At 65.3% G+C, this 115,343-nt stretch carries 97 protein-coding genes and 1 riboswitch (2 of these 98 cut by a window edge); of the genes, 31 read left to right on the forward strand and 66 right to left on the reverse strand.

The genetic code is table 11. The features are described from left to right. Both QA642_RS32090 and QA642_RS32095 read right to left on the reverse strand, forming a co-directional pair. Positions 1–843: the 5' portion of a phosphate acetyltransferase gene (locus tag QA642_RS32090; protein WP_283080449.1), read on the reverse strand. It extends 120 nt beyond the left edge of the window; the window shows 843 of its 963 coding nt (coding positions 1–843); the start codon lies at positions 841–843; its stop codon lies off the left edge, out of view. 29 nt (positions 844–872) lie between these two features. Beyond that, positions 873–3,101 carry a DUF3141 domain-containing protein gene (locus QA642_RS32095; protein ID WP_283080450.1) on the reverse strand — a complete coding sequence of 743 codons (2,229 nt, stop codon included), beginning with the start codon at positions 3,099–3,101 and terminating at the stop codon, positions 873–875. Positions 3,102–3,354: 253 nt separating this feature from the next. Between QA642_RS32095 and QA642_RS32100 the strand changes: the two genes are divergently transcribed. Continuing rightward, positions 3,355–3,789 carry a GNAT family N-acetyltransferase gene (locus QA642_RS32100; RefSeq protein ID WP_342731687.1) on the forward strand — a complete coding sequence of 145 codons (435 nt, stop codon included), beginning with the start codon at positions 3,355–3,357 and terminating at the stop codon, positions 3,787–3,789. A 3-nt stretch (positions 3,790–3,792) separates the two neighbouring features. Here the strand turns inward: QA642_RS32100 and QA642_RS32105 are convergent, their stop codons facing one another. The 8 genes from QA642_RS32105 to QA642_RS32140 form a co-directional block, all read right to left on the reverse strand. Continuing rightward, positions 3,793–4,248 carry a hypothetical protein gene (locus QA642_RS32105; RefSeq protein ID WP_283080452.1) on the reverse strand — a complete coding sequence of 152 codons (456 nt, stop codon included), beginning with the start codon at positions 4,246–4,248 and terminating at the stop codon, positions 3,793–3,795. Then, positions 4,232–5,149, reverse strand: a complete 918-nt coding sequence (locus tag QA642_RS32110; protein ID WP_283080453.1) for a DUF2950 domain-containing protein — start codon at positions 5,147–5,149, stop codon at positions 4,232–4,234. The genes QA642_RS32105 and QA642_RS32110 overlap by 17 nt, the downstream gene beginning before the upstream one ends. Then, positions 5,146–6,885, reverse strand: a complete 1,740-nt coding sequence (locus tag QA642_RS32115; RefSeq protein ID WP_283080454.1) for a DUF3300 domain-containing protein — start codon at positions 6,883–6,885, stop codon at positions 5,146–5,148. Before QA642_RS32115 ends, QA642_RS32110 begins: the two co-directional genes overlap by 4 nt. 102 nt (positions 6,886–6,987) lie before the next feature. Further along, positions 6,988–7,968, reverse strand: coding sequence for an ABC transporter substrate-binding protein (locus tag QA642_RS32120; RefSeq protein ID WP_283080455.1), 981 nt, complete (start codon positions 7,966–7,968; stop codon positions 6,988–6,990). Between the two features lie 110 nt (positions 7,969–8,078). Beyond that, on the reverse strand, positions 8,079–9,974 hold the full coding sequence (locus QA642_RS32125; protein WP_283080456.1) for a HAMP domain-containing sensor histidine kinase: 1,896 nt from the start codon (positions 9,972–9,974) through the stop codon (positions 8,079–8,081). 90 nt (positions 9,975–10,064) lie between these two features. Beyond that, complete coding sequence (locus tag QA642_RS32130; RefSeq protein ID WP_283080457.1) at positions 10,065–10,478, reverse strand: hypothetical protein; 414 nt, start codon at positions 10,476–10,478, stop codon at positions 10,065–10,067. Between the two features lie 22 nt (positions 10,479–10,500). Continuing rightward, on the reverse strand, positions 10,501–11,736 hold the full coding sequence (locus QA642_RS32135; RefSeq protein ID WP_283080458.1) for a biotin/lipoyl-binding protein: 1,236 nt from the start codon (positions 11,734–11,736) through the stop codon (positions 10,501–10,503). Continuing rightward, positions 11,729–12,145, reverse strand: coding sequence for a hypothetical protein (locus QA642_RS32140; RefSeq protein ID WP_283087017.1), 417 nt, complete (start codon positions 12,143–12,145; stop codon positions 11,729–11,731). The genes QA642_RS32135 and QA642_RS32140 overlap by 8 nt, the downstream gene beginning before the upstream one ends. 165 nt (positions 12,146–12,310) lie before the next feature. Between QA642_RS32140 and QA642_RS32145 the strand changes: the two genes are divergently transcribed. After that, complete coding sequence (locus QA642_RS32145; protein WP_283080459.1) at positions 12,311–12,766, forward strand: hypothetical protein; 456 nt, start codon at positions 12,311–12,313, stop codon at positions 12,764–12,766. A 26-nt stretch (positions 12,767–12,792) separates the two neighbouring features. Then, complete coding sequence (gene ppk2, locus QA642_RS32150; protein WP_283080460.1) at positions 12,793–13,593, forward strand: polyphosphate kinase 2; 801 nt, start codon at positions 12,793–12,795, stop codon at positions 13,591–13,593. A 69-nt stretch (positions 13,594–13,662) separates the two neighbouring features. Here the strand turns inward: ppk2 and QA642_RS32155 are convergent, their stop codons facing one another. The 5 genes from QA642_RS32155 to QA642_RS32175 form a co-directional block, all read right to left on the reverse strand. Beyond that, positions 13,663–14,097, reverse strand: a complete 435-nt coding sequence (locus QA642_RS32155) for a hypothetical protein (RefSeq protein ID WP_283080461.1) — start codon at positions 14,095–14,097, stop codon at positions 13,663–13,665. Between the two features lie 14 nt (positions 14,098–14,111). After that, a complete protein-coding gene (locus tag QA642_RS32160; RefSeq protein WP_283080462.1) occupies positions 14,112–15,812 on the reverse strand; it encodes a transporter in 1,701 nt (566 codons plus the stop codon). Between the two features lie 18 nt (positions 15,813–15,830). After that, the gene (locus QA642_RS32165) at positions 15,831–18,584 is read right to left on the reverse strand and encodes a decarboxylase (protein WP_283080463.1); all 2,754 of its coding nucleotides are present in this window, start codon (positions 18,582–18,584) and stop codon (positions 15,831–15,833) included. Positions 18,585–18,721: 137 nt separating this feature from the next. Continuing rightward, positions 18,722–20,419: a SulP family inorganic anion transporter gene (locus tag QA642_RS32170; RefSeq protein WP_283080464.1), complete on the reverse strand. Its 1,698-nt coding sequence runs from the start codon at positions 20,417–20,419 to the stop codon at positions 18,722–18,724. Continuing rightward, a complete protein-coding gene (locus QA642_RS32175) occupies positions 20,416–21,099 on the reverse strand; it encodes a YoaK family protein (RefSeq protein ID WP_283080465.1) in 684 nt (227 codons plus the stop codon). The genes QA642_RS32170 and QA642_RS32175 overlap by 4 nt, the downstream gene beginning before the upstream one ends. A 136-nt stretch (positions 21,100–21,235) precedes the next feature. Between QA642_RS32175 and QA642_RS32180 the strand changes: the two genes are divergently transcribed. Genes QA642_RS32180 through QA642_RS32190 form a run of 3 tightly spaced genes read left to right on the forward strand, consistent with a single transcriptional unit; the run spans position 21,236 to position 24,429 of the window. Next, positions 21,236–22,924, forward strand: a complete 1,689-nt coding sequence (locus QA642_RS32180; RefSeq protein ID WP_283080466.1) for a transporter — start codon at positions 21,236–21,238, stop codon at positions 22,922–22,924. An 11-nt stretch (positions 22,925–22,935) separates the two neighbouring features. After that, positions 22,936–23,820, forward strand: a complete 885-nt coding sequence (locus QA642_RS32185; RefSeq protein ID WP_283080467.1) for a dienelactone hydrolase family protein — start codon at positions 22,936–22,938, stop codon at positions 23,818–23,820. A gap of 24 nt (positions 23,821–23,844) precedes the next feature. Continuing rightward, complete coding sequence (locus QA642_RS32190) at positions 23,845–24,429, forward strand: invasion associated locus B family protein (protein WP_283080468.1); 585 nt, start codon at positions 23,845–23,847, stop codon at positions 24,427–24,429. Positions 24,430–24,441: 12 nt separating this feature from the next. Here the strand turns inward: QA642_RS32190 and QA642_RS32195 are convergent, their stop codons facing one another. Both QA642_RS32195 and QA642_RS32200 read right to left on the reverse strand, forming a co-directional pair. Next, positions 24,442–24,810: a response regulator gene (locus QA642_RS32195; RefSeq protein ID WP_283080469.1), complete on the reverse strand. Its 369-nt coding sequence runs from the start codon at positions 24,808–24,810 to the stop codon at positions 24,442–24,444. A gap of 189 nt (positions 24,811–24,999) precedes the next feature. Beyond that, positions 25,000–25,623, reverse strand: a complete 624-nt coding sequence (locus QA642_RS32200; RefSeq protein WP_283080470.1) for a response regulator — start codon at positions 25,621–25,623, stop codon at positions 25,000–25,002. A gap of 293 nt (positions 25,624–25,916) precedes the next feature. Here QA642_RS32200 and QA642_RS32205 point away from each other — a divergent pair, with 293 nt between their 5' ends. After that, positions 25,917–26,600 (forward strand): helix-turn-helix domain-containing protein, encoded by a 684-nt coding sequence (locus QA642_RS32205; RefSeq protein WP_283080471.1) that lies wholly within the window; start codon positions 25,917–25,919, stop codon positions 26,598–26,600. A 23-nt stretch (positions 26,601–26,623) separates the two neighbouring features. On the opposite strand, the gene QA642_RS32210 is transcribed toward QA642_RS32205, so the two are convergent. The 4 genes from QA642_RS32210 to QA642_RS32225 form a co-directional block, all read right to left on the reverse strand. Then, a complete protein-coding gene (locus tag QA642_RS32210; protein ID WP_283080472.1) occupies positions 26,624–27,076 on the reverse strand; it encodes a potassium channel family protein in 453 nt (150 codons plus the stop codon). Next, on the reverse strand, positions 27,073–28,218 hold the full coding sequence (locus tag QA642_RS32215; protein ID WP_283080473.1) for an AI-2E family transporter: 1,146 nt from the start codon (positions 28,216–28,218) through the stop codon (positions 27,073–27,075). The genes QA642_RS32210 and QA642_RS32215 overlap by 4 nt, the downstream gene beginning before the upstream one ends. A 134-nt stretch (positions 28,219–28,352) precedes the next feature. After that, entirely contained in the window at positions 28,353–29,363 is a 1,011-nt protein-coding gene (locus QA642_RS32220) for a glycoside hydrolase family 5 protein (RefSeq protein ID WP_283087018.1), read from the reverse strand. Positions 29,364–29,383: 20 nt separating this feature from the next. After that, the gene (locus QA642_RS32225) at positions 29,384–30,670 is read right to left on the reverse strand and encodes an O-antigen ligase family protein (protein ID WP_283080474.1); all 1,287 of its coding nucleotides are present in this window, start codon (positions 30,668–30,670) and stop codon (positions 29,384–29,386) included. 205 nt (positions 30,671–30,875) lie between these two features. On the opposite strand from QA642_RS32225, the gene QA642_RS32230 reads away from it, so the two are divergent. Beyond that, a complete protein-coding gene (locus QA642_RS32230) occupies positions 30,876–32,012 on the forward strand; it encodes a GNAT family N-acetyltransferase (protein WP_283080475.1) in 1,137 nt (378 codons plus the stop codon). 29 nt (positions 32,013–32,041) lie between these two features. Here the strand turns inward: QA642_RS32230 and QA642_RS32235 are convergent, their stop codons facing one another. Continuing rightward, positions 32,042–33,262: an NAD(P)/FAD-dependent oxidoreductase gene (locus QA642_RS32235; protein ID WP_283080476.1), complete on the reverse strand. Its 1,221-nt coding sequence runs from the start codon at positions 33,260–33,262 to the stop codon at positions 32,042–32,044. 478 nt (positions 33,263–33,740) lie between these two features. Here QA642_RS32235 and QA642_RS32240 point away from each other — a divergent pair, with 478 nt between their 5' ends. Continuing rightward, positions 33,741–35,087 carry a polysaccharide biosynthesis C-terminal domain-containing protein gene (locus QA642_RS32240; RefSeq protein WP_283080477.1) on the forward strand — a complete coding sequence of 449 codons (1,347 nt, stop codon included), beginning with the start codon at positions 33,741–33,743 and terminating at the stop codon, positions 35,085–35,087. 8 nt (positions 35,088–35,095) lie between these two features. Here QA642_RS32240 and QA642_RS32245 read toward each other — a convergent pair whose 3' ends face one another. Further along, the gene (locus QA642_RS32245) at positions 35,096–37,186 is read right to left on the reverse strand and encodes a GumC family protein (RefSeq protein ID WP_283080478.1); all 2,091 of its coding nucleotides are present in this window, start codon (positions 37,184–37,186) and stop codon (positions 35,096–35,098) included. Positions 37,187–37,466: 280 nt separating this feature from the next. Here QA642_RS32245 and QA642_RS32250 point away from each other — a divergent pair, with 280 nt between their 5' ends. Continuing rightward, on the forward strand, positions 37,467–38,657 hold the full coding sequence (locus QA642_RS32250; RefSeq protein WP_283080479.1) for a glycosyltransferase family 4 protein: 1,191 nt from the start codon (positions 37,467–37,469) through the stop codon (positions 38,655–38,657). Between the two features lie 27 nt (positions 38,658–38,684). Further along, positions 38,685–40,220 carry a hypothetical protein gene (locus tag QA642_RS32255; protein ID WP_283080480.1) on the forward strand — a complete coding sequence of 512 codons (1,536 nt, stop codon included), beginning with the start codon at positions 38,685–38,687 and terminating at the stop codon, positions 40,218–40,220. Between the two features lie 43 nt (positions 40,221–40,263). Here QA642_RS32255 and QA642_RS32260 read toward each other — a convergent pair whose 3' ends face one another. From QA642_RS32260 to QA642_RS32285, 6 genes are all read right to left on the reverse strand, one after another. Next, positions 40,264–40,542, reverse strand: a complete 279-nt coding sequence (locus QA642_RS32260) for a hypothetical protein (RefSeq protein ID WP_283080481.1) — start codon at positions 40,540–40,542, stop codon at positions 40,264–40,266. Positions 40,543–40,661: 119 nt separating this feature from the next. After that, entirely contained in the window at positions 40,662–43,166 is a 2,505-nt protein-coding gene (locus QA642_RS32265) for a two-component system VirA-like sensor kinase (protein ID WP_283080482.1), read from the reverse strand. Beyond that, on the reverse strand, positions 43,163–44,083 hold the full coding sequence (locus tag QA642_RS32270) for a cytochrome c peroxidase (protein ID WP_283080483.1): 921 nt from the start codon (positions 44,081–44,083) through the stop codon (positions 43,163–43,165). Before QA642_RS32270 ends, QA642_RS32265 begins: the two co-directional genes overlap by 4 nt. 123 nt (positions 44,084–44,206) lie before the next feature. Next, positions 44,207–44,389, reverse strand: coding sequence for a hypothetical protein (locus QA642_RS32275; protein ID WP_283080484.1), 183 nt, complete (start codon positions 44,387–44,389; stop codon positions 44,207–44,209). Further along, a complete protein-coding gene (locus QA642_RS32280; protein ID WP_283080485.1) occupies positions 44,379–44,996 on the reverse strand; it encodes a DUF1127 domain-containing protein in 618 nt (205 codons plus the stop codon). Before QA642_RS32280 ends, QA642_RS32275 begins: the two co-directional genes overlap by 11 nt. A 120-nt stretch (positions 44,997–45,116) precedes the next feature. Continuing rightward, a complete protein-coding gene (locus tag QA642_RS32285) occupies positions 45,117–45,842 on the reverse strand; it encodes a response regulator (protein ID WP_283080486.1) in 726 nt (241 codons plus the stop codon). Positions 45,843–46,411: 569 nt separating this feature from the next. Here QA642_RS32285 and QA642_RS32290 point away from each other — a divergent pair. Next, positions 46,412–47,764, forward strand: coding sequence for a glycosyltransferase (locus QA642_RS32290; RefSeq protein ID WP_283080487.1), 1,353 nt, complete (start codon positions 46,412–46,414; stop codon positions 47,762–47,764). 97 nt (positions 47,765–47,861) lie between these two features. Then, a complete protein-coding gene (locus tag QA642_RS32295) occupies positions 47,862–49,076 on the forward strand; it encodes an MFS transporter (protein ID WP_283080488.1) in 1,215 nt (404 codons plus the stop codon). 79 nt (positions 49,077–49,155) lie between these two features. Here the strand turns inward: QA642_RS32295 and QA642_RS32300 are convergent, their stop codons facing one another. The 5 genes from QA642_RS32300 to QA642_RS32320 all read right to left on the reverse strand — a co-directional run bounded on the left by QA642_RS32300 (position 49,156) and on the right by QA642_RS32320 (position 55,240). Then, positions 49,156–50,103, reverse strand: a complete 948-nt coding sequence (locus tag QA642_RS32300; RefSeq protein ID WP_283080489.1) for an ABC transporter substrate-binding protein — start codon at positions 50,101–50,103, stop codon at positions 49,156–49,158. A 66-nt stretch (positions 50,104–50,169) separates the two neighbouring features. Next, positions 50,170–51,210, reverse strand: a complete 1,041-nt coding sequence (locus QA642_RS32305) for a ribose ABC transporter permease (RefSeq protein WP_283080490.1) — start codon at positions 51,208–51,210, stop codon at positions 50,170–50,172. Beyond that, entirely contained in the window at positions 51,203–52,726 is a 1,524-nt protein-coding gene (locus tag QA642_RS32310) for a sugar ABC transporter ATP-binding protein (RefSeq protein WP_283080491.1), read from the reverse strand. The genes QA642_RS32305 and QA642_RS32310 overlap by 8 nt, the downstream gene beginning before the upstream one ends. Before the next feature lie 131 nt (positions 52,727–52,857). Continuing rightward, the gene (gene xylB, locus QA642_RS32315; RefSeq protein WP_283080492.1) at positions 52,858–54,303 is read right to left on the reverse strand and encodes a xylulokinase; all 1,446 of its coding nucleotides are present in this window, start codon (positions 54,301–54,303) and stop codon (positions 52,858–52,860) included. Positions 54,304–54,316: 13 nt separating this feature from the next. After that, entirely contained in the window at positions 54,317–55,240 is a 924-nt protein-coding gene (locus QA642_RS32320) for a LysR family transcriptional regulator (RefSeq protein WP_235547646.1), read from the reverse strand. Between the two features lie 107 nt (positions 55,241–55,347). On the opposite strand from QA642_RS32320, the gene QA642_RS32325 reads away from it, so the two are divergent. From QA642_RS32325 to QA642_RS32375, 11 genes are all read left to right on the forward strand, one after another. Then, positions 55,348–55,671: a Dabb family protein gene (locus QA642_RS32325; protein WP_283080493.1), complete on the forward strand. Its 324-nt coding sequence runs from the start codon at positions 55,348–55,350 to the stop codon at positions 55,669–55,671. Beyond that, positions 55,668–56,747 (forward strand): maleylacetate reductase, encoded by a 1,080-nt coding sequence (locus QA642_RS32330; protein WP_283080494.1) that lies wholly within the window; start codon positions 55,668–55,670, stop codon positions 56,745–56,747. The genes QA642_RS32325 and QA642_RS32330 overlap by 4 nt, the downstream gene beginning before the upstream one ends. A gap of 4 nt (positions 56,748–56,751) precedes the next feature. Continuing rightward, positions 56,752–58,116, forward strand: a complete 1,365-nt coding sequence (locus QA642_RS32335) for an amidohydrolase family protein (protein ID WP_283080495.1) — start codon at positions 56,752–56,754, stop codon at positions 58,114–58,116. A 21-nt stretch (positions 58,117–58,137) separates the two neighbouring features. After that, positions 58,138–59,040, forward strand: coding sequence for an NAD(P)-dependent oxidoreductase (locus QA642_RS32340; RefSeq protein WP_283080496.1), 903 nt, complete (start codon positions 58,138–58,140; stop codon positions 59,038–59,040). 14 nt (positions 59,041–59,054) lie between these two features. Continuing rightward, positions 59,055–59,939: an intradiol ring-cleavage dioxygenase gene (locus tag QA642_RS32345; protein WP_283080497.1), complete on the forward strand. Its 885-nt coding sequence runs from the start codon at positions 59,055–59,057 to the stop codon at positions 59,937–59,939. A 63-nt stretch (positions 59,940–60,002) separates the two neighbouring features. Further along, positions 60,003–61,397 carry an FAD-linked oxidase C-terminal domain-containing protein gene (locus QA642_RS32350; RefSeq protein ID WP_283080498.1) on the forward strand — a complete coding sequence of 465 codons (1,395 nt, stop codon included), beginning with the start codon at positions 60,003–60,005 and terminating at the stop codon, positions 61,395–61,397. Next, positions 61,394–62,917 carry a sugar ABC transporter ATP-binding protein gene (locus tag QA642_RS32355; RefSeq protein ID WP_283080499.1) on the forward strand — a complete coding sequence of 508 codons (1,524 nt, stop codon included), beginning with the start codon at positions 61,394–61,396 and terminating at the stop codon, positions 62,915–62,917. Before QA642_RS32350 ends, QA642_RS32355 begins: the two co-directional genes overlap by 4 nt. Further along, the gene (locus QA642_RS32360; RefSeq protein ID WP_283080500.1) at positions 62,910–63,860 is read left to right on the forward strand and encodes an ABC transporter permease; all 951 of its coding nucleotides are present in this window, start codon (positions 62,910–62,912) and stop codon (positions 63,858–63,860) included. The genes QA642_RS32355 and QA642_RS32360 overlap by 8 nt, the downstream gene beginning before the upstream one ends. Then, complete coding sequence (locus QA642_RS32365; protein ID WP_283080501.1) at positions 63,857–64,834, forward strand: ABC transporter permease; 978 nt, start codon at positions 63,857–63,859, stop codon at positions 64,832–64,834. Before QA642_RS32360 ends, QA642_RS32365 begins: the two co-directional genes overlap by 4 nt. A gap of 41 nt (positions 64,835–64,875) precedes the next feature. After that, positions 64,876–65,862 carry a sugar ABC transporter substrate-binding protein gene (locus tag QA642_RS32370; RefSeq protein ID WP_283080502.1) on the forward strand — a complete coding sequence of 329 codons (987 nt, stop codon included), beginning with the start codon at positions 64,876–64,878 and terminating at the stop codon, positions 65,860–65,862. A gap of 62 nt (positions 65,863–65,924) precedes the next feature. Continuing rightward, positions 65,925–66,212: a YciI family protein gene (locus tag QA642_RS32375; protein ID WP_283080503.1), complete on the forward strand. Its 288-nt coding sequence runs from the start codon at positions 65,925–65,927 to the stop codon at positions 66,210–66,212. Here QA642_RS32375 and QA642_RS32380 read toward each other — a convergent pair. The 13 genes from QA642_RS32380 to hydA all read right to left on the reverse strand — a co-directional run bounded on the left by QA642_RS32380 (position 66,209) and on the right by hydA (position 81,765). Continuing rightward, positions 66,209–67,195 carry an oligopeptide/dipeptide ABC transporter ATP-binding protein gene (locus tag QA642_RS32380; protein ID WP_283080504.1) on the reverse strand — a complete coding sequence of 329 codons (987 nt, stop codon included), beginning with the start codon at positions 67,193–67,195 and terminating at the stop codon, positions 66,209–66,211. The genes QA642_RS32375 and QA642_RS32380 overlap by 4 nt on opposite strands. Next, on the reverse strand, positions 67,192–68,181 hold the full coding sequence (locus tag QA642_RS32385) for an ABC transporter ATP-binding protein (protein ID WP_283080505.1): 990 nt from the start codon (positions 68,179–68,181) through the stop codon (positions 67,192–67,194). The genes QA642_RS32380 and QA642_RS32385 overlap by 4 nt, the downstream gene beginning before the upstream one ends. A gap of 14 nt (positions 68,182–68,195) precedes the next feature. Further along, the gene (locus QA642_RS32390) at positions 68,196–69,119 is read right to left on the reverse strand and encodes an ABC transporter permease (protein ID WP_283080506.1); all 924 of its coding nucleotides are present in this window, start codon (positions 69,117–69,119) and stop codon (positions 68,196–68,198) included. Beyond that, the gene (locus QA642_RS32395) at positions 69,116–70,057 is read right to left on the reverse strand and encodes an ABC transporter permease (RefSeq protein WP_027558991.1); all 942 of its coding nucleotides are present in this window, start codon (positions 70,055–70,057) and stop codon (positions 69,116–69,118) included. Before QA642_RS32395 ends, QA642_RS32390 begins: the two co-directional genes overlap by 4 nt. 17 nt (positions 70,058–70,074) lie before the next feature. Then, entirely contained in the window at positions 70,075–71,676 is a 1,602-nt protein-coding gene (locus tag QA642_RS32400) for an ABC transporter substrate-binding protein (RefSeq protein WP_283080507.1), read from the reverse strand. Between the two features lie 141 nt (positions 71,677–71,817). Next, entirely contained in the window at positions 71,818–73,488 is a 1,671-nt protein-coding gene (locus QA642_RS32405; protein ID WP_283080508.1) for an ABC transporter ATP-binding protein, read from the reverse strand. After that, positions 73,485–74,333, reverse strand: a complete 849-nt coding sequence (locus QA642_RS32410) for an ABC transporter permease (RefSeq protein ID WP_283080509.1) — start codon at positions 74,331–74,333, stop codon at positions 73,485–73,487. Before QA642_RS32410 ends, QA642_RS32405 begins: the two co-directional genes overlap by 4 nt. Further along, positions 74,330–75,364: an ABC transporter permease gene (locus tag QA642_RS32415; protein ID WP_283080510.1), complete on the reverse strand. Its 1,035-nt coding sequence runs from the start codon at positions 75,362–75,364 to the stop codon at positions 74,330–74,332. Before QA642_RS32415 ends, QA642_RS32410 begins: the two co-directional genes overlap by 4 nt. Before the next feature lie 28 nt (positions 75,365–75,392). Continuing rightward, positions 75,393–77,012 (reverse strand): ABC transporter substrate-binding protein, encoded by a 1,620-nt coding sequence (locus QA642_RS32420; RefSeq protein ID WP_283080511.1) that lies wholly within the window; start codon positions 77,010–77,012, stop codon positions 75,393–75,395. Between the two features lie 111 nt (positions 77,013–77,123). Next, complete coding sequence (locus tag QA642_RS32425; RefSeq protein ID WP_283080512.1) at positions 77,124–78,557, reverse strand: NAD(P)/FAD-dependent oxidoreductase; 1,434 nt, start codon at positions 78,555–78,557, stop codon at positions 77,124–77,126. Then, positions 78,554–79,303: an SDR family oxidoreductase gene (locus QA642_RS32430; protein WP_283080513.1), complete on the reverse strand. Its 750-nt coding sequence runs from the start codon at positions 79,301–79,303 to the stop codon at positions 78,554–78,556. Before QA642_RS32430 ends, QA642_RS32425 begins: the two co-directional genes overlap by 4 nt. Before the next feature lies 1 nt (position 79,304). Beyond that, a complete protein-coding gene (locus tag QA642_RS32435; protein WP_283080514.1) occupies positions 79,305–80,279 on the reverse strand; it encodes an NAD(P)-dependent oxidoreductase in 975 nt (324 codons plus the stop codon). Between the two features lie 16 nt (positions 80,280–80,295). Then, positions 80,296–81,765, reverse strand: coding sequence for a dihydropyrimidinase (hydA, locus tag QA642_RS32440; RefSeq protein WP_283080515.1), 1,470 nt, complete (start codon positions 81,763–81,765; stop codon positions 80,296–80,298). A 56-nt stretch (positions 81,766–81,821) separates the two neighbouring features. On the opposite strand from hydA, the gene QA642_RS32445 reads away from it, so the two are divergent. Beyond that, positions 81,822–82,484 carry an aspartate/glutamate racemase family protein gene (locus tag QA642_RS32445; RefSeq protein WP_283080516.1) on the forward strand — a complete coding sequence of 221 codons (663 nt, stop codon included), beginning with the start codon at positions 81,822–81,824 and terminating at the stop codon, positions 82,482–82,484. Here QA642_RS32445 and QA642_RS32450 read toward each other — a convergent pair. From QA642_RS32450 to QA642_RS32530, 17 genes are all read right to left on the reverse strand, one after another. Further along, positions 82,481–83,134, reverse strand: coding sequence for a flavin reductase family protein (locus QA642_RS32450; protein ID WP_283080517.1), 654 nt, complete (start codon positions 83,132–83,134; stop codon positions 82,481–82,483). The genes QA642_RS32445 and QA642_RS32450 overlap by 4 nt on opposite strands. Positions 83,135–83,139: 5 nt before the next feature. Next, a complete protein-coding gene (locus QA642_RS32455) occupies positions 83,140–84,072 on the reverse strand; it encodes an N-carbamoyl-D-amino-acid hydrolase (protein ID WP_283080518.1) in 933 nt (310 codons plus the stop codon). Positions 84,073–84,209: 137 nt separating this feature from the next. Continuing rightward, positions 84,210–85,505 (reverse strand): aspartate aminotransferase family protein, encoded by a 1,296-nt coding sequence (locus tag QA642_RS32460; RefSeq protein ID WP_283080519.1) that lies wholly within the window; start codon positions 85,503–85,505, stop codon positions 84,210–84,212. Continuing rightward, positions 85,502–87,097, reverse strand: a complete 1,596-nt coding sequence (locus tag QA642_RS32465) for a hydantoinase B/oxoprolinase family protein (protein ID WP_283080520.1) — start codon at positions 87,095–87,097, stop codon at positions 85,502–85,504. Before QA642_RS32465 ends, QA642_RS32460 begins: the two co-directional genes overlap by 4 nt. Beyond that, positions 87,094–89,103, reverse strand: a complete 2,010-nt coding sequence (locus QA642_RS32470; RefSeq protein WP_283080521.1) for a hydantoinase/oxoprolinase family protein — start codon at positions 89,101–89,103, stop codon at positions 87,094–87,096. The genes QA642_RS32465 and QA642_RS32470 overlap by 4 nt, the downstream gene beginning before the upstream one ends. 418 nt (positions 89,104–89,521) lie before the next feature. Then, positions 89,522–91,069 carry a PLP-dependent aminotransferase family protein gene (locus tag QA642_RS32475; RefSeq protein WP_283080522.1) on the reverse strand — a complete coding sequence of 516 codons (1,548 nt, stop codon included), beginning with the start codon at positions 91,067–91,069 and terminating at the stop codon, positions 89,522–89,524. Positions 91,070–91,254: 185 nt separating this feature from the next. After that, the gene (locus QA642_RS32480; RefSeq protein WP_283080523.1) at positions 91,255–92,688 is read right to left on the reverse strand and encodes an NAD-dependent succinate-semialdehyde dehydrogenase; all 1,434 of its coding nucleotides are present in this window, start codon (positions 92,686–92,688) and stop codon (positions 91,255–91,257) included. Between the two features lie 97 nt (positions 92,689–92,785). Next, a complete protein-coding gene (locus QA642_RS32485; protein ID WP_283080524.1) occupies positions 92,786–94,483 on the reverse strand; it encodes a GMC oxidoreductase in 1,698 nt (565 codons plus the stop codon). Positions 94,484–94,547: 64 nt separating this feature from the next. Continuing rightward, a complete protein-coding gene (locus QA642_RS32490; RefSeq protein ID WP_283080525.1) occupies positions 94,548–95,879 on the reverse strand; it encodes an MFS transporter in 1,332 nt (443 codons plus the stop codon). 76 nt (positions 95,880–95,955) lie between these two features. Then, complete coding sequence (locus QA642_RS32495; RefSeq protein WP_027558985.1) at positions 95,956–96,762, reverse strand: enoyl-CoA hydratase-related protein; 807 nt, start codon at positions 96,760–96,762, stop codon at positions 95,956–95,958. Positions 96,763–96,790: 28 nt separating this feature from the next. Continuing rightward, entirely contained in the window at positions 96,791–98,335 is a 1,545-nt protein-coding gene (locus QA642_RS32500; RefSeq protein ID WP_283080526.1) for an AMP-binding protein, read from the reverse strand. Beyond that, positions 98,328–98,846 (reverse strand): (2Fe-2S)-binding protein, encoded by a 519-nt coding sequence (locus QA642_RS32505; RefSeq protein WP_283080527.1) that lies wholly within the window; start codon positions 98,844–98,846, stop codon positions 98,328–98,330. Before QA642_RS32505 ends, QA642_RS32500 begins: the two co-directional genes overlap by 8 nt. Next, positions 98,843–99,658, reverse strand: coding sequence for an FAD binding domain-containing protein (locus QA642_RS32510; protein WP_283080528.1), 816 nt, complete (start codon positions 99,656–99,658; stop codon positions 98,843–98,845). Before QA642_RS32510 ends, QA642_RS32505 begins: the two co-directional genes overlap by 4 nt. Beyond that, positions 99,655–102,657, reverse strand: coding sequence for a molybdopterin cofactor-binding domain-containing protein (locus QA642_RS32515; RefSeq protein WP_283080529.1), 3,003 nt, complete (start codon positions 102,655–102,657; stop codon positions 99,655–99,657). The genes QA642_RS32510 and QA642_RS32515 overlap by 4 nt, the downstream gene beginning before the upstream one ends. A 143-nt stretch (positions 102,658–102,800) precedes the next feature. After that, entirely contained in the window at positions 102,801–103,640 is an 840-nt protein-coding gene (locus QA642_RS32520; protein WP_283080530.1) for an AraC family transcriptional regulator, read from the reverse strand. 106 nt (positions 103,641–103,746) lie between these two features. After that, the gene (locus QA642_RS32525) at positions 103,747–105,162 is read right to left on the reverse strand and encodes a UbiD family decarboxylase (RefSeq protein ID WP_283087019.1); all 1,416 of its coding nucleotides are present in this window, start codon (positions 105,160–105,162) and stop codon (positions 103,747–103,749) included. A gap of 34 nt (positions 105,163–105,196) precedes the next feature. After that, a complete protein-coding gene (locus QA642_RS32530; protein ID WP_283080531.1) occupies positions 105,197–105,817 on the reverse strand; it encodes a UbiX family flavin prenyltransferase in 621 nt (206 codons plus the stop codon). Between the two features lie 159 nt (positions 105,818–105,976). Here QA642_RS32530 and QA642_RS32535 point away from each other — a divergent pair, with 159 nt between their 5' ends. From QA642_RS32535 to QA642_RS32555, 5 genes are all read left to right on the forward strand, one after another. After that, positions 105,977–106,945 (forward strand): LysR family transcriptional regulator, encoded by a 969-nt coding sequence (locus QA642_RS32535; protein ID WP_283087020.1) that lies wholly within the window; start codon positions 105,977–105,979, stop codon positions 106,943–106,945. 97 nt (positions 106,946–107,042) lie between these two features. Then, on the forward strand, positions 107,043–107,867 hold the full coding sequence (locus tag QA642_RS32540) for a helix-turn-helix transcriptional regulator (protein ID WP_283080532.1): 825 nt from the start codon (positions 107,043–107,045) through the stop codon (positions 107,865–107,867). A 105-nt stretch (positions 107,868–107,972) separates the two neighbouring features. Further along, complete coding sequence (locus QA642_RS32545; RefSeq protein ID WP_283080533.1) at positions 107,973–108,665, forward strand: class I SAM-dependent methyltransferase; 693 nt, start codon at positions 107,973–107,975, stop codon at positions 108,663–108,665. 96 nt (positions 108,666–108,761) lie between these two features. Continuing rightward, positions 108,762–109,430, forward strand: coding sequence for a siderophore-interacting protein (locus tag QA642_RS32550; protein ID WP_283080534.1), 669 nt, complete (start codon positions 108,762–108,764; stop codon positions 109,428–109,430). Between the two features lie 363 nt (positions 109,431–109,793). Then, positions 109,794–110,834, forward strand: a complete 1,041-nt coding sequence (locus QA642_RS32555) for a tripartite tricarboxylate transporter substrate binding protein (protein ID WP_283080535.1) — start codon at positions 109,794–109,796, stop codon at positions 110,832–110,834. 78 nt (positions 110,835–110,912) lie between these two features. On the opposite strand, the gene QA642_RS32560 is transcribed toward QA642_RS32555, so the two are convergent. Together QA642_RS32560 and QA642_RS32565 are read right to left on the reverse strand one after the other, a co-directional pair. Continuing rightward, entirely contained in the window at positions 110,913–112,337 is a 1,425-nt protein-coding gene (locus QA642_RS32560) for a PepSY-associated TM helix domain-containing protein (RefSeq protein ID WP_283080536.1), read from the reverse strand. Between the two features lie 12 nt (positions 112,338–112,349). Next, entirely contained in the window at positions 112,350–114,707 is a 2,358-nt protein-coding gene (locus QA642_RS32565; protein ID WP_283080537.1) for a TonB-dependent receptor, read from the reverse strand. Between the two features lie 115 nt (positions 114,708–114,822). Further along, a riboswitch (cobalamin riboswitch) is annotated at positions 114,823–115,025 on the reverse strand. Between the two features lie 72 nt (positions 115,026–115,097). Between QA642_RS32565 and QA642_RS32570 the strand changes: the two genes are divergently transcribed. Beyond that, on the forward strand, positions 115,098–115,343 hold the 5' portion of the coding sequence (locus QA642_RS32570) for a histidine phosphatase family protein (protein WP_283080538.1). Its footprint extends 333 nt past the window's final position; 246 of the gene's 579 nt are visible here — the first part of the coding sequence; the start codon lies at positions 115,098–115,100; the stop codon falls past the right edge of the window.

A 115,343-nucleotide genomic window follows, 5' to 3' on the forward strand; every position in this document is an offset into this window, starting at 1 on the left:
CGCGCCGAGCACGATGCCGGCGCCATCGGCCTTGGCGAAATAAGCAAGATTCTTGGCAAGCATGTTGCCGGCTTCGAGGTCGGGCACGACCAGGATCTGCGCGCGGCCGGCGACCTCGGATTTGATGCCCTTGATGCGTGCGGATTCGACGTCGATCGCGTTGTCGAAGGCCAGCGGCCCATCGAGCAGGCCGCCGGTGATCTGCCCGCGATCCGCCATCTTGCAGAGCGCGGCCGCCTCGATCGTGGAGGGGATTTTCGACGTGACCGTTTCCACCGCGGACAGGATGGCGACGCGCGGCGATTTGCCGAAGTTCGCCTGGGCGTACAGATCGATCGCGTTCTGGATGATGTCGCGCTTGGCGTCGAGATCGGGGAAGATGTTGATGGCGGCGTCGGTGACGAAGATGGTCTCGGCATAGGCCGGCACGTCCATGACGAAGACATGGCTGATGCGCCGATCGGTCCGCAGGCCCCCGACCTTCGCCGTCACGGCCCGCATCAGCTCGTCGGTGTGCAGGCTGCCCTTCATCAGCAGCTCGCCCCGCGCGGCGTGGATCAGTTCGACGCCCTTGGCTGCGGCATCGTCGCTGTGCGCGGCATCGACGACCTCATAGCCGGAAATGTCCAATCCGAATTTCGCGGCCGTATCCCTGATCTTCCGCTCCGGCCCGACCAGCAGGGGCCGGATGATGCCGGCCACAGCGCTGTCCACGGCGCCCCGCAACGACGTCTCGTCGCAGGGATGCACGACGACGGTCGGCGTCGGCGGGATCGCCTTGGCAGCGGCGATCAGACGATCGTACTTGCTGGGAGACTGCGTGGCCGTCGCATCTGGTGACATGATGTTGCTCCCGGTCCCTGCAATTCTGGCTACGACGCCTTCGCCCTTGGATCGAACGGGGCAACATTCGACGCCGTCTCGGAAGGCTCGCTGATGTCGAGGCCGAACAGGCCGGCGACCTGCCGCAGCCGTTTGGCCCGCTCGCCGGTGACGTCCTCGCTCGCGGACAGCACCTTCTCGATCGCCTCGAAAGCGCCGCGGCGAAGATTGACGTCGTCAGGCAGCATCCTCGGGATGGCGGCCAGCGCCGCGGCGCGATCGAGCAGCAGCATGAAGAACTGCTCCCGCACCAGCATCTTGAACTCTGGCAGGGTCATGCGCGCGCCGGCATGGTCGCGGCGGACCTGGCGCAACGCCTCGATGCTGCGTTCATCGACCATCCCGCGCGCCGAGCCGACATAGAGCAAAGCGCGCAGCGCAGCTTCCCGCAGACCGCCCTCGCCGATCCGCGATTTCAGTTCAGCGATGCGCCTCTCGAGCATGACGCGGTGCTCGGCGGTCATCTCACGCCGCTGGGATGGCGCAGAGGCGGGATCGATCCCGACCGCCGCTTGCAGCGCCGGCGAACCATAGACGCTGAGGAAGATCGCTTCGCTCAGCGCCTCCTGCGAGTCGCGCCAGCTGTCCAGGGCGTGAACGATCTGCTTCGAGATCTGCTCCTGGAACGCCAGGAACGGATTGTCCGCCGCGACCGGCTTGCGCTCCTCCTCGGCCTTCTCGGCCAACGATTTCACCGTCGCCATATAGGGATTCCGGCTGCTGAACAGCTCGTATTGCAGCCGCAGCGGATGCATGTTGTGGGCCCACTCGGCCATCTTGGGCGTCACCATGCCCTTGATCCAGGGCTGGAGGAATTTCTGATAGGCCTTGAGATTGATCTCAGACACGCGCTTGGCGGTGGCAAAGCGCCGCTCGTCCTCGGGGGAATTGCCGCCCATGGCGCGGATGTCGTCGAGCGTCCGCGCCTCGCAGCGCATCACCCATTGCCCGACCACCAGATCCGAACTCGCGGTCTCCTTGCCCTTTGCCTCGAAGGTGGCCTCATAGAGCCCGGGCGGCAAAACGTCGATCAAATCGATATTGCCGGAGAACTCCGCATGCTCCTTCTTGGCGATGCCGCCGGAGACGAAGATGCCGAGATGACCGATGCTCTCGTGCACGGTGTAGACGATGGTCTGGCCATAGGCCCTGATCTCGTCGACATCGGCGTAGCAGTCCAGGATCCAGTCCAGCGCCTGCTGCGGAGGCGTGATGTTGTCGCCCTTGGAGCAGAACACCACGATCGGCGACCTGATGCTGCGCAGGTCGACCCTTTGGCCGTCCGACATCTCGATCTTGCCGGCCGCGAGATTGTTGCCGACGAACAGCTCGTCGACGATGAACTGGATCTCCTCGGCGTTGAGGTTGACGTGGCCCCCCCACCAGCGCTCGAATTCGAGATAGCGGTCCGCCTCGGTGTCGACCTTGGAATAGACGTTGTATTGCTTGGTCCACAGCGTGTTCGACGGGTTCTGGTTTTCGAAGTTCTGCACCAGCCAGGCGCCATCGAACTTGCCGGCGCCGAGATCGCTGGTGAGCGCGGTGAGCCAGCTCCCGCCGAGCAGGCCGCCGGAATAGCGCATCGGATATTTTCCGTGCACGCCGGCCCAATAGGCAAGCGGTGCGCCGGCGATGATCAGCGGACCGAACAGCTCGGGACGCAGCGAGGCCAGGATCATGAGGGCCCATCCGGCCTGGCAATTGCCGATCACGCAGGGCTTGCCGTCGGCGTCGGGATGGCGCTCGATGACCTCTTCGATGAAGATGGCTTCGGCACGCGCGATGCGCTCGATGGTCTGCCCGGGCATCGGATCCGGCAGGAACCCGATGAAATAGCAGGGATGGCCTGCCTTCATGGCGACGCCGATTTCGCTGTCGGCCTTGAAGCCGCCGATGCCGGGGCCGTGGCCCGCACGCGGATCGATCACGACGAACGGCCGCCGGTTCATGTCGATCTCGACATTGGCGGGCGGAATGATGCGCACCAGCGCGTAGTTGACGGGATCGTCGAGCTTGCGCCCGTCCATGATCAATTCGGCGGAATATTGCAGGACATGCGGCGCGGTCTGCGCGACGTGTTCCCGGTACTGATCACCGCGGCGGCGCATGATGTCCAGGAACAGGACGCTGCGCTGTCCCGCATCGATCATGTATTCGACCGCCGAGGCGACGAGGCCCGACATCGGACCGCCCGGAATTTGCGCTTTTTCGATAGACATGTTTCGACCTCTCCGTCGCGTTCGCCAATTGACGGCGGTAGGCCAGGAGGAACGTTGATCTAGGTCAAGATGACCTGCACGCTTGAAAGGCTCTTGTCCTGTAACAGGCTTACGAGGCGCGGTTTGCTTGACGCGCCAATAGCTGCCGGGCGACATGGGCATGTCACAAATTGCTGATTACAGCGCGCAAGCCGCGCTGAAGGACGGCATTCCAGTCGAGATTCGTGCGCTTCGGCCGAGCGACGAGGCGGACATGCTCGCCGCGATCGAGCGCACCGGCCCGAGCTCGCTGCAGAGCCGGTTCTTCGTCATGAAGCGGCACTTCTCGGAGAAGGAGCGCGCCTATTTCATGGACGTCGATTTCAGCAATCACGTCGCACTGGCCGCTTGGGTCGAGGAACACGGTCGTCGGATCATCGTCGGCGGCGGCCGATATGTGGTCACACATCCCGGCGAGGCTGAGATGGCCTTCGTCGTGGTGGATGCCTGGCAAGGCCGCGGGATCGGTTCCCTGCTGCTGAAGCATCTCATCGACATCGCGCGGGAACAGGGGATGCGCGAGCTCACGGCCGAGGTTCTGGCCGACAACGCGTCGATGCGGCGGGTGTTCGCGAAGTCAGACTTCAGGCCTGGGCGAAGCGATGATCCGAGGACAGTGCGTCTGACCCTCGCCCTAGGGCCCGCTTGAGCCTCATTTCAAGGCGATCGTGATCTGACTGATATTGGCGGCGAGCTCGAGTCCCGCCTTCGGGCCTTGCAGCACGATGGTCACGCCCTTCTCGTTGCGGAGGTGAACGCCGTTGACGCCGCCGACCAGCGCGAAGCCCCCGCCGACGGAGCTGTAAGTGCCGGCGAAGTCACCGACATCGCGGATGCCCGAGGCCCAGCCGTCAAAACGGCCGATCGTCGCGCCGGCCGTGATGCCGAAGCTGAGACCGCTGATCCTGAACGGATAGGTCTTGCCGCGATAGGTCAGCACGCCGCTGCCGGCGCCGCCGCCGACCAGGAGGCCGGCCTTGACGATCTTGGCGCGGACGTGCCCGGCCGCCTGCGCAAAGGACGGCGTCGGCGCGGCGAGCCCGAGCGCCAGCAGCAGGACCGCGATCAGGCGGGAACGATGCGTCCGCCGTTCAGGGTTTTGCTGCATCGACCTTCTTCCAGGTTTGGTCGGGATCGAACAGCGTGGTGCGCTCGGCAAGGAACTCGGTGCGCGGGCCGAGATCCTTCTGGTAGACGACACCGTCGTGATTGACGAGGAAGGTCATGACGCCGGAATTGCCGTATTCCGCCGGCCAGGCGATCAGACCGAAGCCGCCGATCATCTTGCCCTTGACGACATAATTGAGCGCGCCGCCGCGCGCATTCGGGCCCTGCCCCTTGAGGATGTGGAAGTAGTAGCCGTGATAGGGCGCGGGGCCGACATCGCCGGCGCGATAGCCTTCCTTCGACGCCTCCGCCGCCAGCGCGCCGAGTGGGCTCGGATCGCTGTCGTCGCGCCAGAACAGGCCGTCCTTCTTGCCGGGCGAGGAGACGATACGCTGCGCATAGACGCCGGCGCCCTCACCGCGATCCTTGTCGGCATATTCGTTCTGCGCATCGACATAGGCGAGCATGGTCTGAATCGCGTCGAGCTCGTTGCGGCCGATGCGGCGGCGGAGCACCTCGATCCGGCCCTCGTTGGTGTCGAACGCCCAACCGGTCTTGGTGTTGACCAGCGGAATCGGGAACGGGAAGTCGTCCGGCCCGAGCATCAGCGTCGCGGTCTTGTTGCCCTCCGCCTTGATGCCGTGCTTGGCGTCATACATCGAGGTGAAGCGCGCCCGGATGTCGTTGTCCGCGACCTCGTCACCGGAGGAGACGATGTCCTCGGCGTCCCTGCCGAGCACTTTCAAAATGTCTTTCGGGCCGCTCTTGACCGCGGCGGCAAGCGCGGCCGCGGCATCTTCCGGTGTCTTGTAGGATTCCTGCGCGAGTGATGCCGATCCGAACAGCGCGAGCGCGACGATGCCCGGCAGCACCGCACGATGGAACGATTTCAGACCGGTCATTGCGCCACCTCCGCAGGAATCTTCGCGCCGCCGGCGAGCCAGTCGCGGTAGGTGCGGAATGTCAGTCCGAGTTTCTCGTAATAGACGCGCAGATAGCCGTCGCTGCCGCGGGTGACGGCATCAGGCATCACCTGCGCGACCTCCTGCGCCATCACCCCGACATAGGCCTTGTCGCTGCCGACATAGCTGAAGCGATAATAGCCGAGGCCGTTCGAGAGATGGCCGAGCAGAACGATGTCGTGCTTGAGCGCGATGTCGGAGCGCCGGCCTCCGCCGCCACCGCCGCGGCCGCCTCCTCCAAAGCCGCCTCCGCCGCCGCCACGCATCGCCATGCCGCCACCGCCGCCGCCACGACCGGCGAAGCTCGCTCCGCCGCCGCCACCGCGCGGCATGCTCGCCATGCTGGCGCGTCCGCGCGCGGATGCAGCGGCGGCCGAGCGGCCGGAGGAAACATTCATCGCGCCGCCGCGATTGCCGCCACCACGATTGGCCGCCGCACCGCCGCCGGCGCGGTTCGCGGCCTTGGCGCGATCGCCGCCGCCCTTGCCGGCGTTCTTGGCACGGTCACCGGCGCCGGCCCGATCGCCGCCGCCGGGCCGATCGCGCGTGCCTGCACTCGGGCGATCTCCGCCCGGACGATCGCCGCGATTGCCGGCGCGATCACCGGCTCCGCCACGATCACCAACGCGGTCTCCTGCGCGGTCTCCTGCGCGATCGCCGGCGCGGTCACCCGCACGGTCTCCTGCACGATCGCCTGCACCTTGGTTCGGACGCAGCACCTGGTTGCCGTCACGGCCGCGGAAATCCATCCGGTCCGAGGCGCCGGCCTTGATGTTGGTGTTGCCGAAGCGCTGCTGCACGTTGACGTTGTTGTAGCGCACGCCGCCGCGATGCGCCGGATTGTGCTGCCAGCCGTTGGCGATGTTGGTGGTGCGATGATTGACGTAGACGTTGCGGTTGCCCCAGTTGCAGCCGCCGCCCCAGTAATTGCCCCAGCGTCCGATCGCCCAGGCGGTGCCGAAGGCAAGGCCAGCCGCGACCACGCCCGCGCCGATATAGGACGGATAGCCCCAATAATACGGCGGATATTCCGCATAAGGCCAGGTGCCGTAGACCGTCGCCGGATCGTAATACGGCACGTACATCTCCGCGGGATTGGCCTGCTGGATCACGACGACCTGCTTGCCTTCCTGCGACTGGACGCTGACCTTCTGCTGCTTGGTGGTGGTGAGCTTCTTGTTGTCATAGGCCTTGTTGCGCAGGCGCTGGATCGCATCCATCACATCGGGCTGCTGCGCGAGGAAGGCATCGCCGAGCTTCTTGGTCCAGTCGAGCTGGTCGCTCATCATGGCCAGGACGTCGGGTGTGCTGGCGAGCGCCTTGACGCTGTCGTCCCAGCCCTGCTTCTCCACCTCGGTCCTCAGCGCATCGCCCTTCAGGCTCTTGCGCTCCTTCAACCAGCGATCGGCCTGCACCACTTCGAGCGGATAGGTCGAGGCGGCCAGCACGTTGGCGAGCAGCTCGTCGGGATAGAGCGCGATCGGTGCGACCAGAGCCTCTAACTGCTCGGGCTTCAGCAGCTCGGCCGACGGCGCCGGCGGCGTTGCAGGCTGTGCCTGCGTGCTGGGTGCTGCCGGCGCGTTCGGCGCCGCCGGTGTGGTGGCCTGCGCCATCGCAGCGGCGGGCATCGCCACCACCAGCGCAAGGACCATCAGGATCTTGCCGCAACGAACCATTGCAATCCTCCCAAGACTTCCGACCGCGACCATCGGGCCGAGCGATGGACATTTATTGATCGAGATCAACGAAACGGCGCCCTACGCCGTTGCGGCGCCGCGTCATTCGATCAGCTCGGCATCCAGCAGCAGCCGGTTCGGAACGGTCAGCGCGAGGGCATGGGCCGTCTTCATGTTGATGACGAGCTCGAACCTGGTGGCGAATTGCACCGGCAAGGTCCGTATCTCCGCGCCACGCAGGACGCGGTCGACATAGCCTGCGCCGTCGCGAAACTGCTGAGTGAGATCGGCGCCGTAGGACATCAGCCCGCCGTTCACTGCGTAGAAGCGAACGGCGAAGATCGCGGGCACGCGGCGCTGCGCCAGCAGCGCAATCGCCATCTGGCTCTGGGTGCCGAAGAAGCCGCCATCGGGCAGCACGACGAGGCCACCACCGCCGCGCGCCGCGGCCTCGATCACCGCTGCGATCTCAGGTCCGCTGCGAACGCTGGCGCCGGTGACCTGAAGGCCGAGACGGCCTTCCATCTGATGCGCGGCCTGAAGATAGAACGGCGCATAAGGAGAGGAGTCCGGATTGAACAGGAGCGCGGCGCTGGTCATGCTTGGCGCCATGTCTTTCAGCAGGCTCAGCCACTTCCCGCTCATCGAATGCTCATAGAGCGAGAAGCCGGTGAGGTTGCCCGTCGGCCGCGCCAGATTGACGACGAGGCCTGTTCCGACGGGGTCGGAGAGCCCCACGAAGATGATGGGAATGTTCTGCGTGGCATCGCGCAGCGCGCGCGTCGTGCCGGTGCTGGTCGAGAGCAGCACGTCCGGCGCGCTGGCGATCAGTTCGCGCGCCTCTACCTGCTGCCGTGCCGGGCTCGGGCCCGGCCAGCGCACCTCGAGCCGGTAGTTCTGGTTGGCGATCCAGCCGCGATCGGCGAGCCCTTGCTGAAAGGCATCGACACGCATCTGCGCGCCCGGATCGCCCGGGACATTGCCGGTCAGGACACCGACGGACGGCATCCTGCCTTGCGCCCTCGCGAGCACCGGAAACGCGGCCGCTGCGCCGATCAGCGACATGAACTCACGGCGTCTCATGGCCACCCACCACCCCGATCCCTGCCCGCCCCCGCCCGGTCATGACGCAGCGGCGAAAGGAAACGGCCTCGCCGGCCCCCAAGGCTTGATCGAGATCAAGGTAGCGGCTGTCAGTCGAGGAGCGGCAGGCGGATCGTGAACAGCGCGCCGCCCCATGGCTGGTTCTCGACGCTGATCGTGCCGTAATGGGCCTCGACGATGGTCTTGACGATCGCAAGCCCCATCCCCATGCCTTCCGGCTTGGTCGTGAAGAACGGGTTGAACACGCTGCCGAGATCGGCGGACGCGATCCCCGGACCGGTATCGGCAACCCTGATCTCGGCGTAGCTGCCGGCGCGCACCGTCCCCACGCTGACCTCGCGCTTCTTCATGCCGGCATCGGACACCGCATCCATCGCATTGATGATCAGGTTGAGGACGATCTGCTGGAGCTGCACAGCGTCGCCCCTGACGTGCAGATGGACCAGAGCAGGCGTATAGGTCAGCACGATCCGGCGTCCATCGGCGACGGCCGCGACCAGGCCGATCGCCTCGCGCACCGTGTCATTGAGCTCGATGTCGCCGACCTCGAACGGCGTCTTCCTCAGAACCCTGCGCAGCCTGCGGATCACCTCGCTCGCCCGCTGATCGTCGCGCCTGATGTCGGCGAGGATCTGCCGGATCTCGTCCATGTCGGGCGACGGGTTCTTGAGCATGAGCTCCGCCGTCTCGGCATTGGTCAGGATCGAGCCGAGCGGCTGGTTCAATTCGTGGGCGATCGACGTCGTCAGCTCTCCGACAGCCGAATAGCGATTGGCGTGCGCGAGCTCGGCAAGGCGCTGGCGCGATTCCACTTCGGCGAGCCGGCGGCGGCGGCGCTCGTGCAGAAGGCCGCTGATGAGACCCGCCTGGACCAGGAAGACGGACGTGATCAACAACATCTGCCAGCGATAGCGCTCCCAGATGTTGGGCTCGCGAAACAGGATCTCGCTGCCGGCAGGCAAGCGGCTCTCGCTGATGCCCCAGCGCCGCAATTCCCGCCAATCATATCGCGGCGGCGCAAAGCCGATCGGCTCGTATTGGACGTTCTTGGGTTTCTCGCCGCCGAGAACCCGGATCGCCGCGTTCACAGTCCGGGAGCTGGTTTCCGCGACCAGATGCATCGGGCCCCCGACGGTGCTGCCGCCGAAGAACGGCTCCTGGTAGGAGAAGATCGGCGCATTCGCGACCGCATGCAGGCTGCGCAGGGCGATGTCACTCTCGTGGACGATCCCGGCCGCGTCGACCGACATCAGGCCCCAGAACAGCGCGGTGTGCGGCGGCAAGTTCGATGCGCGCTTCAGGATCTCCTCGAACGGCAAGTCCGAATACCAGACGAGGTCGACCCGCTCGCCCAGAGGTTTCAGCTCCTGCTTGACCTCCTGGACCCAGAACTGCTCGAGCGGCGAGGCGCCGATCACGATCGCGACCGTCCTGGTGTCCGGCAGGAGCTGCAGGATGTTCTCGAACGCGGCCATGAAATCGTTGCGGATCGCGATGACGATGTCGTTGTCGGTGAGATCGGCGCGATTGATCAGCCGGTACTCGACCGCGGAGAGAATCAACGGCGCGTCGGGGAACAGCCGCGCACGATATCGCTGCGCGAAGCGGGCGGCCGGCGCGCCGATGCTAAGTACGATGTCGGGCATGGCACCCTGGTAGAGCGAGTGCAGATACTCGACGAAGGGCGCCTCGGGACCGGGATTGTTGAAGCGCGCCGTGAGCAGCGCGTGCTCCTGGATGTCGAGTGGCCAGGGCGATTTCTGCTCGAGCTCCGCCTTGATGCTGCGTGCGAACTCGCTCCACGGCCGGAACTCGCGGCCGAAGGAATGCAGCACCAGCACGCGCTTGAGTTCGCCGCGCAGGCTCCGCTCGGCCGCACCGGCTGGCCCGGACGACATGCACGCGGCGACAAGCAGGACGAGACAGAGCAGCGAAGCCGCTGCGTGCCGCGGCCTGACCTCGTCAGTGCACATGCGCCAGCTCATGCTCCAATCCCCGCAGCGTCCGAACGGCTGCTTGCCGGGGAATTCTAGCGGGAATTGCGGGACACGGACAGGGTCGCACGCACCTTGTCTCTATTTCGCCGTGCAGCGGTGATAGCGGATTTCGATGTCATCCATGCCCGGGAACAGCCGAATGAGGCTGTTGGCATCCAACTCCTTGAGACTGAACTGGACGTTCGACAGCATGATATCCGTCGCGCACGTCGCGACCATGTTGACGTATGGCCCGTTGTCCTTCCTGGCCTTGATCCGGCAGCGCGCAAATTTGCCGACGATCTGGTCGCCGTTGATGATAAATCCGCCGCCATAGACATCCGACTTGTCGGTGAATCCGACCTGGGCGCCGTTGAGTGCGAACACTTTTGTGCAATTGTCGGGATCGCTGACCCATGCGCCGTTCAGGTCGAGTGCATTGGCGCTGCCTAATGTCTCAAGCAGCGAAGCGAGCAGGATTGCGCCAAACGCAATCATTTTGTGCAAGTTCATTTCGAGATCCCCTTCCGCGAGCTCAATGCCCGCTCAGCACCAGCGTCTGGATCGGCAGCAGCAAGGCCTGGATGCGCAGCAGCAGCGCGTGAACGAGGCCGGTGGCGTCGACGACGTGGAGCGCGAACTTCCGGCCGCTCGGGGTGTCCTTGGCGGAGATTTCTTCGTGATTGCTGGTATAGGCATTGACGACGCAGCTCGAGCCCGGCGTGACGCCGTCGAGCCCGCCCTTGTAGAGCGGCTCCAGGAACACGAGGATCGTGCCGGGCTTCACCGCGTTCTGGGCCTCGAGCAGTTGCTGTCCGCCTTGGAACTGACCGGCGGCGATATAATCCTGCACCGTTGTGATCACCATCGGGATGATAACCCACGGCTTGGAGATGCAGGTCGCCTCCGCGACCATACCCGGCTTCATCACCTGGGCCTCAATCTGACCGAAGCCGGCCTGCAGGACGTTTCTACCGGCACCATCCGGAATGAGCACCCCTGCCGGCCGCAACAATTGATTGACGACATCACCGGTGCGTAGCAGGAATTGCTCGACCCGCCCGTCAACGCCGGCGCGGACAATCGTCTGATCCAGATTCACCTGCGCCTCAGCCAGCGCTGCCTCGGCACTCGCCCTCTCGGCGGGCAAGAGCGTCGAGACGCGCAAGACCGCCGATTCCTTAACTGCATTTGCGGCGTCCACGCCAGATTGGCGCTGGTCTACGAGCACCTGCAGCTTTTCGATGTCCCGCTGCGGCACGATGCCGGGATTGCGACGCTGCAACTCGCTCTTGACGTCCAGCTCGTCCTTGGCCTGCTGAAGGTTGGCTTTGGCTTCGCCGATCTGCGCGTCGGCCTTCACGACGTCGGCTTTCGCTGACATCATCGAGGCGTCGACCTCGGCTATCTTTCGCTTGGCAGTCTCAACAGCCGCCTCCTGCTTGGCACCGTCCAGCCTGAACAGCACGTCCCCCTTCTTCACCGCTGCGCTGACGCCGACATTCACCTCGGCCACGCGGCCGGCGACGCCGACCGGCATGACCGGCACGGTGCGGAAATAAAGCGTCGCGCTCGATGTCGACGGATGGAAATAGAAGATCATGGTGATCAGCGACACCGTCAGCATCAGGCATCCCGTGATGCCCCAGCGCAGCTCGTACCAGACCGAGAAGAAGGTGATCTCCTTGCCGAAACGCTTGCCCTGGACGTAGCGGCGATAGAGGTAATCGGGCAGGATCGTCACCAGGGAGCAAATCATGAGCTCAAGCATGGCTGTGCTCCTTCCTGGCGACGTCCGGCTTGTCCGCCGGAGCAGGCGCGGCACCGGCCTCCATCGGCGCTTCGTCCTGGCCCGGCGCCGCGTCGGCAATCTTCTCGACGGAATCGGCGATGCTGCGCAGCGGCGTTCCGAAATCGGGGAGATCGATCAGCGCGAGCAACAAACCTGCAACCCAGAAGATGTGCATATGCGTGAACAGCGAGATCAGGCCGAGCACCGCCACGAATTCGAACTGCAGTTTCTGCGATTTGTGCGCCATTCGTTCGGGGAGGCTGTGCAGCTTCCAATAGAGCGTGCCGACCCAGAAGATGACGCCGATCAGGAAAATCCCCATCACCACCGTCAGGGTGTCGGTCCCGCTCCCCGGCGCGAGATAGAACGGCAGATGGTGCGGGGCCATCGGATGAAGCTGGTCGCTCAAACGTCTCTCCCGGTCAGCGGACGTGCACTTGCGGTACTGTGTTCAGGCGCCGTCGCAATTTGCTTGATTTGAATCAAGGGAATGCCGGCCGCCGGACCTAGCGTCCGCGAAACGCCGATTGCACACTGAAAGGGAGCCGCAGCCATGCCCGGCCTCGACGATCTCATTCCAAGCGCCACGCAAATCCGAAAAGAGACCGCTCTCAAGGAAGCCCAGAAGGCGGAGGAATATGTCCGCCTTGCCGCCGCGGCGGAGGCCGAGAAGCTTGCCCTGATCGAGCGCCTGAGCAAGCCGTCCGGCAAGACCGAGGAGGAGAAGATCAAGCTCGCCTCGACCATCATCCAGCGTGCGGTGCGAAGCGGTCTCACCGAAGTCATGGTGTACCGCTTCCCCAATACGCTCTGCACCGACAAAGGGCGCGCCATCAACCAGATGGAAAAGGGCTGGGAGAATACGCTGACCGGCATCCCCAAGGAGATCTTCCAGCTCTGGACCGACTATCTGAAGCCGCGCGGCTATCGCATCGCCTACCAGATCATCGATTTTCCGGGCGGAATGCCCGGTGACATCGGCGTGACCATTTCATGGGGCGAGGAGTAGCGCCCGCAAACAGCGAAAGGACGGGCATGGCCAAGGATGAAACTGCGGAGAAGATGAAGCGGAAGGACTACGAGAAGGAGCTCGAAAAGCTCCAGGTCGAGCTGTGCCACCTCCAGGAATGGGTCAGGGCCGAGAAACTGAAGGTGATCATCATCTTCGAGGGGCGCGATGCCGCCGGCAAGGGCGGAACCATCAAAGCCTTGACCGAAAAGGTCAGCCCGCGCGTGTTCCGTGTGTGCGCCCTGCCCGCGCCCTCCGACCGGCAGAAATCCCAGCTGTTCCTGCAACGCTACATCGAGCAATTCCCGGCCGGCGGCGAGATCGTGATCTTCGACCGCAGCTGGTACAACCGCGCCGGCGTCGAATATGTCATGGGCTTTTGTTCGTCGGCCGAGCACAAGCGCTTCCTCGAATTGTGTCCGCTGGTCGAGAAATTCGCCGTGGACGCCGGCATCATCCTGATCAAGCTCTGGCTCGAGGTCGGGATGGAGGAGCAAGAACGCCGCTTCATGGCGCGCATCGAGGATCCGCTGCGGCAGTGGAAGCTGAGCCCGATGGACACCGAGTCGTTCGGACGCTGGTACGATTATTCGCGTGCACGCGACATGATGTTCGAGGCGACCGATACCAAGCATGCGCCGTGGCGACTGATCCGCTCCGACGACAAGCGGCGCGCACGGCTCAACGTCATCTCGCACATCCTGAGTACGATCCCCTACAAGAAGGTCAAGCGCGAGAAGGTCAAACTGCCGCCGCGGTCGGACAAGGGACGCTACAACGACCAGGCGAGCCTGCGCGGACTGAAGTTCGTCGAGGAACGATACTGAAACATGCAGATTGAAATGCGAAACGGGCTGCGGTGACGCAGCCCGTCTGCTTGAGGATCCGCTCCGGACCTATTTCAGCTGGATCGTGACGCCGCCGACCGCGGCCGACACCTCCGCGCCGACCCGGGGACCGCTGAGCTGCAGGATCACGCCATTGGCGTTCTGCAACTGTACGGCACCGGCGCCCGCTGCGACGGCACCGCCGGCGCCGCCCACCGCATAAGAGCCTTGGATCGACGCCGGCCCGTTCAGGTTGAGCGCACGGCCGACGAACTTCGTGGTCGACGCCCCGACCGTGAAGCCGACGCTCATGCCGGAGACGGTGAAGGGATATTTCTTGCCTCTCAGGAGCAGAACGCCCTCGCCGCCGCCGACGCCGACGATGAATCCACCCTTGGTGAAGACGACGGCGACCTGGCCGGTCTCCGCACGCGCAGTGGAACTGAAACCGGCAACACTCGCCAGCGCGGCAACCAGGACGGCACCGAAGGTCAATTTTCTCATGACGTTTCTTTCTCCTATTGAGCCAGGATCATCGCGAAGTAACCGAACACCGTGAGCAGGATGCCCGAGACGGCATAGCCGACCGGGAAGCCGATCCACGGCACGGAGCTCTGGATCTCGACCGCGGCCTCGCGGCATGGGCCGGAATGCGAGCGCGCGCCCGCAACGCCGCCCATCAGCACGGCCGGGTTGATCTTGAAGACGTGATAGCCGATCGCCCAGACGATGAAGGGCGGGATGGTGCAGGCAATGAAGCCGACGAGGAAGATCTTCAGCGCCACCGCACCGGTGAGCTGCGCCAGCAGGCCTGCGCCGGCGTTGATGCCGACGATGGCGACGAAGACGATGAGGCCAAGATCCTCCAGCACGTTGCGGGCCGCGTTCGGCGTGTTGCCGAAGAAGCGAAGCCGCGACACCACCGAGGACACGATCACGCCCGACAGCAACAGGCCGCCGGCATTGCCGAGGCCGATCTTGGCCCCGAACGCCGGGAACTCGATCATGCCGATCAGGAAGCCGATGATCATGCCAACGGCAAGCGTGAGCAGATCGGTCGAGGTGTTGGCGCGCGCGATGCGGCCCCACATCTCGCCGAGCTCGTTAACGGCGGACTTCAGGCCGACCACCGAGACGATGTCCATGCGCTCCAGCTTGGTCTTGAGACCGGCCGGAATCTGCACGCCGCCGCGCTCGACCTTGGTGACCTGCAACTGGCCGGCGATCGCGGTGTCGCGGAAGGACTCGAAGGTGCGTCCCACCATCTCCTTGTTGGTGACGAGAATCTCCGCCTGGTCCATGGGGATGCCCAGCGTCTTGGCATCGGCGACCTCCGGACCGATCAGGCCCATCTTCTCGGTGAGGTGCTCGGTCGAACCGCCAAGAGCGACAACGTCGCCCTTTTGCAGCACGAATTCGGGATCGGCTCCTTGCGGCACGCCGTTGCGGCCCACATTGACGATCCGGTATTCCGGATTGATCGCGCGGAACTTGGCGATGCTCACGCCGACCGTCGCCGGATTTTCCAGCCGGTAGGCCCGCAGACCGAACTGGCGATAGCCGGTCAAGCCGCCGCCTTCGAGATCCTTGACGCCGAATTCCGTCTCATACTGCTTCGCGGCGGCCCTGGCATCGACGCCCCACCAGCGCGGCAGATATTTGCAGATCAGGATGATGCCGACGGTACCCCAGATGTAGGTGATGCCGTAGGACAGCGCGATCATGCCGGAGGCTTCCTCGGGCTTCATGCCCTCCGGCAATTTGACGACACCGGACGTAATCGCCTGCTCCGCGGAGCCGATCGCGGCCGACATGGTCTGCGATCCCGCAAGCATGCCGCCGGCCGCACCGGTCGGCAGTGCGAACAGTTTCGCGCCGATGACGACAAGGGCGAGGCCGATCACACTCGACACCAAGGCCAGCAGACAGAATTTGAGGCCGTCGCCTCTCAGGCTGTTGATGAATGACGGTCCGACACGCAGGCCTACACCATACATGAAGAGATAGTAGAACAGGCTCTTGGCGAAATTGTTCAGCTCGAGCTTCACGCCGTAAGTAGAGGCCCACACCGACAGGCCGGCGCCGACCACGATGGCGCCGGCGACCATGCCGAGGCCGTAACCCTTGATGCTGGCCCGGCCGATATAGACGGCGAGACCGACGACGAAGAACAGCAGCAGATACGGGTTCTGCTGGAGGAACGTGAAAAACGCGTGCATGGTCGTCCCCTCCAAGTCCTATGACGCGGCCTTGAGCTTGGGCTGCGCACCAGGCTTCGGCCGGCCGAGCTTCGCCAAGGCTTCCGTGCGCACGAGCTTCAGGCCTTCCTTGGCGTCGTAGCCGTGGATCTCCTTCACATCGAGCTTGCGCATGAAGTCGATGGTCTCCTGGGTGATCACCTGTCCGGGCACCATGATCGGGAAGCCCGGCGGATACGGGATCACGAAGTTCGCCGAGACGAGTTCGGGGCCGGCCTTCAGACGCCGATCGATCTCGGGATCGTTGAGGCGGATGTGCTCACAGCCGGCGACGTCATAGGCGGCATAGAAGCCGGTGCGGATATCGCCCTCGTTGGTCTTGCTGCCGGCATCGCCGCGGAAGCTCGGATGGAAATGCGAGAAGTTCGGCAGGTCGGGCACGTCGGTCATCAGGCTCTTGACCCGCGCCTCGAAGGTCTTCTTCGCGTTGGCGCCGCCCTGCGCGAGCCCGCGATCGACCTCGCCCGCGATCTCGGCGAGGACGCGCACGAGATGCGCGACGTCGCTGCGGGTGTTGTTGATGTTGGACTGGAGCAGAACCGAGTTGCGCGAGGTCTTGTTGACCTGGATGTTGTACTCGTTGGCCAGGATGCCCTTGAACTGGGTGCCGTCATAGCCGGCCATGCCGCACACCAGCGTCATGCGGGTCGGATCGAGGCAGAACTCGTCCTCGTCGAGGCTCTTCAGCGTATTGACCCAGTTCACGCCGGCCGCGAGATAGTCCGTGAAGCCGCTCTGGCGATACTGCGCCGGCACCATGGCGTCGGCACTGAGCACGCGGAAATATTTCGAGATCAGCGGATTATTGTTGACCGCCTGGCGGATGGCGAAAGCGATCTCCATCGCGTTGGCGACGAGGCCGTAACCCTCAAGCTCCATCTGCCGCCGCGAAATATCGAGGCTTGCGATCAGCTGCTGGTTCGGGCTGGTGGAGGCGTGCGTGAACACGGCTTCCTTGAACTGCTGCTCGACGGTGTGGAATTCGACGTCCTTGACCGAGAGCATGGAGCCCTGCCGGATCGCCGACATCGACTTGTGGGTCGAGTTGGTCTGGTAGACGCGCAGCCGAATCTGCCTGGGATCGGGAATGAGCCGGGTCTTGAGCAGTACCTCGTCCGACGGGTTCTTGCCGAGCTCGGCCTGCTGCTTCTCATAGGCCGCGACCGATTTGGGATCGCGCATCCAGGCTTCGATCTCGTTGGCCGCACCCATCGCGGTGCGCCGGCGCAGGAACGGCGAGAAGCGCGCGAAGCCGAACCAGGCCTCGTCCCACAGGAAGATCAGGTCCGGCTTGATGGCGAGACATTCCTCCATCACCCGGCGGGTGTTGTAGATGTGGCCATCGAAGGTGCAATTGGTGAGATCGACCATCTTGACGCGGTCGAGCCGGCCGTCGGCCTTGGCGCCGAGCAGCGCCTGCTTGATCGTCTTCAGCGGCACCGCGCCGTACATCGAATATTCCGTCATCGGGAAGGCTTCGACGTAGAGCGGCTGCGCGCCGGCCAGTACCATGCCGTAATGGTGCGACTTGTGGCAGTTGCGATCGACGATCGCGATGTCGCCGGGCGCGAGCAACGCCTGCACCGCCATCTTGTTCGAGGTCGAGGTGCCGTTGGTGACGAAGAAGACGCGATCGGCGCCGAGCGCCCTCGCCGCCTTCTCCTGCGCCTTTTTGATGTTGCCGGTCGGCTCCAGCATGCTGTCGAGACCGCCGGTGGTGGCGCTGCTCTCGGCCAGGAACAGGTTCGGGCCGTAGAACTCGCCCATGTCGCGGATCCAGTCCGACTTGAAGATGGACTTGCCGCGGGCGATCGGCAGCGCGTGGAAGGTCCCGATCGGGCGCTGCGCATATTTCTTGAGATTGTCGAAGAACGGCGTGTCGTAACGATCCTGGATGCCTTCGAGGATCGACAGATGCAGCTCAAGCAATTCCTCAACCGAATAGAAGATGCGGCGGACGACGTTGGCTTCCGGATTGCCCGCAAGTTCTTCAACGTCGCGGTTCGAGATCATGTAAAGGTCGAGCTCGGGCCTGACGCGCTTGATGATCTGGGCGAGCCGCAGCGCGGACGCGTCGGTTTCCTCGTTGAGACCGGCGGCAGCCATGATCGAGCGCAGCACCGGCGCATCGTGCCGCGAGCGCAGGCCAAAGCCCTCGTTGATGATGACCGCGGCGATGTTGGGGTTGAGCATGGTCGCGCAGAAGGCATCTTCCAGGCTGCCGACGATGACGGGCTCATAGACGAACGCATCGACCGGCCGCCGCAGCTTGCGCCATTCGGCCGCCAGCGCCGGCCAATGGCTGGATGATACGCCCGTCACGATCAGGGTTTCGAAATAGGGCCGGCGTGTGGTGTGCGCGCCGAAGCTCGGCGGCACCAGTTCGGCGACGTCGCCATTGCCGTCGTCCTTCGCGCTCCAGTCGCCGGCATGCTGGCGGAAGGATCGCGTCGACAGCGCTTGGGCGATCCTTGTCGCGAGGGTGAACGAGGTTGCTCCATCGCCCGCGGCCGCGGCCTCCCGCAGCGCCGCCATCAACTGCATACCGGGATAACCGTGAAACTCCTCGGTGACCGAGAGATCGGCCAGCGCCGCGTCGAAGGCCGCGCGATTGCCCACCCGGGCCCAGGTCTTGGCGGCCTCGACCAGATCACGCCAATCGTCTGCCCGCGCGCCGGGTCCGGAAAAGAACTGGTCAATGCGCTTGTGCGCGGCCTTGGGCTCTTTGGACATGACTCTCTCCCGCTTCCTTTGGGGCAAAGGTGATGCGGGATCGTGAGTGCGGCTCCGCTCGCTCCATTGATCCAAGTCAACGGTCGCATGCATTCTGACGCGCAATGCCACGCCGTTCGCATCGCAACAGGACGGCGTCAGGCCGTGCGTTGCGCAGTTGCCGCCTGATCGTCGCCGAGCAAGCTGTCGAGCGACCGCAGCCATTGGCCGCTATCGGTCTTCTCCGCGAGCCCTTCGGAACGCAGGAGGTCGCGGAGCTGCGCATGCGCGCCGACGATGCAGAGGGTCACTTTGCGCGACGCAAGTTCGTCATGCAGCTCGTGCAGCATCCGCGCACCCGCCAGATCGATATAGGGCGAGGCCGAGAGATCGCAGGCCACCAGCCGGACGCCAGACGATTTTTCCAGCGCGACCCGGACGGTTTCCAGGATCGTCTCAGCATTGATGTAGAGCAGCGACGCCTCGGGGCGGAAAGCGATGATGCCGACCAGCGGCTCGACGTCTTCATGCCTTGCGCTGTCCGAATAACGGCCGCTGCCAGGCAAGCGGCCGAGGACGTTCGGCCGCGAGGCCCGCGCCAGCAGCAGGAAGATCGAGGCGATCGAGGCCAGCAGGACGCCCTGGAGGATGCCGAGCAGGAGCACGGAGCCCAGGGCAATCGCCGCCGCGTAGAAATCGATCCGGCTGACCTGCCACATGCGCAGCAGCGCACGAACATCGACCAGCCTGTAGACGGCAGCAAAAACGATCGCCGCCAGCACCGCCTTGGGCAGATTGGTCAATAGTCCCGTGAAGAACAGCAGGCACAGCCCGAGTGCCACCGAGCAGATCACCAGCGCCAGCGGCGTGCGCGCGCCGGCATTGTCGTTGACCGCCGATTGCGACAAACCGCCGGCGACGGGATAGCCGTGACCAAAGGCCGCAGCGAGGTTCGCCGCGCCCAATCCCAAAAACTCCTGGCGAACGTCGAGCGGATAACCATGCTTGGCGGCGAAGCTGCGGGCCGCCGACACGCCTTCGATATAGGCCAGCAGCACGCAACCCGCCGCGAGCGGAAAGAGATCGTCGAACTCCAGCAGGCCGAATGTCGGGATGCCGAGCGCTGGCAACCCCTCCGGTATCTTCCCAGTAACGGGCACACCGAGGGCGGGAAGGCCGAGGACTGTTGCCACAATGATCGCGAGCGCAACGATGGTGATGCCGACCGGCTTGCCCGGCAAACGCCGCTCGCCGACGAGAAGCAGCAGGAGCGCGACGACGCCGATGCCGAGCACGAGCGGATGGATGGCGCCGACCTGCCCGGCCAGCTTGATGGCGCGATCGAAGAAATTGTGGCCGCCGCCGGGAACGCCCAGCAGGCTCGGCAGCTGGCTCATGATGATGGTGAGCCCGGCCCCGGCCTTGAAGCCGACCAGGATGCTGTCGCTGACGAGGCGGACCAGCACGCTCAGCTTGAACAGCCAGGCGATGAAGCACAGCACCGCCACGGCAAAGGCCGCAAGGCTTGCGATCTGCGCATAGCGCACCGCATCGCCTCCGGCGAGCGCGCCGACGGTTGCGGCGATCATCAGCGAGATTGCCGAGGTCGGGCCGATCGCGAGCTGGCGCGAGGCCCCGAGCAGGGCATAGCCGATACCGCCGAGCATGTAGCCGTAGACGCCGACCTGCGGCGGCAGCCCGGCGAGCGCGGCATAAGCGAGCGAGACCGGAATGGCGTAGGCGGCGAGCGTGATGCCGGCGATGGCATCGGACGGCAGCCATTCGCGCCGATAGGTTGCAAGCCATTCGGCCGGTGGAAAGAACCGCGTCCAGGCCGGATTGGACGGAGTGTTCATCGCCCCTCCCCCGCACGTGGCATCGCTTCGCAGCGCAAGAGGACAATCAGCAGCGCGACCACGGGAATGCCGAGCGCGAGGTTGGGAAGGGCCTTGGTGGCGAAGGCACCCGCGGCCGCGCCGCAGCCGAACACCGCACACAGCGCGAAGAAGATGGCCGACTTGCGCAGCGTCCCGAACGGCGCTCCGCCATGGACGACCGCAAAGAGGTTCTCGACGAACTGACGCATGTTGCCGGTGATCATCACCGTGCTGCAAACGGTTCCCTCGACCTTGACGAACATCGCCGCCTGTATCGCCGCGACCATGGAAATGCCGAGCGTTCCGGCGAGGTCCGGCAGGCGGTTGTGCAGGATGCCGATCGTGATCAAGAACAGGATCTCGACCAGGGTGCCGAGTGCGCTGGCCCGATTCCCGGCAGCACGGCGAAGCCAGGCGGCGACCACGATACCGACGGTGAAGGCCAGGATCGGCGGCACGAAGTGCAAGGCCTCCGCCCAATTGCCGGCCATCGCATAGACCCAGAGGAAGATCACGTTCGCGGTCTGCGCATTCGCCATCACGCCGTGGATGATCCAGGTATAGGCGTCGATATAGCCGCCGGTGAAGGCGAGCAGCATGACGATCTCGACCGTTTCATCGCGGCGCACCGCGCCGGCAGCGACGTCCAGAGTACTCATGTCGGCAATGAGGGCTGTCGCAAACACTTCATCATGTCATAGGCCTTGCCTCGCCCGAGCCGGGGCTTGATCTGGATCAAGCAATCCCGCCGGGCGGCCAATCAAATCGCGGCAAAGCGCCGGGGGAAATGCGACCATGGATACCGTCAGGTGGATCATCGCCACCGCACCGGAGATCTTCCTGCTGCTGGCCATTGCGATCGGCACCATTCTCGGCCGCATCAGGATTCGCGGCTTCTCGATCGGCACCACCGCCTGCGTCCTGATCGTCGCCGTCCTGATCGGACAGCTCGGCAGCTTCTCCTTCCCGCCGGTCCTGCGCGCGATCCTGTTCAGCCTCTTCGTCTTCACCATCGGCTACCGGTCAGGACCGGAATTCTTCGCCTCGCTGAGCGTGCGGACCCTGGCGCAGGTCGTGCTGGCGCTGGTGATCGGCGCGACGGGTCTCGTGCTCGTGCTGATCTTCGCCCATGCGTTCAAGCTCGATACCGGAACGGCCGCAGGTCTCACCGCCGGCGCGCTGACGCAATCCTCGGTGATCGGCACCGCCTCGGGCGCACTGGCGCAGCTCGGCCTGCCTGCCGACGTGCTCAAGCAGCAGGAAGCCAATATCGCGGCCGGCTATGCCGTGACCTATGTGCTCGGCTACATCCTGACGCTGCTGTTCGTTCCGTTCGTCGCGCCGCGGCTGATGCGGATCGATCTCAAGGCGGAGGCGAAGAAGCTCGAGGCGGAGCTTGCCGGCGGCGTGCCGGCGAAAACGGACAACCTCTCCTATCGCAAGTTCCAGGCCCGGGCCTATCGCGTCTCGGCCGCAGCGGGTCGCACAGTCGAGGCCATCGAGACGGAGATCGGCCGCCGTACCATCGTCGAGCGGATCGTCCGCCGCGGCGCCGACATCGCGCCGCACCGCGACACCTTGCTCGAGGCGAACGACGACATCGTCCTGACCGGCCCGACTGCGGCCATCGTCGCGGCGGAGCCCACAATCGGCGAGGAGATCGACGCCGACGCGCTGTTGCAGAGCCTGCCCGGCAACGTCATCGAGGTGCTCGTGGAGAACCGCAAGCTGCATGGCCGCTCGATCCGCGAGGTCGCCGAGATCGTCGGCGACAGCGCGCGCGGCGTGTTCCTGCGTGCTCTCACGCGGATGGGCCGCGAGGTGCCGCTCGGGCCCGACACGCGCGTCTATATCGGCGATGTCATGACGCTGGTCGGCAGCACCAACAACATCGCGCGGGCCACAGTGCAGGTCGGCCACGCATTGAACGCAAGCGATCGCACCGACATCGCCTTCCTTGCCACCGGCATCGCCGTCGGCCTTCTGGCCGGCCTTGCCAGCGTCAAGGTCGGCGGGGTCGCCTTGACGCTCGGTGGTGGCGGCGGCGCGCTGATCGCGGGCCTCGTCTGCGGCTGGCTGCGCTCGCGCAAGCCGACCATGGGCGCGATGCCGCCGGCGGCGCAGCAGACGTTGAGCGACATCGGCCTTGGCGGCTTCATCGCGGCGATCGGGCTTGGCAACGGCCTTGCCGCCTGGTCGGCGATCCAGGCCCATGGCCTGCTGCTGGTGGGCATGGGCATCGTCGTCACGCTGATCCCGATGACGGTCGGAACGCTGGTCGCCTATTACCTGCTGCGCATGAACCCGGTCGTGACCTGCGGGGCGCTGGCCGGCGCCATGACGGTCGATGCTGCCGTCACCGGCGCCTGCGATGTCGCCGAGAGCCAGACGCCGGTGCTCGGCGTCGCCGTGCCCTACGCGGTCGGCAATGTCGTGCTGACGGTGCTCGGCCCGATCGTCGTGGCCGCTACGTTTTCGGGATGAAGGAGGGCGCGATGCTTCGCTTGCCTGCAATTCTGTGCTCGTTCGCGACGGCCCTCCTCGTCCTTCTCATCGCCGCATTGCCCGCGCGCGCCGAGGACGAGGTCCGCATCCAGGAAGAGATCTGGGCGCTGCCGCTGCCGCTGCCGATGTTCGCCTACCTGGTGCGCCCGGTCGGCGATGGCCCGTTCCCGCTCGTGATCATGAATCACGGCGTGTCGCTCATTCCGAGGGATCGCAGCTTCTTTCCGCTGGTGGAATTCCGCGATGCCGCCAAATGGTTCGCAAAGCGCGGCTATCTCGTGGTGGCGCCGGTCGGCAGCGGCTATGGCGCGCAGGCGATCGACGTTCCCGATCGCGCGCTGTTCGGCCCGTTCTTCTCCAAGGTCGGCAAATGCACCAATCCCAATTTCCATGATGCGGGCCTTGCCGTTGCCCAGGTCGATCTCTGGATCATCGACTTCCTGGCGGCCGAGAAGCGGATCATCCCGAAGGACGTGATCGTGGTCGGCCAGTCCGCCGGCGGCTGGGCCGCTATGGCGCTGTCGAGCGTGAACCCGCCGCAGGTGAAGGCGGTCATCACCTTCGCCGCCGGCCGCGGCGGCCGGGTCGGCGGCAAGCCCAACAACAACTGCGCGCCCGACAGGCTGGTCGACGTGACCGCGGATTTCGGCCGCACCTCGCGCGTGCCGATGCTGTGGATCTACATCGAGAACGACACGTTCTTCGGGCCCGAGCTGTCCAAGCGCATGCATGCCGCCTTCACCGCCGCCGGCGGGCGCGCCGAATATCACCTGATGCCGCCATTCGGCCATGAGGGGCATTTCTTCATCGGCTCGCCGGATGCGATCCCGCTCTGGTCGCCGCTTGTGACAAAATTCCTCGATGCGCAAAAGTGAACCCTGAACTTCGGAGACGCGACCATGCCTCGCCCTCTTGATTGTCTTTCCGGCCTGTTGGCGATTGCGCTCATCTGCACCGCGACAAGCTCAGGCAGCGCCGCACCGAAGACGGCGCAAGCCGAAAAGCCCGCCGAGTTTGCAACGCGTGGTCAGCGCGAAGCGAAGGACATCACCTATGGCGACTGGCAAAAACTCTGCTTCAAGGCCGGCGGCGCGCCGACGCTGTGCCGGACCTCGATCACGGGCAAATTCCCGACCGGTCAGATCGCGGTGCGCGTCGACCTAATCGAGCGCGAGGACGCTCCCGCCGCCCGGCTGCAATTGTTCGTGCCTGTCGGCATGTACCTGCAACAGGCGCCCAAATTGACCATCGACCAGGGCACGCCGTTCCGCGTGCCCTATACCTGGTGCGCCACCAATCTCTGCATCGCGGCCGACGTGGCGGCGCCGAACACGGTCAAGGAGATGGCATCAGGCAAGGCGCTGACGCTCGAGCTCGTCGATGCGAACCTCCTCGCTCTCACCACCGCGGTGCCTCTGGGACAGTTCGCGTCTGCCCGCAGCGGCGCGCCGGCGAAGACGCTGGAGCAGTATGTCGACGAGTGAGCGCTCGCGGCCCTAAGCCGCAGCCGCGCGCGTCACCGACTCGATCAGGGACTCGGCGGAAAACGGCTTGGTCAGGTAGGCGACGCAGCCCGATGCGATCGCCGCGGTGCGGTTCGCCGGACTGTCGTTCCCGGTGATGTAGATGACCGGCGCGGTCACACCCTTCTCCGTCAAACGCAGGCGAAGTTCGATGCCGGATTTTCCGTCGAGATTGATGTCGAGCACGATGCACATCGCCCTTTCGAATCCGCCGTAATCGAGCAAGGCGCCCGCCGACTCGAACAGGGTGGCGACGAAACCGTGAGCGCGGAGCAGCCTGGACATGCTCGTCCGGACGGACGGATCGTCATCGACAATGAAGACGGACTGGCGCGTCGGCACGGCGACCTCTCAGGCGGCATCAACGGTGATGGCCCTGCGGGGAAGGCGATACGACCGGGCGTTCCCCCGCGCATCGGGCAACAAGCTGCAACTACCGCGCCTGCATCGCAGCACCGCGCCAACGCCTTTTCAATTGTCCCTTCGGGAAGTCACACCGGGAGAACTGTGCAGGGCGCGGCGACAACTCCGTTAATCGTCGTTCGCATCGAGCATTCCGAGCCGTTCAGCGATCGAAACGAGCTCCGCAAGCGAATGAACCTGCATCTTCTCCATCACCTGGTGGCGGTGCGCCTTCACGGTACGCTCGGTGGTCCCGAGCTCGTACGCGATCTGCTTGTTGATCCGGCCGCGCACGATGAGATCGAACACCTGCCGCTCGCGCTGCGTCAGCGTTGCGAGGTGCATACGGAATGTCTCCAGTCGGCCGCGATGCGCGCGCGCGACGCTCTGGCGCGCCAGCGCGCGCTCGATCGCGTCGATCAACTGCTCCGAGGAGATCGGCTTGGTCAGGAAGTCTTCCGCGCCCGCCTTGATCGCCCGCACGGTGGTCGGCGTGTCGGCGAATCCGGTCAGGAAGATGATCGGCAGGGTCGAGCCCGATGCGACCAATTGAGTCTGCAAGTCGGGGCCGCTCAATCCCGGTATCCGCACGTCGAGCAGGATGCAGCTCGCCTGCTCGTCGTCCGGCCCGGCATCCAGCAGCTCCTTCGCCGACGCATAGGTCGCGACCTCATAGCCCGCCAGCTTCAGCCGACGCTCGATCGCCGTCCGAAAGGATTCATCGTCGTCGACCACGTGAACGAGGCCTGGCACCTACCACCTCTTGCATTGAGGACCGCTGATGGTCTTCTCACTCTACAAAGCCGTCTTCATCCGTTTGAGGATTGAAATGTCTGCTTCGCGATGAGTCAAATTCGAAGGACGCAATGCTTCTCATCCTGTGCACCGGGCAATCATGTTGTCCCTTGGTACAATGGACCTAGGGACAATGGATTGAAATACCGCCTTGGTCGAAAATCAACTTCAGCGGGAGTGGGATAGCGCGGCGCATTCCAGCTACAAAAATAGTTAGCCTCACAGACCAATTCGGCGATGAGGAGTTGGCCATGCTTGTTCGCATCACCACGGATTCCGTACCGCGCCCCAACTCCCTCCGCGACCTCGGCATGACCAGCGATTCAAATGCGCTGGTCAATTTAAGCGAATTTTCGTACCGAAAAGGCACCGAAATCTACGGCGAGAAGGAACCGGCCGAATACGTCTACCAGGTCAAGTCCGGTGCGGTGCGAAGTTACAAGCTGTTGTCGGACGGCCGCAGGCAGATCGGCGCGTTCCACCTCGTCGGCGACATCTTCGGGCTGGAGAACGGCCGTGAGCACCGCTTCACCACCGAAGCGATCGTCGACACCACGGTCCGGCTGGTCCGGCGCCAAAGCCTCGAAATGGTGGCCGAGAGCGACGCCATGGTCGCCAGGAACCTGCTCAGCATGACGACGACCAACCTCCAGCACGCCGAGGATCACATGCTGTTGCTCGGCCGCAAGACGTCGCTGGAGCGGGTGGCCGCGTTCCTGCTTGAGATGGACAAGCGCCTCTCCGCATGCGACGTCATGGCGCTGCCGATGTCGCGGCGCGATATCGCCGATTATCTGGGCCTGACGCTGGAAACCGTGTCCCGCGCCTTGTCGCGGCTGCACGAGATCGGCGTTCTCGGCTTTATCGGCAACACGCAGCGCCAGATCGTGCTGCTGGACCGGCACCTGCTCGCGCGCCTCGACCTGCAGTCCTGAACGGGTCCGCAGCGCCGGACGCATCAGTTCCGCGGTGAACCTGCGCCGGACGCTTCGGTCAGGCCGAGCTGCTCCAGCGTCTTGAGCAAGACCTCGAACAGGATGGCGGCCGACCAGCCGAACAGCAGCACGCCATTCATGGCCGTCAACGGCCCGATGAGCCGCCATTGCTGCACCGGCGTGATGTCGCCATAGCCGAGCGTGGTGTAGTTGACGAAAGCAAAATAGAGCAGATCGCTACCGGCCGCGGCGGCCTGGACGATGCCGTAGGTCGCGGCCCACACCAGGATCTCCAGCGTGTGCGCGATCTTCAGCACCACGGCGGTCGCGATCATCACGCCCATCAGGTGCAATCTCGGCCGTTCAGTATGCCGCCGACCCGCGCTGCGGGCGATCGCGACGGCGGCGACCGTGACCAGCGCATGAAGTCCGATATTGATTACGCTCACCAGGGTGCCGACGAAGATCTGCATCATCGCGGGCGACCAGCCCTCAACTCGCGGCCCGACTGCGAAGCCATCTCCGCCGCGTCGCCCGTAGCCCTGTCGATCTCAACCGGCGCGGTGCGCTCGACGCGGATCCAGGCCGCCGCGAGTTCCCAGGCGACCGACAGGATGATCGGGCCGATGAAGAGGCCGAGGATCCCGTGGCTCAGTGTTCCCCCGATCACGCCGATCAGGATGACGAGCGTCGGCGTGGTCAGCCCCCGCCCCATCACCAGCGGTTTCAGGATATTGTCGAGCAGACCGACGACGGCGAGATAGAGCGTCAGAAGCAAGGCCGTGGTCACGTCCTTGTCCGTCCAGATCCAGATGACGACGGGGAGGAGCACGAGGAAGGGGCCGATCTGCACGATCGACAGCAGGAGCACGATCACCGCGAGCAGGCCTGCGATCGAGAGACCTGCGAGCTTGAAGCCGATCCCGGCGAAGAACGCCTGCACGATCGCCACGCCGATCACGCCCTGCGCTACCGCACGGATGGTCGCCCCTGCGAGCTCCAGAAAATGCTCGCTCTGCTCCGGCACGACGCGGACCAGGAAGCCCCTGATGGCCGCGACGAGCTGCGGCCCGAACGGAAGCAGCAGCCCGGCGACGAAGACCGAGAGCAGGAACTGGAGCATGCCAATGCCGGTATCGCCGGCAAAGGACAGCATCATTCCCGCAATCGGCTTCAGATAGGGCGCCACCTCACGCAGCACCGCGCGGATATTGGTATAGGCCAGATTCCAGAACTCATAGAGCTGCGGACCGACCAGCGGCCAGCCTTTGATCTGCTCGGGCGCGGCGTGAAGCCTGAGCTCACCGCTGCCAATCTGCCCCGCGATGTCCTTGATCGCTTCGACGGCACCGAGGCCGAGCCAAGCCGCCGGACCGATGACGATGCCGAGCGCCACAAACGTCAGCAAGGCGGCAGCCGTGCGGGGCCGGCCGCCGAGGCATCTGGCGAGCCAGCTGAACGCCGGATAGAACGCCGCCGCGAGCACCGCGCTCCAGGTCAGGATCGGCACGAACGGCTTGATGATGATGAAGGTCCACAGAACCAGCAAGGCGAGCAATCCGAGCCGGATCACAAGCTGGATCACGTCCGGAAATACAAGCTGGCGCGGTTTCTTCAAGGTCGAAGCCTGTCTGTCGGGGCGGGCACACCCATGCGAAGAGTAGTGCCCTGCCCGCCGCGGCAAGCTTGATCCAGATCAAGGTGAATGTTGCGCCGCTTGTCCAGGCGCCGCCCGCGGCGGCCCTGCTCCCGTCAACGCGGCGGCGGAGATAAGGCGCGCAGGATGTCCGGCTTCCAGGCCTGACGAACGCTGTCGAAGGCCGCGAAGTCGTGGTCGAATTGCCAATAGGCCCAGGCCCAGCCGAGCTTCTCGGCACTCCTCGCCATGAACGACAGGTATCTCACGCGGCTGTCGGATGGCGCCCGCTCGTACACGCCGAACTCGCCGAGATAGACCGGGCGCTTCTCCTTCTCAGCCCAGAGCTTCATCGTGTTGAAATCGGCGGCAGCCTTGGCTTCGTCGTCCGGGCTACCCCAATCGAGCGGCCCGATCCGCGAAAACGTCTGGGACCACGGCGCGCCCTGATGGGTGAATCGTAGCGGCGCGTAGTAGTGAAACGTGACGATGAGGTTCCTGTCGTCGGCCGGCAGTGCCAGCTCGTCGACGCGGATGTCCACGGTGTTGAGAATGGCGGCAACCACCTGCCGCTCGGGATTGGTGCGGCGGATGATGGCGAGACATTCATTGAGGAGCGTGTTCCAGCTCGCCGACGTCATCTGCCCACCGGGCTCGTTCAAGACCTCTAACACGAGTCCTGGATATTTTCCGGCATAGCGCTCGGCGATCTGCCGCCAGAACGCCCTGAGCTTCTCGGCGCATCCGGAAACGTCGCTCTGGCAGACGTGAGTATCGTGTTCGTCGAGGACGGGGATGAGGCCCCTTGCGAAAACCTCCTCGATCACGGCATCGAGCCGCCGCAGGACGATCTCGTCCAGCACGTTCCCGGGTCCCATGAACTTGAAACCGAAGAAATTGATCCTGACGTGCGAGAAGCCCGCCTTCTTGATCGCCGTCAGATTCTCCAGGCGGAACGGTGCGTTCTGACCGCCTTCCCAGATTCCATCGTAGCCGAGAATGTTGATGCCACGGCCCAATCGCGGCATGTCACCGGCAGCGGCAGGCCCGACCAGCAGCGAGGCAAGGCAAAACGCGGTTGCTGCAACAGACGAAATTCTCGGCCAACGGGCCCGGATGGCGATCATCATGCTTGCCTTGGTGAGGGCTAAAAGTCGGTCTGCGGCACCGGTCTGCACGTTGCGAAGAAGAGCGCCAGGAGGAGCACCGACGTAAACATCGTCGAACGAAGGAACATCGTCTCGGTGAAATTGGACTGAAAGCTGAGGACGACAAATCCGATGATCAGGGCGCAGTGAGACCGGTCGATCGATCGCGTGGAGATCAGATGGAGAATCTTGGTCGAGAACAGGAAGACGCTCGTGGCAAAGAGCGCATATCCCAGAAATCCCGTTTCGATCAGGATCGCGATGTAGCCGCTGTGGTAATTGTCCAGGACCCAGCCGTGGTTCTGCTCGAAATAATCGTAGAGCGACGGGACCGTCCAGAACCCGTTGATGCCGAATCCAAGCAGCGGTGCGTTGTCGAGATGGCTGATGGCATACTGCCAGATGAAGGTTCGCTCGGTAAAATCGATGTTCGCATCGCCGATATGGATGGCGTCATAGCCGGTCACATAGAAGTAGAGGATCAGGAAGCCGGCCAGGACGCACATGACGAACGGCAGCACCGCATAGATCTTCATGCAGCGGACCGACCACATCGAGGTCAGGAGCAGCGCGCAGGCGGCGAGCGCGACGGCACCAGCGCCTCGCGATTCCGACGCGAGGACGCAAATTGACGCCAGCAGGAACACGACGAGGAAGGAGATCCAGCCCTGCCCCGTCATCTTGCGATAGCAGGAAAAGAACATCAGGTAGGCGCCGACGAAGCCGAGCGTCTGCTTGGATTCATAGATGCCCTGCCACTGTCCCTCGTGCATCCAGGTGTGATCGATCCCGATATCGGGCACCGCGATCGCGAAGAAGGCCGATGCGGCGACCGATATGAAGAGCCCGAGGACCGTGGCCCCCACAATCTCGTCGATTTCGATACGCGTGATCAGACAGAACGCGCCGAATGTCGTCATCGCCAGCGCCGCACTCTTCATGAATGCCGCGGCGTTCAGGCTGGACCACGACACGGAGACGACGGCGAGGCCATAGAATGCGACCAGAACGATCAGATCGGGATTGAGCTGCAGCCGCAGGCGCGGACGCACGAATGCACTTGCGTAGATGAGGACGGCCCACATCAGGATCGCAATGGCCTGTTGCAGATTGCCCAGCTGCTCCGGCAGCAGCGCGGTGTTGAAATTGCCCATCGACGCGACCACGTTGACGGTGATCGAACCGAGGATGGCGGTCCTGGCAAGCTTCTCGACGCTGGCGCTGCGCGTCTTCCAGAACGCGCTCTCGAGTGCCTCGGAATCCACCTCGGTCTGCAGGCTGGCCATGAGACGACTTTCCTAAAGCGCGGTTAACAATCCGCTAGCGCGTCGCGATTCCCCCGGCGACTTAAGAGTTTGGTAACGATATGAATCCTGCCGGCCGCATTAATGCAAATTACACGCCTCCGGTGTCTCGCCCGTAACGACCTTGCTATAAAGCGCGGGTCCGGCTCGATCGACCGTCCCGATTTACCTGGTTTCCCGGTTGCGCATGAACAGGCCCAGCACCAATTTCAATATCGCCATCGAGCCGGCGTTCGACTTCCTGTCGCCGAAATACGCAGAGCTGTTCGACGGCTCCGCCGCCACCGCGTTCCAGCATCCGGTCTGGCTGCATAGCCTCTACACCGGGCTTGCGCCGCATGCGGGGGCAACCCGTCTGATCGTCGTGGCGCGCCATCGCGCAACGGGCGCGCTTGCGATGGTGCTGCCGATGCTGCGGGTCCGGCGTGGACCGATCCGGACCGTCGAATTCGCCGACCTGCGCGTCTCCGACTATCTGGCGCCGGTTTGCAGCCCCGAGGTATTTTCGCAGCTGCTCGCGGACGAGAGTGCATGCGCGGAGATCAGGTATCTCGTCCGTCCGTTCGATCTGCTCCGGATGACCAAGCTTCCGGACGGACGGCTTCCGATCGAAACGCTTCTGGCTGCGCCGCGCCGCGTGTCGATGGAGACCAACGCCTACGCGACCGTTCTCGTCGCGCCGTTCGAGCAATGGCGGGCCAGCGCGCTCGATCGCTCCTATCAAAAGGAGCTCGCAAAGAAATATCGCCAGCTCCAAAAGAAGGGCACGCTGAGCTTTTCATGCTGCAACGACAGCGCCTCCGTCCTCGAGGCGCTTGACGTGATGCGGAAGTTTCGCGGCCCGCGGTTTCAGTCGCAGGGCGACGGAGACCTGCTCCAGCGCCCCGAATATTACGCCTTCTATTCCGACGTGGCGCTTCGCGGTCTCGGCTCCTTTGTGCGGCTCTATGCCATGAAGATGGACGGCGAGGTGATCGCCGCCGTGCTCGGACTGCACCATCAGGGCAGCTTCCTCGTCATCATGAGCGCCTTCGACATCGACGGATACAAGAGCCAGTCGCTGGGCGCGCTCATGTTCGAGCAGGTGGCGCGGGATTGCATCGAGCGCGGCGATCAGATGCTCGACTTCACCATCGGTGACGAGCCGTACAAGAAACTGTTTGGCGGGCAGCCTTCGCCGATGTGGGCGGTCACGCAGGCCGGCAGCACCGCGGGCGCCCTATCCCTGTTCGCACTGAAGCAGGCCCCCTGGCTCAAGCTGGCCGCCAAGCGAATGTCGGAGTTCAGGCTCTTGCCGACCCGCACCTCGACGCCCACGCGCTGAACGAGGCGGGACGTCGAACGACGCAGAGCTCAGGCGCGCAGCGCGCTTCGGACCAGCGCGAGCCAGCCCGGCCGCATTTGATCGACGCGATGGGTGAAATTGCGCCGCAGGAAGTGCAGCCGCCGCCGCACATCCCAGCCGATGTCGTCGCGGGACGTCAGCGCCTGGCGGAAGCGCGCCATCTTCAGCGATTGCTGGTCCGCCGCGACCTTGTCGCGATCGGAATAGAACTCCGATATCTTCTCCTTGCTCATGCCTGCGGTCATGAGCCACCGCGGCGCATATTCGGTGCAAAGGCGCTCGACGTCGACCAGCAGGCGGGCAACGCCGGTGCCGGCCGCAGGACAGTTGGTCTGGAACGCATCGCCGATCAGCACGACGCCATCCTGGAGGTGTCCCTCGACGACGGACAGATCCATCACCCAATTCCGGACCCGGTCCGTCACGTGGAAATCGCCGAGATAGGGCCGCAGTCCCGGCAGCAAGCGCAGAAGCGTCGCTTCGGTATCGCGACGCAGATCGCGCATGACCGGATCGGCCGGGTCGCGGAACATGAAGAGATTGGCCCGCATGCCGGCCCGCACCGGAAACAGGCTGAGATAATCGACGCCGTCGGCGGTGCGCTCGCCGTAGCAGGTCAGCGCGTTGAAATCGAACGGCGTGCCGTCACGCCGGGCAATCGTGAAGCCGAACGAGACCGAGTGGCCCGCCGCCAGCACGCGCCGCTTGATTCCGAGCTTGTGGCCGAGAGCTCCCGCCATCCCCGTCGCCAAAACGACGAGACGCGCCTTCAGGCGCCGTCCGGAGGCGAGCTCGAGCTGCTGCACGTCGTCGCTGCAGCTGATTGCCGCGACTTCGTCGACGATCAGGCTGGACGGCTGGGGGATCTGGCCGCGCGCCATGGCAACGAGATCGGCATAGGGAAGCCCGTAAGCCTGGCCGACGCTGACATCAACCAGCTTGCCTTCCCTGATGTTGAGCACGCGGTCGTAGGGACACGCGACACTCTCGAGGCCACCGATGAAGCCCAGCTTCCGGAACATCTCGAGCTGGTGGCCGCCGATCTTCTCGACGCGGAATTCGTCCGGATAGACCGCGCGCTTGTCGATGAGGGCGACGCGATGCCCTGCCCGCGCGAGCACCGCCGCGGCGAGCGATCCCGCAAGGCCGCCGCCGACGATCGCAACGTCGAGCATCGTCGCAGCCCCGGTTGCTGCGGCCGGCTCGGTCACGCTTTGATCCGCCGTCATGGTTCAGGCTCCCACGGTTAACGGTGGCCCCATCTGCAATTCTCTCGTGCAATTCTCTCGCCTGATGTCGCATCGCGGGATCAAACGCGATCATTTCTGCCGATCGAGGTTAATGAACTGGCGCACTGATCCAGCTCCATGATGTCGCGGCACGCGCTTTGCTCGGGATGTCAGGCAAATTCCGGACTCGGCCTGAACGGCGGCCCTTTCCGCAACCATTTCCGCATCCAAACGGCCGATCTCGTCGTCATGGCCGTCGATGCGGCGCTGTGGCGGCATTTCGGTCGGGTCAGGGCTTTGCGCGAACGGGACAATCGGGACGGCTGTGTTTCACGGTGACGCAGCCGCGTCGTCACGGCATCGTCATGGCCGGCAACATCCTGAAGGTCTCTCATTAACACTCGCGGTTTTTCGGCATGCTAGGCTATCTCCGCTATCGGACCACGTCTCTTCAGGGGAAAGCCGCCCCTCGACTTCCATGATCGAATCCATCGTCCAGTTCATGCGGCGCGACGTGACGCGCGGTGTTGCCGGGACCATCCTGCTCAAGGTTGGTAGCGGCGCGCTGGCGTTTGCGTTGTTCTCGCTGGCGGCGCGGACGATGTCGCCCGACGGGTTCGGCATCTTCGCGACCTGGCTTTCGGTGGCGCAGATGGCATCGGTGGTGGGACTGGTCGGTCAGGAATCGCTGCTGGTGCGATTCCTCAACGAGTACCGGGTGGCAGATCAGCCCGATCTCACCAAGGGCGTGCTGCTATCGAGCCTGAAGATCTCCTCCGCGGCGATGCTGATCGCGATCGGCGCAATCGCGATCGTCGCGAGCCTGCGCGGCGACGGGTGGCTGCTGATCCTCGCGGTGGCGGCCTACACCGCCGTGAATGCGGGGCTGATGCTCGGCAGCCAGATCGCACGCTCGCTGGTCAGCATCCTCATGGGCGAAGGAAACAGGGAGTTCTTCTGGCGGGTCAGCGTCGTGCTGTTTCTGATCGCCGTCCTGACCGGTCATCGCCAGCTCGATCCCGCCGAACTGATCGTCGTGATGACGATCGCGATGTCGATCGGCCTCGGCGCGCAGATCATCGCGATCAGGCGCGCGCTGCCGGATTTCCGCAGCACGGCAGCGCGTTCCGAGACGTCGCGCTGGAGGTCGAGCGCGCTTCATTTCTGGGTCGCGTCCATCCTCGAAGCCGCCAACCAGTATTTCGACGTCATCCTGGTCTACTGGATGCTGGATCCGGCGACCGCCGGCATCTACTTCGCCGCATCGCGCCTCGCCAACATCTTCGCCATGCTCTCGGCCGCGCTGTACAGCTTCGGCGCGCGCCGGCTGCCCTCGCTGTACTTCAGCAAGAACCACCAGGAGTTCGAGCGGACCTTGCGGCTGATGGCGGAAGTGACCGCGCTCTGCGTGATCAGCGGACTTCTGCTGATCTGGGTTGGCGGCCCCTATCTCCTCAACCTGTTCGGGCCTCATTTCGCCGCACAGCACTGGGTCCTGATCGTGCTTGCGATCGGAACGGCGTTCCAGGCAGCGGGCGGTCCATCGGCGGCGATCTTGCAGCTGACCGGCTATGAGCGCGAATATGTCCCCGTCGTCGCCGCGAACGTGGCGCTGCGGCTCGTGGGATTTCTCGTTCTCATTCCCTGGTTCGGCGTGCTCGGCGCTGCGATCTCGGCGACCGTGTCGCTCGCACTCGCGACCATCGCCCTCAACATTCTCTGCCGCCGGCGGACCGGGGTCGATCCTTCAATTCTCGGATTGCTGCGCTTCTCTGCATCGAAGCGCGGTACTTACGTCGTCCGCGGTGTAGACTCCGCCGAGTAGGCATCTATTCAGCCGGCCAGACCCAGCACTTCGCCCCGGCGCGGCGCCGAGGGATCGGCGGGCACGTGATTGACGACGATCCCGGTCGGCACACCGCCGAACCGGGAAAGCGCAGCCGTTGCCCTGCGCATCGCCGCTGAGTCCACAGCGTCCTCGCGCGCGACCAGAACGACGAGATCGGCATGCGCGGCCAGAGCTGCCGCCTCCGGCTGCAACGCCAGCGACGTCGCGTGAACGACGATCAGATCGAACTCGGAGCGAATATCGTCCGCGGGCGTCGCATTGGGCTGCTTGCCGGCGCCGAGAAGCTCGTCGACGCTGCGGACATCCGCCGTGGTGGTCATGCCGTCGGCTTGCGCTTTGGCGTTGGCAGGACGGGCACCGCCGAGATCCGGCTCGACCCGGATCAGGACGCTCAGCTTCCCGCGGTTCACCGCCCACCGGTTCAGCGAGCGCGCGACGGTGTTGCCGCCGGCGCGCTTGCCGACCGACATCACGAGCGCGACCTTGCCCCGCGGTCCCGGTGACTTCTCCAGCCGCTCGAGCAGCGGCTGGAGATAGGGACCGAGGTCGAGCTCGGCGGTTGCGGACAGCGGACCTTGCCAGATGTTTCTGGGGCCTTCGCCCGACATCAGCGCGGGAACGCGGGCCCATACCGGCGGGCGTGACCAAGCCCCCGCCTGGCGCTCAGCCGGTTCGACCTCGCGCGCGCGAACGTCCGAAACGGGTTTGTCCGATCCGCGTGCCGTCGCGGCGACAATGGCCGTCGATGTCAGCAGCGAGCCGATCGCGAGCGCGGCGAGCAGCAAGGGCAGCGGCGGAAGCGTCGAGCGCAGCGGCGGAACGGCGGATGAGGCAATCTTGGTCTGCGAGCTCTGCAACAGGCGCTGCTCGTTCGTGGTCTTGGAGCGCGACAGAAACTGCTCGTAGATGTTCCTGTTGGCCTCGGCGTCGCGCTGCAGCTCCTGGAGCTTCACCAGCGCCTGACCGTCGACCAGCAGTTGCGACTCAGCCGCCTTCATCTGGCTTTCCAGGGCCTTCTGCTGATCGCGCTGCGCTTCATATTCCGACTTTGCGGTGTCGATGCCCTTGGCCCGTTCCACCTCGATCTGTCTGTTGAGATCGTTCAGCTGGCTGTACGACATCACGAGGTCGGGATGGCGGTCACCGAACACGGCCCGCCTCTGCGCGATCTGATCGTTGAGCGCCGAGCGCTGGGCGCGCAGCGCGCTCAGCAGATCCTGCTTCACGGGACTTTCGACATTGCCCTTGAGGTCGCGCTGCGCCTGCTCAAAGCGGGCTTTGGCCTCTTCGGTCCGCGCACGCGCAGCGGCGACCTGCTGCGACAGCTCGGTCACGCGCAGCTGCTGCGTCGTGGAATCCTTGCCGGCATTGACGATCCTGTGCTCGAGCTTGAAGGCGGCAACCGCGTCCTCCGACACCTTCAACCGGTCGTTCAACGTCTTGAGCCGGCTGCTCAGCCAGTCGGCGGCCTCGTCGGTCGCCTCGGTGCGGATGCTTTTTTGGCTCGCGACGAACGCCTCGGCGATGGCATTGGCGTAATAGGCCGCCCGGTCCGGCCGGTTCGAGGTGAAGCGGAAGGCGATGACGTAGGTCAGCCCGCGACGGGAAATATCGAGACGATTGCGGAATCGCTCGAGCAGGCGCGCGGGGTCGGTGTGTCCCCCGGAAATGTCCTCGTCGTCGCCAATCCTGAGCTGCTCGAGCAGCGGCTTGAGAAAGCCGTCGGACTTGGCGACTTCGACCAGGCTTTGCAGCGCGGCGCTGTCCTGTCCGATGCCCGGCAGGACGTCCTGCTCGGTGGTCACGCGCTGCTCGCGGGGATCGACCACGACCAGGGCGGTCGCGGCATATCGCACCGGAATCACGAGCAGAACGACGACGCCGAACGCGAAGATCGCGAGCGCAAGCGTCAGGATGCGGCGACCATTATCCCGGACGAAGGACAGCGCACCGGCGGTCGTGAGCATACCGCGCGCGGCGGCTCCGCGCCCCTCGCCGTTCGAAGAATTCCGGCCCTGCCACGACGCGGCGGTCGATCCGGAACTGGTCGGGTCTGCGCGGCGACCGAACGTCATGGAGTTTACTCGGATTCAACTGGCAAACACTGGTTCAGTGGCCTGCCCCCAACGTAAATATCTATGGTTAATCCGCGGTTACCCGGCCCCGCGCGACCATGACCAATTGGTTAATGCGCTCGCGCCAATCTGCCCGACAGGAGCCGGAATTCCCTTGTGAATGACGTGCTTTCGGCACGGCGCGCATTAACTCCGTTTGTTGCTAGTCGGTGTCTGGCCGATGCCCGCATGATAGGTACGGGATTAAGAAGGTGAAGATTTCATTAGCGGGTCGGGATCCGTGCTCCATTACCAGCCAGGCACAGAACTGGGCGAGGCACCGAGGCTGCCGTCGACCGCGGCAGCACTGGCAAGGCCGGACGGTGGCGCAGCGAAGCCGCGTGTGCTTCTCGTGCAGACCCAGGCCGAGAACGCGGGTGCGCAGGAGATCTCCAGGCTCCTCGGCGCCGGGCTGACCGCGCGCGGCTACCGCGTCACCAACCTGTTCTTCTTCCGCAAGTCGGATTCGTTCGACGAGCCCCCCGATACGCTCTATTGCGCCTCGCGCCGCCCCGGCGATCCGCTGGCGCTGCTGCGCATGCTGTGGACGCTCGGCCGTCATATCAGGACCATCCGGCCCGATGCCGTCCTGACCTTCCAGCATTTCGGCAACGTCATCGGCGCGGGCGTGACGCGCCTCGTCGGCCGCGCGCCCGTCGTCGCCAATCAGGTGTCGTCCGCACTGTCGATGAGCTGGCCGGTCCGCACCGCCGACGTCGCCATGGGCAGCCTCGGCTTCTTCGACTGCATCACGCTCAACTCGAAGGACATGGAGCGCGAATATTCGCGCTACCCCGCGGCCTACCGCTCGCGCATGGTGCATGTCCCCCACGGCTTCGACGACAAGGCGCTCACCTTGTCAAAGCAGGCTGCGCGGCAGAAATTCAGTTTGCCGCCGAACCGTACATTGCTCGGCTGCGCAGCGCGGCTGCATCCGCACAAACGGCTCGATGCGGCGATACGCCTCCTTCCCGATCAGCCATCCTGGCACCTCGCCCTCGCCGGCCAGGGCGCCGACGAGGCGCGGCTGAGGCAGCTCGCGGATGAGCTGAAAGTATCGGACCGGTTGCATCTGCTCGGCGAAATCCCGCCGCGCCGGATGGCAGAGTTCCTCGCTTGTCTCGACGTGTTCGTATTTCCGACGCAGGCCGAGACCTTCGGCCTTGCCGCGGTCGAGGCCGCGAATGCCGGTGTTCCCTCCGTCGTCACCGATCTTCCCGTGCTGCGCGAGGTGCTCTCCTTCGAAGGCAAGCCGACAGCCCTGTTCGTCGACGCCACCGATCATGCGCAGCTGTCGGCTGCCGTCTCCAGGCTCCTGAATGACCAGGCATTGAGCGACGAGCTGCGACACAACGGCAAGGGCCTGAAGTCCCGCTATTCGGTCGATGCGATGGTGGAGGAATACGTTCGAATTCTCGGCCAGGTCATCTGACCGGGCATTGGAAGAGATGGGCTCGACATGATCATCGAGTTTCGCTGTGAACGTGACTATGCGCGGCAATGGATGGGCCACGAGGCGCTGTCGATCGACGGCCGCGACGTTCCGGTCCGGATCGCATGGACCGCGACGGCACAGCCGCGGCCCGCGGGCCTCGATGCGCTGTTCGAGCTCGAGCGCCTGGTGCTCAACAAGGGCAAGCTAGGTGGCGCCGGCAGGCTGAAGATCACTCCGGAACGAGCGCAGGCGCGCACAGGCACGGCCGATGTGATCGTCGATTTCACGGGCGCGTCGCGGGATCCGAACTGTACGGCCCGGCTGTATCTCCGCCCCCTGTTCAATGGCACTGCCGGCGAGAACGCCGCGCTCGCCGCGATTCTCGCCGGCGATCTGCCCGTCATCGAGATCGTCAACGAGGTCGACGGCGCCGTGCTCGATCGCGGTCATCCGTCCGCAGAGATCGCGGCCGGTCTGAGCGGCGGGCTCGAAACGGTCATGGCGCGAACGCTGACCATGGTGGCGGCGATCCTGTCGGGACGGCCGCGCATCGTGCCGCAGCTCGCGCGTCCCGCGCCTGATGGCAACGACCGGCAGCCGGCGGCCTATGTGTTGCGCGGTCTCGCGGTGTCGATCGCCAAGGAGATCTATCGCCTCTGCTGCTATGCGCCGCACTGGCATGTCGGGTGGCGCTTCAATGACGGCGCCGGCGTCTGGCAGACCGGAGATCTCTCCGGGCCACGCTGGAACGTGCTCGGCGATCCCGGAAACCATTTCTACGCCGACCCCTTCCCGATCACCTGGCGCGGACGAACCTTCGTCTTCTTCGAGGACCTCGATCACCGCGTCGGAAAAGGCATCATCTCGGCGATCGAGTTCGGCGACGCCGGGCCGATCGGAGAAGTCGTGCCGGTGCTGGAAGAGCCCTGGCACCTCTCCTATCCGTTCCTGATCGAGGACGATGGCGAGCTGTGGATGATCCCCGAGAGCTCGCTCCACGGCGACGTCGCGCTCTACAAATGCGTCCGGTTTCCGGACAAATGGGAGCGGCACGCGACGCTGCTGTCGGGCCTCGAGCTCGCCGACGCGACGATCACGCGGCACAACGGACTGAACTATCTGTTCGGCGCCTGGCGCGACGGAGCCGGCGGCTATTCGGATTCGCTGGCGATCTATTACGCGGACCATCTGCTCGGGCCGTGGCTGCCCCATGCCAGCAACCCGGTGCTGATCGATCGCGCAAGCACGCGACCGGCGGGGAATTTCGTCACCATCGATGGCAAATTGTGGCGGCCGGTGCAGAACTGCGCCGATGGATATGGCGCTGCGCTCGCCCTCGCCGAGATCGTCGAGCTGTCGCCGACCACGTACAGGCAGGTCGTCCGCCACTCGCTCAAGCCGGGCCCGGCCTGGACCGGCAGGAAGCTGCACACGCTGAACCGCTGCGGCCGGCTCGAGGTGATCGACGGATCGCGCGTCCAGCCCAAGACCCGCGTCTTCACGAGCAGACGTCCGGCGGCCGTTCTCCCGGCGCGAGCGAGCGCATCGACCGCCTGCTGAACCGCCGCGAGCTTGTTGCCGGCGGCGGCGCAGCCTGATGGCCTCAGCAGCCGCGACAGATGACCAGCTTCCTGTCGACTTCCGTGTCGAGGCGTCGCAGCTCGGCGTCCGCCGCCGACGGTCCCGCGCTCAGCGGAATATCACGCAGGCGCGGCTGCCGGTGACCTATCGGTGTCCGCAATCGCTCGGCCGATGCAACATCGTCGGCGGAGGCGATCCTGCGGATAACAGTGCCTGACGTGCCTTCGGCATCTGCGCCTTCGAGCGAGGAGCCGAACAGAAGCAAGGCGGCAACGACGGTCAGACCATATCGGTTGGACATCATCATTCTCCTATCGCGGTCGGATTGGGGCGCTCGGGAAATGAGCAACCTGACGCGATGGATAGGACGAACGAGCTACACGACGGCTTCCCGCCAGCGATATCGCGTTACCGGTGAAACTAGCCTGCGGAGGCGATCCGCTTGGCTCTCTTGCCGGCAGCCGATGCCGTGAGGCATCGCGACAGCGCCGCGGCGAGCTCGGCCGACATCAGCGGATGATGCACGAGCTCGGTCACGCCCGCGGTCGCAAGCAAGGGCGCAGCGAAATGATGCACGGAGGGGCTCGCGAGAATGATCGGCAGGCCCGGCGCCGCATCATGCAGCAGATAGGCGAGATCGAGCGAAGAGCCTCCCGGCACGTGGCACACCAGCGCCACGTCGAAGCGCGTGCGCGCAGCGCGGCAGGCCGCCTCGGCATCGTCCAGCCGCGAGAATCCGACCGGCTCGTAACCGAGCGCGGCGAGAATCTCCTCGTTGCGCAGCAGGCGCTTGCGGTCCGCTTCGAGCACGAGAACGGTTTCCCCGGCGCCACGAAGCGCGAGCGACGGCGCGAGCTGCACCGATATCGGCTCATCCGGCGATCCGCACGGCAGCCAGATGTCGAAGCGCGTTCCGGCGCCAAGCGTGCTCTGCACGACCACGGCGCCGCCGTGCTGCTCGACGATCTCCCGGACCGTCGCAAGCCCGAGACCGTTACCTTCCGACCGCGTCGTGAAGAATGGCTCGAATACCTGCTCGAGCGTCGCCTCGTCCATCCCCGGTCCCGGATCGGAGACCGAGATCACGGCGAAGCGGCCACGCCGCAATTCGGTTCGCCCGATCGACAACGGATGCATGATGTCCCGTTCGGCGATCTGCAGGTCGATGACGCCGGGTTCTTCCATCGCCTGGGCGGCGTTGTTGCAGAGATTGAGGATGACCTGCTGCAATTGCGCGGGCTCGCCCGAGACGGTGATGTTTTCGGCACGCTGGCTGACCACGAGTCTCACATGTGCAGGCAACGATGCAGCGAGCAGCGCCTCGGTTTCCGCCACCAGCGTTCCGATGCAGATACGCTCCTGTCGCCCCTGGCTGCGCCGGCCGAAGGTCAGGATCTGGCCGACGAGCTCGCGCGCCCGCTCGCCGGCCCGGCGGATCTCGGCGAGGCTCGCCGCGGACCGGCTCCCCGACTTGATGCCGTTGTCGGCCATCTCGACATAGCCGAGGATCGCCCCGACGATATTGTTGAAGTTGTGGGCAATACCGCTGGCGAAGGTGCCGATCGTCTCCATCCTCCGCGCCTGTTGCAGGCTCGCCTGCAGCCTCTCCTTCTCCTGCTCGAGAACCACGCGGCCCACGGCGTTGCGGATCGCATCGAACGCGGTACGGAAGAGCGCAAATTCGGCCCATTTGCTCAGCGCCGGCGCCCGTACCGCGTCGAAGCCGAGAATGGCGGCGTGTTCACGTCCTGATTGGGTCTTGATGCACAGCCAGCCGCGAATTCCGGCTTCGTCGAGCAGGTTCGCCAGATCGTCGGGATGCGATGGCCAGACCTTGGGAATGTAGATGATCGCTTCCTCGCGATCATCGAACCGTTGGGCTAGGTCGAGCGCCCGGCTCGGCCAGGTCGCATCGAAGCGAACACCTTCGCGGCCCCATCGGTAGACATTGTCGGTAGCGGCTGCCGACCATGCGAAGTAAGCCCTGTCCGCACCGATGAAGCCTGCAAGCTCCTCGAGCGCGCTCTCCACATGGCTGCGCAGCGCATCACGATGCGAATCGATGAAGCGCATCGAGATATTGGCGATCACGTGCTCGAAGGCGGCGCGACGGCGCAGGGCCTTGGCCCGCGCGCGCAACAACAGGCCGAAATACACGAGAGCGCCGAGCAGCATCAGCGACGTGACATATTGCAGCAGGCGGTTCTTGCGCGCCGCCACCCGCGCGGAGATCTGGCGCTTGACGATCAGCGCGTGAACGGCATCCTGTTCGCGGTTGTTGGCCTCGGCGACCAGCGCTTTCAGGATGGCATCGACGTCCGGAAGCAGGTCGTGCAGCAGCTGGCCGTGCGCGACGGCCGCGTGCAGCAGCTCGTTGTCCTGGGACGCAATCTGCAAGCGTGCCAGATGGTCGAGCCGGGACTGCAACTCACCCGCGGTGACGTCGGACGTATCGAGCGTCAGTTGCAGCATCGCAGCGGACAGCGCCGAGACATCCGCCACCAGCGGCCGGTCGTCCGACGACGACAGGCGGGCGCTGAACAGACTGAAATAGGTGAAGGAGTTTCGAAGCAGCGCGTTCTTGCTCTTGAATTGCTCGATCAATTCCTCTTGCCGCGTGGCGCGCGCAGACAGCACGTCGATCGCGGCAAGCTGCTCCTTGTCCGTACCGGCAGCCTCGCGAAGCCGCACCAGTGCGGCGTCGTAGGCGTCCACCATCGCGACGAGGCCATCGTAATTCCGTGACAGGCCGGCCCGTGACGTCAGCACCTCGCGGCTGATGCCGCGCTCGAAGCGGGTGAAGTCGGAAAGCGCCTGCGTCTGACGGTCGTAGCGGTCCGAATTCAGGTTCAGACCGTTGAGCAGGAGCCAGGTCAACAGCGCGAGCAGGAACGCAACGCCGACCATTGCGGGCGCGAGCTTCATGGCGCGCCTCCGACCTGGGAGCGGTGATATTGTCCGGTCAGAGTGCGGAGGAAGGCGACGATTGCCTTCACCTGAGGATCAGTCAGCGTTGTGTTCAATTGTGCCTGCCCCATCTTGCGAACCGCGTCATCGAGCGTCGGTGCGCTGCCGTCGTGAAAATAAGGCGGGGTGGTCGCGACATTGCGCAGGCTCGGCACGCGCAGAATGGCCGGATCCGGCGAGGCCAACGGATGAAATATGCCGTGACGCTGAAACAGATTTCCGCCGATATTGACGCCCTGATGGCACGAGACGCAGCCCAGGGATTTGAACTCGTGGTATCCTTCCAACTCCTCGGAGTTCAACGCGGCGCTGTCGCCCTCGAGCCAGCGGTCGAACCGGCTGCCGGGCGTCACCAGCGTCTTTTCAAAATTCACGATGGCGTCGACGATGTCGTCGCCATCCGGACCGCGGCCGTAGGCGGCAAAGAAGCCGGCGCGCATCACGGGATCCTGATTGAGCCTCTGCGCGATCGTGTCGAGATCGCTGCCCATGATCCGCGGGTTGACGAGCGACGCCGCGACGTCTGCGCCGACGTTGCGATATCTTCCCTCCCAGCTCAAACGAAAGCTGTGCGTCGCGTTGAAGACGGTCAACGTGTTGAGCGGCAGCTCCGCGCCGCTCAGATCGACGTCGTGCGACTTCGTACTGGCGCCGTTGGAGTTGATGTCGTGGCACGACGTGCAGCTTCTCGAATTGTCGCGCGACAGACGATTGTCGCCGAACAGGCGCTCACCGAGCCTGACCTTTCGCGGATCGAGCACAGGAGCCGGCGGCATCGGCGTAATCGGCTCGTCCATGCCGCGCCAGGCAGGCGTTGCCGATGGCGCCACCTGCGGCGGCGCCGGAGAAGGCTGGAGGCCGCTGAGGACCAGCACACAAATCGCGACGAGAGCTCGCCGCCGCACCAATTTACGCAACAATCGATTCTGGGCAAATCCAAACACTGCCCGTCAGGTAGTTGTTGTCATGCATTTCAGCAATCCACGGTTCTGGCCGAATTAGCCTGCAACCTTCAAGTCTTCTTGATCGATGCGGCCGCCCCTCGTCGCCGCGTAGACGAACTGTCTCGCCCAGCCGCACGGTATCCGGCCGGCCTCAAGGCCGCGCGCGATGAGGGCCAGGACGACCACGTGATAGTAGTCCAGGCCGGCGATCGCGCAGAAAATCGCATCAGCAATCACGACAGTACCTCACCATCCGTTCAATGTCCGCCCGGCCCTGGATGCCTATATCCCGCAAGGTCCGGTCGTCGTATTCCGCCAGCGCCCTGACGGCCCGCCTGATCTCCTGTTCCCTGCGCCAGTGCGTCCACAACGCCACGATCTTCTCACCGAGCCCGGCTAGCCAGTCTCCGCGGTCGTGCTGCTCTATCCACGCGCCGAGCTCAGGTGCGATGACATTAGAACCGTTCAAATATTGAGAGGCGCGCTGTTCGTGCGCCACAGCGGGATCGCGACTGCCAGCGAAACGCGCCTGGTGCGCATTTGCAGAAACCGACGCCTCTTCGACCGAGAAAGCCGCGCTCGGATGCAGCGCCGCGCCATAGACGGCAAAGCCTTCCATGAAGAACTCAAGCGCCGTCGACCACCAGGTGGTGGCCGGACGATCCATCTCCACGAATGGTGCTACAGCCAGCGGCGTCGGGTCATTCGACATGGCCGGCGGCGTGGCGCGAACGCGCTTGCTGTCCCGATCGTTCGACAGATCAAGCGGCGCAATGCCGCCGATCTGCATGCGAGGCGGCCGAACGATCCGGTTCACGTTTGAAGAGAGCTGCGGATCCAGCATGGGACGATTCTCCTGCGCGATGTTTGCAGGAGTGACCTTGAAGCCGCCCTGTTACGCGACAGTCACCGTCACGGGGAAAAAGGTTACAGACGCAGCCTCGCGGCGCCGTTCGCGCCGCGATTAGAACGGTTCTACCGGAAGGGTGAAGACGTAACCGACGCCGCGCTCGGTCTGGATGATGCGCGGCGCGCTCGGATCGGTCTCGAGCTTGCGCCGCAGCCGCAGCACCTGAACATCGATGCTGCGGTCAAAAATGTCTTCGTGGATGCGGGTCGCCTGGAGCAGATGCTCGCGGGTCAGCGGGCGCTGCGGTGCTTCGAGGAACGCCAGCAGCAGCGCATATTCGCCCTTGCTCAGGGGAACCTGATCGTTGTTTGCATCCAGCAGCCTGCGGCCGCGGCGTTCGAGCTTCCAGCCGTTGAAGCGATAGCCGCCGCGTTCCGGATCGCGGGCGCGCGCGGCCCGCCCCATCTCCTGACGGCGCAACACGGCGCGGACCCGCGCCAGCAGCTCCCTCAGGCTGAATGGCTTGATGATGTAGTCGTCGGCGCCGAGCTCGAGACCGACGATACGGTCGATTTCGTCGGGCCGGTGCCCGGTCGTGATGATGACCGGCACGTCGGACTGCGCACGAATTTCCCTGAGCATGTCCAGGCCGTCGTCCTGCCCCAGCCGCAGATCGAGAATGATCAGGCTGGGCTGCGCTCCTTCCAGATGTCGGTGCAGTTCGGCCCGGGTGGATGCGGCCCTGCTCGGGACGTTGTGCTCTTCCAGATATTTGATCACCATCTGCCGTAGGGTGGGGTCGTCATCGACGACTATGATATGGCCGACGTCTGCCAACATATTTGATCTCTCAAACTTGCCCCGGAACTTGCCTCGAGCCAATCGCGTTGGCTACGCAATGTCCCGGCTTGAACACGCAATCGACTGCTTGCTCCGGCTGAAGCGGAAAATCAGGCACTCTATCCGCCGACGACGATTTGGATCGTTCGAAAAGAAAGACCATTTGCCGACGACGTATCTAGATATGTACTGATGACGAACAATAACGTTCGCGATCCTTACCGCGAACTTGGTCATTTTTCCGTCGTATTCCGCGGAATCTCCTAGACGTGAAGACTTGTGATCCCAGCCATTTACTACTTTAGCGAACGCGTCGCCTCATCGAGGCGATGCGGATTTTCCAGATCGCACGCCGAATTACAGCTTCGTTTCAGCACAGCCGGCGACAGTTACATTTGTAACATGGCGCGGCTCTCCGAGCCGCCCGCATCTCTACAAAGCCACGATCCGTTGCTGCCGTAACCATTTCGCGCCCGCCACGAAGTTTTCCGGTAACGGCCGTCCCGACATTTCTCCTCTGCTCATCGAGCGGCATCAGACCGCCGATTGACAATCAGAGGATCGACCACATGAAAGTTCTCTTCGCTTCGACGCCTGCGACCGGCCATCTCAATCCGATGCTGGCGATCGCCAACATCCTCATCGCCGACGGACACGAGATCGCTTTCCTGACAGGGACGGTGTTTCGCGCCCGCGTCGAGGCCAGCGGCGCGAGATTCTTCGCCCTTCCCAAGGGCGCCGACTTCGACCTGCGCGACATTCTGTCGGTGGTCCCGGAGTTGAAGACCATCGCGCCGGGGCCCGAATGGCTGCGCCTCGCCTGCGAACGCATCTTCGTCGACGCCGTCCCGGCGCAGAACCAGGGCCTCTACGAGTCGCTGGAGCACTTCCAGGCCGACATCATCATCGGCGACGACATGTTCTTCGGCGTGCTGCCGATGCTGCTCGGCCCGCGTGAGGCGCGGCCGCCGATCGCGCTGTGCGGGACGTCGTTCCCGCACTGGACGCGAGACGACGGCGCGCCGAACTTTCTCGGCTTGCCGCCTGCGACGACCGAGGAGCAGCGCCGGCAATACGCCGTCATCGCAGACGAGTACGACGCCAACGTCGATCTGCCCGTGCTGCGCAGCCTGAACAGGGTATTGAAGCCCTTCGGCGTCCGGCCGGTGACGCGGCCGCTCTTCCATTCCGTCATCGAGCTCGCCGATACCTATATGCAGCTGTCGGTACCGAGCTTCGAGTTTCCGCGCAGGTTTCCGCCCACGGTCCATTTCGTCGGCACGCCGCCGATCATTCGAGACCAAGTCCCCTTGCCGGCATGGGCGGACGAACTCGACGGTTCGCGCAAGGTGGTGCTGGTGACCCAGGGCACGGTGGCCAATCACAATTTCGGCCTGCTGATCGTGCCGACGCTCAAAGCGCTGGCGAACGAGCCCGATGTGCTCGTTGTCGTGACCGCCGGCGGCCGCCCGGTTGACGCCATCCCCGGCCCCATCCCGTCCAATGCACGGGTCGCCAGCTATCTGCCGTTCGAATGGTTGCTGCCGCGCGTCGACGTGCTCGTCACCAACGGCGGCTATGGCAGCGTCAACCAGGCCATGAGCTTCGGCATCCCGCTGGTCACGGCGGGCATGACGGAGGACAAGGCCGACGTCAATGCGCGCGTGGCGTGGTCCGGCGTCGGCATCAATCTGGCCACCAACGAGCCGACGCCCGAAGCGCTGCGCGAGGCGGTGCGCACCGTGCTCGATCGTCCCGCCTATCGCATGCGTGCCTCGCGCATGGCCGACGAGTTCACCAGCATCGGCACCCGATCGGCGGTCCTGCGGATCATCAAGCGCCTCGTCACCGATGAGGACGAGACGCAGCAGGCCGGCGCGATCGAGGCAGGCCGGAGGTCGGCACATCGCCAGGTGAGCTGACGCGCGCTGACGTCATCTGACCTTTCGACCTCCGCCCGGGGAAGGAGGGGATCGTCCCCTCCCCTCCTTCCCACAACTCCATCGCATGTGAAGGGCCATGAAGATCCAGCCCGCTTCCGCCGCCTTTACGGTTCTGCTCGGCCTCCTCGCGGCCGTGCCCTATTCCGGCATCGACATCAACCTTCCGGCGCTGGCCGCGACCGGCGCTGCGCTGGGAGCAAGCCCCTCACATGTTGGCCTGACGATGAGCGCCTTCATGCTGAGCCTTGCGATGGCGCCGCTCATCTACGGACCGATCTCCGACCGGGTCGGCCGCAAGCCCGTCGTCGTGTTCGGCCTGGCGCTGTTCGTGATCGCAAGCCTCGCCTGCGCGGCAGCGCAATCGCTGCCGATGCTGCTGCTATGCCGCGCGGTCCAGGGCGTGGGCGCGGCCAGCACGACGACGACTTATGCGATCATCCGCGACCTGTTTGACGAGGCGTCCGCGCGCGCGAAGATCGGCGGTATCGTGGTCACCGTCAACGTGGTGACCGTGATTGCGCCGACCGCAGGTGCCGCGCTGCTCGCGATCGGCGGATGGCGGCTGATCTATGCATGTCAGGCTGCGGTCGGCGTCATGCTGATCGCCGTCGTGCTGTGGGGAATGGCCGAAAGTGCGAAGACCGTCGCCGAACGTCGCCTTGGCGCTTCTGCGGTCTTCAAGGACTATCTCCGGATCGTCACGCACCCGGTTTCGCTCGCCTTCATCCTGATCGGCGCCGCTGCGGGCTCGGCCGTGTTTGCCTATGTCACGGGCTCTTCGCTGTACTTCATTGGCGTCGTCGGCTTGCAGCCGAAGCAATATGGCCTGATCTTCAGCGCCTGTTCGGCGGCGGTGATGTTCGGCGCGTTCCTCGACGGCCGGCTGAGCCGACAGGGTTTCGCGCCAGCGGACGTTCTGACGGTCGGTCTCGTGCTGTCGTTTGCCGCCGCAGGCACGATGCTCGTGACGACGCTGGCCGGCTGGAGCCCGCCTGCCCTCGTCGCCGCCCTGCTGATGGTCGTGGCGCTGTCCTTCGGGCTCAGCTTGCCCAACCTCATGAATGCGACGATGCAGCCCTTGCCCGACATCGCCGGCGCGGTCGGTGCCGCGGCTGGCACCGTTCAGATGACCGCCGGCGCGATCGCCAGCGGCTTGGTCGCACTGCTCTTTGACGGACGTACCGCGCTTGCGATGGCGGCCGTCATGGCCGCTTCCGCGCTGCTGGCGCTGACGCTCTATCTGCGATTTGGCAGGTCGGCCGGACGGCCGACCTGGGTGAGCAGCGTGTGAGCATCGATTTCCGTGGGGCCACAATCGGCCGAAACTGCCGCACTGCTTTCGTGCTTCGAGCAGTGCCGGCAGCGGGCGCTTACTGCGAGCGATCCGAGGTCCAGCCCTTGTACTCCGCGATGTTGTCCCTGGTCACGAGCTTGGACGGCAGGAGCTCGACGGTGGAGGCCGGCTTCTGGCCGTTGAGAATGCCGACGCCGACCTGCACGGCACGCCGCGCCATGAAGAACGGGTCCTGCGAGGCGGAGGCCTGGATCTGCGGCGACTGCGGATCTTTCAGCGCCACCTCGATATCGGGCGCGCCGTCAACCGCGGTGATGACAATGCCCGTGCGGTTCTGCTGGCGCGCGGCAAGGTCGGTGCCGATCGCCTGCGGGTCGTTGATGGCGAAGATGGCGTCGATCTTGGGGAAGCGCGTCAGATAGCCCTGCGCCACGTTGAGACCGCCTTCGCGCGAGCCCTTGCCGTCCTGGTCGCTGGACAGCACCTTGATGCCGGGATTCTTCGAGAACACGTTCTTGCAGCCGACGACGCGGTCGATCACGGCGGAGACTTGCGGCCCGTTCTCGATGACGACGTCACCCTTGCCGCCCAGTTTGTCGACGATGTACTGGCAGGAGATCTCGCCGGCCTGCACGTTGTTCGTTGTCACGGTGGCATCGGCGCCTTCGGCCGCGGTGTCGACCGCGACGACCACGATACCTGCCGCCTGCGCCTTCTTGATCGCCGGGCCGATCGCCTTGGGATCGCCCGGGTTCAAGAGGATCAGATCCACGCCGGCGGCGATGAAATTGTCGATCTGGGTGACCTGCTTGCCGAGATCGTATTCGAAGCCGACCGCCGTGATCTTCACATTGGGATTGGTCTTCTTCGCCTCGAACTCGGCGCCCTTCGACAGCGCGACGAAGAACGGGTTGCCCATCGAACCGAGCGAGACGCCGATCGACTTGAGCTCCTTGGCGAAGGACGGCGCGGTGCTTAGTGCGAGCGCCATGGCAGCGCCGGCGAGCGTGATCGTCTTCAACATTGGCTTCCTCCCTGGTCTGTCTTCATCCCCGGCACGGCAGACCAGTTGCCGCAACGGAACATCGCATCACGTTCTGGCCGACCCTTGCAGGCGGTAGCGGTCGAGCGCCACGGCGCCGATGATGACGAGGCCCTTGATCACATATTGCCAGATATCGGAGACGCCGATCAGGATCAGGCCGTTCGACAGCGCCGCGATGATCAACGCGCCGACCAGCGTGCCCCAGATCGAGCCGATGCCGCCGACGAACGAGGTGCCGCCCAGAATCACGGCGGTGATGGCATCGAGCTCGTAGGACTGGCCGAGCTGCAGGCCATTGGCCGCATAGAGGCGCGCCGCCTGCATGGCGCCGCCGAGCCCCGCGAACAGTCCCGAGACGCCGTAGACGAAGATCAGCACGGCCCAGACCTTGATGCCGGCAAGCCGCGCCGCGCTCTCATTGCCACCGACCGCATAGATGTGCACGCCGAGCACGGTCCGGCGCAGCACCAGCCAGGAGACCAGGATGACGAGCAAGGCGATCACCGAGAGCCACGGGATCGACGCGACGCCGGGAACCAGCGTCAGCGAGCCATTGCCGATGAACGCGTAGGGAATGGAGGGATTGAACACGGTCGTATCGGCCCCGAGCAGTCGCGCCAGGCCGCGCACGGCGGTGAGCGAGCCGAGCGTGACGATGAAGGGCGGCAGTCGCAGGAGCGCAATCAGCGCGCCGTTGACGAGGCCGAAGCCAAGGCCGGTGACGAGCGCGGCCGGCAGCCACAACATGCCGAGCTCCGGCAGCTTGGAGAGCGTCAACCCGGCCATTGCGGAGGCCGCCAGGATCGAGCCGACCGAGAGATCGATGCCGCCGGTGAGGATGACGAAGGTCATGCCGGCTGCGAGCACGGTGTTCACCGCGGCCTGCTGCAGCACGATGCCGAGATTTTGCCCGGTGAAGAAGCGGCCCTCGGACAGCATGTGGAAGCCGATGCAGAGAATCAGCAGCACCGGAAGCATGCCGAGCGCGCTGATCAGCATCCGCATCCGCTGGCGCTTTGTCTCTGCGGCGGCGCCGTTTGTCGTCGCCGGGGCGGGACTGGCCTTCGAAGCACCATTGTCAGGCATCGAGATGCTCCATCCCCGTGGCGAGCGCCATGATGTCTTCCTGCGTCAGTGGCGAATTCGGGCCGCGCGTGACCTCCCCGGCGATGTGCCCGGCACGCATCACGACGACGCGGTCGCAGATGCCGATGATCTCAGGCAGATCGGACGAGATGACGAGGATCGCAGTGCCGGCCTTGGCCAGATTGTCGATGATCGAATAGATCTCCGACTTGGCGCCGACGTCGACGCCACGCGTCGGCTCGTCGAGGATCAGGACCCTCGGCGCAATGGCGAGAAGCCGCGACAGCAACACCTTCTGCTGGTTGCCGCCGGACAGGCCGCCGGCGGGAACGCCGGCATTGGCAGCGCGAATGCTGAGCCCCGCGAAAGCTCGGTCGGCGCGTTCGCGCGCCTTGTCGCGATCCAGGACCCAGCCGAGCTTCGCATCGCGCCCGAGCACGGCGAGATTGATGTTGTCCAGGCACGACATGTCGAGAAACAGGCCGAGCGCCTTCCTGTCTTCCGTCAGATAGGCGATACCGGCCTCGAGCGCCGCGCCCGGCGTGCGGATATCGACCGGACGTCCCTCCAACTCGAGCCGGCCGGAGGTCTTGGGCGCCGCGCCGATGATAAGATGCGCAAGCTCGGTGCGGCCGGCGCCGATCAGGCCTGCGAGCCCGACCACCTCGCCTGCATGCACGGTCAGGGAGCATCCCTTGACGCGCAGGCCGTCGGCCATGTCGATTGCCGCAAGCACCGGATGTCCCCGCCCCGCCTCCGGATCATGATCCTTCTTGTAGAACGAGGAGACGTCGCGCCCGACCATCATGCGGACGATGGTGTCGGCGCGGATGTCCTGCTTGTCGAGCGAGCCGACCAGCCGGCCGTCGCGCAGCACGGTGACGCGGTCGCCGAGCGCGTAGACCTCGTCCATGCGATGCGAGATGTAGATGATGGCGAGCCCCTCGGCGCGAAGCTGGCGGATCAGCGCGAACAGCCGCTCGCTTTCGGCAGCCGACAACGAAGTGGTTGGCTCATCCATGATCAGGATTTTCGATCTGGCGTGCAGCGCTCGGGCGATCTCGACCAATTGCCGCTGACCCATGGACAGGTGCGCCACCAGCGTCGACGGCAGGAAGTCCGCGCCCAGCCGCTTCAGGATGGACCCGACGCCCTCACGCATCTCGCCGCGGGCCAGCAAACCTGCATGTGATAGCTCCCGTCCCAGATAGATGTTCTCGGCAACACTGAGATTGGGCGCCAGCGAAAGCTCCTGATAGATGATGGCAATGCCCGCCGCGCGGCCGCCGAGCGGACCTTCGATCCGGACCGGATGTCCTTCGATGCGGATCTCGCCGCCGGGATCAGGCCGGTAGGCGCCGGACAGGATCTTCATCAGCGTCGACTTGCCGGCACCGTTCTCACCCATCAAGGCATGGATTTCACCGGCATAGACGGTCAGATCGACCGTGCGGAGCGCCTTGATGCCGAAGAAGGTCTTTGAGACCCCGCGCATCTCGAGGATCGGATCGTTCATCGTGCCTCCCGGCGCACAATGCGTTTCCTACCCGCGTCTCCATCGTTTCGTCAGCGCGGTTCACGCATTAAACAAAACGCCGCAGCACAGGGCAATACCGAACACAGGGGGAATGCAACATCGCGGCCGAGCTAGTGGCGCGGCCGATACAGTTCACGCCAGGCGGGAAGCCGCTCGGCATAGGCATCGACCAGCTTTGCGTCGGGTTCAAACGTCTCGATGCGCTGCGGCCGCGTGCACACGGCGGCGACCGCCTCGCCTGTGACAGCAAGCCGCCCCAATCTCGCCGCACCGAACGCCGCGCCGGTTTCACCTGCGGCAAAACGATGGACCGGAACATTCAGCACGCTCGCGAGCACCGAGAGCCAGAACGGGGACCGCGAACCACCGCCAATGGCGTCGGCCTCCCCAATCGCGATGCCGGCATCGGCGAGCACGTCGCGGCAATCGGCCAGCGCGAAGGCAACGCCCTCGAGCACGGCCTGCACGATCGTCCCACGATCGGTGCCATGGCTCAAGCCATCGAGCATGCCGCGGACGACGGGATCGTCGTGCGGCGTCCGCTCGCCGGCGAGATAAGGCAGGAAGCTCACCGGCGACGGCGCCCGCGGGTGCGATCCGAGTGGCGCCAGCAGCTCGGCCTCGCTGGCGCCAAACAGGCGCGCGGTCCAGGCGAGACAGGAGGCGGCCGAGAGAATCGCACCGGCCTGAATCCACATGCCGGGAATGGCGTGACAGAATGTATGCACCGCGCGGTCCGGGTTGGCGGCGATGGCGCTGGTCGGCGCCAGCAAGGCCCCCGAAGTTCCCAACGACACAAAGGCGGTTCCCGGCCGGATCGCGCCGATGCCGACGGCGCCCGCCGGATTGTCGCCCGCGCCGCCTGCGATCACTGGCTGCCTGCGCATGCCCCAACGCTGCGCGAGCTCGCTGCGCAGCGTCGATGCGGGCGCACATCCCTCGACCAGGCGCGGCATGTAAGCGCGCGACAGGCCGGTCGCTGCCAGTGCGGCGTCCGACCAGTCCCGGCGCGCGGCGTCGAGCCAGAGGGATCCCGATGCATCCGAGACGTCCTCGACGGCCTCGCCTGAGAGCACCAGGCGCAAATAGGCCTTTGGCAGCAGAACGAGCCTGGTCGCCGCAAATGTTTCGGGCTCGTGCGTTGCAATCCACAGCAGCTTCGGCGCGGTGAAGCCCGGCATCGCCTTGTTGCCCGTCGTCGCACGCAAGGCGGGCCAGCGTCGTTCCAGAATGCGACACTCCGCGGCCGCGCGTCCGTCGTTCCAGAGGATGCAGGGCCGCAGCGGCCTCAAGCTCGCATCGAGCAGCGTGGCGCCATGCATCTGGCCGGACAGCCCGATGCCTTCGACCGCCGCCAACGCACCGGCATGGCTCGCCTTCAGAGCGTCCAGCGTGGCGAAGGTCGCATCGATCCATTGCGCGGGATCCTGCTCACAATAGCCTGGCTGTGGCGAGGCGGTCGCAAGCGGCCGGCTCTCGCTTGCGATCACGCGCTGGGCATCGTCGACGAGAACGGTCTTGACCGCCGAGGTGCCGAGATCAATGCCGAGATACATGGATGCTCTCCGCTCACTTGGTCGCGTCGATCCAGATCCCGGGCTCCGAATGCTCGCGGATGTGGCTGACGAGGAAGTCGGAAAAGACCCTGATCTTGGCCGGCAGCCTGACGCGGTTCTGATAGGCGATGTTCATGGTGAGCAGCGGCAGCTCCCAGCCCCTCAGGACGGGCACCAGCCGGCCGGCCGCGATATCGCTCTGCACGATGTAGAGCGGCTGGATCAGGATGCCGAGCCCTGCGCGCGCCGCGCCGCAGATGATCTGGCCGTCATTGCTGTCGAGCGTCGGCGAGATCCGCACTGTCTGCGTCGTGCTGCCCTTGCTCAGCCGCAGCGAATATGGGTCGTTGGCAAGATTGTAGATCAGCATGTTGTGGCGGGCGAGATCGGCCGGATGCTCCGGCCGGCCGTGCTTCTCCAGATAGGACGGCGCCGCCGCGAGCACGCGGTGCATCTGGCCGATGCGGCGGACGACGATGTTGGAATCCGGCTCGTGCTCGCGCGTGCGGATCGCCACGTCGATGCCTGCTTCGATGAAGTCCAGATAGCGGTTGGCGCTGATGATCTGCACGCTGAGATCCGGATAGAGCGCGCGGAAGGCCGGCAGCATCGGCGCAAGATAGATCATCGCGAAGGACAGCGAAGACGTCACGCGCAGCATGCCCTTCGGCGACAGCGCGCGGTCGGAGACGGCGTCCTCGGCTTCGGCGAGCTCGTTCAGCAGCGTACTGCAGCGCTGCAACAGCTCCTGCCCCGCCTCGGTCAGCCATTGCCGGCGCGTATTGCGCTCGATCAGGCGAACCGCGAGCCGCTCCTCCAGCGCGCTGAGATGACGGCTGGCAGCCGCGTTCGACATCCGCAGCATTTCGGCGGCCTTGGACAGGCTGCCGAGCTCGGCGGTTTTAGAGAAGACTTCGAGTTGGAGCAGCCGGTCCATTTTTACGAAAAGAGGAAAAGAGACTTACGAAGATTGGCCTTTATTTCCGTTTTCTGCAAGGCAAAATGACCCCAACAAAGCACAATGACAGGTGAGGAAATCAGGAAATGTCGGGCCCGATCAGGCACATCGTGATGTGGCGGCTGCGCGGGGAGACCCCCGAGGAGCGTTCCGCCGCCCGGCTGAAGGTCAAGACCCTGTTCGAGGGCCTCAAGGGCCGGATCGACGGCCTCACCCACATCGAAGTCGGCGTGGACGTCAGCGCGGTCGACTACGCCTGCGACGTCGTGCTGTTCTCGGAGTTCACCAACCAGGCGGCGCTCAGCGCCTATGCCAACCACCCGGAGCACCTGCGCGTCCGCGAGGCTCTGGGCGACTTGCGGATCGGACGCTTCCAGGTCGATTATCCCATCAAAGGGACCGGCGCATGATCGGTTCGTTCACCTTTGAAAACCTGCCCTGCCGTGTCGTGTTCGGCAGCGGAACCCTGGCCTCGGCCAAAGCCGAGGTCGAACGGCTCGGCGGCAAGCGCGCGCTGGTGCTGACGACGCCGCAGCAGGAAGCGCAGGGCAAGAGTCTTGGTGCCGCGCTCGGCCCGCTCTATGCCGGCATCTTTCCTGGCGCCACCATGCATACGCCGGTCGAGGTCACGGAACGGGCGCTCGCAGCGATGAAGGCGTGCGAGGCCGATTGCGTCGTCTCGCTCGGCGGCGGCTCGACCACCGGCCTCGGCAAGGCGCTGGCCTTGCGCACCGGCGTCAACCAGCTCTGCATCCCCACGACTTATGCCGGCTCGGAGATGACGCCGATCGTCGGCCAGACCGAGAACGGCCTGAAGACCACGGTGCGCGATGCGGCAATACTGCCGGAGACGGTGATCTACGACGTCGATCTGACCCTGACGCTGCCGGTCGGCCTCGCGGCGACCTCAGGCATCAACGCCATCGCGCATGCCGTGGAAGCGCTGTACGCCCGCGATACCAATCCCGTGACTTCATTGATGGCGGAGGAAGGCATCCGCGCGCTCGCCCGCGCCCTTCCCGCTATCGCCGCCAGAAGCGACGATCGCGAGGCGCGGACCGAAGCACTCTATGGCGCCTGGCTGTGTGGCGTTTGTCTGGGCACCGTCGGCATGGCGCTGCATCACAAGCTCTGCCACACGCTCGGCGGCACCTTCGATCTGCCGCATGCGGAGACCCACACCATCGTGCTGCCGCATGCCCTCGCCTACAATGCGCCTGCCGTGCCCGAGGCGATGGCGCGCATCTCGCGCGCGATTGGTGCTGCCGACGCGTCGCAAGGACTCTACGACCTCGCCAAGCGGTTGGGTGCGAAGCTGGCGCTGCGCGATGTCGGCATGCCCGAAGGCGGTATCGACAAGGCGGCCGATCTCGCCGTCACCAATGCCTACTGGAACCCGCGCCCGCTCGAGCGCGATGCCATCCGCGGCCTGATCGCACGCGCCTGGGCCGGCGATCCGCCCGTTACCATCAAAGCGGCGGCGTGAGGCCATGCGGCGCACCCTGATCAGATCGGCCACCGTCATCAGCATGGATGACGCGATTGGCGACCTCGGCACCGGCGACGTGCTGGTCGAGGGCAGCCGCATCGTCGATGTGCGACCATCGATCGAGGTCGCAGCCGACACGGAGATCGTCGACGGCAAGGGCCGCATCGTCATTCCCGGCCTGATCAACGCGCACATGCACACCTGGCAGACCGGCTTGCGCGGCTTTGCCGCGAACTGGACGCTGCTGGAATATTTCCGCCGCATGCATGCCGGGCTCGCGACCGTGTTCAGGCCCGAGGACATCCATATCGCGACGCTTGTCGGCGCGCTGAACCAGATCAACCACGGCGTCACCACGCTGGTCGATTGGTGCCACAACAATCCGACGCCTGATCACACCGACGCGGCCGTGCGCGGCCTGATCGAGAGCGGCATCCGCGCTGCCTTCTTCCATGGATCGCCGAAGCCGGAGCCGAAACCGGGCGAGCCGCATTTCTCGGAAGTGCCGCATCCGCGCCGCGAGGTCGAGCGGCTGCTGGCCGGCCCCCTTGCCGATCGCGACGGCCTCGTCACGCTAGGGCTCGCGATCCTCGGGCCGCATTATTCGACGCTCGACGTCGCCATGCACGATTTCCGCCTGGCGCGCGAGCTCAAGTTGATCGCATCGATGCATCAGGGCGGCGGTCCGGCCAAGACGCCCGGCGGCTGGGAGAAGCTGATCGAGGCCGGCCTCGTCGGCCCCGGCATCAACATCGTCCATGGCAACGATCTACCCGACGAGTTGCTGGGTCGGATGATCGATCTCGGCGTGTCGTTCTCGGTCACGCCGGAGAACGAGATGATCCAGGGCCACGGCTTTCCGATCACCGGCCGGCTGCTGAAGCGCGGCGTTCGGCCGACCATTGGCATTGACCTCGAATCCGTCCTGGCCGGCGACCTCCTCTGCGTTGCGCGCGTCGCGCTGTCGATGCAGCGGGCGCTCGACAATGCGGACTCCCGCAAGACAAACGGCACCATTCCGGCGACGACCACGATTCCGGTGCGCGAGGCGCTGCGCTGGATCACGACGGAAGGCGCGCGCATGCTCGGCCGCGAGCACCGGATCGGCTCACTGACGCCGGGCAAGCTCGCGGACCTCGTCATCATCAACGCCTCCGATCTGAATCTCCATCCGGTGCACGATCCGATCGCGACCGTGGTGATGCAGACGAGCCTTGCCAATATCGAGGCCGTCATGATCGGCGGCACCTGGAAGAAGCGGAACGGCAAGCTGCTGGCCGAGGGGCTGGAGACGAAGAAGGAGCTGCTGGCGCAATCCGGCCGGCGGCTGGTGCAGGACATCGAACGACAGGGACGCGCCGCCTGAAGGCGCCAACGGACAACAACAATGACAGACGCTACGAAGACTGTTGCTTTCATCGGGATCGGCAAGATGGGTCTGCCGATGTCGGTTCTCGTCGCCAGGGCAGGCTATGCGGTCACCGCATTCGACCAGAGCGCGGCACGGATCAGCGAGGCGCGTACGCAAGGCATATCTATCGCCGCTTCGCCCGCCGAGACCGTAAGTGGCAAAGCAGCGGTGATCACCTCCCTGCCCGATGACGCCGCCTTGCGCGGCGCGCTGCTCGGCCCAAGCGGCCTCATTGCCGCGATGGCGGCCGGATCTGTGCTGATCGAAACAAGCACCGTCAGCGTCGAGGCTTCTACTGAAGTCGCCGCCGCCGCGCAGGCACGCGGCGTTGCCTATCTGCGCTCGCCGGTCTCCGGCAATGCCAGCATCGTTCACACCGGCGCCCTCACCTGCTTCGTCTCCGGCCCGAAGGACGCTTTCGAGGGTGCAAAGCCGCTATTCGCCGCCTTCACCCGCGCCCAGACCTATCTCGGCCCCGCCGAGGAAGCGCGCTACGCAAAGCTCTCGGTCAACCTGATGATCGCGGTGTCCGCGGCGATGATGGCCGAAAGCCTGGCACTGGCGCGCAAGGGCGGCATTGCCTGGCAGGACATCCTGAAGGTGCTCGACGACAGCGCCGTTGCCTCGCCCATGGTGAAGTACAAGACGGCGCCGCTGCGGACGCGGGATTTCGAGTCCACTTTCTCCTGCAAGCAGATGGCCAAGGACCTCGATTTGATCCTTGGCGCCGGTCACGCCGTCGGCGTGCCGCTGCAGCTCGCAGCGCAGGTGCGCGAGACCTATGGCTCGCTGGTCGCGCAGGGCGATGGCGAGACCGACTTCATCGCAACTGTCAAGCATCTGGAACGCTTGTCCGGCCTCGGCGAACCGAAACTCTGATCGCGGAGATACATATGCGCAATTTCAACGAGAACACGATCACCGACGCGGTGCTGGAGCGGATCGTGGGCGCGACCGATCCACGGATCAAAGAGGTCAGCGAAGCGCTCGTGCGGCACCTGCACGCCTTCGTCCGCGAGGTGCGGCTGACCCAGAAGGAATGGGAGTACGGCATCGACTTCCTGACCCGCACCGGGCACATGTGCGACGACAAGCGCCAGGAGTTCATCCTGCTGTCGGACACGCTCGGTGTCTCCATGCTGGTCGACGCGATCAACCATCCGGTGCCGGAAGGCGCGACCGAGACCACGGTGCTCGGCCCGTTCTTCGTCCAGGCCGCGCCGGAGAAGGACAGCGGCGCCGATATCTCCGGCCCGATGGAGGGTGATCCGATGCTGGTCACCGGTTCGGTCTCGACCGTCGACGGCAAGCCGCTTGCGAATGCGACCGTTGACGTCTGGCACTCCGACGATGACGGCTATTACGACGTACAGCAGCTTGACGACATCGGCGATCTCGCGATGCGCGCGCGCTTCCACACCGACGCAGGCGGCCGCTTCCATTTCTGGTCGATCAAGCCCGCGGCCTATCCGATCCCGCATGACGGCCCGGTTGGGGAGATGCTGGAGGCGCAGGGCCGCCATCCCTGGCGTCCCGCGCATGTGCATTTCATGATCTCGGCGCCGGGCTTCGAGCAGCTCGTCACGCATGTGTTCGTCGCCGGCGACAAATATCTCGACTCTGACGTGGTGTTCGGCGTCAAGGACAGCCTGATCCACGAATTCGCCAAGCATCCTGCTGGCCGTGCGCCGGATGGTCGCATGGTGGAGAGCGAGTATTTTCACCTCAATTATGATTTCGGCCTGAAGCAGGTTGCGAGCAGCGCAAGAGCCGCCTAAGCCGATCGACGACGCAGCGGACCGACAAGAGTCCGGCAACAGGGAGCAGACGGGAGCGAAGGGATGGGACCGCGAGTCAGCACGAGCATATTGGCCGATCGCCTCACCGGCATGATCGGCCCGCGCGCGAGCGTCGCGCGCGGCGTGCTCGATCAGCATGGGCAGAGCGAGTCGCATTATCGCAATTTGCCGCCCGACATCGTCGTCTTCCCTGAGACGACGCAGGAGGTCGCCGAGATCGTCAAGCTGTGCGCGAGCGCGAGCATGCCGATCGTCCCGTTCGGCGCCGGCACCTCGCTCGAAGGCAATGCGGCCGCGGTCGCGGGCGGCGTCTGCTTCGACTTCGCGCGCATGAACAAGGTGCTCAGCGTGCACGACAGCGACATGGATGTCGTGGTGCAGCCCGGCATCACGCGCAAGCAGCTCAATGCGGAGCTGCGCAATACCGGACTTTTCTTCCCGATCGATCCCGGCGCCGACGCCTCGATCGGCGGCATGACCTCGACGCGCGCCTCCGGCACCATGGCTGTGCGCTATGGCACCATGAAGGACAATGTCATGGCGCTCGAGGTGGTGTTGGCCGACGGCCGCGTCATCCGCACCGCGAAGCGCGCACGGAAGTCTGCAGCGGGCTATGACTTAACGCGCATGTTCGTCGGCGCGGAAGGCACGCTCGGCGTCATCACCGAGATCACGCTGAAGGTGCATCCGGTGCCGCAGGCGATCTCGGCTTCCGTTTGCAGCTTCGATACCCTGCACGATGCCGTCGACACCGCGATCTCCGTGATCCAGTCCGCGATCCCCGTGGCCCGGATCGAGCTGCTCGACGACGTCATGATGCGCGGCATCAACGCCTATGCCAAGCTCGGCTACCGCGAGGCGCCCACCCTGTTCTTCGAATTCCATGGCTCCGAGTCCTCGGTCGCCGAGCAGGCCGAGGCCGCACAGGCGATCGCCGCCGACAATGGCGGCCATGGTTTTGCCTGGGCCAAGGCGGCCGAAGACCGCAGCCGGCTCTGGCATGCGCGCGACAACACGCTCTATGCGGGCCTCGGCCTGCGACCCGGCGCGCGCGCCGTGATCACCGATGTCTGCGTGCCAATCTCGCGGCTTGCGGAATGCCTGACCGAGACGCGCCGCGATGCCGACGAGCACGGCTTCACGGCGCCGATCGTCGGCCATGTCGGCGACGGCAATTTCCACATGCTCATCCTGATCGATCCCTTGAAACCAGAGGAATCCGAGGGCGCGAAGGCCCTTCAGGCCCGCATGGTCGCCCGCGCCATTGCCATGGACGGCACCTGCACTGGCGAGCACGGCATCGGGCTCGGCAAGATCGATTATCTCGCCGACGAGCTCGGCGAAGCGGTCGACGTGATGCGGTCGATCAAGACTGCGCTCGATCCGAATGGACTGATGAACCCGGGTAAGATTTTTGCAGGTGGAGCCAAGGCATGAGCGACGCGCTCCCGATCGAGGTCACCTCGCCCACCCCGCTGCTGGAGCTGCGCGGCATCAGCAAGGAGTTTCCCGGCGTCAAGGCGCTGGATGACGTGTCCTTTGCCGTCTACCCCGGCGAAGTCCACATGCTGCTCGGCGAGAACGGCGCCGGCAAGTCGAGCCTGATGAAGGTGCTGTGCGGCGCCTACCGCGCCGATGCCGGCGAGTTCTACTACAAGGGCGACAAGGTCGCGATCGCCTCGACCGCGGATGCCCAGAAGCTCGGCATTGCCGTGATCTTCCAGGAATTCTCGCTGGTCCCCTATCTCGACATCGCCCAGAACATCTTCCTCGGCCGCGAGCCGAAGGGCCGCATCCCCGGCACCATTGATCGCCGCAGGATCCTGGCAGACGCCAAGCGCGTGCTCGACACGATCGGCTTCGATATCGATCCCTCCACCACCGTCGACAAGCTCGGCGTCGCACAGCAGCAGATGGTCGAGATCGCGAAAGCGATCAGCCAGAACGCCCGCATCCTCGTCATGGACGAGCCGACCGCGGCGCTGTCCGATCGAGAGACCGAGTTATTGTTTGCGCTGATCGCACGGCTGAAGGCCGACGGCGTCTCGATCGTCTACATCTCCCACCGCATGGCCGAGGTGTTCGCGCTCGGCGACCGCATCACCGTGCTGCGCGACGGTCGCCGCATCGACGGCGTCAAGCCCGCCGACGTCACGCCGGACCAGCTCGTGCGCATGATGGTCGGCCGTAACGTCGACATGACCTATCCGCGCAATTTTGCCGACAAGCCCGGCGAGCTTCTGCTTCAGGTGAAGGGCCTCTCGGCGGCGACCGGCATCTCCGACATCAACATCGAGGTGCGCCGGGGCGAGATCGTCGGCCTGTGCGGGCTGGTCGGCTCCGGCCGCAGCGAGGTCGCGCGCGCCATCTTCGGCGCCGATCCCGTGACGTCAGGCGAGATCATCTTCGACGGCAAGAGCATTTCCGGCGAGCCTGACCTCGCCGCCCGTCGCGGCATCGCGCTGATTCCGGAGAGCCGCAAGAGCGAAGGCCTCGCGTTGCTACGCTCGGTCGGCGACAATCTCGTCGTGTCGGCGCTGAAAAAACTGTTCCCGAGCGGCCTGTTCGACCAGCGCAGCGCGCAGCGCACCTCCGACGGTCTGATCCGTCAGCTGCGCATCGCGACGCCCAGCGCGCGACAGACCGTCGGCCTGCTCTCCGGCGGCAACCAGCAGAAGGTCGTGATCGGCAAATGGCTGGCGGCCGGCTCGAAGCTGTTCATCTTCGACGAGCCGACGCGGGGCATCGACATCGGCGCCAAGTCTGAAATCTTCGCCCTCATCGACCGCCTGGTGGCCGAAGGCGCCGCCGCACTCATGATCTCCTCCGAGCAGGTCGAGATCTGCCATGTCTGCGACCGCGCCTATGTGATGCGCGAGGGGCGCATCGCCGGGCATCTGACCCGCAACGAACTGACCGAGGAGAACATCGTGCGACTGGGGATGCATCATGCGTGAAGCCGCGGTCGTTTCTCAACCCAATCCACTGCAGCGCATTCCCGGCGTTGCCATCGTGCTGGTGCTGCTGATCGCGCTGTTCAGCGCCATCGCGCCCGGCTTCCTGTCGGCCGCCAACCTCTCCAACGTGCTGGTGCAGTCGACCATCCTGACCATGCTCGCGCTGCCGATGACCTTGATCATCATGACCGAGGGGCTGGACCTGTCGATGGGCGCCGTGCTGACGCTGACCTCGCTCTGCGTCGCGATCGTGTCGCTCGCGACCAAGTCGATGCTGCTCGGCCTTGGCGCCGGCCTGCTCGTCGGCACGGCCTTCGGCGTTGCCAACGGCTGGCTGATCGCAATCCTCGGCATCCCGCCCTTCGTCGCAACGCTGGGCACGCTCGGCATGGCGCAGGGCCTGTCGCTGATCGTCAGCGACGGCCAGAGCGTGGTCGGCATCCCCCACAGCGTGCGCGACATCTATTCGGCGACGCTGCTCGGCATTCCCGTGCCTATCGTGATGGCGCTGGTGACTTACGCGGCGTTCCACGGCCTGCTCTATCACACCCGCTTCGGCACCTACATCTTCGCGCTCGGCGGCAATCGCGAGGCGCTGCGCTATGCCGGCCTCTCGCCGAACAAGCTGCTGATCGTGGTCTACGCGATCGGCGGCGCCATGGCCGGCATCGCGGGCCTGTTGATGACCGCGCGGATGAATTCCGGCCACCCGACCGCCGGCCTTGGCCTTGAATTCGATGCCATCGCCGCCGTCGCCGTCGGCGGCACCTCGTTCGAGCGCGGCAATGGCTGGCTGCTCGGCACCCTGCTCGGCGTGCTTTCCGTCGGGGTGCTGCGCAACGGGCTGAACCTGATCTCGCTGCCGTCCTCGGTGCAGGTCGCAAGCGTCGGCGTCCTCGTCATCGTTGCCCTGTTCCTCGACGGCCTCAGGAGCCGCGCATGACCGACATCACCAAAGAGGCGATGATGCCGCCCCGCTCGTTCCTGTCGCAGGACGCGATCCAGCTGTTCTATCGCCTGCTCGCGGCGCTCTTGATCTGCGCGGTGCTCGCCGTGCTCAGCGATTCCTTCCTGAGCCTCGGCAACATCCTCAATGTGCTCCGGCAAGCGAGCCTGACCTTCTTCATCGCCTCCGGCCTGACGCTGGTAGTGTTGACCGCAGGTCTCGACCTGTCCGTCGGCGCCAATGTCGCGCTGTCGGCCTGCATCGCCGGCACCGTGATCCACAAGACCGGCTCGCCGGCACTCGGCATCCTCACCGGCCTTGCCTGCGGCGGCATCGTCGGGCTCCTCAACGGCATCATGGTCACCGCGCTGCGCATCCCCTCCTTCATCGCCACCTACGGCATGCTCTGGGTGCTGAACGGCCTCACCTATTGGTACATGGCGGGCGAGACCCTGCACGGCTTTCCCGCGGGCTTCCGCCAGATCGGCAGCGGCTATCTGTTCGGCCTGCCGATCCCGGTCTATCTGCTGCTGGTGTTCCTCGGGATCGGGACGCTGTTTGCGCAGCGGACGATCTGGGGCCAGGAGATCTATGCGATCGGCGCCAATCCGGTCGCAGCCCGCCTCTCGGGCATTCCCGTCGCGCGCCGCCTGCTGCTGGTCTACGCGGTCTCCGGCACCATGGCCGGGCTCGCCTCGATCATCTTCCTGTCGCGGCTCAATTCGGCCGAGGCCGACATCGGCGAGAGCCTGACGCTGCCGGCAATCGCCGCCGTGCTGATCGGCGGCACCTCGCTGTTCGGCGGCGTCGGCACCGTGTTCGGCACCTTCATCGGCGCGCTGATCCTGACACTGGTGCTGAACGGCATGAACTTGCTGTCGGTCAGCGCCAACTGGCAGCCGCTGGTGACGGGCATCATCGTCATTCTCGCGGTCTGGCTCGACATGAAGACCCGCCGCCGCGCGCAATGAGTTCTAGAAATCCAACAAGCAAAATGAGGGATGGAGGCACTATGAAACTGACACTGGGGTACTTCACGTGTTCCTTTGCGCTGCCGCTGCTGATGGCGGCCGCGTTCACGACTGGGGCGCGCGCCGATGGCGAGACCATTGCCGTCTTCACCAAGAACCAGACCAACCCGTTCTTCCAGACGGTACGCGTCGGCGCCGACAACATGGCGAAGTCGCTGAACGCGAAAACGCTGCAATACATCCCGACCAAGCCCGACTCGATCCCCGAGCAGCTCAGCCAGATCGAGGACGTCGTGGTGAAGAAGCCGAGCGCGATCGTGTTCACGCCGGTCGACTACAAGGCGATGGTGCCCGGCGTCGAGAAGATCAATGAAGCAAAAATCCCGGTCGTCAACATCACCGACCGCTCGGCGGGCGGCAAGTTCCTGTCCTTCGTCGGCGCCGACGATTACAGCCTTGGGCTCGAGACCGCACGCTTCCTGCTGAAGACGCTGGGCGGCAAGGGCAACATCGTCATCATCGAGGGCGTCAAGGGCTCGCTGACCAATGTCGACCGCGTCCGCGGCTTCAACGACGCGCTGAAGGAGGCCCCAGGCGCCAAGCTCCTGGCCTCGCAGCCCGGCAATTACCAGCGGCTCCAGGCGCTCCAGGTGATGGAGAATCTGATGCAGTCGAATTCGCAGATCGACGGCGTGCTGGCGGCCAACGACGCCATGGCGGTCGGCGCGATCGAGGCGCTCGACGGTGCCAATCGCAAGGCGCAGGTGATCGGCATCAACGGCACCAAGGAGGCGATCGACGCGATCAAGTCCGGCAAGCTGCTTGCCAGCGGCGACTACAACGGCTTTGCCCAAGGCTGCCTCGGCACCATGATGGCGGTGCGCTCGCTGCGCGGGCAGCCGGTCATCAGCGAGATCGTGCTGAAGCCGACCGTGATCACCAAGGACAACTACCAGCCATTCGACCTGCCGCTGGAGCAGCGCACCTGCCCGACCTTCGAGGACGCCGGCAAGCTCGGCGCCAAGTAGACAACCAATCACCGCAAATATGGACGGCCTCCTCGCGGCCGTCCTGAGAACACGGAGACACCATGCTGTTCGCCATTCACGCCGTCGACCGCGCCGCCGCGCTGCCGACCCGGCTCGCCAATTACGACGCGCACAAGGCCTTTCTGAGCGACACCTCGCGCTTCGGCGTCAAGATCGTGATGTCGGGACCGCTGGTGTCCGACGATGGCCAGACCATGATCGGCAGCCTGTTCCTGATCGAGGCACCGGGCCGCAGCGAGGTCGAAGCCTTCAACCGTGCCGATCCCTTTGCTGCGGCCGGCATCTGGGAAAAGGTCACGATCACCGGCTTCCTGCGCCGGCAGGGCTAAAGCCCCTCCACTTCCTCCGCAAGGTGACATGCCGCCCACTGCGCTGGTCCGGTCGCGCGCAGCGTCGGCTCCTCGACGCGGCAGCGGTCGAAGACGAGCGGGCAGCGGGTGTGGAAACGGCATCCCTTCGGCGGATTGATCGGGCTCGGCACGTCGCCGCCGAGGATGATGGGATTGCGCTTCGCTCCGGGCTCGGGCAGCGGCACCGCGGAGAGCAGCGCCCTCGTATAAGGATGTTTTGGCGCGGCAAAGATCTCGCGGCGGGGCGCCACCTCGACGATCTTGCCGAGATACATCACCGCGACGCGGTGGGTCATGTGCTCGACGATGGCGAGGTCATGACTGATGAACAGCAGTGCCAGACCGAATTTCTGCTGAAGGTCCTGGAGCAGATTGACGATCTGCGCCTTGACCGAGACGTCGAGCGCGGAGACCGCCTCGTCGCAGACGATCAGCTCGGGCTCGGCCGCGAGCGCCCGGGCGATGCCGATGCGCTGGCGCTGGCCGCCCGAGAATTCGTGCGGCCGGCGGTTCAGCGCCTCGCGCGGCAGGCGCACCGTGTCCATCAGCGCGGTGACGCGGACCTCGAGATCTTCCGCGGATTTGGCCAAACCAAAATTACGGATCGGCTCGGCGAGGATGTCGCGCACGCGCATGCGCGGATTGAGGCTCGAGAACGGATCCTGGAACACCACCTGCACGCGGCGGCGCATCTGGCGCATCGTGCTCGGATGGGCGTCGTCGATGCGCTGGCCGTCGAGGATCACCTGCCCTGCGGTGATGTCGAACAGCCGCAGGATGGCGCGGCCGACCGTCGACTTGCCACAGCCGGACTCGCCGACCAGCGACAACGTCTCGCCGCGCGCGATCTCGAACGACACGCCGTCGACCGCATAGACGAATTCGGACTTGCGTCCGAACAGGCCCCTATTGATCGGAAAATGCTTCTTGAGGTCGTTGACCTGGAGCAACGGAACATTCATGCCGCAACCGCTCCCTTGGCGGCGTAATGGCAGGCCGCGATGTGGCGGGGACCTTTCTCTTCCAGCCCCGGCGCATATTGCCGGCACAGATCGGTCGCGAGCGCGCAGCGGCCGGCAAAGACGCAGCCGATGATCGGCTTGCGGAGATCAGGCACCTGTCCGGGAATCTCGGCAAGCCGCGTCGCAGTGCCCGCGAGCGAGGAGCCGAGCTTCGGCACCGCACCTAACAGGCCTTCCGTATAGGGATGTCGCGGCGAGCGGAACAACTCGGCGACCGGCGCCTCCTCGACCTTGCGGCCGGCATACATGACCATGACGCGTTCGGCGATCTCGGCGACGACGCCGAGATCGTGGGTGATCAGGATGATGGCCGCGCCGACCCGGCGCTTCAAATCCAGCATCAGTTTTACGATCTGCGCCTGGATGGTCACGTCGAGCGCGGTGGTCGGCTCATCCGCGATCAGGAGTTTTGGATTGCAGGCGAGCGCAATCGCGATCATGACGCGCTGGCGCATGCCGCCGGAGAGCTGATGCGGATATTCGCGCACGCGCCGCTTCGGCTCGGGAATGCCGACCAGCGTCAGCATCTCGATCGCGTGCGCCTCGGCGGCCTGCTTGTCGAGGCCCTGATGGATCATCAAGGTCTCGCGGATCTGGCGGCCGACGGTCAGCACCGGATTGAGGCTCGTCATCGGCTCCTGGAAGATCATCGAGATGTCGTTGCCGCGGATGGCGCGCATCTCGCGATCGGAGAGCGCGAGGAGGTCCTTGCCGGCGAAGCGGATCGCGCCCGCGATTCTGCCGGGCGGCTCCGGAATCAGGCGCATCAGCGACATCGAGGTCACCGACTTGCCGCAGCCGGACTCGCCGACGATGGCCAGTGTCTCGCCCTCGTTGACGTGGAAGGACACCCCGTCCACCGCGCGGTTGATGCCGCTCGGGGTGCTGAAGTGGGTCTGCAGATTCTCGACCTCTAGCAACGCCATCGCGGTCAGCCCATCTAGAGACGCTTGGCCATGCGCGGATCGAGCGCATCGCGAAGGCCGTCGCCGAGCAAATTCACCGCGAGCACGGTGACCGACAGGAAGGCCGCCGGGAAGAACACGATGTAAGGCTTGACCTGCCACAGCGCGCGACCTTCCGCCATGATGTTGCCCCAGGACGGAATGGTGGGCGGCGTGCCCGCGCCGATGAAGGACAGGATCGCCTCGGTGATCATGGCGCTGGCGCAGATGTAGGTCGCCTGCACCAGCATCGGCGCAACCGTGTTGGGCAGGATGTGGCGCAGGATGATCATCGGCGTGCGCGTGCCGCAGGCGACCGCGGCGTCGACATAGGGCTGCTCGCGCAGCGACAGCACCACACTACGGACAAGACGAGAAACTCGCGGGATCTCGGCGATGGTAATCGCGAGGATGACGTTGCCGACGCTGCCGCGCGTCAGCGCCATCAGCGCAATCGCGAGCAGGATCGGCGGGATCGACATCAACCCATCCATGAAGCGCATCAAGATGCCGTCGGCCCAGCGGATGAAACCCGAGACCATACCGATGGCAAGACCTGCCGCCGATGCGAAGATCGCGACCGACAGGCCGACCGTGAGCGAGACCCGCGCGCCGAACAGCACGCGCGAATAGATGTCGCGGCCGAGCACATCGGTGCCGAACCAGAAATCGGCCGAAGGCGCCCGCGTGCGCTTGGCCGGCGCAAGCGCGGTCGGGTCGACCGTCCCGAGATACGGCGCGAACACCGCGATCAGTACGAGCATCAAGAGCAGCGCGCCGCCGATGGCAACGGTGGGATGGCCGCGCAACAGGCCGATGAAACCGCGCCGGATCGTGACCGGCCGCAGGATCTCAGGCAGTTGCGGCGCGAGGACGAGGCCGGGTGGAAGCGATTGCGGACTGACGGTGGTGTCGGTCAATAGCGGATCCTCGGGTCAACGAGCGTATAAATGACGTCGATCATCAGGTTGACGAGGACGTAGACGAAGCTGAACAGCAGCACGATGCCCTGGATCACCGGATAGTCGCGGCGCAGGATCGCGTCGATCGTGAGGCGGCCGAGGCCGGGAATCGCGAACACGCTTTCGGTGACCACCGCGCCGCCGATCAGCAGCGCGATGCCGATTCCGATCACGGTCACGATCGGCACCGCCGCGTTCTTCAGCGCGTGAATGAACAGGATGCCGCCCTGCCCGAGGCCCTTCGCCTTGGCGGTGCGGATATAGTCCTGCTGCAACACTTCGAGCATGGCGGCGCGGGTGATGCGCGCGACCAGCGCGATGTAGACGCAGCCGAGCGCGACCGCCGGCAGGATCAGGTTCTCCAGCCAGGGCCAGAAGCCCTGGTTGAGCGGCGTGTAGCCCTGTACCGGAAGCCATTCCAGTTCGAGCGCGAAGATGTAGGCGAGCATGTAGCCGACCACGAACACCGGCAGCGAGAAGCCGAACACGGCAAAGCCCATGATCGCGCGGTCGATCAGGCTGCCGGCTTTCCACGCCGCCACCACGCCGAGCGGCACAGCGACCACGATGGTGAGCAGCAGCGTGACGATCATCAGCGACAGCGTCGGTCCGAGACGCTGCCCGATCATCGCCGAGACCGGCAGATTGGTGAAGATCGAGGTGCCGAGATCGCCGTGCAGAATGCGCCAGACCCAGCTTCCGAACTGGATCAGGAACGGACGGTCGAGGCCGAGGCTCTGGCGGATGCGCTCCACATCCTCCGGGCTCGCCTGGTCGCCCGCGATCACCACGGCGGGATCACCCGGCGCGATGTAAAGCAGGCTGAACACGAACAGCGCGACGATCGCCATCACCGGCAAGGTCGCGACGATGCGACGGAGGATGTAGGAGAGCATCTGGCCTCAGCGCGCGATCATGCGGACTTCGACACACCCCAGAAGAACGGCAGCGGCCCCTTGGTGATGCCGGAGACGTTCTTGCGCCAGGCCGTGTAGGTCAGGAAGAAGCCGGTTGGCGCGTAGACGACATCCTCGAGCGCCGCCTTGTTGACCTGCCCGATCGCGGCCTTCTCCTCCTCGAGATTCTTGGCGTCGAACCAGGCCGTGATCTCCTTCTCGGTATTCGGGCTGTTGGGCCAGCCGAACCAGGCCTTTTCGCCATTGGCGCGGATGGCGGTGTAGGCGGCCGGATTGATGCAATCGGCGCCGGCATGCCAGCTGTGGAACATGTTCCAGCCGCCTTGCCCCGGCGGCGTCTTCGCCGCACGGCGCGAGCCGACCGTGCCCCAGTCGGTCGCGACGAAATCGACATTCATGCCGAGCTTCTTGAGCAGGTCGGCCGTGACGTCTCCTTGCGCCTTCGTAATCGGCTGGTCCTGCGCCACGAGGCAGGTCACCGGCTGGCCGGAATAGCCGCTCTCGGCGAGCAGCTTCTTGGCGGCGTCGAAATCGCGCTTGCCCTTGAGGATCTCGCCGCCTAGCTCGCTGTAGAGCGGCGTGTCAGGCGTGAAGAAGCCAGGCAGCGTCTTCCATAGCGCGGTGTCGTCGCCGACGATGGCGCGCATGTAGTCTTCCTGGCTCAGCGCCATCAGCACCGCCCGCCGCGCCCGCACGTCGTTGAACGGCGCGAACAGATGGTTCATCCGGAACGAGCCGATATTGCCGAGGGGATCGCCGATATCGACGCTGATGTTCTTGTTTTTCTTCAACACCGGGACGAGGTCGGAGATCGGGTTCTCCCACCAGTCCACTTCGCCGTTCTGCAAGGCGGCGGCAGCGGTGGCCGGATCCGGCATCACCAGCCACTCGACGCGATCGACCAAAATGTTCTTGCCGCCGGCGAGCCAGGACGCCTTCTCCTGCCTCGGCACGTAATCGGTGAACTTCTCAAACACCGACTTGGCGCCGGGCACCCATTCGCTCTTGGCGAATTTCATCGGCCCGGAGCCGACATATTCGGTGATCTGCTTGAACGGATCGGTCTTGGCGATGCGCTCGGGCATGATGAAGGAGCACGGCGCATTGTTCTTGGCGAGCGCGTAGAGCATTTTCGGGAAGGGCTGCTTCAAGACCCATTTGAAGGTGCGGTCGTCGACGGCGGTCAGTTCCTGCTGGGTCGCGATGATCATCAGGCCCATCGGATCGCGCGCGGCCCAGCGCGCCAGGCTCGCGACGACGTCCTTGGCCAGCACCGGCTCGCCGTCGTGGAACTTGAGACCCGGGCGCAGCTTGAAGGTCCAGGTCTTGCCGTCGTCGGTGGTCTCCTCGGACTCGATCATCTGGCGCTGCGGCTGAAGCTGTGCATCGACGCCGTAGAGCGTGTCCCAGACCAGCGCGGCGGCATTGCGCACGACATATTGCGTACCCCAGATCGGGTCGAAATTGGCGAGATTGGCCTGGGGCACGAAGCGCAGGGTGCGCGCCGCGGCGCCCTGGGCGATGGCCGGGGCCGACAAGCCCGTCAATGCCAGACCGCCTGCGCCAGCCAGTCCCTTCAATACGGTCCTGCGATCCATGAAGTCCTCCCGATAATGCCGTGATGCCAGCTTTTCATTGGCCAAGGGCAAGTCAAACCGAGCCCATTTGCAAGCAAATGGTATGCCACTAAATGCCCCTTCGCCAGCAGGATCTCACCGCCATTTGGGACGGTCCGAGCCTCAAAGGGCGGCCGCCAGCACCTTGCCGGTCTCGATATGCGGGATCGCCTCGACCAACTTGCGAGTGTAGTCCGTCTTTGGATTATCGAACAGCGCCCGGCTCTCGCCTTGCTCGACGATGCCGCCATTGCGCAGCACGATGGTGCGGTCGCACAGCATGCGCACCACGTTGAGATCGTGGCTGACGAACAGCAGCGCGATGTCGTTCTCGCGCCTGAGGCGATCGAGCAGTTGCAGCACCACCGCCTGCACCGAGACGTCGAGCGCGGCGGTCGGCTCGTCCAGCACCAGGAGACGCGGCCGGCAGGCGATGGCGCGCGCGATCCCGACACGCGCCTTCTGGCCGCCTGAGAGCTGGTGCGGAAAGCGCGGCAAGAGATCGAGCGGCAATCCGACCCGCACCGCACATTCCTCCACCCGCTTGCGCAGCGCATCGCCGGCGCGCATGCCATCGAGCCGCATCAGGGGATGGGCGATGCAGTCGAACGCCGTGAAACGCGGGTTAAGGCTCTCGTTCGGGTCCTGGAACACCATCTGGATGTCTTTGCGCAAGGAAGAACGGTGGAAGTCGCGCGAGGCGACGTGGCCGATCGACTGCCCGTCGAACACGATGTCGCCTTCGCTCGGATCGATCAGCCGGCAAATCATCCGCGATGTCGTGCTCTTGCCGGAGCCGGACTCGCCGACGAGCCCGACGCTCTCGCCGCCGGCCATCGTCATCGAGAAGTCGGCGACCGCGGCGGAGCCCTGGTCGAACCGTTTTGCAAGTTTCCGTACATCGAGCAGCGGCGGCGTCCCGTGCGGCAACTCCGGTCTGGGCTTGCTGACGACGGAAGCGTACTGCTCCCGCTCCTCCACCGTCACGAGGTCTTCGATCCGGGAGGTCGCGGTTGGCGATGCCGCGACGAGGCGCCTGGTATAGGCATGCTGCGGCGCGGTGAAGAGCGTCTTCGGGCTCGCTTCCTCGACGATGCGGCCGCGCTCCATCACGGCGATGCGGCGGCAATAGCGCGCCGCAAGGCCAAGATCGTGCGTGATCAAGATCGTAGCCATGCCGCGCGCGGCGGCGATGTCTGCGAGCAGGTCCATCACCACCTTCTGGGTGGTGACGTCGAGGCCCGTGGTCGGCTCGTCCGCGATCAGGAGCGCGGGATTGCAGGAGATCGCGATGGCGATCATCACGCGCTGGCACATGCCGCCCGAGAGCTCGTGCGGATAGGCGTTCATCCGCTTTTCGGGATCGCGGATCTGGACCGCGCGCAGCAACTCCAGCGCCTCGGCGCGCGCGGCGTCCTTCGAGATCCGTTTGTGGGTGAGGATCGCATCCGCGATCTGCAGGCCGATCGCGCGGATGGGATTGAGCGCCGCCCGCGGATTCTGGAAGATCATCGACATCGCCGCGCCCTGGAGCTGACGGAGATCATCGCCCCTGAGCTTGGTGACGTCCTGCCCGCGAAACAGGATCTTGCCGCCGGTGACGCGACCTGCGGCGTCGAGCAGCCGCGTGGTTGCGAAGCCCGTCACCGATTTGCCTGAGCCGCTCTCGCCGACGAGGCCGAGCATCTCGCCCTTTTCGACCATCAGCGAGACACCGCGCACGGCCTCGACCATGCCGCGCCGGGTCGAGAACGTGACGTGGAGATCCTCGATCCTGAGCAGCTCTTCGCTCATGTGCGCATCCGGGGATCGAGAATGTCCCGCATCCCGTCGCCGAGGAGATTGAAGCACAGGACGGCCATCATCAGCGCGAGGCCCGGAAAGGCCACCAGCCACCAACGCCCGGTCGAAATGAAGCGCGCGCCCTCCGCGACCATGATGCCCCATTCCGGCGTCGGCGGCTTGACGCCGAGGCCGATGAAGGACAGGCCGGCCGCATTGAGGATGGCCCAGCCGAGATTGAGCGAGATCTGCACCGCCATCGCCGGCAGGATGTTCGGCAGCAGGAAGCGCAGCACCACCGAGAAATGGCTCTCGCCACAGGCGCGCGCGGCCTCGACCCAGCCGACATTGCGGCGGACGTTGACCTCGGCACGCGCGAAGCGGATGTAGAAGGGAAGATTGATGATCGCGGTCGCGATCACGATGTTCTCGACCCGGTTGCCGAGCGCTGCGACCATCGCCATCGCCAGCACGAACAGCGGAAAGGCCATCATCACGTCGACGAAGCGGCCGACGCTGCGATCGAGCCCGCCGCCGGCATAACCGCAGAACGAGCCGACCACGGCGCCGATCACGAAGGAGATGCCGACCGCGGACACCGCAATGGCCAGATCGAGCCGCGCGGCGATGATGAGACGGCTGAAGACGTCGCGGCCGAGCTGGTCGGTGCCGGCAAGATGGGCCGCGCTCGGCGGCTGCAAGGCTTCCGAGACATTGGAGACCACGGGATCATAGGGCACGATCCAGGGACCAAAGATCGCGAGCAGGACGAACAGCAGGACACCGCTCGCGGCAACGGCCGTGAGCGGATTGCCGCGCAGGATCCAGACCGAATGGCGGAGCGTTGCACTGGTCATTCGATCGACACCCTGGGATCGGCGATGCCGTAGCAGATGTCGACCACGAGATTGACCAGCACGAACAGGCTGGCCATCAGCAGCACGAAACCCTGCACCGGCGCGTAGTCAGACGAGAGCAGCGCATCGAGCGCGTAGGACGCAACGCCTGGCCAGGAGAACACCTTCTCCACGAGCACATTGGCGCCGAGCATGGTCGAGAACACGATGCCTGCGATGGTGATAACCGGCAGGATCGCGTTCCTCAACGCGTAAGTGACGACCACCTTGCGCCAGGACAATCCGACCGAGCGCGCGGTGCGCACAAAATCGCTGCCGAGCGACACCAGCATCGAGGCGCGCGTGATCCGCGCCAGCGGCGCGATCACGAACAGGGCCATGCTCACCGCCGGCAGGATCAATTGCCTGGCGGCCGTCCACCAGCCCTCGAAGTCGCCCACAAGCAGGAAATCGACCATCAGGAAGCCGGTGCGCTGCGGCGGCAGCGAGGTGAAGACGTCGATCCGCCCCGTGGGATCGGGCGCAAGCCCGAGCAGATAGTAGAAGACATAGATGAGCAGAAGGCCCGACACGAAGGTCGGCACGCAGACGCCGAGCGCGCAGAACAGCCGCACGCCGTGATCGACCACCGATCCCGGCCGCAGCGCCGCGATGACGCCGAGCGGCACCGCCGCGATCAGCGCGATCAGCAGCGCGGTGAAGGTGAGCTCCAGCGAGGCCGGCAGCCGCTCGCGCAGATCCTTCAGCACGGGTTGTCCGGTCATCATGGAGCGGCCGAGATTGCCGTGGCCGATGTCGGAGAGATAGAACACGAGCTGCTCCGGCACCGACTTGTCCAATCCCATCTGCTTGCGGATCTGCTCGATCTCCTCCTTGCCGGCGTTGGGCCCAGAGGCGAAGAACACCGCGGGGTCGCCGGGCAGGACCCGCATCAGCAAAAAGGTGAAGACCAGCACGCCGAACAGCGCCGGGAGCGACGACAAGAGCCGCCTGCCCGCTCGCACCATCGTAGTGCCAAAACCCGTCATCACCTCTCAAAGCCTCTCTTGGCTGTGCATGTCACTTGCGGCTGACGTCGCGATAGTCGACTTGCCGGTGGAACTCGTAGGTATAGCCCTCGATCGAAGCTGCCATCACCGCGTCCTGGTTCGGCTGCCACAGCATGATCTGTGGCATCAGGTCGGCATGCATCGCGTTGAGCTTGCGGCCGTCTTCCTCGTATTTGGCCTTATCCGGCTCGAAGCGCGCCTCCTGCGCGATCGCAGCCAGTTCGGGATTGTTGATCGAGCTGTAGTTCCAGCGCTGATTGCCGGTGTAGAAGTTGCGGTAGAAATAATCGGTCGACGGCAGCCAGGCGACGATGCCCTCGGTGAAGAAGGGCAGCTTCTTCTCGTTGATCTGCGTCGACATCTGCGCATCCGGCAGCTTCTGGATGTCGACCTTGATCCCGATCTTGCCGAGCGACTCCTTGACCAGCGCCGCCATCGGTTCCGCGGTCGAGGCCTGGCCGACATTGAAGCTGAACGTCGTCGAGAATCCCTCAGGCAGGCCGGCGGCCTTGAGATATTCCCGCGCCTTGTCGAGATCGATCTTCACCGGCTGCTGGAACGGGTAGATGCCGTTCAGCGGCTTGCCGTCCGGCCAGCTCGCGCCGAACAGCGGCGCGCCGCGGCCGAACAGCGCCGCCTTGAACATGTCGTCATAGGGCAGCGCGAAGGCGATGGCGCGGCGGACATTGACGTTGTCGAAGGGCGGAATCTGGTTGTTCATCGAGACGAAGGTGATCGAATTGTATTGCGGTGTCGAGATCACCTTGAGCTTGCCCTTGGCCTCGAGCGCCTGCACGTCGCTGGCCTGGAGATCGACGACGAGATCGGCATCGCCGCGCTCGACGAGGTTGGCGCGGGTGGCCGGCTCCGGCACGGACTGGATGATGACGCGCTTGAAGAAGGCCGGCTTGCTGGGCGAACCGCGGTTCCAGGCCTCGTTGCGCTTGATGATGGCCTGCTCGCCCGGCTTGAACGTCTCGAGCACATAGGCGCCGCTGCCGGCGGTGTGCTCCTTCAGCCAGGCGGTGGCCCAGGGATCATCCGCCGTCGCGTGCTCCTTTGCCACTTTCGAGTTGATGATCATCGGGTAAACGGTGGCGAGATTGGGCAGCGCGAGCTTGTCCGGTTTTGGCAGCGTCACCTCGATCGTCAGCGGATCGATCACCTTGAACTGGTCGGCCGACGTCAACGAGCCTGTCAGCAATTGCGCCTTGCCGAGGATCGGCGCCGTGACGCAGCGATCGAGCGACCATTTGACGTCCTCGGCGGTGACCGGCGAGCCGTCCTGGAATTTTGCGTCCTTGCGCAGGCGGAAGGTGAGCTTCAGCCCGTCCGGACTGACCTCGTAGGATTCGGCGAGCTCGCCCGTGATCGTATCGAGATCGAACACCCATTTGCCGTTGAGCTGCTTGCGGCCGAACGCGACCAGCCGGTCATAGGTGCTCATGCTCAGCGCGAAGGACTCGCGGGTCGAGCCGGGAATGTTGGGATCGAGCGTGTTGACCGATGCGCCGGTCACATAACGCAGCGTCTCCGCCCTGGTTTGCGCTTGCGACGGCGCAGTGGCGACGAGCAACAGCGCAGCGGTGGCGAGAACGCAGGTCGCGGGCCTGAAAGACACAAAACGCATTGGTTTTTCCCTGAATTTCGAGCAAGAACGCCAGCAAGGCAGGTTAAGAAAGAAGCAAGTTGCGCGCCAATCTCGCAGAGGCGCTTCGTCGCGGCGGCGCATCGATGATCATTACGATTGCTCCATTGTTCGCGCCGGCCGCGTGATCACGGCCTGCGGCACGTCATAGGCGCTGAGAGACGCCCAATGCCGCGCAACATCGGCGCGGAACAGGCCGCGCGTCAAGCCATTCACGAGTTTTGGCACGGCCGTCGTCATCGCATTGATCGACGATCCCGACGGACCAAAGCTCATGGTCGAAGCGATGGCGAAGAGATGGATGTCGGAGATCCACGGCGTCTCGCCTGCCACGCGCTCGGTGAAGGCGTAATCATCGGAGAGATACGGGAAGCGGCCGAGTCGTTCGTTGCGTTCATGTTCCGGCGGCTGATAGCGGTCGGCCCAAGTGGCGATGTTGCCGGCAAAGCCGCCGAGCTCACCGCGCCCGGCAAAGTTCATGTCGATACCGGTGCCGCAGATGACAAAATCGGCATTGATAGCGCCGCGCGGTGTATGCAACTCAACGCCTTTGCCGATTTCACGCGCGGCTTCGACCGGCGCACCCTCGTGCAATGTGAAATTGGCATGTCGCGCGCAACGGTCATAGGTCGGCTGCGGAAATCCCTCGCGCATCTCGAGGATCTTGCGCATGAAGCGCCAGCGCCAGGCATCGTCGAGATCGCTGAGATGACGCAGGAAGCCGCGAAAGGTCAGCCAGCGATAGGGTTGGATCAGCTGGATCTGGGCCCGGCGGCAGAGCAGATGCACTTCCGCTGCGCCTGCTTCGAGCGCGGTCGCCGCATTGTCGAAGGCGGAGGCGCCGGCGCCGATCACAGCGACGCGCTTGCCGCGCAAGCTTTCGAAGTCGATGTCGTCGGCGACGGTCGCGATCGAGCTCGCCGGCAGATGCGCTAGCTGCTCCGGGATCATCCAGTCGCCCATGCCCTCCTGCCCCGTCGCCAGCACGATCTTGCGGGCATAGAGCGTCTCGATGCCGTCGGCGCGTTTCACGCGCACGGCGAGCAGGCCGTCAGATGCAGGCGAGATCTCCAGGAGTTTGCTAGCGTTGTGCACGGGCAGGCCGATCGTGCGCCGCAGCCAGAGCAGATACTCGGCCCAGTGATCGCGTTCGATCAGGCCAAGCTGTTGCCAGCTCTCCTTGCCGAACCGGGCTTCATGCCAGGACTGATAGGTCAGGCTCGGAATATCGAGGTCAGGGCCGGTGTAGTCCTTCGGGCTGCGCAGCGTTGGCATGCGGGCATAGGTGAGCCATGGGCCCTCCTTCCCCTCCGCGGCCTTGTCGATCAGCAGGATGTTGCTGACGCGGGAGCGCATCAGGCCGAAGCCGATGGCGATGCCGGACTGGCCTGCACCGATGATGAGCACATCCAGCGCCGGCTTGCCATCGGGTCCCGTCTTCGGTTCGAGCCAGGCAGCGCCGGGATGCGCGATCCGGGCAAGATCGGCGCGCACGCCTGCCTCAAGTTCTGTCAGCGCGTCGCTCATGCCGCGAGCCAACCTCCGTCGACCACCATCACGGTCCCCGTCGTGAACGAGGACGCATCGCTGGCGAGATGCAGCGCGGCCTGCGCGATATCTTCAGCCGCGCCGAACCGCTTCATGGCGTGGCGGTTGCGGGAGACTTCGCGCACCTCGTCCGGATTGGCGTGCCGGGCAAAGCTGCGGCGGAGCATCGGCGTATCGATCGCGCCGGGCGCAATCGCGTTGACGCGGATGCCGTCGGTTGCGAAATCCACCGCCATGGTCCGGGTGAGGCTGACGATCGCGCCCTTGGCGGCGATATAGGCACTGTTGCCCTTGCCGCCGGCGATAGCAAGCTGCGATGCCAGCGTGATGATCGAGCCGCTGTTCTGCCGCTGCATCTGCGGCACCGCGGCCCGCGCCCACAACCAGGTGCCGCCGACATTGGCGCGGAACACCGCATCCCAATCGTCCAGGGTCGTGGTCAGCACCGTGCCGCCGCAGGAGAAGCCGGCAGCGGTCATGAGGATGTCGAGCCGGCCGTGGCGCGCGACGAGCTCGCTGACGACGGTCTCGGCGAAGCCGGCATCACCGACGTCGCCGACATGCGTCGTTGCCTCGCCCACGAGGTTCAGCGTCTCCTCAAGGCCGACAGCATCGCGATCGACCAGCGCGAGGCGCGCCCCCTCCTCGGCGAACAGTTTTGCGCTGGCGCGGCCGATGCCTGAGCCGGCGCCGGTGATGATGGCGGTGCGCCCCTGCAGCCGCATGTCAAATCCCCTCCTTGTGCTGCATCCACCAGGCGCTCATCGCTGCCGCGGACTCGGCACAGCCGAACCGCGCGCGCCAGCCGAATTCATCGGCCATCCGCTTGACCGACATCGGCGCACGATCCCTCCCATGAAGCTTGATGAAGTTCTTCTCTCTCGGTGTCGCGAGCCGGCATTGCAGGCCGGGATGCAACGCGGCAAAAGCCTCGCCCCATTGCAGCGCCGACCAGGCCGCGCCGCTGGAGATATTGTAGAGCCGGTGGCGCGGCCGCTCGGCCTCGATCAGCACGGCAACGGCTTCGGCGACGTCCGGCGCGTAGGTCCAGTCCTTCATCCCGGGAGACGGCATGATCGCCGGCTCGCCTCGCGCGAACGCCGCCAGAATCTGGAATTGAAGACTGGGCGTGTCGCGCACCGAGCTGGCCTGCTCCCACGGACCGAACACCGCGCTCAGCCGCACGCTCAGGAACTCTCCGCCGAAGAGTTCGGCATAGCGGGCGACAGATCGTTCCGAGGTGAATTTGCTGATCGCGTAGAACGAGACGGGATCGCAAGGCGTCTCCTCGTCCAGCACCGGAAAGCGCTGGCCCGCGGCGCCGTAGGCCGACCCCGACGACAGATTGACGACGCGACGAACGCCGTGGCGGATCGCCGACTGCAGGATCGGTATCTGGGCCATCACGTTGATCTCGAGAACGCGCGCGGGCGAGGCCCGCTCGAGATCATCGCCGGCCGTAACCGCCGCGCCGAGCACGATCGCATCGCAGCCCCGGGCAATGAGGAGGTCGATGCCTTCCGCGTCGGTAATGTCGCCCTGGACGACCTTGAGCCGCTCGCGATAGTCGGTCAGCGACCGCTGCGCCGCCGGAGGCAGCAGCGCACGATCATACAGCGTCACCTCATGCCCGCGCGCGAGCAGCACCTCGGCAAGATTGAGGCCGACAAAGCCGGTGCCGCCGAAGATGACGATCTTCATCGCGCGCAATCCACCATCACAGCAGTTTTGCCCCAAAGTTCCGTTCCGGATCCATGTCCGCAACGAGGCGTCCGGTCGGCTTGGCCGCCTCACCGCCGCTGCGCGCCAGGAATTTTCCACTGCCGGCGCTCGCGAGGCACTTGTTGCCGTCGATGATGACGCGGCCGCGCGACAGCACAGACACAGGCCAGCCCTTCAGCTTGCGGCCGGCGAACGGCGTGTAGCCGGCGAGGTCATGCATCATCTCGTCCGCAATCACGGTCTCGCGGTTCGGATCCCAGATCGCGATATCAGCGTCGGCGCCGACCGCGATCGAGCCCTTGCGCGGATGCAGATTGTAGATTTTTGCCGGGGCTGTCGACGTGAGCTTGACGAATTTTTCCAGGCCCAGCCGGCCCTTCGACACCATCGCGTCGAACAGCAGCGGCAGCCGCAGCTCCAGTCCCGGAAGACCGTTGGCGACCTGCTTGAAATTCGGATTAGGACCCGCACGCAGCTTGCCGGTCTCGTCGTACCGATATGGCGCGTGATCCGACGAAATGGTCTGGAGATCGCCGAGCGACAGCGCCTGCCACAGCGCCTCCTGGTCGGCATGCGTGCGCGGCGGCGGGCTGCACATCCATTTAGCGCCCTCGGCGCCGGGCTTGTCGAGATCGTTCGCGGTGAGGAACAGATATTGCGGGCAAGTCTCTGCGAAGACCTTCAATCCCTGGCCGCGCGAGTCACGGATGACCTTGGCGCCTTCAGCGGTCGAGACATGGAAGATCATGATCGGCTGGTCGATCAGCGCGGCCATGCCGATCAGCCGGGTGAAGGCTTCGGCCTCCGAGACACGGGCGTGGCTGACGGCGTGATATTTCGGCATGGTGTAGCCACGCGCGAGCAGCCGCTTCACCATCCAGGCGATGATGCCGTGGTTCTCGGCATGAGCGCACAGCATCGCACCGGACTGGCGCGCCGCGAGGAGAATGTCGAGCAAGGGCTCGTCGTCGACCTTGAGGCGGTCGTAGGTCATGAAGATCTTGATCGAGGCGTGGCCCTGCTTCACCAGCGCCGGGATGTGCTCCTCGACCGTTTCCTTGGTGGCATCGGCGATGATCATGTGAAAGGCGTAGTCGATCACGGCGCCTTTCTTCGCCAGCGCGTGATAATCCTCCACCACCTGCGGCAGCTTCATGCCGACATGCTGGGCGGCGAACGGGATCACCGTGGTGGTGCCGCCGAAGGCCGCCGACACGGTTGCGCTCTCGAAGGTATCGGCGTTCATGATGCCGGCGGCGGACAATTGCTCGATGTGCGCGTGGCTGTCGACGCCGCCGGGCAGCACCAGCTTGCCGCGCGCGTCGATCTCGCGCTTGCCCGCCGGCAGCCCGCGGCCGATCGCCGCGATGGTCTCGCCTGTTATGGCGACGTCGGCCTCGAAGACGTCGGTGGTGGTGGCAACTCGGCCGCCGCGGATGATCAGGTCGTAAGCGGGTTCAGTCATGAGGCACTCCGTGATAGGCTCAAGGCACGCAATCGCAATTTCGCAGGAAGACCATCATGTCTCGGCCGCGCATCCTCGTCATCAATCCGAACTCCAATCCCGCGGTCACGCAAGGGCTGGAGGATGCGTTGAAGCCGCTCGGCTTCGAGGGCGGGCCGGAACTGGTCTGCCAGTCGCTGGCCGAGGGTCCGTTCGGCATTGAAAGCCAGGCCGATGTCGATAGCGTCGCGATGCCGCTGCGCCGCCTCGTCGAAGGCGACAACAGCTCGGCGGCCTTCGTCATCGCCTGCTACAGCGATCCCGGGCTTCAGGTTTGCCGCGAAGGCACGGAGCGGCCAGTGTTCGGCATCGCCGAGTGCGGCGTGCTGACCGCGCTCGCGCGCGCCGAAACCTTTGGCGTCATCGCGATCGCGCAGCGTTCGATCCCGCGGCATATGCGCTATCTCAGGCAGATGGGATTGACCGAGCGCCTCGCCGGCGAGCGGCCGCTCAACATGAGCGTTGCCGAGACTGCTTCGGGCGAAGGCACGCTGGCCAAGATGATCGAGGTTGGCCGCACGCTGCGGGACGCGGACGGCGCCCGCGCCATCGTGATGGGCTGCGCCGGCATGGCGCGTCACCGCCGCCCGCTGGAGGACGCGCTGGGCATTCCCGTGATCGACCCGACACAGGCGGCCGTGACCATGGCGCTGGGCGCGGTGCAGTTCTCGGCTCACTAGGCGTCCTTCAGCTCGTTTTGGTCCTGGCGCGCGAGCGCATGGCTCTCGCGGACAAGCGCAAACGTGTCCCGCTGCGTGGTGTAGAGATTGCCGAACATGCGGCCGATCGGCCGGTACGCATCGAGATCGACATACATGTTGGCCTCATCGACGAGGCCCTCGCGGGCGTGAACCCTGAGCACCTCGCCGACCAGGAGCTCACGGTCGGGCGAGAAGGTCAGCACGACGTGGCGCCGGCATTCCAGCGCGAAGGGTGCCGCAGCAAGGCGCGGCACTTTCACGTCGATGGAGGGAAGCGTGGCAAGCCCCGTCGCAGCAACCTCGCTGTCGCCGGAGGGGAAATCGACGGCGCAGTCGTTCATGGCGACCGACAGCGCCTCATCGACCATGTGCACCACGAACTCGCCGTCGCGATGGATGTTGCGGGTCGTGTCCTTCGGACTATGATCCGGCTTGTGCTGGAGCCCGAGCACGATCAGCGCCGGACTTTCCGAGAAGACGTTGAAGAAGCTGAACGGCGCGGCATTGACCGCCCCGTTCTCGTCCAGCGTCGTCACCAGCGCGATCGGCCGCGGCACGACCACGCCGCAGAGCAGCTTGTAGCGATCGCGCGGATCGAGCTCGCGCAGGGAGATGCCCTTGTCCGCCATCAGCCTCACGTCTCCGGCGGCGGCACGGCGCCCGTGCGACTGGTGATCAAGCCGTAATGCTCGATGCGGCGGTGCGCCGCGAAGTTGAAGATCGTGGTCTTGCCGAAGGTGGTGGCATCGAGGTCGCACGCGTGAACCAGAAGCTCGTCCTCGTCCGTCCTGGCCTCGGCGACGATCTCGCCATTGGGATCGACGATCAGGCTGCCGCCGAATAACGGATGGCCGTCCTCATTGCCGGCCTTGGCCACCGCGACCACCCAGGTCGCATTCTGATAAGCGCCGGCCTGCACGGAGAGGCGATTGTGGAACAGGCGCTTCTCGACGCCCTCCTCGCTCTTCTCGGCGTTCACCGATGGTGTGTTGTAGCCGATCAGCACCATCTCGACGCCCTGCAGGCCCATGACGCGATAGGTCTCGGGCCAGCGGCGGTCGTTGCAGATGGCCATGCCGATGACGCCACCGAGTTCGCGCCAGACGTTGAAGCCGAGATCGCCCGGCTCGAAATAGCGCTTCTCGAGATGCTGGTGCGAGCGCTTGGTGTCGTAGTCCACATGGCCCGGCAGGTGGACCTTGCGATATTTGCCGACGATCTTGCCGGACTTGTCGGTCAGGATGGCGGTGTTGAAGTGGTGGCCATCCGGCGTCAGTTCGGCGTAGCCAAAGTTCATGGCCATCTGATGCTGCGCCGCACGCTCGAACAGCGGCTTCGTCGCCGCATTCGGCATCTCGCGCTCGAACCAATTGTCGAACTCCGCCCGGTCCTCGACGTACCAGCGCGGGAAAAATGTTGTCAACGCCAGTTCCGGATAGACGATCAGGTCGGCGCCTTTAGCTTTCGCCTCGTCCATCAGCGCGATCATGCGCTTGACCACGGCCTCACGGCTGTCGGCTTTCTGGATCGGGCCCATCTGGGCGGCGGCGACGTTGACGATACGCATCAGCGATTTCCTGGTGATGTCTTGGCAGAAACTGCCATTTGAAGGATGTGGCAGCGCGCGCAGCTTAGCGCAGCATCGCCGGACATTTCCAGCCGGAGGCCTGCGCGAGGGCATGATGTGCATTGCATGCTTCGCATTCAGCCCTGCTCCCTGTCGGCGATGTCGAGGCCATGGTCGAGCGCGTCCAGAAGCTGCCCGGCTTCGTGCTCTGAGATCACCAGCGGCGGCGCCAGGAACAGCGAGGTCTGCTCGCCGCTGGTCCCGATCACTGCGCCGGCCTCCAGCGCCCGCTCGGCCACGCGCGAGGCGATCGGCACCTCGGTGGTGTCGGCGTGCCAGGTGCGCCAGTTCGGACCATGCAGCTCCACCGTCCAGTGCAGCCCCTGCCCCGCCACGCGCTGCACGCTCGGATGTTTCTGCGCGATCTCCAGGAGACGTCGGGTGAACAGCTTCTCCAGCTTCTGAACGTGTTCCAGAATCGAGTCGTCGGTAATGACCTTCAGATAGGCGCTGACGGCAGCCATGCTGATCGGATGACCGCGCAGCGTGCCGTAGTTCTGCCAGCTCGTCCCCTTGAGCCGTTCGACGATGTCCTTGGACACCACCACCGCGGCGACCGCCGCCGCACCGCCGCCGAGCGACTTGCCGAGGGTCACGATATCGGGGCGGCTTTGCGCGCCCTGGAATGCGAACCAGCGGCCCGCGCGGCCTGCGCCGGTGACGACCTCGTCCGCGATCCAGTAAGAGCCTGCCTGCCGCGCACAGCGCGCCACCTCATCCTGATAGGCACCATCGTAATAAATGCCACCTTGTGTGTAGTCGATGATCATCGCTGCAGTGTCCGAGAGCAGGCGCGGGGCATCGGCGAGATATTCGCTCGGCGGGGTGTTGTTGGCCGGCGCGCCGTAGATCGCGCCATCGGGCGCCGGCAAAATCCGCACCGGCGCCATCGGCGCCGGCAGTTTTGAGCCGCCGGCGTGCACCGCGAGACCGCCGTGCCATTGCGGCTGCACCGTCATGCTGCGCGACAGCCCGGTGATACCGTGATAGGCGCGCTCGCGCGTCGCCAGCGCCGAGCGCTGCGTCAGCGCCTGACAGAGCGAGAGTGCCATGTCGTTGGCCTCGCTGCCGCTGATGCAGAAGCGCACCGCGCCGACCCAATCCTCTTCGCCCTTGAAGGCGGTGGCCATCAGGTCGTCGGCGGCCTGCTCGCGACCGACCCAGGTCCAGCCCTCGTTGACGACAGGCGTATCCGCCGCGCGTCGGATCGCTTCCACCATCGCAGGGTGGCGATGGCCGAGGCCGCCGCCGGTGTTGCTGCCGTCGATCAGCTTGCGGCCGTCCGACAAATGGAAGTAGGCGCCCTCGCCGCCGACCACGGCCATCGGCGCAGCCTCGCCCGCGTTCAGCCCGGTTCGCAACAATCTGCTCATCGCGGGTCCCCTCTCGTCGCGGCCACGGCGCCGTAGCCGCCGCCACCGCACATCTCGATCGTGACGAGATCGTCTTGCTGCAACACCAGGTTCGACTTGCCGTCGATTGCAACGTTCGCGCCTTGCCTGACAAGCGAGATGCGACAGGCCTTGCCGGACTCGCCGCCCTGCATGCCCCAGGGCGCAATCACCATGCGCTCGATGCAGGTTGTGAGATGCATCGAAGGCGCCAGGATGCGGTAGGTGCGAACGGAGCCGTCGCCGCCGCGATGCGCGCCCGCGCCACCGGAATTCCGGCGGATGGCCTGCTGCTCGAGCCGGATCGCGTAACTTGCCTCGATCACCTCGACCGGCGTGTTCGAGGTGTTGGACAGATGCACCCGGGTCGCCGAGGTGCCGGCCCGGTCATGCCGCGCGCCTTCGCCGCCGCCGTGAACCTCGTAAAGCATCTTCCACGAACCGTTCGGCCGCGGTTCGGCGAAGAACAGGACGCCGGCAGTGGTCGCACCGCCCGCCGACAAGCGCTCGGGAATGGTGTCCTGCATCGCGCGAAAAATCGCATCGACGATGCGCATGGAGGTCTCGTGGTTGCCGGCCGCAACCGACGCGGTCCAGCCCGGCTCCAGGATCGAGCCCGGCCGCGTGATGATGGCCAGCGGCCGCAGGGCGCCCGCGTTCTGGTTCATGTCGCGCCCGCTCATGATGCGCGCGGCATAGGCAACGGCCGAGCGCGCCATGAACGGCGTTGTGTTGCAGAAGTTCGAGACGCGGTCGCAGCTCCCAGAGAGGTCGAAGGTCGCCTCGTCGCCGCGAATGGTGATCTTGACGTGAATGCGCGCCGGCGCGTTGTTCTCGCTGCCGTCGTCGAGGTAATCCTCGCCCTCATAGACGCCGTCCGGCAGCTCGCGCAGGGCCTCGCGCATCTCGATCTCGGAGAGATCGTGCAGGCGCGACTGCGTCGCGGTGAATACCGCCTTGCCGTGCTCGCGGCAGAGCTCGACGATGCGCTTCTCGCCGGCCTTGGTCGCCGCGATCTGGGCGAGCAGATCGCCCTCGCAGGACTCGGCATCGCGGACATTGGCCTTGAGCAGTTGCACGATCGGTGTGTTGACGCCGGCTGAGGTTGCGATCAGCACCGGCGGAATCCGCATCGCCTCCTGGAACGTGTCGACCGCCTTGGCGAAATAGCTGCCGGGCCAGGTGCCACCGATATCGGGCCAGTGGGCGAGGCTGATCGCGAACGCCACGATCTCGCCGTCGACGAAGACCGGGCGCACGACCTTGACGTCGTTGAGGTGATTGCCGCCGAGCGCGCCGACATTGTAGATCACGACGTCGCCGTCGTTCAGGCTCTCGCGCGGCAAGACCTTCAGCAGTTCGGGAATGGTGTAGGCCATGGCGCCGAGATGGATCGGGATGTCGCGGCCCTGCCCGACCAGGCCGCCATGACCATCCGTGATCGCCGACGACAGATCGCCAGCCTCGCGCAGCAGTGGCGAGCGCGCCGACCGGGTCATCACCAGGCTCATCTCCTCGGCCGCGGCCGAGAGCCCGTGCCTGATGACCTCGACGACGAACGGATCGAGCTTCATGCCACCCTCCGCGTCAGGAACAGATTGCCGGCGGCGTCTGGCCTGGCCTGCCAGCCGGGTGGCACCACCACGGTGGACCATGCGTCTTCGATGATGGCGGGGCCGTGGACGATGTCGGTCAGCGAGGCGCGGTCGATGATCGCGGTTGCGATGTCGTGGAAGCCGTCGAACGAGCAGATGCGCGCGCCTGACGACACCGCCCTCACCGCGGTCGCCGGCCGGCTGACCACGGTTGTCGATGGGCGACGGGCCTGCACCCGCACGGATTCGATGACGCAAGGCTCGCCGGTCGCATAGCCGAAGAGCTCGTTGTGCCGCGCCAGGAAGTCCTTCTTGAGCTTGGCGACGTCGAGCGGCAGCGTGAAGGTTACCGGGATGGCGTCGTTCTGCGCCGCATAGCGCATCAAAGCCACCAGCTCGACCTGGATCTCCGCCTTCGCAACACCATTAGCGATCAGCGGCGCCGAGGCATCGTCGATCAGCGTTCCGATCCGCTCCGATACGCGCGCAAGATCGATGCCGTCGAGGGCAGCGCGAAGGGTCTGCTGCTGAAGGAAGCTGAAATCGGCGGTGAGGCAACCCAGCGCCGAGAATGCGCTGGAGGCGCTGGGCACGACGACCTCTGCAATGCCGTAGAGATCGGCAAGGCCTGCTGCATGCATGGGACCGCCGCCGCCGAAGGCGAGCAGCGTGCAGTCGCGTCCGTCGATGCCGCGCTCGACCGTGACGCGGCGGAGCGCGCGGGCCATGGTCGCGTTCGCGACCTTGATGATGCCGAGCGCCGTTTCGGTCAGGCTCAGTCCCAACGCGCTCGCGATCGGCGCAATGACGCGCTTGGCGGCCTCGATATCGATGCCGATGCGCTCTCCCAGCTTGGTTTCAGGATTGAGATAGCCGAGCACGGCATTGGCATCGGTAATGGTGGGCTCCGTGCCGCCGCGGCCGTAGCAGGCCGGACCCGGCTCGGAGCCGGCGCTCTCGGGACCGACGGTCAGGCCGCCGGGACCGTTGCGCACGATCGATCCGCCGCCCGCGCCGATGGAATGAACCGCAAGCATCGGCTGGCGCAGCGGCTTGTCACCGAGCATGCGGCCGTCGGCCATCTCGGCCTGGCCATCGACGATCAGGCAGACGTCAGTCGTGGTGCCGCCCATGTCGAAGGTCAGCATGCGCGAGGTGCCGAGCTGCCGCGCGATGCTGACGGAGGCCGAGACGCCGGCGGCCGGCCCCGACATCGCCATCACCAGCGGCCGCCGCTTCACCGCCGAGATCGGGACCATGGCGCCCGCGGAATGAAACACCTGCAGGCCCGCACCGATCGGCAGCCGCTGCTCCAGCTCGCTGAGATATTCCACTGCGATCGGCATCGCGGCAGCGTTGAACACGGTGGCCGAGGTCCGCTCATATTCGCGCGCCTCGGGATTGACCTCGTGCGACAGCGAGACATGGGCGACGACGTCCTTGAGGCGTTCGCCCACCATCCTCTCATGCACCGGATTGGCATAGGCGTGCAGCAAGGCCACGGCGACGCTCTGAACGCCGGTCTGCATCAGCCAGGAGACGAGACGCTCGATCTCCGCCTCATCCAGCGCCTTCAGCACCCTGCCTTCGTGATCGAGGCGCTCGGCAAGGCCGAAACAACGTTCCGGCGGCGCCAGCGGTGGCGATTTCGGCGGAATGTCGAGCCGATAGAGATCGCGGCGGCGATAGCGCGCGATCTCCAGCACATCGGCAAATCCTTCCGTCGCGACCAGCGCCACTTTCGGGAGCCGGTTCTCGACAATGGCGTTGGTGACGCGCGTGGTGCCGTGGACGAAGCGCTTGACCTCGCTCTTGCGCAGCCCCACCGCCTCGATCGCCTCCAGCATCGCCTGGACCGGCGCCTGGGGCCGCGACGGCACCTTTGCGATCCGCGTCTCCGCAGAGCCGCGCCTGATGGCAATGATGTCGGTGAAGGTGCCGCCGATATCGGTGCCGACTTCCCAGTGATGTTCGGAAGAGCTCATGTGCAGGGGTCAGCTACGCGTGACGTCCGGACCGGACCCCGGGTCCTTCCCATCCATCGCAACGTCGAATGCCGAACCGAGAGCGCTCATCATGCATCCCCTGTCATGCCACCGGACGCGAGCGTGCGACAGAGCGACGGCTTCGCGATAGGGCCAGGATTGTCGCAAACCGCTAGACCAGTACGTGGGCGGCATCGCGCGCGGCTGCACGTTTTGGTGCAGCGGTGCCCGCGCAAGGAGCACGCAAACGAGTGCCGTGCCGCGCCAGACGAGTGCGGCGCACCACGGAATTTACCGCGCAGAATCGTGGTGCCCGCTGCACTGCAATCGAAGCGCCCAAATCGGCTGTCTAATTTGCAGGCGATCGACGGGCACTGCGGGATCGCAACCTGGCTACGAGCCATGCAAGACGGTCGGCTCAGCTACTCTTTATTGTACGAACAGTAAGTGAGGAAATCGCCGGCTCGGATGGTGCGTTGCGGGGGCCGGAACCGATGCAAGCCGCGATTCTCGCAAGCAGCGGAGAGGCATCTTCGACCTGCAGCCGCCCGTAACCCAACACGAGCCCTTGCCGCGTCGGCGGCTCGAGAAAGTTTTGCGACAAGGGCTGCACGTGGATACTGGCCTGCTTCAGGCTTGCAGCCGCCTCGCGATCGCTCGTCCGCGCCCGCATCGCCGCGGTGAACTCGGCCACCAGATGCAAGCCCGTCACCGCCGCGGAGACGGTCAGATCATCGGGCATCAGCGCCGCGATCGCATCGATCAGCGCGCTCCGTCGCTCCGCATAGACCCGCCGCATCGCGCGCAGATGCCGCAGCAGATGTCCTTCGAGCATGAACTCGGCCAGCGCGAGCTGCCCGATGCCGGAGGTGTGCACGTCGATCCGCGCGCGCCCTTTCGAAAAGCTTTCGATGAAACGCCTGTTGGCGACGATGTAGCCGAGCCGCAGGTTCGGCATCATGATCTTGGAGAAGGTGCCGAAATAGATCACCCGCCCCTCGCGATCGAGCGAGCGAAGGGAGGCGATCATGCTGTCCTGGTGCCTGAACTCGGAATTGTAGTCGTCCTCGATCACCCAGACGTCGTTCCTGTTGGCCCAGTCGAGCAGCTCGAGCCGCCGCTCCAGCCCCATGCTGACGCCAAGCGGATATTGATGCGACGGCGTGACCACGATCAGCTTCGCGCGCGGTGCGCGCCGGATTCCTTCGGAGACGACGAGGCCCTTGTCATCGACCGGAATCGGAACGAGTTTTGCGCCGGCCGCCGTGAGCGCCCAGCGGGCTTCAACGAAGCCGGGCTCCTCGACCCAGACCTCGTCGCCGGGATCAAGGATCATCCGGCTGCAGAAATCCAGCGCGCCCGATGTCCCTGAGGTGACGACGACCTCCTCCGGCGCGCAGACGAGCCCGCGCACGGAGCCGAGGAAGTTCGCGATCTCGCTGCGCAGCCGCGGATGACCTTCCGCGGGAAGATCGAGGCACTCCTGCTCCCTCGGATTCTGCCAGCTCTGGCGCAGCAGGCGCGACCATTCCTTGAACGGGAAGGTCGAGATGTCAGGCGCGCCGGGAGCGAATTCCGACGGCCAGTTGGTCTCGTAGTCGGAGGCCAGCAGCGATCGCCAGCGCTCCGACATGTGACCGGGCTTGGCGTCAGGCGATGTCGCGGACGGAGGCTCCACATGCGGCGTCGCGACGGCCGCCACCATGACGCTCCCCCGCGGCATCGAGGCAAGATAGCCTTCGGCGTAGAGCAGATCCCAGGCGGTCAGCACCACCGTACGCGAACAGCCCAGTTCGCGCGCGATCTCGCGCGAGCCCAAAAATTGCGTTCCGGCGGGAAAGACGCCGCGCAGGATGCCGTCGCGGATATGGGCCGCGATCTGCAGATGCAGCGGCACGGCCGACGTGCGGTCGATATGCATCCCCGCGAGGGATACGCGCTTGCTCGGGTGACGGCTGTTGTCCATGTCCCGTCCGTGAGGCAACGCAGGTGCAATCCACCGTCATTCCGGGGCGCGCCACTTGGCGCGAGCCCGGAATCCATTTGTACGCGTAGCGTGCTGTGCGATGGATTCCGGGCTCGCGCTTCCGCCTTCGCTCTTCGAGCTTCGGCGGACAAGTCGCGCGCCCCGGAATGACACCGCGTCTGACTTTACGCGCTCGCCTGCGTGACGAACTTGGTGTTGAGGTAACCCTCGATCGCCTCGAGGCCGCCTTCCGAGCCATAGCCGGAATCCTTGATGCCGCCGAACGGCACTTCCGGCAGCGCGAGGCCATGATGGTTGATCGAGACCATGCCGCTCTCGATGTCGGCGCCGATTGCCTGCATCGTCTTGGTCGAGGTGGTGTAGGCGTAGGCCGCAAGGCCGTAGGGCAGACGGTTCGCCTCGGCCACCACCTCGTCGTAGCTGCGGAACGAGGTGATCGGCGCCAGCGGGCCGAACGGCTCCTCGTTCATGATGCGGGCATCGCGCGGCACGTCGGTGATGACGGTCGGCTCGAAGAAGAAGCCCTCGTTGCCGATGCGCTTGCCGCCGGCCTGCACCTTGGCGCCGCGCTGGACGGCGTCGGAGACCAAACCCTCCATGGCATCGACACGGCGCGGGTTCGCCAGCGGTCCCATGCGGGTGTCCTTGTCCAGGCCATTGCCGACCTTGAGGCTCTTGGCGGCTGCGACAAACTTGTCGACGAAAGGCTGGTAGACGCTTTCATGCACCAGGAAGCGCGTCGGCGAGACGCAGACCTGGCCGGCGTTGCGGAACTTGTTGGCCGACAGAATCTTCGCGGCGTTGTCGAGGTCGGCGTCGGCGAACACGATCGCCGGCGCGTGACCGCCGAGCTCCATGGTGACGCGCTTCATGTGCAGGCCGGCGAGCGCGGCCAGATGCTTGCCGACCGCGGTCGAGCCCGTAAAGCTGATCTTGCGGATGATCGGGTGCGGGATGAGATATTCCGACACTTCGGCCGGAACGCCGAACACCAGCTGGACGACGCCGGGCGGAATGCCCGCGTCGGCATAGGCGCGCACCAGCTCCATGCAGCTCGCAGGCGTCTCTTCCGGCCCCTTCACGATGATCGAGCAGCCTGCGGCGAGCGCAGCCGAGATCTTGCGCACGGCCTGGTTGATCGGGAAATTCCAGGGCGTGAACGCCGCGACCGGGCCGACCGGCTCCTTGGTCACGAGCTGCGAGACGTTGCCCATCCGCGGCGGCACGATACGGCCATAGGCGCGGCGGGCCTCCTCGGAGAACCAGTCGATGAGGTCGCCTGCCAGCATGGTCTCGCCCTGCGCTTCCACGACGGGCTTGCCCTGCTCCATGGTCATGACAGGCGCGATCTCGGCGGCGCGCGCACGGATGATGTCGGCGGCCTTGCGCATCAGCTTGTAGCGGTCGAACGGCGAGGTCTTGCGCCAGACCTCGAAGCCGGCCCTGGCGGCCTCCAGCGCGCGGTCGAGGTCCGCCTTTGAAGCGTGCGGGGTCTTGCCGATCGGCTGGCCGGTCGCGGGATTGAGGATGTCCTCCGATTTGCCGGACGTGCCGTCGGTCCACTCGCCGGCGATGAACATTTGAACTTTCGGATACATCCTCGTTTGCCTCCATGATTTGGCGCATCAGCGGGCTTGGCGCCCGCCGTTTCAAGCCGGCGCAGAGCTACACCGAAAGGGGCCAAACGAAAAGGGATCAATGATGCCGCAGCAACGCATCGCTGATCTTCTCGGCGGCCATGATCACGGGGATGTTGGTATTGGCCGTCGGCAGCCGCGGCATGATCGAGGCGTCCGCCACGAAGACATTCTCGCTGCCGATCACCCTGCCCACGGGATCGACCACCGCCATCCGGTCGGCGGGGTCGCCCATGCGGCAGGTGCCACCGGGATGCCAGACGCCAAACACGCTCTGCCGCACGAAAGCTTCCAGCGCGCGGTCGTCCGCGAGCGTCGCCTGGAAGGCCGTGCCGTTGAGCAGCACGAGCCGGATCAGGAGCTGCCGCAAGCCCGCGGGCACGTCGAGCATCGGCCCAATGATGGAGGCGACGATACGGTTGGCGGTGCCGTACCGGCTCAGGCGCTTGATGCGCGGGGAATAGGAGGCCGGAAAGAAATCGCCGGCCTCGGGATTGAGCTGCGGATGCACCACGAGCCTTGCCAGCAACCGGACGGCTGCGACGAGCCGCTCGAGATCACGCTCGTCGGACAGCAGATTGAGATCGACGACCGGATAGGCCTTCGGATCCGGGCTCGCCAGGGTGAGCGAGCCGCTCGAATACGGCCGGTTGCACCAGAGGAAATAGAGCCCGAGCCGTGTGCCCAGCGCGTGCCAGCCGCCGCGGGCCGAGGCCGTGATGTACATGTCGGAGGCATCGCAGCCCGGCTGGCCCGACGAGAACCGCATGGCCGTGAAATTGGGGCGGCGCCGGGCCAGCGGCAACCGCAACCGCCGCGGCAGATATTGGCAGAAGGTCAACGCGGGATGATCGCGCAGATTGCTGCCGACACCCGGCAGATCGATGTTGACGGGAATGCCGAGCGCCTGCAGCAAGGGCCCCGGGCCGATGCCCGCCCGCATCAGGATCGCCGGCGATTGCAGCGCGCCTGCCGTGAGGATCACGCGGTCGACCTTGACTGTGAGCTTCTGCCCACCACGCGCGACCACCACACTCCTCGCGCAGCGGCCCTCGAGCTGGAGCTGCTCGACCTCGCTGTCGGCCCAGATGGTCAGGTTCGGCCGTGCCCGCGTGGCCGCATCGAGATAGCCGGCGGCCGCGGAGACGCGGCGGTCGTTGCGGTTCGAGAACGCCGGCGGGAAAATCCCATCCTCGAACTCGGCGTTCTGGTCCTTGCGAAACGGCAGGCCGGTCGCCGACAGCGCCTCGCCCGCCGCGCGGCCAAACGCCGGCATCGCCTCGGGCGCGATACGGCGGATCGGAATCGGGCCGCCTCCGCCATGCAGCGGGCCGTCGAAATCCAGATCGGTCTCGAGCTTGAGGAAATAGGGCAGCACATCGGTCCAGCCCCAGCCGCGCGCACCGAGCTCGTGCCATTCGTCGTAGTCGCGCGGCAGGCCGCGATTGGCCGACTGCACGTTGATGCTGGAGCCACCACCCATCACCCGCCCCTGCTCATAGGCGCGGACGACCGGCTTGCCCTCGGTGTTACGGCCCGCCGCCGCCGACAGGCCAGGCCAGATGTACTTGTCGCCATAGAATAGCGACATCGGATAGCTGTCGAGGATTTCCGCAGGCGTCGCCTCCGGCGGCGTGTCCATTCCGGCTTCGATCAGCAGCACGTGACGGCGCCCATCGGCAGAAAGCCGGTTGGCGAGCACGCAGCCCGCCGACCCGCCGCCGACGATCACATCGTCGAAATGCAGTCCATCCATTCCCGTCTCGTTGAGCAGTTCGATAGGCCGGCGCGGCCGCTTGTGCAGCCGCGCCGAATTTGGCTCAGCGGAAGTTGCCTTTGGTCTCGGGGATCACGACGGCTCCGATCAGATAGATCACGAACACGCCGACCGCGAAGTAAGCCAGCGACATCGGAATCTGCGCCGGGCTGGCGCTCACCAGCGAGACGAAGGTCGGCATCATGCCGCCCAGCGCAAAGCCGATGTTCCAGGACAGGCCCGTGCCGCTCGCGCGCAGCGCGGTCGGGAAGCGCTCGTTCAGGAAGATCAGCACCGGCGCGTAGCCGGCATTGCCGATGAAGGCGATAGCGAGCGCAAGGAGCGTGATCTGCGTCGTGTCCTTGGTGGCCGCGAGATTGAGATAACACAGCGGCAGCAACACGGCCGCCAGCGCGCCGATCAGCAGGAACGTCTTCTTGCGGCCGATCCAGTCGCTGAGCGCGCCGACCAGCACCGCGGAGAAGAACGCCGACACGCTCGCACCCATCAGGATCAGCGACGAGGTCTGGTTCGGCACTGCGTTGATCACCTTCAGGAAGCTCGGCAGATAGCCCGAGGTCAGGTAATAGCCGGCGCCGCCGCCGAAAGTGATCAGCAGGTTGATCAGCAGCACGCCGCGATATTCGCCGGAGAACACGTCCTTGACCGGCGCCTTCGAGACTTTCACCTGCTTGTTGCCCTGCTGGCGCTTGAGCTCCTTGAAGTATGGGGATTCCTCGAGGTTGCGAAAGATGAACCAGCCGAGCAGCGAGCTGAGCAGTCCCGAAAAGAACATGAAGCGCCAACCCCACACCGCGAAGGCATCGCCGGGGAAGACCGAGGACGTGATCAGGAAGATGAAGGACGCAAGCAGCGCGCCGATGCCGGCGCCGCCGCCGCCGACCAGGCCCGACATCGCGCCGCGCCATTGCGGCGGCACGGATTCGGTGCCGATCGTATGCGTCGAGGCGACGACACCGCCGACGAACACACCCTGCACCAGGCGCAGGATCAGGAACACGACCGGCGCGATCACACCGACCTGCGCGATGGTCGGTAATAGGCCGAACGCCGCGGTGCTGAGGCCGACGCCGATGATGGCGATCAGCATGGCCTGCTTGCGGCCGTGCACGTCGGCATAATGGCCGAACACCGCCGAGCCGAGCGGCCGCATCAGCAGCGTCACGGCGAACGAGCCGTAGACGGCCGCCAGCGACAGCGCGGCATTGCTGGATGGAAAGAACAGCGCGCCGACGACCGGCGCGACGTAGAGCAGAATGAACAAATCGAACAGATCGAGCGCCCATCCGAGCACCGACGCGATGATCGCATTGACCATCTGCTTGTTATCTGCGGATGCTTGTGCACCCGCGACCGGCATATCCATCTCAGCCATGTTGTTTTACCTCCCCCGTTTGAGTAGCGCCGCGGTCCGCGCCATTGCGAACCGCGGCCGTTAGTCCAGTCGCGTATCAGCGACCGACGAATTTCGGCGGGCGCTTGGCATTGAAGGCCTCGACGCCCTCCTTGAAGTCTTCCGACTGGCGCAGGCGGCTGTAGCAATGGCCTTCGAGCTCGATGGCGATGGCGAGGGTCGAATCCTCGGTGTCGTTGAGGAGCTTCTTGGCGGTGCGCTGCGCCAGCGGCGAGAAGGTGCGGAGCTCGTCGACCAGCTTGTCGGTCGCCTTCTCCAGCTCGGCATCCGGCACGCATTCGGTGGCGATGCCCCACTCATAGGCCTGCTTCGCCGAGATGCGCTTGGAGCGCATCACGATGTCCTTGGTGCGGGTGATGCCGACCATCTTCTGCAGGCGGGCCGAGCCACCCGACCCCGGGATCTGGCCGAGCTTCTGCTCCGGGAGCGCGTATTGCGTGGTCTCGGAGGCGATGCGGAAGTCGCAGGCGAGGGACAGCTCGAAGCCGACGCCGAAGCAATAGCCGCGATTGGCGACGATGACCGGCTTGGCGCAGCGCGCCGGCGCGGCGATGTTCCAGGCGAGCTTGGAGACATGCTCGGGGCTCGCCTCCATGAAGCCGCCGATATTGCCGCCGCTGGAGAAATGCTCGCCCTCGCCGCGCACCACGATGACGCGCACGCGCGGATCCTCGTCCAGCGTTTCGAATGTCAAGCGCAGCTGGTCGCGCTGCGGCATCGCCACGACGTTGTAGGGCGGCCTCCCCAAGATGATGTCGGCGCGCTCATGCGCCTCGTCGATCTCGACCTTGAACCCGTCGAGTTTTGCGAGTCGGGGATCGGCGAATGTATAGGGTGACGGCATCTGTGCTTCCTTCTGTTGATGGTGATGATCAGGCGGCGTCCGATGGCGGCAGGCGCTCGGCCTCGTATTCTCCGGCAACGAGCAGTCGCCGCAGCAGCTTGCCGACCGGCGATTTCGGGATCGCGTCGACGAAGACGTAGCGGCGCGGCCGCTTGAAATTGGCGAGACCCGAGGTGCGGCAGAACTGCTCCAGCTCGACCTCGGATACGGCGCGATTGCGCTTGACGAAGGCGGCGACGACCTTGCCCCACTTCTCGTCGGCGACACCGACAACCGCGACCTCGTCGACGGCGGGATGCAGCGACAGGCAGCTCTCGATCTCGACCGGCGAGACGTTCTCGCCGCCGGTGATGATCATGTCGTCGACACGGCCGGTGACGAACAGATCGCCGTCGGGATCAACGAAGCCGGTGTCGCCCGTGAAGTACCAGCCCTCGCGCAGCGATTTTGCGTCGGCCTCGGGGCGACGCCAGTAGCCTTCAAAAGCTTCGTCGCCTTTGAGCGTGGCGATGATCTCGCCCTCCTCGCCGACCGCGGCGAGCTCTGCGACCGACTTCGCGCCGATGCGCACGACCTTGACGTGCTGGTTCAGCCCCGCTTTGCCGGCCGAGCCTGGCTTTGCGGCAGCATCCTGATCGATCGTGAAGGTGTAGATCTCCGAGCTCCCGTAGTGATTGACGAACAGGTTTGGTTTGAACGCCTCGTTCAGCTTCTTCAGCAGGCCATCGGTCATCGAGGCGCCGGCAAAGCCGAGCTTGCGCACGCTGGAAACGTCGGTCTTGGCGAACGCCTCGTGATGGACGAGGTCGTGATAGAGCGTCGGCACCAGATAGAGGTTGGTGATGGCTTCCTGCTCGATCAGGGCCAGCGCCTGGCGGCTGTCATACCGCGGCAGGCAGATGAAGCAGCCACCGATTAGCGACATCGCCAGCAGCGAGCGGACGCCCATGGTGTGATAGAGCGGCATGACGCCGAGTGTGCGCTCGCCGCGGCCATAGAGATTTTGCGCCACATGGGCGATCGCGGCGGCACGTTCGGCACGGTGGCGGCGCGGCACGCCCTTCGGACGCGAGGTCGTGCCCGAGGTGTAGAGCATGATCGACCAGGCATCGGCGCCGACACGCGGCTCGGCATCGGGCGCAGCGTCCTTGATCAAATCGGCAAAGCTGGTGGCCTCGCCCGTCCCGGGATCGACGGACACGCGCAGCAGCTTGCCTGACAGCGCCGAGCCCTGCACCGCCTCGGCGGAGATGTCCTGGTATAACACCGCGCGGGCCTCGGCATTCTCGATGCAGTAATCGAGCTCGTCGGCCTTGGCGCGCCAGTTGATCGGCGTGATCACGATGCCCGCGAACTGGCAGGCCCAGTGCAGCGTCGCCGCTTCCCAGCGGTTCTGCAGCAGCGTGACGACGTGATCGCCGGGCTTGAGCCCAAGGCGGTCGAACGAGACCACGAGCGCGGAGATCTTGTCGTACCATTGCCGATAGGTCAGGCGGAGATCACCGTCGACGAGCGCAATGGAATTGGGATCGCGCGCGGCGCTGGCGATGAAGCTGCTGGCGAGATCAAGCATCAGACGTCTCTTTTTTGGATGAAGCAAGCTCAGCGGCGGCTTCCAGCGCCGCCTGGATGATCGGGGTGTAGCCGGTGCAGCGGCAGATATGCCCGCTGAGGAGATCGCGGATCTCCGCTTCGGTCGGCGCCGGATGCTTCGCGAGATAATGGTCGAGCGACATCAAGATTCCGGCGGTGCAGAAGCCACACTGGAGCGCGTGGTTGCGGCGGAACGCTTGCTGCAGCACGCCGAGCCGGTCGGCCGAAGGCGCAAGCCCCTCGACCGTCTTGAGCTCGCAGCCATCGACCTGCGCCGCGAGCGTCAGGCAGGACCGCGTCAACATGCCGTCGACGACGACGGTGCAGGCGCCGCAAACGCCGTGCTCGCAGCCGACATGCGTCCCGGTCGCACCCAGCTGGTGGCGCAGGAAATCGGAGAGCAGCATGCGCGGCTCGGCCTCGCCCTCGACCGGCCTGCCGTTCAGCGCGAAGCGGATTGCATGGCGGTGATCAGCCTTGAGATGGGTCATTGCACCACCTCGCCGATCAGATCGCGGCCAATCATGCGCACGAGGTCGCGGCGGTAGCGCGCGGTGGCGTGGACGTCGTCGCGTGCGCCGAGCTCGTAGGCAAAGGCGTTGAGGGCATCGTCGAGCGCACTGCCCTCCAGCCGCGGCCAGTCGCGCGCCGTCGGCACGTCCGCGACCCCGCCGACAGCGAGACGCACGCCGGTCGGCGTTTTCATCGCGGCGCAGGCGACGATGGCGAAATCGCCATGCCGGCGCGCGACTTCGCGGAAGGCGAAGCGCGATCCCTTGACGATGGGGAGCGAGATGCCCTCGATCAGCTCGTCGTCGGCGCGCGCCGTCAGCATCATGCCGGCAAAGAAGTCTTTGGCGGCAACGCGTCGGCGTCGTTTGGCGCTGCGGAGCAGCACTTCGCCGCCGAGCGCGACCAGCGCGAGCGGCATCTCGGCGCTGGGATCGGCATGCGCGAGTGAGCCGCAGATGGTGCCACGGCTGCGGGTCTGCATATGTCCGACCCAGGGCAGCGCCAGCGCCACCAGCGGGAGCGCCTCAGCAAGATCAGGCCAGGCCAGGAGATCGGCCTGGCGCACACCGGCGCCGATCACGACGGCATCGCCCTTCCGCTCGATCTGGCGGAGCTCCCTGATGCGCATGATGTCGATCAGCAGATTCGGCTTGGCGAGGCGCATGTTCAGCATCGCCATCAGCGACTGGCCACCAGCGAGCACACGGGCGTCGCCGCCTTGCTGTGCGAGGCCTTCAAGCACATCGCCGACGGTTTCGGCGCGGAGATAATCGAATGCGGGCGGCTTCATCGGCGCCCCCCGAACAGGCTCGCGACCTTCGCCAGCAGCGCGAACAGCGAGAAGCCGCCCCTCTCCGCCCCGCCACCGCCCGCCTTGCGGGCGAGCGCGGTGAAGAACTGGCCGATGATCACGCGCGTCGCGCCATCCAGCAGCCGGCCGCCAATGCTCGCGACCTTGCCGCCGATGGCGGCGTCATAGCTGTAGGTGAGCTTCGTCCCGCCGTTGCCGTCGGGCGCGAGCGTAATGCGCCCCTCGGCGTTGCCGAAGCCGAGCGCGCCAGTGGCGCCGCCGCGCAAGGTGACGGCGTGCGGCGGATCGAGATCGAACAGTTCGACGTCGGCGCGATAGCGTCCGGTGACGGGGCCGATGCCGAGCGTGACGTCGGCGCGGAAATGGGTGTCGGTGATCTTGTCGACGCGCTGGCAGCCGGGAATGACCGATTGCAGCGCGGCGGGATCGAGCAGCATCGCCCAGACCTGCTCGGGCGCCCCCTTGACCGAGGCCTGCCCCTCGCCGTGCAGCCGCCGGTCGCCTTCGCGCGCAGGCGCCGCGGTCGCGTCACCTTCCGGCGGCGGCGGCTCGGCGCCGCGCACGAGCTCCGCAAGTCGCGCCGGCACCAGCGGCAGCGTGATATCGGCAACGCCGAGCGCATCCGCGACCGCATTGGCGATGCACACCGGCGTCGACATGCAATTGCCTTCGCCGACGCCCTTTGCGCCGAGCGGCGTGAACGGCGACGGCGTCTCCATGTGGAAGATCTCGGGCTCCGGCACCTCGGTCGTGGTCGGCAGCAGATAGTCGGCAAGCGTTCCCGTCAGGAAGCTGCCGTCCTCGGCGTAGGCGTATTCCTCGTAGAGCGCGGCACCGAGCGCCTGGGTGAAGCCGCCGCGGATCTGGCCGTTGACCATGCCGGGATGCAGGATCGTGCCGCAATCATGCATGGTGACGTAGCGATCGATCCGCGTCTCCAGCGTGGTCCGATCGACCTCGACGCCGCAGAAGTCGAAGATGAAACCGTGGCAGAGCGAGGAGTTGATGCGGTCGTCATCATCAGGCGGCGTCAATTCCGGCGGCGTCCAGAACACGGTCTCACGAATGGTCTGGCCGGCATCGTCAGGCAGCGAGCCCGGCGACCAGTGGCTGAGCGCGGCGACGCGCGAGAACGCGATCCGGTTCTCCGGATTATGCTTCGAGGCGACGAAACCCTTTGCGAACACGATGTCGGCGGCCTCGACATTCAGCCGACTGGCGGCGATGCGCGCGAGCCGACCAGCGACGCGTTCGGCGGCGAGCTTGGCCGTGCCTGCCACGGCGGCGGCGAAACGGCTGGCGTAATTCCCTGAGGCGATCGACCAGGCATCCTTGGCGGTGTCGATCTCGGTGTTGACGCGGATATCCTTGGGCTGGAGGCCGAAGACATCGGCGACGACCTGGGACAGCACGGTGCGGTGGCCCTGCCCCTGCGGCACCGAGGCGACATGAACCGTGACGCTGCCGACCGGATCGAGCCCGACGGTGGCGGTCGCCTGCGCGCCGTTCTTCGGTCCAGCCTTGCGGCGCTCGGCCGCCGTCAGCACGGTGGTGATGTAGCCCATGTTCGAGACGCTGGGCTCGACCACCGCGGTGAAGCCGATGCCGTAGAGGCGCCCCTGCGCCCGCGCCGCGTCGCGCTTCGCCTTCAGCACGGCAAGCCTGCCCTGCTCGACTGCGCGCGCGACGGCTTCCTGGTAATTGCCGGAATCGAGTAAGGCGCCGGTCGCGGTGCGATAAGGGAAAGCGCCCGCATCGATCAGGTTGCGCTTGATGACATCGAGCGGATCGACCCCAAGCCCGATCGCGATCCGCTGCACCAACCGCTCCAGCGCGAAATAGACCTGCGGACCGCCAAAGCCGCGGTTGAGGCCGGTCGGCGTCTTGTTGGTGACGACGACACGATTGCGGATCTTGACGTGGCTTATGTCGTAGGCGCCGGTCAGATTGCCGTGCATGCGATACAGCGTTGCCGGTTCGGGCGCGCGTAAGTGAGCGCCGCAGTCCTCGACCTGGTCCCAGTCGAGCGCGAGGATCTTTCCATCGGCCGCGACCGCCGCTGCCAGCGTCGTCGCGCGATTGGTCGCCGACACCGATGCGGTGAGATGTTCGAGCCGGTCCTCGATCCACTTCACCGGCCGTCCCGTGAGGCGCGCGGCGGCGGCGATCAGCACGATGTAGGGAAACACGCCCTGCTTGACGCCAAAGCTGCCACCGGAATCCGGCGGCGTGCGCAGCCGCAGCCGGTTGCCCGGCACCTTTAGCGCACGCGCAATCACCGTGTGGATGCTGAACGGACCCTGGAAATTCGCGAGCACCTCATAGGCGTCCTCACCGGCGTCGTGCGAGGCGACGACGCCGTAGGTCTCGATCGGCGTGCAGGAATTGCGGGGATAGCGGATATCGATGGAGAAACGATGCGACGCATCCGCAAAGGCTTTTTCGGGATCGCCATAGCGGAATGAGCGATCGCTGGCGAGATTGCCGGGAAAGCCGTCATGCAGCACCGGCGCGCCGGGCGCGATCGCGCCGAGCGGATCGACGACGGCGCCGCGCGGGCGATATTCGACATTGATGAGCTCGGCCGCATCCTCGGCGCGCGCACGATCCGAGGCGACCACCACGGCGACCGGTTCGCCGACATAGCGCACGCGGTCGATCGCAATGGGCCAACACTCCACGGGCGCCTTCACGCCGACGACGAGGCTCGTGGTGACGGCCTTGACGTCGCTGCCGGTCAGAACCGCCGCGACGCCCGGCAGGCGGTTTGCAGCTTCAGTATCGATGGAGAGAATATCGGCATGCGCATGCGGCGAGCGCAGGATGGTTGCGTGCAGCGTGCCGGGCTGGACGCCGAGATCGTCGATGAAGCGGCCGCGGCCAGAGAGCAGCGCGGCGTCCTCGATGCGTTCGATCGAACGCCCGACCCACGGCTCATCGCCACGTCCCGGATTTGCGGATTTGACCGCCTGCAACATGTCCCGGCATACCTCCCGATGCGTTCTTTGACGCGACGGTGACGTTTGTCAGGACTGGGGGTACGCGGGCCATACCGCCCGCTCTCACGACTTACCAAATCGTCTCATTCGAGAGCGTGCAGCGCAATATCAGCCTGCAAGAATTAACCCGCAAGGCGCGAGACGTTGCGAAACTCGCGCGGGCTGACGCCTGCGTGATCGCGGAAGAAGCGCGTGAAATGCGCCGGCTCCGGAAAGCCAAACCGCTCGCTGAGCTCGCCGAGCGGCGTGTCCTCGCGCATCACGGCTTCCAGCGCGCGCTCCATGCGGACGACGTTGAGATAGATCTTTGGCGAGACGCCGAGCGAGGTCTCGAACAGCCGGAAGAACTGCGCGCGCGACAGGCCGGCGCCCCTCACGAACTGGTCGACGCTGGCATAGGAATCCTGAGCGCGCATCGCGTCCATCGCGCGGCGGATGCGCCAGTCGCAGCTCACCGCGCTCATGCCACGGATCGAGGTCGGGAAGCTGCGCCAGGGCGTGAAACGCTCGATCACCGCGATCATCAGGTCCGACAGCGTCTCCTCGTGCGTCCGCACCGCATCCGGATTCGCCATCATTTCGGCCGCCAAATGCAGCGTGAGCTGGCGGATGCGCGGCGACACCTCGCCCGACGGTCGCTCGAAAAAGCCCGGCGCGCCGCTGGCGGCCCACCCGGGTCGGAACTCCTTCAGCCATTCCGGCTCGATATAGAGCGCCATGATGAGCGTGCGCGGACGATTGACGTCGTGCACGTAAGCATGCGGCTTCCAGCCGTCGACGAGCACCGCGGCGGTGTCCGTCAGCGGCGTGACCTGGTCGCCGACCATGAAATGGGTGTCGGCGCCCTCGACCTTGAGCAGGACGTGGCAATGATGGTGAGCGTGGCGGACCAGCGAACGGTCCATGTCGAGCAGAGCGACCCTGCCGAAAGCGCCATGAGCGATGCGCAGGGCCGTCGACATCAGTTCCTTCCTCCCAGCATTGCGCTGCAAAATGGTTGCTTTGTTGGCGCGGCACTATAGGCAGCCCCCGCTTCATATTCCAACGGCGCAAACGGACGCAAGTCGGTCATATCAGCGCCTCCGCGAGAAGACGCGCGACAGCCGCGCTCGGATCAGCCTGCAAGGCGGTGGCGAGATCGACATCCTCCTCGCCCTTGACGCGGATGCGCTTGAAGGCGAGCTCGGGCGCGCTGACCGGCGCGGTCGCGTCCAGGCCCATCTTGGCGCTGATGCCATTGTCGGTGGTCGGATCGAGCTTCGAGCCGAGCGCGCCCGAGATAACCATGAGGTCGCGGTCGGCCTGGAAGCGCGTCGCCACCGCCCATTCGATCTCCTCGGACGAGGAGATGTCGACATCCTTGTCGACCACGACCACCTGCTTGATGTCGTAATGCGCGCCGAAGGCGCACATCATGATGTTCTTGGGCTCGCCGTCATTGGCCTTGTCGATCTTGATCGCGAGGTGATAGCGGCAGGTGCCGCCGCGCGTGAGGCGGACGTCGAGCACATTGGGGAAACTGCGGCGCAGATGCTGGAGCAGCGTCGCCTCGCGCGGCACGCCGCCGAGGATGAGATGCTCGAACCCGCCGCCGACGATGGTGTGGAAGATCGGCGCCTTGCGATGCGTGATCGCGTCGACCTCGATTACCTCACGGTTGGCGCGCGGGCCGTAATACTGAGGGAATTCGCCGAACGGCCCTTCCGGCTCGCGCACGCCCTGCAGAATGCGTCCCTCGATCACGATCTCCGCATGCGCGGGCACGCGGACCGAATTGGTGCGGCACTTCACCACATCCACCGGCGAGCCGAGCAGCGCGCCGGCAATCGCCATCTCGTCCTCGTCAAGTGCGGCGATCGCCTGCGAGGCCAGCATCAGCGCGGGGTGCGCGCCGATGACGATGGCGATCTCCAGCGCCTGGCCGAGCTCTTCGGCAAGGCGATAATAGGAGAAAGTGTGCCGCGGCAGCAGCAGCACGCCGATGCGATTCTTGCCGGAGATCTGGCAGCGGTGGATCGAGACGTTCTGGACGCCGGTCTTCGGGTTGCGGGCGATCAAGAGGCCGGCTGTGATGTAGGGACCGCTGTCGCGCTCATTATGCTTGGGCACCGGAAGCCGGCGGAGCAGATCGACATCCCTGTGGACGACTTCCTGCACCGGGCCGCTCGCGACCTCATGCGTCGGTAGCGGATGGCTCGCGGCGGCCAGGAATCGCGGTAGCAGCTGGTCCTCGGTCACGCCGATGGACTCCGCGACCCAGTCACGGCCGGCAAAGAGGTTGGCGACGACGGGAATGTCGTGCCCATCGGGGCGCGGAAACAGCACGGCGCTGTCGCGCTCCAGCCGCTTGGCGATTGCGGCGAGCTCGTCGGCGAGGCCAATGCCCTCGCGGGCAATCGCGAGCTTGCCACGCTCGGCGAGATAAGCGAGCCAGGCGCGCAGATCGGACGACGTCTTCGCAGCTGTCCTGACCGGAGTTTCCATTTGCATGTGACGGGTCTTTCCTTAAGCCTTCAGATCAGGGCACGATCTTGTGCAACGTCGGCGAGCGGCGCTTGAGCGCCTCGTCCTCGCCCCAGCGGCGCACCACGCCGATATCGATGTCGTAGAGGTCGAGCACACGGCCGACGGTGTGCTCGACCATGTCTTCGAGATTCTCGGGTTTCGCGTAGAAGGCCGGCACTGGCGGCGCGATGATCGCGCCCATCTCCGACAACGCCGTCATCGTCCGGAGGTGCCCGGTGTGCAGCGGGGTCTCGCGCACCATCAGCACCAGGCGCCGGCGCTCCTTCAGCACGACATCGGCGGCGCGGGTCAGCAGCGTCGTGGTCACGCCGGAGGCGATCTCGGACATCGAGCGCATCGAGCACGGCGCCACGATCATCCCGGCGGTGCGGAACGAGCCGCTGGAAATTGCCGAGGCCATGTCGTCGATGGCATGGCAGACATTGGCGAGCGCCTTCACCTCGGCAATCTTCAGGTCCGTCTCATAGGCGAAGGTCTGTTCGGCAGTCTTCGACATCACCAGATGCGTCTCGACGCCGGCATTGCGCAGCAGCTGCAGCAGGCGCACGCCATAGGTGACGCCCGAGGCGCCGGAAATGCCGATGATCATCCGCTTGGGCGTGGCGTCCTGCATCTTTGGTTTCGCTCCCGGAAGGGCGCGCGCCCTTCAGCCGCAAGACTAGGCAATCCAAACCATCACCACAAATAATGATTGATTATATCATTCATCATCTGGGATGATGGTAACGAGCAGGACCGGTGAACGAAGGACAGCCCCGTGGAACTCAGGCAGATGCAATATTTCCTGTGCCTCGCCGAAGAGAAGAACGTCACCCGGGCCGCGCGCCAGCTCAACATCGTGCAGCCGGCGCTGAGCATGCAGATCGCCAAGCTCGAGGCCGAGCTCGGCCAAAAACTGTTCGACCGCAGCGTCCAGGGCATGACGCTGACCAGCGCCGGCGAGGCGCTGGTGCGGCTGACGGCGCCGATCGTGCGCGATGCCGAACATGCGCGGCAGGAGATGGCGCAGCTCGGCGGGCGCATCTCCGGCCGGGTCTCGGTCGGCCTCATCACCTCGGTCGCGCAAAGCACGATGGCGAGCGCGTCTGCGACGGTCGCCAGCCGCTATCCCGAGATCACGCTGTCGGTCTGCGAGGGCTACACCGAGACGCTGGTCGACTGGGTCAACACCGGCCAGCTCGATTTCGCGCTGATCAACGTGCCGCGGCGGAAGACGCCGCTGGCCGCCCATCACGTCATGGACGAGGAGATGGTGTTCGCCTGTCGCAAGGACAACGCGATGAGGCCGCCGGCGAAACTGCGTTTCGACCACATCGCAGGTTTTGACCTGGTGCTGCCTTCCAAGCGACACGGCCTGCGGCTGATCCTGGACGAGCACGCCGCGGCGGTCGGCATCGACCTGCGCCCGCGCCTGGAGCTCGACACCCTGCCCGCGCTCTGCGACGTGATCGCGACCACCGATTTCGCGACGGTGCTGCCGACCATCGCGCTCCGGCAATCGCTGGCGGGCGGGACCATCCGCGCGCACCGCTTCGACACGCAGCGGATCGTGCGCTCGATCGCCTGGGTGCATCATCCCAGGCGCGCGGTGTCGGTCGCGGCCAAGGCCGTGCTCGACATCATCAGCCAGGACCTTGCGCAGGCGGCCGCCGTGGCGAGAGAGTTCGTGGAGCCTGCCTCCAATGGCACAAGCTCGTCCTCCCGCAGGGCCCGCAGGAAGCCGCGGAAGCGAGCAGGTTAGAACCAATCGAGATTCAATCCGACTGCGTTGAAAGTTTCGATGGCGGCCCGATATTGTTTGACGCACGCCACCGCGTCCGGACCACTCACCGCCCGCCATGCCCTTCTTCCGGCTCAACGACGACCAATTCCTCCCCGATGATCTCGGGGACTTCGACCCCGAAGCCGTGCCGCGCGCCATCGCCGCCTTCGGCGGCCGCATGGTCACCAAGGGCATGGAGCTCGCGATGCACACGCATCGCAAGGACGAGCTCGTCCTGGCCTTGCGGGGCATCGTCAGGCTGGAGGCCGGACATGGCGTCTGGATCGTACCACCGCGTTGCGCTGTGTGGATTCCTGGTGATGTCCCGCACGGCGTGAGCGTCGCCGGCGATGTCGAGATGCATTGCCTGTTCATCGAACCGGATGCAGTCCCGACGCTGCCGCGTCAATGCTGCACGCTGTCGATCTCGCCTTTGCTGGCGAGCCTGCTGGTGCATGCCACCCACATGCCTGTCATGTACGACGTCGACGGGCCCGACGGCCGGATCGCCACGGTGCTGCTCGACCAGCTCGCTGCCGCTCCGATCGAGGAGTTGCGCTTCCCGATGCCTGCGGATGCCAGGCTGCGCCGGATCGCGAGCGCGATGATCGAAAATCCCTCGGACCGCGCGACGATCGACGATTGGGGCCGGCGCATCGCCGTCGCCCCGCGCACCCTCACTCGCATCCTGCAACGCGAGACCGGCATGAGCTTTGGCCGCTGGCGCCAGCAGCTCCACATCCTCATCGCGCTTCAGCGCCTCGATCAGGGCGCCTCGGTGCAGGCTGTCGCGCTCGATCTCGGCTATGAGGGCGCGAGCGCCTTCGTCACCATGTTCCGCAAGGCGCTCGGCAAGCCGCCGGCGCGATATCTCGCCGAACGCCGCATCAGCGCACACTGACCGGAAATCGCAATCGATTGTCCCGTTCGCGGAATGTGCACCAAGGGACGATTTCGTATCCAGGCTCCGACGCGCCGGTGGGCGCATTGCAGGGAGCCGACCAACATGGATTCACTCAGCACCGGCCTCGTCGCCGACGTCCTCCATCGTCTTCATCAGGAAGCCGAGATCGCCGACGCGCCGCTGATGCAGGCCTTTGTGAATGAGGGCACGAGCCGTGAAGAGATGATCAGCCAGGCGATCGCGGCCGAGAGCCGCGATCTCAATGAGGTCTATCAGCGATTTGCGAACAATTTCCTGAGCGTCTCACCGCGGTTCGGGCGCTTCCTCTACATGTGCGTTCGCGCCAGCAAGGCCAAGCGCATCGTCGAGTTCGGCTCCTCGATGGGGATTTCGGCGATCTACATGGCCGCGGGCTTGCGCGACATCGGCGGCGGCCGCCTGATCGGGACCGATCTCGAACCCGGCAAGATCGAGCGCGCACGAGCGAACGTCGCGGCGGCGGGGCTGGCGGACCTGGTCTCGTTCCGGGTTGGCGACGCGCGAGAAACCCTCCAAGCCGATCTCGGCGGCGAGATCGACATGGTGATGCTCGATGGCGCCTTCACGCTCTACCTTCCCATTCTCAAGCTGCTGGAGCCGCACTTGAAGCCTGGCGCGCTCATCGTCGGCGAGAACGCGTTCGAGGAAGCCTCTGGCTATATCGACTACGTCCGCGATCCCGACAATGGCTACCTCTCGCTGTCGCTGCCGTTCGACCCCGGCCGCGGCAACGAACTCACGATCAAGACCAGATGATCCGGGAGCCAGGCCTTGAACGATCCCGGTCAGCAGGCGCAAATCTCATCGCGGGCGCCACGAGGAAGGGTCACGCAGATGTTGCGGCGATGGCTGATGCGGTCCGCGCGCATCGCCGCAATCGAGACGCTTTCGCCGCACTTCCGGCTCGTCGAGCTCGAAGGCGAAGCGCTCAAGACCGTCGCCTGGGCGGCCGGCCAGAAGATTCAGGTCGCGATGGGCGCAGGCCTGAGCGCGCGCACCTATACGCCGATGTCGTGGAACGCGGGTAGCGGCCGGACACGCCTGCTCGCCTTCGTCCATGGCGATGGCCCCGGCAGCCGATGGGTGGACGCCTTGCGCGAAGGCGACACCTGCCAGTTCTTCGGCCCGCGTCGCTCGCTCGATCTCACCGGCTTTGAGGCGCCCATCGTCCTTTTTGGCGATGAGACCTCGTTCGGTCTTGCGGCGGCATTGCGCGACAATCTGCAAGCCGGCGGTGCGCTCCACATGTTCGAAACCACTGATGTCGCGGCGTCGCGGCAGGTGCTGGAGGCGATCAGCCTCGGTGAAGCACGATTGATTGCCCGCAGCGCGGACGATGTACATCTCGCAGCCGTCGAGGCGGAAATGCTGCGCCTTGCTGCAAACGGCGCGCAGTTCGTCCTGACAGGAAAAGCATCATCGATCCAGCGCATCAGCCGCGCGCTGAAAGCCGCTGGCGTCGCATCGTCACGGATCAAGGCGAAAGCCTATTGGGCGCCGGGCAAGACCGGGCTGGATTAAAGCGTGTCGCTCAGGGTTTGGTCTGCCTGATCGCACGCTGATATCTCAGCGTCGTCATGGCCGGGCTTGGCCTGGCCATCCACGCCCCTCCACACCGTACAAAGAACGTGGATGCCCGGGACAAGCCCGGGCATGACGGTGGCACTCAGATCTCGCCATCCTATCGCTCGAACAAGATGTCGCGCCCGCCTTCAAAATGAGACGGGTTGGTAAGTTCTGAGACGAGCCGGCATGACGGTCGCATCAAGCGGATAACTACGGTCCAGGCACAGAAAATCGCGGCCTGGCGCTCATCCCCGACGAATCCTGTCCCGGGCGATCCCAGGGCGCGCAGAACAAGACAGTCGGGAGATCCAGTCGGAGATGACACGGTTCGGTCGCAGCAAGATCACGAACACCGCTTCGCAGCAGAGCGAGGGATTTCATCTTGACCGGAGATCACTGCTCTCGCTCGGTGGCGGCGCCTTGCTCGCAGCCGCCGGAATGCGGGCCGCGAACGCGCAAGACTATCCCGCCCGGCCGATCCAGGTGCTCGTGCCCTTTGCCGGCGGCAGCGCCAGCGATGTGATCACGCGCATCCTGCTCAACCGCATGTCTACGTCGCTCGGACAAGCGTTTGTGGTCGACAACCGCCCCGGCGCGGGCGGCAATATTGGCACCGCGGCCGCGGCACATGCGGCCCCGGATGGCTACACGCTGCTGATGAGCACATCGGGCCCGCTGGCCGCGAACAAGTCGCTCTACAAGGAGCTTCCTTACGACCCGCTGAAGGATCTCGCCCCGATCGGCCTGTTCGCGACGATGCCGAATGTCATCGTGATCAATTCGAGGCTGCCGCCAAAGTCGCTGCGTGAACTGATCGACTACGCCAAGGCGCATCCGCGCGAGCTGAACTACGGGACGGTCGGCGTCGGCTCGTCGCAGCATCTGTCGGCGGCCTATTTCGAGCAGCTCACGGGCACCGAGATCACCCACGTGCCCTACCGCAACATCGCCGCCTACACGCCGGACTTCATCGCCGGCCAGGTCCCGCTCGGCTTCCAGCTCCTGCCGAACGTTCTCGGCCTGATCAAGAGCGGCGATGCGCGCCCGCTCGCGGTTGCCAGCGACAAGCGCATGACGGCGCTGCCTGACGTGCCAACCGCTGCCGAGGCTGGCCTGAAGGATTACGAGAGCGCCGCCTGGCTTGCTCTGCTCGCGCCGGCGAATACCGACAAGGCTGTCGTCGATAAGCTCTATAAAGCGATGGTCGAAGCGGTGAACGATCCGAAGGTGCGCGCCCTCTTCGTCGAACAGGGCGCCGAGCCGCTGGTGATGGACCCGCAAGGCCTGACCAAATTCATGACCGTCGAGACCACGAAATGGGCCGGCATCATCAAGAAGATCGGCATTGAGCCGATGTGAGGGTCACGCCAGCTTGCCGCGGCCGAGCACCTCGCCGTCGCCGACGGCGACATCAAGGCCCTCGCGGGTCGTCCGCGTTCAAGACGCGAGGGTCGACCGCAGACGCCGCCAGCCGATGACGATGCCGGTCACGGAGAAGACGAGACCGAGCGCGCAAAGTCCGACAATCAGGATTTCGCGCAGGCGCGGATGCGCCATCAGGACCGGAAAGTCGAGCGTGTGAAGCGCGCTGTAGAACCAGCGATAGGCCCGCCGCGAGGCATCCAGCCGTTGCAGCACGCTGCCGTCGGCGCCGTCGATATCGAACCAGACCTCGCCGCATCGGGTGCGGTAGACGGGCGCTCCGGCAACGGTGGACTGCGCCGGATAGTCGTCAGGCTCAGCGAGAACAGATGGCACCCCGCAGTTCGCGGCAAGGCGCCTCGTCAATTCCTGAATGTCGTGCCCACTCAAGATTCCTGCTTGTCCATCACGGGACACATCCCCTGCCCGGACCAACGTCTGGGCCCCCTGAGCAAGGCGGTCGCGACGATAGAGATTGCCGCCGAACCCGAACCATTCGACTTCGCGGACCGGTGACACTAGCTGCTCGCGCGATGCCGCCATCCAGTCCGGCGCGGCATCCACCACACGCGATTCGGCCGGCGTCAACTGCCCGCGCGAGAACAGCCGGCCGTGATCCATGGACAGCCAGCCGCTGAAAATCCAGGTCAGCACGAACAGCGTTGCCGCCAGCCCGATGAGATGATGTAGGGCGTGCCAGCCTCGATACGGCGTTGAGATCGCGCGTCCCCGCATCCTGATCCTCACGATCCCGAGCACCGCCCCGAGCAGGGCCGCAATCGAGGCCAGCAGCGACAGCGTCCAGACCACGCGGTCCCACAGCGCCCAATTGCGCCTCAGCACCGTCGGATAGATCCAGTGCAAGACGCCGCCGACCCAATTCCAGCCGCGCTCGCTTCGGCTCGTGTCGAGGACGACCTCGCCGGTGCGCGACGAGACATAGATCTCGGTCCCGGCGGTGTCGCCGAGGGCGATGCGAAACAAGGGCCGATGGCGGTCAAAGCCGTTCGGAACACTCCATTGGTCGTAATCCGCGCCTGCGACGATCGCAGCCGGCGCTGGATCGAGCCCTCGCCGGCTGGCGTGCGCCCCGGCAATGGCCAGTGCAATGTCGGCAGACGTCACACTCGCGTCCTGTCCATCGGAGGCGTGGACCGCGCCGAGGTGCGATCGCCCTGACACGACGTAGACCGGCCCATCGACCCGCTGGACCAGTCGCGCGCGCGTCGCATCCGCAACCCCGCTTGCCGCCACGGCTGCGGCGACCGTGATCCTCGCCTCCGCAGGATCAACCGGCGCCAATCCGGCAAACCGCTCCGCTTCCGTCAGCGACGGAAACGGAACGAAGTGCATCACGATTCCGCTCGCGAACCACATCGCGAACAGCAGGCAGAACGCGACCCCGAGCCAGCGGTGCAGCAGGACGATCGCTTCTATCATGGGATCAGCGCCCTACCATTTGAACGCGGCGGAGAGTTCATAGGTGCGCGGCGCGCCCAAGAGGATCTGGTCGGGATAGAACGGATCACCCCAGATCGCGTACCGCTTGTCGGCGATGTTGCGCACGCGGAAGGTCAGGCGCGCCTGATCGACCGCGTTGAAGACCGTCTTCGGGATGTCCACGAAGGCATAGACGTCGGCAATGGTATAGGCCTTCAATGTCACGACATTGGCGTCGGTGTTGTAGCGGTCGCCGACATGGCGACCGGTGATGCCGAGTTCCACCGGCCAGGGCGTGAAGAACCGGTACGACGCGCCGGCATTGGCGACGATGCGCGGCACATTCGGCGGCGTATTGCCGGAGAACGAGCCGCCGACGAAATTGTAGTCGGCATAGCGCGCATCGACATAGGCGATGTTGCCCCAGAGACGCAGCGGCTCGATCGGGCGCACCGCGGCTGCAAGCTCCACACCCTTCGATTCCTGCCGTCCCGCAACGTTGAGCGTCTGGCCGCCGGCTGCCGCGTAGACGTTCTTGCGCAGGATGTCGTAGGCGGAGAACGACCACTCCGCCCTGTTGTCCCAGAACAGGTGCTTGACGCCGGTCTCATAGGTGCGTGCGGTGGTCAGGTCGAGCGGCTGGGCCGGCCCAAGCAGGAAGATGTTGTTGGCGGAAACGTCGGCGCCGGTGGCGTACTGGCTGAAGAAGGTCAGGCCGGGCACGGCATCCCAGGTGTAGCCGATGCGGCCCGTCGTCGGGACCCAGTCCTTCGTGAACGGGAAGCCAGCCTTCACCAGGCCGTTGACGTCGGTCCAGTTGCGGTCAAGCCCGATATGCTCGACGCGGAGGCCCCCGACCAGCGCAAAGCTGCGCGTCAGCTTCAAGCGGTCCTCGAACGACAGCGCCTCATTGTCGATGCGCGCGGTCTGTTGCTGGATCGTGAGCAGGCCGTAATAGCCGCGGGCGGGATCGACGAGCGAAACGGCGTCGCCGGGGAAGTTCGCAGCACCGGGCCTGACAAAATCCAGATAGCTTGACGACAATGTCGTGACCAGCCGGTTGTCGAAGCCGGCGATGTTCGTGTCCCAGATGAGATCGGTGATGTTGCCGACAAGGCGCTGGCTGTGCGCGACGTAAAAGCGCTCGCGATTGACGAGATTCGAGACGGAGTTGAATGCCTCGACCTCGTTGTTGAACCAGGTGCGCTCGGCGCCGTAGCCATAGGCCTGGCTCTTCAGTGTCAGGTCGGGCGCGAGCTTCAGCTCGAAGCCTCCACGCAGCCACAGTTCCTGGGCGACGTTGCGATTGTCGAGGACGTTGTAGTTGGTATTGAAGGTGCGGTCATCGATAGTGACAGCGCCGAGGTTGGTTCCGTTGTAGTTGGAGACGTAATTGCCCGAAACGATGCCGCTCGTCGCATGCGAGCCGCTGAAGGCGATCGGCACCAGCGGCGCGCCCCAATAGGCCTTGCCGCGATCTTCGCGATACTCGATCGCGCCCCAGATCTTGAGGCTGTCGGAGATGCGGTAGTTGAGCTGGCCGGAGATATCGAGCATCTTGGTGTTGGTGTCGTCGGCAAAGCCGTTGAGCGAGGAACGGCTGATGTCGAAGCGGTAGTCGAGCCCCTGCACGTTGGTGCTGCCGCCCGAGCCGTAGTGGACGCCGAACGAGTTGAGCGAATCCCAAAAGAAGTCAGCCTCATTCCGGATCGGCCCGGTGTGCGGCTGCTTCGTGACCAGGTTGATTGCGCCACCGGCGGCACCTTCGCCGGACATCAGCGAGGCCGGACCTTTCAAAAATTCCACGGCTGCGAGATTGGCCGTATCCGTGATCCGCGAGGTCATGTTCTGCGGACCGATCTTGATGCCGTTGTAGAGCATGTTGATCTGGCTGTTGGTGAAGCCACGCATCGAGAAGGCCGCTGGCTCGGCCGGATTGTCGCCGGAGGTGACACCGACGGCGCCCTGGGCCACCTCCGACACGGTGTGATAGCCCTGCTCCTGCATTGTTTTCGCCGAGATGACCTCGACGGTCGCGGGCGTCTCCTGCACGGTCAGGCCGAGTCGCGAAGCGCTCTCGGCCACCACATTGGTGTTGAGTGGCGTCTGCGCTGCTGCGGCCGGCACGGCGGGCTTGGCCGCCGCCGATGCGGCCGCCGGCCTGCGCGCTGTTGCGCTGCGTGGGCTCTGCGCGTCCCGGCCGGCCGGCTTGGCCTGCTTGCGGGATTGGGCGGGGGAGACTTCAACGGGCGGCAGCGGTTCGCGGGCCTGCTGCGCCAGCGCGGCAGGCATATCGGCGGCAACAAGTGACGCGAGCGACGCGGAGGCGAGCAGCAGGGCGCGCGGTCGTACGATACGGATGGAAGACACGGTTTTGGACCTCGGTATGACGTCAGTGGCACGTCACAGCGAACCAAGGTCCCATCATCAGGCTTTGAGCCTTCCGATGAAGCCGAATGTCTGTACTCCCCGACCGACATCTTCGCGTGTGACCACGGCTGACGGCAGGTCTCCTGGCTCGCGGGTCGTGACCGCTTCGTCGCCTTCCCGGGACCGAGGACCCAGTGGCTTCTGACGAAGGATTCACCGCTTACAGTTGCGGGGGCAGCTACGGCATTGGGGACAATGTCCCCGCACCGCATTCCCTTTTCATCCCCTCTCGGGGAAACCGTCAAAGGCATCTAGGATTACGACCAAGACAGAGTCAATGTGCAAGCTGCGGCGTTATTGCCACAGCACCCAATTTCCTTGGAGATGAGCATGGAAGGCGAGACCTTCCTCTGGCTGATCAGACATGCGCCCGTCGACGGCGTCAAAGGGACGATCCACGCCGCCGACGCACCGGCCGATCTCCGCGATCGCGCACAACTCGAGGCGCTGCGGCAGCGTCTGCCGCGGGATGCTGCGAGCTATTCCAGCCCGTCGCGGCGCACGGCCGAGACCGCGCGGGCGCTGGGGCTGGAGCCGACGCTGGTGAGGGAGTTCAGCGAGCAGGATTTTGGCGAC

The organism is Bradyrhizobium sp. CB2312, assembly GCF_029714425.1.
In the GTDB taxonomy this organism is placed as follows: domain Bacteria; phylum Pseudomonadota; class Alphaproteobacteria; order Rhizobiales; family Xanthobacteraceae; genus Bradyrhizobium.

Excerpts from the sequence above, each read along its gene's own strand:
- QA642_RS32220 (WP_283087018.1), bottom strand. The coding sequence starts at position 29,363 with ATGATCGCCATCCGGGCCCGTTGGCCGAGAATTTCGTCTGTTGCAGCA.
- QA642_RS32160 (WP_283080462.1), bottom strand. The coding sequence starts at position 15,812 with ATGCACGCGTTTTTCACGTTCCTCCAGCAGAACCCGTATCTGCTGCTG.
- QA642_RS32490 (WP_283080525.1), bottom strand. The coding sequence starts at position 95,879 with ATGGCTGAGATGGATATGCCGGTCGCGGGTGCACAAGCATCCGCAGAT.
- QA642_RS32420 (WP_283080511.1), bottom strand. The coding sequence starts at position 77,012 with ATGCGTTTTGTGTCTTTCAGGCCCGCGACCTGCGTTCTCGCCACCGCT.
- QA642_RS32180 (WP_283080466.1), top strand. The coding sequence starts at position 21,236 with ATGGATACCGTCAGGTGGATCATCGCCACCGCACCGGAGATCTTCCTG.
- QA642_RS32350 (WP_283080498.1), top strand. The coding sequence starts at position 60,003 with ATGGGACCGCGAGTCAGCACGAGCATATTGGCCGATCGCCTCACCGGC.
- QA642_RS32400 (WP_283080507.1), bottom strand. The coding sequence starts at position 71,676 with ATGGATCGCAGGACCGTATTGAAGGGACTGGCTGGCGCAGGCGGTCTG.
- QA642_RS32355 (WP_283080499.1), top strand. The coding sequence starts at position 61,394 with ATGAGCGACGCGCTCCCGATCGAGGTCACCTCGCCCACCCCGCTGCTG.
- QA642_RS32430 (WP_283080513.1), bottom strand. The coding sequence starts at position 79,303 with ATGCGGCTGCAGGGGCGCACCGCCATCATCACCGGCGCCGGCTCAGGC.
- QA642_RS32140 (WP_283087017.1), bottom strand. The coding sequence starts at position 12,145 with ATGGCCCCGCACCATCTGCCGTTCTATCTCGCGCCGGGGAGCGGGACC.
- QA642_RS32530 (WP_283080531.1), bottom strand. The coding sequence starts at position 105,817 with ATGCAGGACGCCACGCCCAAGCGGATGATCATCGGCATTTCCGGCGCC.
- QA642_RS32170 (WP_283080464.1), bottom strand. The coding sequence starts at position 20,419 with ATGAACACTCCGTCCAATCCGGCCTGGACGCGGTTCTTTCCACCGGCC.
- QA642_RS32520 (WP_283080530.1), bottom strand. The coding sequence starts at position 103,640 with ATGTCGACGGCCCTGCGCATCGCTCATGGCGCTTTCGGCAGGGTCGCT.
- QA642_RS32410 (WP_283080509.1), bottom strand. The coding sequence starts at position 74,333 with ATGACCAGTGCAACGCTCCGCCATTCGGTCTGGATCCTGCGCGGCAAT.
- QA642_RS32295 (WP_283080488.1), top strand. The coding sequence starts at position 47,862 with ATGAAGATCCAGCCCGCTTCCGCCGCCTTTACGGTTCTGCTCGGCCTC.
- QA642_RS32310 (WP_283080491.1), bottom strand. The coding sequence starts at position 52,726 with ATGAACGATCCGATCCTCGAGATGCGCGGGGTCTCAAAGACCTTCTTC.
- QA642_RS32235 (WP_283080476.1), bottom strand. The coding sequence starts at position 33,262 with ATGACGGCGGATCAAAGCGTGACCGAGCCGGCCGCAGCAACCGGGGCT.
- QA642_RS32125 (WP_283080456.1), bottom strand. The coding sequence starts at position 9,974 with ATGAGCTGGCGCATGTGCACTGACGAGGTCAGGCCGCGGCACGCAGCG.
- QA642_RS32335 (WP_283080495.1), top strand. The coding sequence starts at position 56,752 with ATGCGGCGCACCCTGATCAGATCGGCCACCGTCATCAGCATGGATGAC.
- QA642_RS32560 (WP_283080536.1), bottom strand. The coding sequence starts at position 112,337 with ATGATAGAAGCGATCGTCCTGCTGCACCGCTGGCTCGGGGTCGCGTTC.
- QA642_RS32095 (WP_283080450.1), bottom strand. The coding sequence starts at position 3,101 with ATGTCTATCGAAAAAGCGCAAATTCCGGGCGGTCCGATGTCGGGCCTC.
- ppk2 (WP_283080460.1), top strand. The coding sequence starts at position 12,793 with ATGGCCAAGGATGAAACTGCGGAGAAGATGAAGCGGAAGGACTACGAG.
- QA642_RS32345 (WP_283080497.1), top strand. The coding sequence starts at position 59,055 with ATGCGCAATTTCAACGAGAACACGATCACCGACGCGGTGCTGGAGCGG.
- QA642_RS32155 (WP_283080461.1), bottom strand. The coding sequence starts at position 14,097 with ATGAGAAAATTGACCTTCGGTGCCGTCCTGGTTGCCGCGCTGGCGAGT.
- QA642_RS32205 (WP_283080471.1), top strand. The coding sequence starts at position 25,917 with ATGCTTGTTCGCATCACCACGGATTCCGTACCGCGCCCCAACTCCCTC.
- QA642_RS32495 (WP_027558985.1), bottom strand. The coding sequence starts at position 96,762 with ATGCCGTCACCCTATACATTCGCCGATCCCCGACTCGCAAAACTCGAC.
- QA642_RS32460 (WP_283080519.1), bottom strand. The coding sequence starts at position 85,505 with ATGAGCAGATTGTTGCGAACCGGGCTGAACGCGGGCGAGGCTGCGCCG.
- QA642_RS32395 (WP_027558991.1), bottom strand. The coding sequence starts at position 70,057 with ATGCTCTCCTACATCCTCCGTCGCATCGTCGCGACCTTGCCGGTGATG.
- QA642_RS32145 (WP_283080459.1), top strand. The coding sequence starts at position 12,311 with ATGCCCGGCCTCGACGATCTCATTCCAAGCGCCACGCAAATCCGAAAA.
- QA642_RS32550 (WP_283080534.1), top strand. The coding sequence starts at position 108,762 with ATGCGGTCCGCGCGCATCGCCGCAATCGAGACGCTTTCGCCGCACTTC.
- QA642_RS32385 (WP_283080505.1), bottom strand. The coding sequence starts at position 68,181 with ATGGCGTTGCTAGAGGTCGAGAATCTGCAGACCCACTTCAGCACCCCG.
- QA642_RS32320 (WP_235547646.1), bottom strand. The coding sequence starts at position 55,240 with ATGGACCGGCTGCTCCAACTCGAAGTCTTCTCTAAAACCGCCGAGCTC.
- QA642_RS32175 (WP_283080465.1), bottom strand. The coding sequence starts at position 21,099 with ATGAGTACTCTGGACGTCGCTGCCGGCGCGGTGCGCCGCGATGAAACG.
- QA642_RS32375 (WP_283080503.1), top strand. The coding sequence starts at position 65,925 with ATGCTGTTCGCCATTCACGCCGTCGACCGCGCCGCCGCGCTGCCGACC.
- QA642_RS32485 (WP_283080524.1), bottom strand. The coding sequence starts at position 94,483 with ATGGATGGACTGCATTTCGACGATGTGATCGTCGGCGGCGGGTCGGCG.
- QA642_RS32405 (WP_283080508.1), bottom strand. The coding sequence starts at position 73,488 with ATGAGCGAAGAGCTGCTCAGGATCGAGGATCTCCACGTCACGTTCTCG.
- QA642_RS32380 (WP_283080504.1), bottom strand. The coding sequence starts at position 67,195 with ATGAATGTTCCGTTGCTCCAGGTCAACGACCTCAAGAAGCATTTTCCG.
- QA642_RS32260 (WP_283080481.1), bottom strand. The coding sequence starts at position 40,542 with ATGTCCAACCGATATGGTCTGACCGTCGTTGCCGCCTTGCTTCTGTTC.
- QA642_RS32340 (WP_283080496.1), top strand. The coding sequence starts at position 58,138 with ATGACAGACGCTACGAAGACTGTTGCTTTCATCGGGATCGGCAAGATG.
- QA642_RS32245 (WP_283080478.1), bottom strand. The coding sequence starts at position 37,186 with ATGACGTTCGGTCGCCGCGCAGACCCGACCAGTTCCGGATCGACCGCC.
- QA642_RS32515 (WP_283080529.1), bottom strand. The coding sequence starts at position 102,657 with ATGTTGCAGGCGGTCAAATCCGCAAATCCGGGACGTGGCGATGAGCCG.
- QA642_RS32505 (WP_283080527.1), bottom strand. The coding sequence starts at position 98,846 with ATGACCCATCTCAAGGCTGATCACCGCCATGCAATCCGCTTCGCGCTG.
- QA642_RS32230 (WP_283080475.1), top strand. The coding sequence starts at position 30,876 with ATGAACAGGCCCAGCACCAATTTCAATATCGCCATCGAGCCGGCGTTC.
- QA642_RS32475 (WP_283080522.1), bottom strand. The coding sequence starts at position 91,069 with ATGGACAACAGCCGTCACCCGAGCAAGCGCGTATCCCTCGCGGGGATG.
- QA642_RS32510 (WP_283080528.1), bottom strand. The coding sequence starts at position 99,658 with ATGAAGCCGCCCGCATTCGATTATCTCCGCGCCGAAACCGTCGGCGAT.
- QA642_RS32535 (WP_283087020.1), top strand. The coding sequence starts at position 105,977 with ATGCAATATTTCCTGTGCCTCGCCGAAGAGAAGAACGTCACCCGGGCC.
- QA642_RS32540 (WP_283080532.1), top strand. The coding sequence starts at position 107,043 with ATGCCCTTCTTCCGGCTCAACGACGACCAATTCCTCCCCGATGATCTC.
- QA642_RS32130 (WP_283080457.1), bottom strand. The coding sequence starts at position 10,478 with ATGAACTTGCACAAAATGATTGCGTTTGGCGCAATCCTGCTCGCTTCG.
- QA642_RS32360 (WP_283080500.1), top strand. The coding sequence starts at position 62,910 with ATGCGTGAAGCCGCGGTCGTTTCTCAACCCAATCCACTGCAGCGCATT.
- QA642_RS32525 (WP_283087019.1), bottom strand. The coding sequence starts at position 105,162 with ATGGAAACTCCGGTCAGGACAGCTGCGAAGACGTCGTCCGATCTGCGC.
- QA642_RS32435 (WP_283080514.1), bottom strand. The coding sequence starts at position 80,279 with ATGAAGATCGTCATCTTCGGCGGCACCGGCTTTGTCGGCCTCAATCTT.
- QA642_RS32305 (WP_283080490.1), bottom strand. The coding sequence starts at position 51,210 with ATGCCTGACAATGGTGCTTCGAAGGCCAGTCCCGCCCCGGCGACGACA.
- QA642_RS32110 (WP_283080453.1), bottom strand. The coding sequence starts at position 5,149 with ATGACCGGTCTGAAATCGTTCCATCGTGCGGTGCTGCCGGGCATCGTC.
- QA642_RS32465 (WP_283080520.1), bottom strand. The coding sequence starts at position 87,097 with ATGAAGCTCGATCCGTTCGTCGTCGAGGTCATCAGGCACGGGCTCTCG.
- hydA (WP_283080515.1), bottom strand. The coding sequence starts at position 81,765 with ATGACTGAACCCGCTTACGACCTGATCATCCGCGGCGGCCGAGTTGCC.
- QA642_RS32120 (WP_283080455.1), bottom strand. The coding sequence starts at position 7,968 with ATGAGACGCCGTGAGTTCATGTCGCTGATCGGCGCAGCGGCCGCGTTT.
- QA642_RS32100 (WP_342731687.1), top strand. The coding sequence starts at position 3,355 with ATGCTCGCCGCGATCGAGCGCACCGGCCCGAGCTCGCTGCAGAGCCGG.
- QA642_RS32105 (WP_283080452.1), bottom strand. The coding sequence starts at position 4,248 with ATGCAGCAAAACCCTGAACGGCGGACGCATCGTTCCCGCCTGATCGCG.
- QA642_RS32280 (WP_283080485.1), bottom strand. The coding sequence starts at position 44,996 with ATGCTGGATCCGCAGCTCTCTTCAAACGTGAACCGGATCGTTCGGCCG.
- QA642_RS32190 (WP_283080468.1), top strand. The coding sequence starts at position 23,845 with ATGCCTCGCCCTCTTGATTGTCTTTCCGGCCTGTTGGCGATTGCGCTC.
- QA642_RS32290 (WP_283080487.1), top strand. The coding sequence starts at position 46,412 with ATGAAAGTTCTCTTCGCTTCGACGCCTGCGACCGGCCATCTCAATCCG.
- QA642_RS32300 (WP_283080489.1), bottom strand. The coding sequence starts at position 50,103 with ATGTTGAAGACGATCACGCTCGCCGGCGCTGCCATGGCGCTCGCACTA.
- QA642_RS32545 (WP_283080533.1), top strand. The coding sequence starts at position 107,973 with ATGGATTCACTCAGCACCGGCCTCGTCGCCGACGTCCTCCATCGTCTT.
- QA642_RS32115 (WP_283080454.1), bottom strand. The coding sequence starts at position 6,885 with ATGGTTCGTTGCGGCAAGATCCTGATGGTCCTTGCGCTGGTGGTGGCG.
- QA642_RS32210 (WP_283080472.1), bottom strand. The coding sequence starts at position 27,076 with ATGATGCAGATCTTCGTCGGCACCCTGGTGAGCGTAATCAATATCGGA.
- xylB (WP_283080492.1), bottom strand. The coding sequence starts at position 54,303 with ATGTATCTCGGCATTGATCTCGGCACCTCGGCGGTCAAGACCGTTCTC.
- QA642_RS32370 (WP_283080502.1), top strand. The coding sequence starts at position 64,876 with ATGAAACTGACACTGGGGTACTTCACGTGTTCCTTTGCGCTGCCGCTG.
- QA642_RS32135 (WP_283080458.1), bottom strand. The coding sequence starts at position 11,736 with ATGCTTGAGCTCATGATTTGCTCCCTGGTGACGATCCTGCCCGATTAC.
- QA642_RS32185 (WP_283080467.1), top strand. The coding sequence starts at position 22,936 with ATGCTTCGCTTGCCTGCAATTCTGTGCTCGTTCGCGACGGCCCTCCTC.
- QA642_RS32500 (WP_283080526.1), bottom strand. The coding sequence starts at position 98,335 with ATGCTTGATCTCGCCAGCAGCTTCATCGCCAGCGCCGCGCGCGATCCC.
- QA642_RS32450 (WP_283080517.1), bottom strand. The coding sequence starts at position 83,134 with ATGGCGGACAAGGGCATCTCCCTGCGCGAGCTCGATCCGCGCGATCGC.
- QA642_RS32255 (WP_283080480.1), top strand. The coding sequence starts at position 38,685 with ATGATCATCGAGTTTCGCTGTGAACGTGACTATGCGCGGCAATGGATG.
- QA642_RS32165 (WP_283080463.1), bottom strand. The coding sequence starts at position 18,584 with ATGTCCAAAGAGCCCAAGGCCGCGCACAAGCGCATTGACCAGTTCTTT.
- QA642_RS32425 (WP_283080512.1), bottom strand. The coding sequence starts at position 78,557 with ATGAGCGACGCGCTGACAGAACTTGAGGCAGGCGTGCGCGCCGATCTT.
- QA642_RS32455 (WP_283080518.1), bottom strand. The coding sequence starts at position 84,072 with ATGCGTATCGTCAACGTCGCCGCCGCCCAGATGGGCCCGATCCAGAAA.
- QA642_RS32325 (WP_283080493.1), top strand. The coding sequence starts at position 55,348 with ATGTCGGGCCCGATCAGGCACATCGTGATGTGGCGGCTGCGCGGGGAG.
- QA642_RS32285 (WP_283080486.1), bottom strand. The coding sequence starts at position 45,842 with ATGTTGGCAGACGTCGGCCATATCATAGTCGTCGATGACGACCCCACC.
- QA642_RS32225 (WP_283080474.1), bottom strand. The coding sequence starts at position 30,670 with ATGGCCAGCCTGCAGACCGAGGTGGATTCCGAGGCACTCGAGAGCGCG.
- QA642_RS32365 (WP_283080501.1), top strand. The coding sequence starts at position 63,857 with ATGACCGACATCACCAAAGAGGCGATGATGCCGCCCCGCTCGTTCCTG.
- QA642_RS32265 (WP_283080482.1), bottom strand. The coding sequence starts at position 43,166 with ATGAAGCTCGCGCCCGCAATGGTCGGCGTTGCGTTCCTGCTCGCGCTG.
- QA642_RS32445 (WP_283080516.1), top strand. The coding sequence starts at position 81,822 with ATGTCTCGGCCGCGCATCCTCGTCATCAATCCGAACTCCAATCCCGCG.
- QA642_RS32555 (WP_283080535.1), top strand. The coding sequence starts at position 109,794 with ATGACACGGTTCGGTCGCAGCAAGATCACGAACACCGCTTCGCAGCAG.
- QA642_RS32240 (WP_283080477.1), top strand. The coding sequence starts at position 33,741 with ATGATCGAATCCATCGTCCAGTTCATGCGGCGCGACGTGACGCGCGGT.
- QA642_RS32330 (WP_283080494.1), top strand. The coding sequence starts at position 55,668 with ATGATCGGTTCGTTCACCTTTGAAAACCTGCCCTGCCGTGTCGTGTTC.
- QA642_RS32470 (WP_283080521.1), bottom strand. The coding sequence starts at position 89,103 with ATGAGCTCTTCCGAACATCACTGGGAAGTCGGCACCGATATCGGCGGC.
- QA642_RS32480 (WP_283080523.1), bottom strand. The coding sequence starts at position 92,688 with ATGTATCCGAAAGTTCAAATGTTCATCGCCGGCGAGTGGACCGACGGC.